At 70.1% G+C, this 115,343-nt stretch carries 97 protein-coding genes, 3 pseudogenes and 2 riboswitches (2 of these 102 only partly in view); of the genes and pseudogenes, 68 read left to right on the forward strand and 32 right to left on the reverse strand.

The features are described from left to right. The 3 genes from ACIBAE_RS01820 to glgX form a co-directional block, all read right to left on the reverse strand. Nucleotides 1-734, reverse strand: the 5' end (the start) of a protein-coding gene (locus ACIBAE_RS01820) for an ATP-binding cassette domain-containing protein (protein ID WP_399281768.1). Its footprint begins 1,258 nt before the window's first position; only the first 734 of its 1,992 coding nucleotides appear in the window; the start codon lies at nt 732-734; the stop codon falls past the left edge of the window. Further along, nucleotides 731-2,578, reverse strand: a complete 1,848-nt coding sequence (locus ACIBAE_RS01825; protein ID WP_399281769.1) for an ABC transporter ATP-binding protein — start codon at nt 2,576-2,578, stop codon at nt 731-733. The genes ACIBAE_RS01820 and ACIBAE_RS01825 overlap by 4 nt, the downstream gene beginning before the upstream one ends. Before the next feature lie 191 nt (nt 2,579-2,769). Continuing rightward, complete coding sequence (glgX, locus tag ACIBAE_RS01830) at nt 2,770-5,169, reverse strand: glycogen debranching protein GlgX (protein WP_399281770.1); 2,400 nt, start codon at nt 5,167-5,169, stop codon at nt 2,770-2,772. 149 nt (nt 5,170-5,318) lie between these two features. On the opposite strand from glgX, the gene ACIBAE_RS01835 reads away from it, so the two are divergent. The 8 genes from ACIBAE_RS01835 to ACIBAE_RS01870 all read left to right on the forward strand — a co-directional run bounded on the left by ACIBAE_RS01835 (nt 5,319) and on the right by ACIBAE_RS01870 (nt 13,194). Continuing rightward, nucleotides 5,319-6,539 carry an Ig-like domain-containing protein gene (locus tag ACIBAE_RS01835; protein ID WP_399281771.1) on the forward strand — a complete coding sequence of 407 codons (1,221 nt, stop codon included), beginning with the start codon at nt 5,319-5,321 and terminating at the stop codon, nt 6,537-6,539. Nucleotides 6,540-6,779: 240 nt separating this feature from the next. Then, entirely contained in the window at nt 6,780-8,051 is a 1,272-nt protein-coding gene (locus ACIBAE_RS01840; RefSeq protein WP_399281995.1) for an Ig-like domain-containing protein, read from the forward strand. A 96-nt stretch (nt 8,052-8,147) separates the two neighbouring features. Then, the gene (locus ACIBAE_RS01845) at nt 8,148-8,918 is read left to right on the forward strand and encodes an enoyl-CoA hydratase/isomerase family protein (protein ID WP_399281773.1); all 771 of its coding nucleotides are present in this window, start codon (nt 8,148-8,150) and stop codon (nt 8,916-8,918) included. 297 nt (nt 8,919-9,215) lie between these two features. Then, entirely contained in the window at nt 9,216-9,728 is a 513-nt protein-coding gene (locus tag ACIBAE_RS01850; protein WP_399281774.1) for an ATP-binding protein, read from the forward strand. 376 nt (nt 9,729-10,104) lie between these two features. Then, on the forward strand, nt 10,105-10,923 hold the full coding sequence (locus tag ACIBAE_RS01855; protein ID WP_399281775.1) for a polysaccharide deacetylase family protein: 819 nt from the start codon (nt 10,105-10,107) through the stop codon (nt 10,921-10,923). An 8-nt stretch (nt 10,924-10,931) separates the two neighbouring features. Continuing rightward, a complete protein-coding gene (locus ACIBAE_RS01860) occupies nt 10,932-12,128 on the forward strand; it encodes a hypothetical protein (protein WP_399281776.1) in 1,197 nt (398 codons plus the stop codon). A 202-nt stretch (nt 12,129-12,330) separates the two neighbouring features. After that, nucleotides 12,331-12,546 (forward strand): EF-hand domain-containing protein, encoded by a 216-nt coding sequence (locus tag ACIBAE_RS01865; protein WP_399281778.1) that lies wholly within the window; start codon nt 12,331-12,333, stop codon nt 12,544-12,546. Between the two features lie 171 nt (nt 12,547-12,717). Continuing rightward, entirely contained in the window at nt 12,718-13,194 is a 477-nt protein-coding gene (locus ACIBAE_RS01870) for a GNAT family N-acetyltransferase (RefSeq protein ID WP_399281779.1), read from the forward strand. A 187-nt stretch (nt 13,195-13,381) separates the two neighbouring features. Here ACIBAE_RS01870 and ACIBAE_RS01875 read toward each other — a convergent pair whose 3' ends face one another. Further along, on the reverse strand, nt 13,382-14,992 hold the full coding sequence (locus tag ACIBAE_RS01875) for an MFS transporter (protein WP_399281780.1): 1,611 nt from the start codon (nt 14,990-14,992) through the stop codon (nt 13,382-13,384). Between the two features lie 106 nt (nt 14,993-15,098). Between ACIBAE_RS01875 and ACIBAE_RS01880 the strand changes: the two genes are divergently transcribed. Further along, entirely contained in the window at nt 15,099-15,659 is a 561-nt protein-coding gene (locus ACIBAE_RS01880; RefSeq protein WP_399281782.1) for a MarR family winged helix-turn-helix transcriptional regulator, read from the forward strand. A gap of 23 nt (nt 15,660-15,682) precedes the next feature. Here the strand turns inward: ACIBAE_RS01880 and ACIBAE_RS01885 are convergent, their stop codons facing one another. Further along, nucleotides 15,683-17,452 carry an NlpC/P60 family protein gene (locus ACIBAE_RS01885; protein ID WP_399281783.1) on the reverse strand — a complete coding sequence of 590 codons (1,770 nt, stop codon included), beginning with the start codon at nt 17,450-17,452 and terminating at the stop codon, nt 15,683-15,685. Between the two features lie 319 nt (nt 17,453-17,771). Here ACIBAE_RS01885 and ACIBAE_RS01890 point away from each other — a divergent pair, with 319 nt between their 5' ends. From ACIBAE_RS01890 to ACIBAE_RS01900, 3 genes are all read left to right on the forward strand, one after another. Then, nucleotides 17,772-18,290: a MarR family winged helix-turn-helix transcriptional regulator gene (locus ACIBAE_RS01890; RefSeq protein WP_399281785.1), complete on the forward strand. Its 519-nt coding sequence runs from the start codon at nt 17,772-17,774 to the stop codon at nt 18,288-18,290. Between the two features lie 216 nt (nt 18,291-18,506). Further along, nucleotides 18,507-18,821 carry a hypothetical protein gene (locus tag ACIBAE_RS01895; RefSeq protein WP_399281786.1) on the forward strand — a complete coding sequence of 105 codons (315 nt, stop codon included), beginning with the start codon at nt 18,507-18,509 and terminating at the stop codon, nt 18,819-18,821. A gap of 488 nt (nt 18,822-19,309) precedes the next feature. Continuing rightward, entirely contained in the window at nt 19,310-19,816 is a 507-nt protein-coding gene (locus ACIBAE_RS01900) for a DUF4232 domain-containing protein (RefSeq protein ID WP_399281787.1), read from the forward strand. Here ACIBAE_RS01900 and ACIBAE_RS01905 read toward each other — a convergent pair. Then, the gene (locus ACIBAE_RS01905; protein WP_399281788.1) at nt 19,788-20,159 is read right to left on the reverse strand and encodes a DUF6238 family protein; all 372 of its coding nucleotides are present in this window, start codon (nt 20,157-20,159) and stop codon (nt 19,788-19,790) included. The genes ACIBAE_RS01900 and ACIBAE_RS01905 overlap by 29 nt on opposite strands. A 146-nt stretch (nt 20,160-20,305) precedes the next feature. On the opposite strand from ACIBAE_RS01905, the gene ACIBAE_RS01910 reads away from it, so the two are divergent. The 4 genes and pseudogenes from ACIBAE_RS01910 to ACIBAE_RS01925 all read left to right on the forward strand — a co-directional run. Continuing rightward, nucleotides 20,306-20,926 carry a TetR/AcrR family transcriptional regulator gene (locus ACIBAE_RS01910; protein WP_399281789.1) on the forward strand — a complete coding sequence of 207 codons (621 nt, stop codon included), beginning with the start codon at nt 20,306-20,308 and terminating at the stop codon, nt 20,924-20,926. Between the two features lie 211 nt (nt 20,927-21,137). Further along, nucleotides 21,138-23,396, forward strand: coding sequence for an MMPL family transporter (locus ACIBAE_RS01915; RefSeq protein WP_399281790.1), 2,259 nt, complete (start codon nt 21,138-21,140; stop codon nt 23,394-23,396). Nucleotides 23,397-23,481: 85 nt separating this feature from the next. Further along, nucleotides 23,482-24,201 carry a response regulator transcription factor gene (locus ACIBAE_RS01920; RefSeq protein WP_399281791.1) on the forward strand — a complete coding sequence of 240 codons (720 nt, stop codon included), beginning with the start codon at nt 23,482-23,484 and terminating at the stop codon, nt 24,199-24,201. Then, nucleotides 24,162-24,309 (forward strand): annotated as a pseudogene (locus tag ACIBAE_RS01925) (IS5/IS1182 family transposase); the annotation flags it as partial. The gene ACIBAE_RS01920 and the pseudogene ACIBAE_RS01925, both read left to right, overlap by 40 nt. Nucleotide 24,310: 1 nt before the next feature. On the opposite strand, the gene ACIBAE_RS01930 reads toward ACIBAE_RS01925, so the two are convergent. Then, nucleotides 24,311-24,847 (reverse strand): tetratricopeptide repeat protein, encoded by a 537-nt coding sequence (locus tag ACIBAE_RS01930; protein WP_399281792.1) that lies wholly within the window; start codon nt 24,845-24,847, stop codon nt 24,311-24,313. Nucleotides 24,848-25,098: 251 nt separating this feature from the next. Between ACIBAE_RS01930 and ACIBAE_RS01935 the strand changes: the two genes are divergently transcribed. Further along, on the forward strand, nt 25,099-25,521 hold the full coding sequence (locus tag ACIBAE_RS01935) for a hypothetical protein (protein WP_399281793.1): 423 nt from the start codon (nt 25,099-25,101) through the stop codon (nt 25,519-25,521). 217 nt (nt 25,522-25,738) lie between these two features. Here ACIBAE_RS01935 and ACIBAE_RS01940 read toward each other — a convergent pair whose 3' ends face one another. The 4 genes from ACIBAE_RS01940 to gcvT form a co-directional block, all read right to left on the reverse strand. Next, nucleotides 25,739-27,121, reverse strand: coding sequence for an L-serine ammonia-lyase (locus ACIBAE_RS01940; RefSeq protein ID WP_399281794.1), 1,383 nt, complete (start codon nt 27,119-27,121; stop codon nt 25,739-25,741). A gap of 151 nt (nt 27,122-27,272) precedes the next feature. After that, nucleotides 27,273-28,541, reverse strand: coding sequence for a serine hydroxymethyltransferase (glyA, locus tag ACIBAE_RS01945; RefSeq protein ID WP_399281795.1), 1,269 nt, complete (start codon nt 28,539-28,541; stop codon nt 27,273-27,275). 33 nt (nt 28,542-28,574) lie between these two features. Next, nucleotides 28,575-28,952 carry a glycine cleavage system protein GcvH gene (gcvH, locus tag ACIBAE_RS01950; protein WP_399281796.1) on the reverse strand — a complete coding sequence of 126 codons (378 nt, stop codon included), beginning with the start codon at nt 28,950-28,952 and terminating at the stop codon, nt 28,575-28,577. A 99-nt stretch (nt 28,953-29,051) separates the two neighbouring features. Beyond that, nucleotides 29,052-30,191, reverse strand: a complete 1,140-nt coding sequence (gene gcvT / locus ACIBAE_RS01955; protein ID WP_399281797.1) for a glycine cleavage system aminomethyltransferase GcvT — start codon at nt 30,189-30,191, stop codon at nt 29,052-29,054. Between the two features lie 162 nt (nt 30,192-30,353). Then, nucleotides 30,354-30,450, reverse strand: a riboswitch (glycine riboswitch). Nucleotides 30,451-30,620: 170 nt separating this feature from the next. On the opposite strand from gcvT, the gene ACIBAE_RS01960 reads away from it, so the two are divergent. From ACIBAE_RS01960 to ACIBAE_RS02010, 11 genes are all read left to right on the forward strand, one after another. Beyond that, complete coding sequence (locus tag ACIBAE_RS01960) at nt 30,621-31,298, forward strand: AAA family ATPase (RefSeq protein ID WP_399281798.1); 678 nt, start codon at nt 30,621-30,623, stop codon at nt 31,296-31,298. 49 nt (nt 31,299-31,347) lie between these two features. Further along, nucleotides 31,348-32,088 (forward strand): enhanced serine sensitivity protein SseB, encoded by a 741-nt coding sequence (locus ACIBAE_RS01965; RefSeq protein WP_399281799.1) that lies wholly within the window; start codon nt 31,348-31,350, stop codon nt 32,086-32,088. Nucleotides 32,089-32,262: 174 nt separating this feature from the next. Continuing rightward, complete coding sequence (locus ACIBAE_RS01970; protein ID WP_399281800.1) at nt 32,263-33,036, forward strand: enhanced serine sensitivity protein SseB C-terminal domain-containing protein; 774 nt, start codon at nt 32,263-32,265, stop codon at nt 33,034-33,036. A gap of 482 nt (nt 33,037-33,518) precedes the next feature. Then, complete coding sequence (locus tag ACIBAE_RS01975; RefSeq protein ID WP_399281801.1) at nt 33,519-34,520, forward strand: ABC transporter permease; 1,002 nt, start codon at nt 33,519-33,521, stop codon at nt 34,518-34,520. A gap of 79 nt (nt 34,521-34,599) precedes the next feature. After that, complete coding sequence (locus ACIBAE_RS01980; protein ID WP_399281802.1) at nt 34,600-36,378, forward strand: ABC transporter substrate-binding protein; 1,779 nt, start codon at nt 34,600-34,602, stop codon at nt 36,376-36,378. A gap of 116 nt (nt 36,379-36,494) precedes the next feature. Further along, the gene (locus ACIBAE_RS01985) at nt 36,495-37,493 is read left to right on the forward strand and encodes an ABC transporter permease (protein ID WP_399281803.1); all 999 of its coding nucleotides are present in this window, start codon (nt 36,495-36,497) and stop codon (nt 37,491-37,493) included. Further along, nucleotides 37,490-38,584, forward strand: a complete 1,095-nt coding sequence (locus tag ACIBAE_RS01990) for an ABC transporter ATP-binding protein (RefSeq protein WP_399281804.1) — start codon at nt 37,490-37,492, stop codon at nt 38,582-38,584. The genes ACIBAE_RS01985 and ACIBAE_RS01990 overlap by 4 nt, the downstream gene beginning before the upstream one ends. A 14-nt stretch (nt 38,585-38,598) precedes the next feature. Beyond that, entirely contained in the window at nt 38,599-39,819 is a 1,221-nt protein-coding gene (locus ACIBAE_RS01995) for an ABC transporter ATP-binding protein (RefSeq protein WP_399281806.1), read from the forward strand. 75 nt (nt 39,820-39,894) lie between these two features. Beyond that, entirely contained in the window at nt 39,895-40,554 is a 660-nt protein-coding gene (locus ACIBAE_RS02000) for a trimeric intracellular cation channel family protein (protein WP_399281807.1), read from the forward strand. Between the two features lie 38 nt (nt 40,555-40,592). Further along, on the forward strand, nt 40,593-41,429 hold the full coding sequence (locus ACIBAE_RS02005; RefSeq protein WP_399281808.1) for a thioesterase family protein: 837 nt from the start codon (nt 40,593-40,595) through the stop codon (nt 41,427-41,429). Between the two features lie 151 nt (nt 41,430-41,580). Beyond that, nucleotides 41,581-42,744, forward strand: a complete 1,164-nt coding sequence (locus tag ACIBAE_RS02010; RefSeq protein WP_399281809.1) for a cysteine desulfurase family protein — start codon at nt 41,581-41,583, stop codon at nt 42,742-42,744. A gap of 61 nt (nt 42,745-42,805) precedes the next feature. Here ACIBAE_RS02010 and ACIBAE_RS02015 read toward each other — a convergent pair whose 3' ends face one another. After that, nucleotides 42,806-43,537 (reverse strand): N-acetylmuramoyl-L-alanine amidase, encoded by a 732-nt coding sequence (locus ACIBAE_RS02015; protein WP_399281810.1) that lies wholly within the window; start codon nt 43,535-43,537, stop codon nt 42,806-42,808. A gap of 60 nt (nt 43,538-43,597) precedes the next feature. Between ACIBAE_RS02015 and mnmA the strand changes: the two genes are divergently transcribed. Together mnmA and ACIBAE_RS02025 are read left to right on the forward strand one after the other, a co-directional pair. Beyond that, nucleotides 43,598-44,728 carry a tRNA 2-thiouridine(34) synthase MnmA gene (gene mnmA, locus ACIBAE_RS02020; protein ID WP_399281811.1) on the forward strand — a complete coding sequence of 377 codons (1,131 nt, stop codon included), beginning with the start codon at nt 43,598-43,600 and terminating at the stop codon, nt 44,726-44,728. A gap of 582 nt (nt 44,729-45,310) precedes the next feature. After that, nucleotides 45,311-46,012, forward strand: coding sequence for a class I SAM-dependent methyltransferase (locus ACIBAE_RS02025; protein WP_399281812.1), 702 nt, complete (start codon nt 45,311-45,313; stop codon nt 46,010-46,012). 128 nt (nt 46,013-46,140) lie between these two features. Here ACIBAE_RS02025 and ACIBAE_RS02030 read toward each other — a convergent pair whose 3' ends face one another. Continuing rightward, complete coding sequence (locus ACIBAE_RS02030) at nt 46,141-47,577, reverse strand: hypothetical protein (RefSeq protein ID WP_399281813.1); 1,437 nt, start codon at nt 47,575-47,577, stop codon at nt 46,141-46,143. A 131-nt stretch (nt 47,578-47,708) separates the two neighbouring features. On the opposite strand from ACIBAE_RS02030, the gene ACIBAE_RS02035 reads away from it, so the two are divergent. The 4 genes from ACIBAE_RS02035 (at nt 47,709) to ACIBAE_RS02050 (ending at nt 50,303) form a co-directional block, all read left to right on the forward strand. Beyond that, nucleotides 47,709-47,978, forward strand: coding sequence for an acetamidase/formamidase family protein (locus ACIBAE_RS02035; protein WP_399281814.1), 270 nt, complete (start codon nt 47,709-47,711; stop codon nt 47,976-47,978). 540 nt (nt 47,979-48,518) lie between these two features. Further along, the gene (locus ACIBAE_RS02040; protein WP_399281815.1) at nt 48,519-48,767 is read left to right on the forward strand and encodes a hypothetical protein; all 249 of its coding nucleotides are present in this window, start codon (nt 48,519-48,521) and stop codon (nt 48,765-48,767) included. A gap of 78 nt (nt 48,768-48,845) precedes the next feature. Next, nucleotides 48,846-49,691: a helix-turn-helix domain-containing protein gene (locus tag ACIBAE_RS02045; protein ID WP_399281816.1), complete on the forward strand. Its 846-nt coding sequence runs from the start codon at nt 48,846-48,848 to the stop codon at nt 49,689-49,691. Between the two features lie 177 nt (nt 49,692-49,868). Beyond that, complete coding sequence (locus ACIBAE_RS02050; protein WP_399281817.1) at nt 49,869-50,303, forward strand: hypothetical protein; 435 nt, start codon at nt 49,869-49,871, stop codon at nt 50,301-50,303. Between the two features lie 675 nt (nt 50,304-50,978). Here the strand turns inward: ACIBAE_RS02050 and ACIBAE_RS02055 are convergent. The 4 genes and pseudogenes from ACIBAE_RS02055 to ACIBAE_RS02070 all read right to left on the reverse strand — a co-directional run. Next, nucleotides 50,979-51,824 carry a helix-turn-helix domain-containing protein gene (locus tag ACIBAE_RS02055; protein ID WP_399281818.1) on the reverse strand — a complete coding sequence of 282 codons (846 nt, stop codon included), beginning with the start codon at nt 51,822-51,824 and terminating at the stop codon, nt 50,979-50,981. Nucleotides 51,825-52,906: 1,082 nt separating this feature from the next. Continuing rightward, on the reverse strand, nt 52,907-53,104 hold the full coding sequence (locus ACIBAE_RS02060; protein WP_399281819.1) for a hypothetical protein: 198 nt from the start codon (nt 53,102-53,104) through the stop codon (nt 52,907-52,909). 93 nt (nt 53,105-53,197) lie between these two features. Then, nucleotides 53,198-53,728, reverse strand: a complete 531-nt coding sequence (locus ACIBAE_RS02065; RefSeq protein ID WP_399281820.1) for a DUF5753 domain-containing protein — start codon at nt 53,726-53,728, stop codon at nt 53,198-53,200. A 508-nt stretch (nt 53,729-54,236) separates the two neighbouring features. Next, nucleotides 54,237-54,461: pseudogene (locus tag ACIBAE_RS02070) on the reverse strand (carbohydrate ABC transporter permease); the annotation flags it as partial. Nucleotides 54,462-54,524: 63 nt separating this feature from the next. On the opposite strand from ACIBAE_RS02070, the pseudogene ACIBAE_RS02075 reads away from it, so the two are divergent. Beyond that, nucleotides 54,525-54,910 (forward strand): annotated as a pseudogene (locus ACIBAE_RS02075) (substrate-binding domain-containing protein); the annotation flags it as partial. 153 nt (nt 54,911-55,063) lie between these two features. On the opposite strand, the gene ACIBAE_RS02080 reads toward ACIBAE_RS02075, so the two are convergent. Both ACIBAE_RS02080 and ACIBAE_RS02085 read right to left on the reverse strand, forming a co-directional pair. Continuing rightward, the gene (locus ACIBAE_RS02080; RefSeq protein ID WP_399281996.1) at nt 55,064-55,840 is read right to left on the reverse strand and encodes an alpha/beta fold hydrolase; all 777 of its coding nucleotides are present in this window, start codon (nt 55,838-55,840) and stop codon (nt 55,064-55,066) included. Between the two features lie 115 nt (nt 55,841-55,955). Next, nucleotides 55,956-56,285 (reverse strand): DUF427 domain-containing protein, encoded by a 330-nt coding sequence (locus ACIBAE_RS02085; protein ID WP_399281821.1) that lies wholly within the window; start codon nt 56,283-56,285, stop codon nt 55,956-55,958. 88 nt (nt 56,286-56,373) lie between these two features. Here ACIBAE_RS02085 and ACIBAE_RS02090 point away from each other — a divergent pair, with 88 nt between their 5' ends. From ACIBAE_RS02090 to ACIBAE_RS02110, 5 genes are all read left to right on the forward strand, one after another. Then, on the forward strand, nt 56,374-56,913 hold the full coding sequence (locus ACIBAE_RS02090) for a TIGR00730 family Rossman fold protein (RefSeq protein ID WP_399281822.1): 540 nt from the start codon (nt 56,374-56,376) through the stop codon (nt 56,911-56,913). Between the two features lie 15 nt (nt 56,914-56,928). Continuing rightward, nucleotides 56,929-57,618, forward strand: a complete 690-nt coding sequence (locus ACIBAE_RS02095; protein WP_399281823.1) for an SDR family oxidoreductase — start codon at nt 56,929-56,931, stop codon at nt 57,616-57,618. Continuing rightward, on the forward strand, nt 57,615-58,643 hold the full coding sequence (locus ACIBAE_RS02100; RefSeq protein ID WP_399281824.1) for a methionine synthase: 1,029 nt from the start codon (nt 57,615-57,617) through the stop codon (nt 58,641-58,643). Before ACIBAE_RS02095 ends, ACIBAE_RS02100 begins: the two co-directional genes overlap by 4 nt. A gap of 151 nt (nt 58,644-58,794) precedes the next feature. Further along, complete coding sequence (ligA, locus tag ACIBAE_RS02105; protein WP_399281997.1) at nt 58,795-60,978, forward strand: NAD-dependent DNA ligase LigA; 2,184 nt, start codon at nt 58,795-58,797, stop codon at nt 60,976-60,978. 241 nt (nt 60,979-61,219) lie between these two features. Next, nucleotides 61,220-63,337, forward strand: a complete 2,118-nt coding sequence (locus tag ACIBAE_RS02110; RefSeq protein WP_399281825.1) for a putative bifunctional diguanylate cyclase/phosphodiesterase — start codon at nt 61,220-61,222, stop codon at nt 63,335-63,337. Between the two features lie 63 nt (nt 63,338-63,400). On the opposite strand, the gene ACIBAE_RS02115 is transcribed toward ACIBAE_RS02110, so the two are convergent. Both ACIBAE_RS02115 and ACIBAE_RS02120 read right to left on the reverse strand, forming a co-directional pair. Continuing rightward, the gene (locus ACIBAE_RS02115) at nt 63,401-65,419 is read right to left on the reverse strand and encodes a phosphocholine-specific phospholipase C (protein WP_399281827.1); all 2,019 of its coding nucleotides are present in this window, start codon (nt 65,417-65,419) and stop codon (nt 63,401-63,403) included. A gap of 20 nt (nt 65,420-65,439) precedes the next feature. Next, nucleotides 65,440-66,864, reverse strand: a complete 1,425-nt coding sequence (locus tag ACIBAE_RS02120; protein ID WP_399281828.1) for an endonuclease/exonuclease/phosphatase family protein — start codon at nt 66,862-66,864, stop codon at nt 65,440-65,442. Nucleotides 66,865-67,159: 295 nt separating this feature from the next. Here ACIBAE_RS02120 and gatC point away from each other — a divergent pair, with 295 nt between their 5' ends. The 8 genes from gatC to ACIBAE_RS02160 all read left to right on the forward strand — a co-directional run bounded on the left by gatC (nt 67,160) and on the right by ACIBAE_RS02160 (nt 75,671). Then, entirely contained in the window at nt 67,160-67,456 is a 297-nt protein-coding gene (gatC, locus tag ACIBAE_RS02125) for an Asp-tRNA(Asn)/Glu-tRNA(Gln) amidotransferase subunit GatC (protein ID WP_010984178.1), read from the forward strand. 5 nt (nt 67,457-67,461) lie between these two features. Next, the gene (gatA, locus tag ACIBAE_RS02130; RefSeq protein ID WP_399281829.1) at nt 67,462-68,955 is read left to right on the forward strand and encodes an Asp-tRNA(Asn)/Glu-tRNA(Gln) amidotransferase subunit GatA; all 1,494 of its coding nucleotides are present in this window, start codon (nt 67,462-67,464) and stop codon (nt 68,953-68,955) included. Continuing rightward, on the forward strand, nt 68,952-69,194 hold the full coding sequence (locus ACIBAE_RS02135) for a hypothetical protein (RefSeq protein ID WP_399281830.1): 243 nt from the start codon (nt 68,952-68,954) through the stop codon (nt 69,192-69,194). The genes gatA and ACIBAE_RS02135 overlap by 4 nt, the downstream gene beginning before the upstream one ends. A gap of 57 nt (nt 69,195-69,251) precedes the next feature. Continuing rightward, nucleotides 69,252-70,484, forward strand: a complete 1,233-nt coding sequence (locus tag ACIBAE_RS02140; protein WP_399281831.1) for an AAA family ATPase — start codon at nt 69,252-69,254, stop codon at nt 70,482-70,484. After that, complete coding sequence (locus ACIBAE_RS02145) at nt 70,481-71,074, forward strand: hypothetical protein (RefSeq protein WP_399281832.1); 594 nt, start codon at nt 70,481-70,483, stop codon at nt 71,072-71,074. The genes ACIBAE_RS02140 and ACIBAE_RS02145 overlap by 4 nt, the downstream gene beginning before the upstream one ends. Further along, nucleotides 71,071-72,579: an Asp-tRNA(Asn)/Glu-tRNA(Gln) amidotransferase subunit GatB gene (gene gatB, locus ACIBAE_RS02150; protein ID WP_399281833.1), complete on the forward strand. Its 1,509-nt coding sequence runs from the start codon at nt 71,071-71,073 to the stop codon at nt 72,577-72,579. The genes ACIBAE_RS02145 and gatB overlap by 4 nt, the downstream gene beginning before the upstream one ends. 170 nt (nt 72,580-72,749) lie before the next feature. Continuing rightward, nucleotides 72,750-74,006: an arsenic transporter gene (locus ACIBAE_RS02155; RefSeq protein ID WP_399281834.1), complete on the forward strand. Its 1,257-nt coding sequence runs from the start codon at nt 72,750-72,752 to the stop codon at nt 74,004-74,006. Between the two features lie 225 nt (nt 74,007-74,231). Beyond that, nucleotides 74,232-75,671 (forward strand): ricin-type beta-trefoil lectin domain protein, encoded by a 1,440-nt coding sequence (locus tag ACIBAE_RS02160; protein ID WP_399281835.1) that lies wholly within the window; start codon nt 74,232-74,234, stop codon nt 75,669-75,671. A gap of 249 nt (nt 75,672-75,920) precedes the next feature. Here ACIBAE_RS02160 and ACIBAE_RS02165 read toward each other — a convergent pair whose 3' ends face one another. Both ACIBAE_RS02165 and ACIBAE_RS02170 read right to left on the reverse strand, forming a co-directional pair. Continuing rightward, the gene (locus ACIBAE_RS02165) at nt 75,921-76,850 is read right to left on the reverse strand and encodes an oxidoreductase (RefSeq protein WP_399281836.1); all 930 of its coding nucleotides are present in this window, start codon (nt 76,848-76,850) and stop codon (nt 75,921-75,923) included. Next, complete coding sequence (locus ACIBAE_RS02170) at nt 76,847-77,734, reverse strand: oxidoreductase (RefSeq protein WP_399281837.1); 888 nt, start codon at nt 77,732-77,734, stop codon at nt 76,847-76,849. Before ACIBAE_RS02170 ends, ACIBAE_RS02165 begins: the two co-directional genes overlap by 4 nt. Before the next feature lie 229 nt (nt 77,735-77,963). On the opposite strand from ACIBAE_RS02170, the gene ACIBAE_RS02175 reads away from it, so the two are divergent. The 4 genes from ACIBAE_RS02175 (at nt 77,964) to ACIBAE_RS02190 (ending at nt 82,429) form a co-directional block, all read left to right on the forward strand. Beyond that, the gene (locus ACIBAE_RS02175) at nt 77,964-78,542 is read left to right on the forward strand and encodes a TetR family transcriptional regulator (RefSeq protein ID WP_399281838.1); all 579 of its coding nucleotides are present in this window, start codon (nt 77,964-77,966) and stop codon (nt 78,540-78,542) included. 219 nt (nt 78,543-78,761) lie between these two features. After that, nucleotides 78,762-80,924 carry a phosphocholine-specific phospholipase C gene (locus tag ACIBAE_RS02180; protein WP_399281839.1) on the forward strand — a complete coding sequence of 721 codons (2,163 nt, stop codon included), beginning with the start codon at nt 78,762-78,764 and terminating at the stop codon, nt 80,922-80,924. Nucleotides 80,925-81,218: 294 nt separating this feature from the next. After that, nucleotides 81,219-81,779, forward strand: coding sequence for a GNAT family N-acetyltransferase (locus ACIBAE_RS02185; RefSeq protein ID WP_399281840.1), 561 nt, complete (start codon nt 81,219-81,221; stop codon nt 81,777-81,779). A gap of 53 nt (nt 81,780-81,832) precedes the next feature. Continuing rightward, the gene (locus tag ACIBAE_RS02190; protein WP_399281842.1) at nt 81,833-82,429 is read left to right on the forward strand and encodes a hypothetical protein; all 597 of its coding nucleotides are present in this window, start codon (nt 81,833-81,835) and stop codon (nt 82,427-82,429) included. Nucleotides 82,430-82,555: 126 nt separating this feature from the next. On the opposite strand, the gene ACIBAE_RS02195 is transcribed toward ACIBAE_RS02190, so the two are convergent. The 4 genes from ACIBAE_RS02195 to ACIBAE_RS02210 all read right to left on the reverse strand — a co-directional run bounded on the left by ACIBAE_RS02195 (nt 82,556) and on the right by ACIBAE_RS02210 (nt 85,410). After that, a complete protein-coding gene (locus ACIBAE_RS02195) occupies nt 82,556-82,738 on the reverse strand; it encodes a hypothetical protein (protein ID WP_399281843.1) in 183 nt (60 codons plus the stop codon). 103 nt (nt 82,739-82,841) lie between these two features. Beyond that, the gene (locus tag ACIBAE_RS02200; protein WP_399281998.1) at nt 82,842-83,006 is read right to left on the reverse strand and encodes a DUF6191 domain-containing protein; all 165 of its coding nucleotides are present in this window, start codon (nt 83,004-83,006) and stop codon (nt 82,842-82,844) included. Nucleotides 83,007-83,122: 116 nt separating this feature from the next. Continuing rightward, on the reverse strand, nt 83,123-84,277 hold the full coding sequence (locus ACIBAE_RS02205) for a PQQ-dependent sugar dehydrogenase (protein ID WP_399281999.1): 1,155 nt from the start codon (nt 84,275-84,277) through the stop codon (nt 83,123-83,125). A gap of 134 nt (nt 84,278-84,411) precedes the next feature. Beyond that, the gene (locus tag ACIBAE_RS02210) at nt 84,412-85,410 is read right to left on the reverse strand and encodes an aldo/keto reductase (RefSeq protein ID WP_399281844.1); all 999 of its coding nucleotides are present in this window, start codon (nt 85,408-85,410) and stop codon (nt 84,412-84,414) included. Between the two features lie 73 nt (nt 85,411-85,483). Between ACIBAE_RS02210 and ACIBAE_RS02215 the strand changes: the two genes are divergently transcribed. The 7 genes from ACIBAE_RS02215 (at nt 85,484) to ACIBAE_RS02245 (ending at nt 96,084) form a co-directional block, all read left to right on the forward strand. Further along, the gene (locus ACIBAE_RS02215; protein ID WP_399281845.1) at nt 85,484-86,434 is read left to right on the forward strand and encodes a 2-hydroxyacid dehydrogenase; all 951 of its coding nucleotides are present in this window, start codon (nt 85,484-85,486) and stop codon (nt 86,432-86,434) included. Between the two features lie 400 nt (nt 86,435-86,834). Then, nucleotides 86,835-89,687 (forward strand): putative bifunctional diguanylate cyclase/phosphodiesterase, encoded by a 2,853-nt coding sequence (locus ACIBAE_RS02220; RefSeq protein ID WP_399282000.1) that lies wholly within the window; start codon nt 86,835-86,837, stop codon nt 89,685-89,687. A gap of 209 nt (nt 89,688-89,896) precedes the next feature. Next, nucleotides 89,897-91,762, forward strand: coding sequence for an acetolactate synthase large subunit (locus ACIBAE_RS02225; protein WP_399281846.1), 1,866 nt, complete (start codon nt 89,897-89,899; stop codon nt 91,760-91,762). A gap of 17 nt (nt 91,763-91,779) precedes the next feature. Beyond that, nucleotides 91,780-92,304, forward strand: a complete 525-nt coding sequence (ilvN, locus tag ACIBAE_RS02230; RefSeq protein ID WP_399281847.1) for an acetolactate synthase small subunit — start codon at nt 91,780-91,782, stop codon at nt 92,302-92,304. 161 nt (nt 92,305-92,465) lie between these two features. Continuing rightward, entirely contained in the window at nt 92,466-93,467 is a 1,002-nt protein-coding gene (gene ilvC, locus ACIBAE_RS02235) for a ketol-acid reductoisomerase (RefSeq protein ID WP_399281849.1), read from the forward strand. A gap of 245 nt (nt 93,468-93,712) precedes the next feature. Then, complete coding sequence (serA, locus tag ACIBAE_RS02240; RefSeq protein ID WP_399281850.1) at nt 93,713-95,305, forward strand: phosphoglycerate dehydrogenase; 1,593 nt, start codon at nt 93,713-93,715, stop codon at nt 95,303-95,305. 326 nt (nt 95,306-95,631) lie between these two features. After that, nucleotides 95,632-96,084 (forward strand): SRPBCC family protein, encoded by a 453-nt coding sequence (locus ACIBAE_RS02245; protein WP_399281851.1) that lies wholly within the window; start codon nt 95,632-95,634, stop codon nt 96,082-96,084. Nucleotides 96,085-96,144: 60 nt separating this feature from the next. Here ACIBAE_RS02245 and ACIBAE_RS02250 read toward each other — a convergent pair whose 3' ends face one another. Next, nucleotides 96,145-96,966 carry a transglycosylase SLT domain-containing protein gene (locus tag ACIBAE_RS02250; RefSeq protein ID WP_399281852.1) on the reverse strand — a complete coding sequence of 274 codons (822 nt, stop codon included), beginning with the start codon at nt 96,964-96,966 and terminating at the stop codon, nt 96,145-96,147. A gap of 4 nt (nt 96,967-96,970) precedes the next feature. Continuing rightward, a riboswitch (cyclic di-AMP (ydaO/yuaA leader) is annotated at nt 96,971-97,125 on the reverse strand. A 751-nt stretch (nt 97,126-97,876) separates the two neighbouring features. Next, complete coding sequence (locus tag ACIBAE_RS02255; RefSeq protein ID WP_399281853.1) at nt 97,877-99,010, reverse strand: PucR family transcriptional regulator; 1,134 nt, start codon at nt 99,008-99,010, stop codon at nt 97,877-97,879. A gap of 189 nt (nt 99,011-99,199) precedes the next feature. Between ACIBAE_RS02255 and ACIBAE_RS02260 the strand changes: the two genes are divergently transcribed. Both ACIBAE_RS02260 and pruA read left to right on the forward strand, forming a co-directional pair. Continuing rightward, on the forward strand, nt 99,200-100,126 hold the full coding sequence (locus ACIBAE_RS02260) for a proline dehydrogenase family protein (protein ID WP_399281854.1): 927 nt from the start codon (nt 99,200-99,202) through the stop codon (nt 100,124-100,126). A 40-nt stretch (nt 100,127-100,166) separates the two neighbouring features. After that, entirely contained in the window at nt 100,167-101,798 is a 1,632-nt protein-coding gene (gene pruA, locus ACIBAE_RS02265) for an L-glutamate gamma-semialdehyde dehydrogenase (RefSeq protein WP_399281856.1), read from the forward strand. A gap of 144 nt (nt 101,799-101,942) precedes the next feature. Here pruA and ACIBAE_RS02270 read toward each other — a convergent pair whose 3' ends face one another. Beyond that, a complete protein-coding gene (locus tag ACIBAE_RS02270; RefSeq protein WP_399281858.1) occupies nt 101,943-102,782 on the reverse strand; it encodes a DUF1206 domain-containing protein in 840 nt (279 codons plus the stop codon). 317 nt (nt 102,783-103,099) lie between these two features. On the opposite strand from ACIBAE_RS02270, the gene ACIBAE_RS02275 reads away from it, so the two are divergent. Continuing rightward, the gene (locus ACIBAE_RS02275; RefSeq protein ID WP_399281859.1) at nt 103,100-103,237 is read left to right on the forward strand and encodes a hypothetical protein; all 138 of its coding nucleotides are present in this window, start codon (nt 103,100-103,102) and stop codon (nt 103,235-103,237) included. 142 nt (nt 103,238-103,379) lie between these two features. Here ACIBAE_RS02275 and ACIBAE_RS02280 read toward each other — a convergent pair whose 3' ends face one another. Next, the gene (locus tag ACIBAE_RS02280; RefSeq protein WP_399281860.1) at nt 103,380-104,942 is read right to left on the reverse strand and encodes a purple acid phosphatase family protein; all 1,563 of its coding nucleotides are present in this window, start codon (nt 104,940-104,942) and stop codon (nt 103,380-103,382) included. A gap of 131 nt (nt 104,943-105,073) precedes the next feature. Between ACIBAE_RS02280 and ACIBAE_RS02285 the strand changes: the two genes are divergently transcribed. The 3 genes from ACIBAE_RS02285 to cimA all read left to right on the forward strand — a co-directional run bounded on the left by ACIBAE_RS02285 (nt 105,074) and on the right by cimA (nt 109,531). Further along, nucleotides 105,074-106,123 carry a 3-isopropylmalate dehydrogenase gene (locus ACIBAE_RS02285; protein WP_399281861.1) on the forward strand — a complete coding sequence of 350 codons (1,050 nt, stop codon included), beginning with the start codon at nt 105,074-105,076 and terminating at the stop codon, nt 106,121-106,123. 251 nt (nt 106,124-106,374) lie between these two features. Then, a complete protein-coding gene (locus ACIBAE_RS02290) occupies nt 106,375-107,463 on the forward strand; it encodes a branched-chain amino acid aminotransferase (protein ID WP_399281863.1) in 1,089 nt (362 codons plus the stop codon). Nucleotides 107,464-107,896: 433 nt separating this feature from the next. Continuing rightward, a complete protein-coding gene (gene cimA, locus ACIBAE_RS02295; RefSeq protein ID WP_399281864.1) occupies nt 107,897-109,531 on the forward strand; it encodes a citramalate synthase in 1,635 nt (544 codons plus the stop codon). Nucleotides 109,532-109,728: 197 nt separating this feature from the next. Here cimA and ACIBAE_RS02300 read toward each other — a convergent pair whose 3' ends face one another. Next, entirely contained in the window at nt 109,729-111,612 is a 1,884-nt protein-coding gene (locus ACIBAE_RS02300; RefSeq protein ID WP_399281865.1) for a ricin-type beta-trefoil lectin domain protein, read from the reverse strand. 378 nt (nt 111,613-111,990) lie between these two features. On the opposite strand from ACIBAE_RS02300, the gene ACIBAE_RS02305 reads away from it, so the two are divergent. The 3 genes from ACIBAE_RS02305 to ACIBAE_RS02315 form a co-directional block, all read left to right on the forward strand. Further along, a complete protein-coding gene (locus tag ACIBAE_RS02305; RefSeq protein ID WP_399281867.1) occupies nt 111,991-112,968 on the forward strand; it encodes a LacI family DNA-binding transcriptional regulator in 978 nt (325 codons plus the stop codon). Between the two features lie 170 nt (nt 112,969-113,138). Beyond that, nucleotides 113,139-114,809 (forward strand): ABC transporter substrate-binding protein, encoded by a 1,671-nt coding sequence (locus ACIBAE_RS02310; protein WP_399281868.1) that lies wholly within the window; start codon nt 113,139-113,141, stop codon nt 114,807-114,809. Between the two features lie 14 nt (nt 114,810-114,823). Next, a protein-coding gene (locus ACIBAE_RS02315) for an ABC transporter ATP-binding protein (protein WP_399281870.1) crosses the window boundary here: on the forward strand, nt 114,824-115,343 show its 5' portion. It continues 581 nt past the right edge of the window; only the first 520 of its 1,101 coding nucleotides appear in the window; it begins with the start codon at nt 114,824-114,826; its stop codon lies off the right edge, out of view.

Raw genomic sequence — 115,343 nt, forward strand, 5'->3', positions numbered from 1 at the left:
GCCAGCGCACCGAGCCCCAGGTCCAGATAGAGCAGCATCGCCGAGATGTAGACGAAGGCCAGCACCACCCCGATCAGTTCCTGAAGACCCTCGCTGAGCAGCTCGCGCAGGGACTCCACATCCGTGGTCGAACGGGAGATCAGCCGTCCCGAGGTGTACCGCTCGTGGAAGTCCACGCTCAGCGCCTGGGCGTGTCGGAAGATACGGCCGCGCAGATCGAGCAGTACGTCCTGGTTGACCCGCGCGGAGGCCCGGATGAAGGCGTACTGGAAGCCCCCCGAACCCAGTGCGCACAGCGCGTATCCCGCCCCGATGGCGATCAGTGGCCCGTGGTCGCCGTTCCGGAAGGCGGGCACGCCGCGGTCGATGGCGTACGCGACGAGCAGCGGGCCGGCCTGGGCGGCGGCCTGCTGGAGCATCAGGAGCAGCGCGGCCACGACGACCTTCGTACGGCGGGCGCCCAGCAGGGAGCGCAGCAGGGCACCGGTGGCACCCGGGGGCGCGGGCAGCTCGTCCCGGTCGAAGGGATCGACGGGACCGACAGGATCGACGGGACCGACGGGACCGTCGGGATCGACGGGAGCGTCGGACGGGACGGCGGAGCCGGGACGCGCCGCCGTGAGCGGGCCCCCGGCCTGATCGGGACCGGACAGGGTGACGGCCCCGGTCACGAGCCCGGTGCCGGAGTCGGGGTCCGCCGGGCCGGTACCCGCGCGGTTGGTCGACGTGGTCATCGGACGCTCTCCTCCATGGCCTCGGACTCCGTCGTGGTCGCCCCGGACATCAGCCACGCGTATTCCTCGTTGCTCCGCAGCAGCTCCTGATGGGTGCCGACAGCGGCGATCCGGCCCCGCGAGATCAGCGCCACCCGGTCCGCGAGCATCACCGTCGACGGCCGGTGCGCCACGACCAGCGCGGTCGTGTCCTGGAGGACCCGGCGCAGCGCCGCCTCCACCAGCGCCTCCGTATGCACGTCGAGCGCCGAGAGCGGATCGTCCAGCACCAGGAAGCGCGGCCGTCCCACCACGGCCCTGGCCAGCGCGAGACGCTGGCGCTGGCCGCCGGAGAGGCTGAGCCCCTGCTCGCCGACCTGGGTGCGCGCCCCCTCGGGCAGATCGTCGACGAACCCCGCCTGGGCCACGTCCAGCGCCCGCCGCAGCGCGTCCTCGTCGGCACCCTCCGCGCCCATCAGCACGTTCTCCCCGACGCTCGCCGAGAACAGCGTCGGTTCCTCGAACGCCACCGACACCAGCTCCCGCAGCCGCCGCCGCTCCATCAGGGCGATGTCCTGCCCGTCGAGCGTGATCCGCCCGCCGGTCACCTCGTGCAGCCTCGGTACGAGGGCGGTCAGCGTGGTCTTGCCCGAACCGGTGGCCCCGACGAGGGCCACGGTCTCCCCGGGTCTGATGTGGAGGTCGATCCGCGCCAGCACGGGAGCGGAGTCCCCGTCGGCGTCGGGGTAGCGGAACGACACCCCCTCGAAGCGCAGTCCGCCGTCCGTGCCCGCCCGGCCGGCTCCGGAGGCGGCGCGTCCGTCCGTGTCGTCCGAGTTGTCCGCGCCGTCCGTGTCGTCCGCGTCCTCTGTTTCCTCCCGCACGTCCATCACTTCGAAGAACCGGTCGGTCGCCGTCGCCGACTCCTGGCTCATCGCCAGCAGGAACCCCATCGACTCCACCGGCCAGCGCAGGGCCAGCGCCGTCGACAGGAACGCGACCAGCGTGCCCGCCGAGAGATCACCGTCCGCGACCTGGATCGTGCCCAGCACCAGCGCCGCGCCGATGGCCAGCTCCGGGATGGTCATGATCAGGGCCCAGAGCCCCGCCAGCAGCCGGGCCTTGCCCAGCTCCGTTTCGCGCAGCCGCCGCGTGAGCGCGTGGAAGGCGAGCGACTGGCTGCGGTGGCGGCCGAACCCCTTGATGATCCGGATGCCGAGCACGCCCTCCTCGACGACCGTCGTCAGATCGCCCACCTGGTCCTGTGCCCGGCGCGCGACCAGGGAGTACCGGGACTCGAAGAACGAACAGAGGATGACGAGCGGGATGACCGGGGCCAGCAGGACCACGCCCAGCGACCAGTCCTGCATGAGCAGAATGATGAATCCGACCAGGATCGTGGCGGTGTTGACCAGCAGGAAGGTCAGCGGGAACGCCAGGAACATCCGCAGCAGCATCAGATCCGTCGTGCCGCGCGAGAGCAGCTGACCCGATGGCCACCGGTCGTGGAAAGCCACCGGCAGCCGTTGCAGATGCCGGTAGAGGTCGGCCCGCATCGCCGCCTCCACCCCGGCCAGCGGCCGGGCCACCAGCCACCGCCGGTAACCGAACAGCACCGCCTCGACGATCCCGAGCGCCAGCAGGACCAGCGCCCCGAGCCAGACACCCCCAGGGTCCCGGTCCGTGACCGGGCCGTCGACCATCCACTTCAGTACGAGCGGTATGACCAGGCTGAGGCAGGAGGCGACAACAGCGACAAACGCCGCGATGAAGAGACGTGTGCGCACCGGGCGTACGTACGGCCACAGCCGCAGCAGTGAACGTACGGAGGACCGGCTCTCGGTGGCTGCAAGTGTTTCGGACATCAGGGGTGAGCCTACGGTTCACCACTGACATCACCCATGTGTTTTTTCCCGCCATCGCGGGCGCTTGACGGAAGAACCCGCATGTCGGAGAGTTTTCGGGCCCTTTCCGGGGCGCGAAGCCAGGCAGGAGGACGCGAAGGCGGGGCGACGGCACACGAGCCCGTCACCCCGCTCCCGTCACCCCGCTTCGGTCACCCCGCTTCGGTCACCGGGCGCCCGTGAGCCGCCCCCGGCGTACACACCCGGAACAGCAGCACCGACCGTCCCGGCACCGCCACCGGCGCGCCCCCCTCGTGCACCGTCCCCGGTGCCCGCTCCTGCTCCTCCCGCGAGGTGTCCACCACTAGTTCGTACGCCCGTGCCCACGGCGGCCCCGGCAGCGTGAAATCCACCGGATCGGCCCCTGCGTGCAGGACGGTCAGGAAGCTGTCGTCCGTGATCTTCTCGCCGCGCGCGTCCCGCCCCGGGATGTCCCGTCCGGACAGGAAGAGCCCGAGCGTCGACGCCGGCGCGTACCAGTCGTCCGCCGTCATCTCCGCGCCGCACGGGGTGAACCACGCCAGGTCCCGCAGTCCGTCGGGTGCCTGCGGGCGCCCGGAGAAGAAGGCGCGGCGGCGCAGTACGGGATGGGCGTGACGCAGCGCGAGCAGCCGGGTGGTCAGCCGCCGCAGGCCGAGCGCGCCGGGCTGCTCCAGCAGTGACCAGTCGAGCCAGCTCACCTCGTCGTCCTGGCAGTACGCGTTGTTGTTGCCGCCCTGCGTACGGCCCATCTCGTCGCCCGCGACCAGCATCGGCACGCCCGTCGACACCAGCAGGGTGGTGAGCAGGTTGCGCAGCTGCCGCCGCCGCAGGGCGTTGACCCCGGCGTCGTCGGTCTCGCCCTCGGCCCCGCAGTTCCAGGAGCGGTTGTCGTTGGTCCCGTCCCGGTTGCCCTCCCCGTTGGCCTCGTTGTGCTTGTGCTCGTACGAGACCAGGTCGCGCAGCGTGAAGCCGTCGTGAGCGGTGATGAAGTTGACGGAGGCGTACGGGCGCCGGCCGCCCCACGCGTACAGATCGCTCGACCCGGAGAGCCGGTAGCCGAGGTCCCGTACGTCGGGCAGCGCGCCGCGCCAGAAGTCCCGAACGGCGTCGCGGTACCGGTCGTTCCACTCCGTCCACAGCGGCGGGAACGCCCCGACCTGGTAGCCGCCGTCGCCGACGTCCCACGGCTCGGCGATCAGTTTGACCCGGCGCAGCACCGGGTCCTGGGCGATCACCGCCAGGAAGGGCGAGAGCATGTCGACATCGTGCATGGAGCGGGCGAGGGCCGCCGCCAGATCGAAGCGGAAGCCGTCCACCCCCATCTCGGTGACCCAGTAGCGCAGTGAGTCGGTGATCAGCCGCAGGACCTGGGGCTGGACCACGTGGAGGGTGTTGCCGCAGCCGGTGTAGTCCGTGTATCTGCGGGCGTCGGACGGCAGGCGGTAGTAGCCCCGGTTGTCGATGCCGCGCAGGGACAGGGTCGGGCCCAGCTCCCCGGCCTCCGCCGTGTGGTTGTACACGACATCGAGGATCACCTCGATCCCGGCGGCGTGCATCGCGCGCACCATCCGCTTGAACTCCTCGACCTGCTGGCCGCGCGTGCCGCCCGCCGCGTAACCGGCGTGCGGCGCGAAGTAGCCGATGGAGTTGTAGCCCCAGTAGTTGCGCAGCCCGCGCCGCAGCAGATGATCCTCATGGGCGAACTGGTGTACGGGAAGCAATTCGACGGCCGTTACCCCGAGCCGCCGCAGATGGTCGATGGCCGCCGGGTGGGCGAGCCCCGCGTACGTGCCGCGCAGCTCCTCCGGGATGTCGGGATGGAGCTTGGTGAAGCCCCGCACATGCAGTTCGTAGATCACCGAATCGGCCCAGGGCGTCTTCGGCCGCCGGTCGTCCGCCCACTCGTCCTCCGGCGCGTCGTCATGGACGACGACACCCTTGGGGACGTACGGAGCCGAGTCCCGGTCGTCGCGCACGGTGTCCGCGACACCCTGCTGCGGCCAGTCGCGCACGTGCCCGTAGACCTGGGGCGGCAGCCGGAAGTCCCCGTCCACCGCGCGGGCGTAGGGGTCGAGCAGCAGCTTCGCCGGATTCCAGCGGGCGCCCGTCCAGGGGTCCCAGCGGCCGTGCACCCGGAAGCCGTACCGCTGGCCCGGCCGGACCCCGGGCACGAAGCCGTGCCAGATCTCGTGGGTCAGCTCGGTCAGCGGCAGCCGCGTCTCCACCGTGCCCCTGCCCGGGCCGCCCGCACCGTCCGGGCCGACATCGGTGCTGGTGGCGTCATCGAACAGGCATACCTCCACCGCCTCCGCGCCGCCCGCCCAGAGCGCGAAATTGGTGCCCGCCACCCCGTCCGGGCCGATGCGGAACCGGGCCCCCAGCGGGTTCGGCGCGCCCGGCCACACCGAGCGCCGCGGACCGCCCGGCTCCCGGATCCCGGTGCGGCCACCCGCCTCGGCCGCCGCAAGCGCGCCCCGCCCGTCCCGTACCGCCCGAATCTCTTCCTCCTCCGCCCGCACCGACTTCTGAACCGACTTCGGCACTGCCTCCTGCTCGGCTGCGCTCGCCACTGTCCGGCCTCCTGCGGCTCGTCGGCCCCGCGGATCGGTGCGCACGGCGTCCCGGCCGTGGCTCTCCCCGCGTGGTCCTTTCCCCTGTTCTTCCCTCAAGTGGGCCTGCCCTCACGTTTCCCCCGGAGGGGGGTGGTCGTTGGGGGGACGTGAGACACGTACTGAAGCGGGCAGGGACCGGTGCAGCGGCGGTCCTGACATGGGCAGGACTGATGGCCGGTCTGACCGGTCTGGCGGGGTGCACCGCCGCCGAGACGTTCACGGAGGGCAAATCACGGGCGCCCGGCGACACGATCCGGGTCACGCCCGAGGACGGTGCGAAGAGCATCGGCCGGACGGACCCGATCGAGGTGAGGGTGCCCGACGGCCGGCTGGAACGGGTCACCGTGGTGCAGGTCGAGGACGCGCAGCCCACGGAGCTGCGAGGACGGATCTCCGCCGACGGCCGCTCGTGGAGACCGGTGACCGGCGCGAGGGTCGCGCTGGCCGCCAAATACGGAGTCGACGCGGTCGCCGTGGACGCGGCGGGCCGCCGCTCGGCCCGTCATACGACCTTCACGACGGCCGTCCCCACGGACCGGTTCATCGGGTACTTCTCGCCGGAGAACCGCTCCACCGTCGGCACCGGCATGATCGTTTCCTTTGACTTCAACCGGACGATCCAGAACCGCGCGGCCGTCGAACGCGCCATCAGGGTCACGTCGCGGCCGCCGGTCGAGGTGGTCGGTCACTGGTTCGGCAGCCGGCGCCTCGACTTCCGGCCCCGGGCGTACTGGAAGGCGGGCACCAAGGTCACGGTCGACCTGCGGCTGCGGGACGTCCAGGCGGCGCCGGGCGTCTTCGGCTTCCAGCACAAGACCGTCGGCTTCACGGTCGGCCGTTCGCAGGTGTCGCTCGTCGACGCGGCGAAGCACACCATGGAGGTGCGGCGGGACGGCGGGCTGGTCTCCACCGTGCCGATCACCGCGGGCGCCCCCGGGAACCCCACGTACAACGGGAAGATGGTGGTCACGGAGTTGTACGACGTCACCCGCATGGACGGCAGGACGGTCGGTTTCGGCGGGGAGTACGACATCAAGGACGTGCCGCACGCACTGCGGCTGACCACCTCGGGGACGTTCCTGCACGGCAACTACTGGGCGGACCCGGACACGTTCGGCTCACGGAACGTCAGTCACGGCTGCGTCGGGCTGCTGGACGTCAAGGGCGGTGGCGCGAACACCCCGGCCGGCTGGTTCTTCGACCGCACCCTGATCGGTGATGTGGTGGAGGTGGTCAACTCCCGTGACCGTACGGTCGCTCCCGACAACGGGCTGGGCGGCTGGAACCTGGACTGGCCGAAGTGGCAGGCGGGTTCGGCCGTCGGCTGAGGCGCCGGCCGTCCGCCAACCATCCCCCGGCCGTCCGCGGGCCGGGTCCCCGTGCCTCCCGGCCGTCTCCCCGTACGCCCGGTATGACCTGCGCCGACACCCGCTGTTGGGACGGAACGGTGACACGTACGAGATCTTCGGCGCACTCGCGGTGTGATTACCTTTCGTCATGCGCGTGGATTCAACGCGCGGGAGTGCGGGCCGTGGCGGGGCCAGGCCGTGCGAGGGGAGACAACCATGGTGAACGAGCTGCCGATATCGGGGACCTGGGCCGGTGCCGGCCGGGGGCCGGGACGGCGACAGCGACGGGGCCGCGGAGCGGGGCCGCGCGCCGTACTGCTGGGGGCGCTCCTCCTGGTGGTCACCGCGTGCGGCGGCGGGACCGGGAGCGACGCCGCCGCCGGCGCCAAGGCCGACGGCAAGGGCGCGGCGCCCGTCAGGAACGCCGCGTCCGTCGCGGTGGTGACGATCACTCCGAAGAACGGCGCGAAGTCGGTCGCCACCACGGGAGCCCTCAAGGTCACGGCCGCCCGGGGCAAGCTGACCTCGGTCACCGTCGAGGACGACAAGGGCAACCCGGTCGAGGGGAAGCTGGCGGCCGACGCGACCGGCTGGGAGCCGGTCCTGCACCTGGCCGGCGCCACGCGGTACAAGGTGCACGCGGTCGCGAAGGACGCCGACGGCCTGGAGTCCGCCAAGGACACCACCTTCACCACACTGGTGCCCGGGAACACCTTCATCGGCCAGTACACGCCCGAGGACGGTTCGACGGTCGGTGTCGGGATGCCGGTGTCCATCCGGTTCAGCCGGGGCATCACCGAGCCCGAGGACGTCGAGAAGGCCATCACGGTGACGGCCGAGCCCGCCGTGCCGGTCGAGGGTCACTGGTTCGGCAACGACCGGCTGGACCTGCGGCCGGAGACGTACTGGGCCCCGGGCACCAAGGTGACCGTGAAGCTCAACCTGGACGGCGTCGAGGGCCGGCCGGGCGTGTACGGCAAGCAGGCCAAGACGGTGTCGTTCACGATCGGCCGCAGCCAGGTCTCCACGGTCGACGCGCGGGCCCACACGATGAAGGTCGTACGGGACGGCAAGCAGGTCAAGAACATCCCGATCACGGCGGGCGCCCCGTCGACCACCACGTACAACGGTCAGATGGTCATCAGCGAGAAGTACGCGGTGACCCGGATGGACGGTGCGACGGTCGGATTCGGCGGGGAGTACGACATCAAGGACGTGCCGCACGCGATGCGGCTGTCCGACTCCGGCACCTTCGTCCACGGCAACTACTGGGCGTCCTCCGGCACGTTCGGCTCGTCGAACGTCAGCCACGGCTGCGTGGGCCTGCGCGACCACCGTGGCGGCGGCGCCAACGGCACCCCGTCGGCCTGGTTCTACGACTCGTCGATCATCGGCGACGTGGTGATCGTGCAGAACTCCAAGGACAAGCAGATCGCCCCGGACAACGGCCTCAACGGCTGGAACATGTCCTGGGCGGAGTGGACGAAGTAGGAAGCGGAGCGGGACGCGTCCCGCGCCCGCGGGCCCGGCGCACGGTCATCCGGTGCGCCGGGCCCGCCGTCGTTAGCGGCGGTTAACCTTCGGCGTATGGCAACCGTGGAACTCGAAGTCTCCGGCGGCGTCGGTACGATCCGGCTGAACCGCCCCCCGATGAACGCCCTGGACATCTCCATCCAGGACCGGCTGCGCGAGCTGGCCGAGGAGGCCGGGCGGCGCGACGATGTGCGCTCCGTGATCCTGTACGGCGGCGAGAAGGCCTTCGCGGCCGGCGCCGACATCAAGGAGATGCGGACGATGGACCACGCGGGGATGGTCGTACGCTCGCGGGCGCTCCAGGAGTCGTTCACCGCCGTGGCCCGTATTCCCAAGCCCGTCGTCGCGGCGGTCACCGGCTACGCGCTGGGCGGCGGCTGCGAGCTGGCCCTCTGCGCCGACTTCCGGATCGCCGGGGACAACGCCAAGCTGGGTCAGCCCGAGATCCTGCTCGGCCTGATCCCGGGCGCGGGCGGCACCCAGCGGCTCGCCCGGCTGATCGGCCCGTCCCGCGCCAAGGACCTTGTTTTCACGGGACGTCAGGTCAGGGCGGACGAGGCGCTGGCGATCGGCCTGGTCGACCGGGTGGTCCCGGCCGCCGAGGTGTACGAGCAGGCGCACGCCTGGGCCGCCCAGCTCGCCCAGGGGCCCGCGCTCGCGCTGCGCGCGGCCAAGGAGTCGGTCGACGCGGGTCTGGAGACGGACCTGGAGACCGGTCTCGCCATTGAACGCACCTGGTTCGCCGGGCTGTTCGCCACCGAGGACCGTGAGCGGGGCATGCGTTCCTTCGTCGAGGACGGGCCGGGCAAGGCCACGTTCCTCTGAGGACGGCCCGCCGCCGGTCCCGCCGGCCACCGCCAGGCGCTGTCGGCCGCCGGGGAGGCCGCGGTCGCGTCAACCGCGTGCACGACGCGGTGCAGCCTTAAGTGAACCTTAAGATAATCGCCGTGATCGCTTTTGGTGATCATGTGCCTGCATGGTGTTATCGCAGGTCATGAGGGTGCCCTCGCGCAAATATTGCCACGGGCATATGCCGCACCGACCCCCCGGAAGGTCTTGTTCCGGGGGGTCGAATCCCCGAGAAAGGCCCCGGGGGAGGCTCTGTGCGGCCATGATGGGGGCATGGCGGGCCTGGAGGGTATGGAGCAGCCGCGGCCGCAGGCTGACGCGGTCGCCGCGCGGTGGATACCGTCCGTCGATGACGAACAGGCGCTCAAAGCGCTCGAACTGTTCGGCAATCCGACGGAGGGGGAGGTCCGGCTGCCGTCCCGGCCCGAATCCGCCGCCGCCGCCCGCCGCATCACCCATGGTGTGGTGCTGAGCCAATGGGCCCTCTCGTCGCAGACCGCGGAGTACGCGGTGCTGCTCGTCTCGGAACTCGTCGGCAACGCCGTCCGTCACACCGGGGCGCGGGTCTTCGGGTTGCGTATGCTCCGCCGGCGCGGCTGGATCAGGATCGAGGTGCGGGATCCCTCACGCGGGCTGCCCTGTCTGATTCCGGTGCAGGAGATGGACATCAGCGGTCGCGGGCTCTTCCTGGTGGACCGGCTCTCCGACCGGTGGGGTGTGGATCTGCTGCCGCGCGGCAAGACCACCTGGTTCGAGATGCGGGTCGCGGACCGCCAGACCCCCTGACGTACAGAAGCCTCCGGAACGCGCAGAAGCCTCCGGGACGCGGGACGCACAGAAGCCTCCGGGCGGCCGGGGCGTGGCGCCGAGAGGCTTCTGCGGTGCGCCGCGGAGGGGGGTGTGTCCGCGGCAGTTTGCTGACGACTCGGCTCGGGTCAAGGGGCGGGTCGTGTCTTCGACTATGGCACGCGCGTGGGCGTGAGGCCACTCCATTCCACAAGAATCATAGGTGAACTGCGCCACTCGCCTGGTAATTGCTGAGTGAATGAAAGGCTTCACGGATGAATCATTGATCCATTCGCGGGAGCGGGATGGCTTGAAAGGGCCTCGAAAAAGCCTCGTATCGGGTCAATCATCATCTTTCGCCGCCCGTCCCCCTTAAATGGGGGGCGTGAAGTCGATCGACCGTCGCGGTGCTCTGCGGGCGGCAGCGGGCGCGGCCGCCACGGGCGCCCTCGCAGCCGGCTGTACGGACAGCGGCCCCGCCGCGCCCCGCTCCCTCTCCTCCACCGGACCATCCACGGCACTCTCACGCGAGCCGGCGCCGGGCACAGCCCAGCCCGCCGCCCGCACCGCGCCCGCGCCCCGCCGCTTCCCGGGGGAGCCCGCCGAGATCGCGCACGGCCCCCGCGACCGGGCCCGGGTCGCGCTCACCTTCCACGGCCAGGGCGACCCCGCCCTCGCGACCGCCGTCCTGACCGAGGCGGAACGCGCCGGGGCCCGCATCACCGTCCTCGCCGTGGGCAGCTGGCTCGACGAACACCCGGTCATGGCCCGCCGGATCCTCGACGGCGGCCACGACCTCGGCAACCACACGCTGCACCACACCGACATCTCCTCGATGGACGAACCGGCGGCGTACGCGGAGATCACCGGCTGTGCCGAGCGGCTGCGCCGCCTCACCGGCTCCATCGGCACCTGGTTCCGCCCCTCCCGCAGCCCGCACGCCACCCCGCTCGTGCGGCGGCTGGCCCGGCGGGCGGGCTATCCGCACGTCCTGTCGTACGACGTCGACTCGCTCGACTACACCTCACCCGGTGCGCCGGCCGTCACCCGCAACGTCGTCGGCGCGATCCGCGACGGATCGGTGGTGAGCCTGCACTTCGGCTACGCGGACACCGTCACCGCACTGCCCGTCCTCCTCGATGAACTCGCACGCCGCGGCCTGCGCGCGGTGACGACCACGGAGCTGCTGACCTGATGCACCGGATGCCTCCCCGTACCACCGCCCCCGGCGCCGCCGCCGTCGCCCTGCTCGCGGTCGCCGCGCTCGCCCTGCTGGGCGGGGGCTGCGCGAGTCCCGACGCCGTGCGCCACGCGACGAGCGCGAGCCCGGCCGCCGTACGCTCCGCCACCCCCTCGCAGGCCGGACCCGCCGGGCTGCCGGGCATGCCGCCGGTGCGTGACCCGAAGGACCTCTACGCGGCGGACCGGCCCGGCAGGCTCTCACCCGTCGTCAAGGACTTTCCCTCCCGCGTGTACGTCCCCAACACCAACTCCGACACGGTCTCGGTCATCGACCCGGCGACGTACAAAGTCATCGAGACCATCCCGGTCGGCCGGCAGCCCCAGCACGTCGTGCCCTCCTGGGACCTCAAGACCCTCTGGGTCAACAACGACCGCGGCAATACGCTCACCCCGATCGACGCCGCCACCGGCGAGGCGGGCGAGCCCGTCGACGTACACGACCCGTACAACCTCTACTTCACGCCCGACGGCAAGTACGCGATCGTCATGGCCTCACTCGACCGGCAGCTGGTCTTCCGCGATCCGCACACGATGGAGGTGAGGAAGACCGTGCCGGTCAGCTGCGCGGGCGTCAACCACGCCGACTTCTCGGCCGACGGGCGGTACTTCATCGTCTCCTGCGAGTTCTCCGGCGAACTCCTCAAGGTCGACACGGCGCGGATGCGCGTCATCGGCCAGCAGAAGCTGCCTGTCCACGGGGCCATGCCGCAGGACGTGAAGATCTCGCCCGACGGCAAGACGTTCTACATCGCCGACATGATGGCGCACGGCGTGTGGGTGCTGGACGGCGCCGCGTTCACCACCCCCAAGCTGCTGCCGACCGGCAAGGGCGCGCACGGGCTGTACATCAGCCGCGACTCGAAGCAGATGTACATCACCAACCGGGGCGAGGGCACCATCTCGATCTTCGGCTTCCCGCAGAACAGGCTGATCAAGAAGTGGCGGCTGCCGAACGGCGGCAGCCCCGACATGGGCGGCGTCTCGGCGGACGGCAAGGTCCTGTGGCTGTCGGGGCGTTACCACGCCGAGGTGTACGCGATCGACACGACCACCGGCAAACAGCTCGCCAGGATCCCGGTCGGCGGCGGTCCGCACGGCCTCGCGGTCTACCCGCAGCCCGGCCGCTACTCGCTGGGGCACACGGGCGTCTTCCGCTGACCGCGACCGCCCCTGCCGCCGCCCCTGCCGCCGCCCCTGCCGCCGGCACTGTCACCGGCTCGGCGCCGGTCAACTCCCGGGACCGAAGGCCCTCCCACGAGCCCACCGGCCGGTAGCCCGTCCGTCCGGGCTGCCGCCGTACGGGTGAGAGCGTGTGGATAATCTGACCTCGTCCATACGGCACCACGAAGGGGCGGCAACCATGGCGGACATCGACGACGCGCGCAAGGCGTTCGACCGGTTCGACGCGAACGGCGACGGGCTCATCACGGCGACGGAGTACAAGAGCGCCATGGCGCAGCTCGGCGACTTCCACGTGACCGAGAGCGTGGCGCAGGCCGTCATCAACGCCCATGACGCGAACAGCGACGGGCTGCTGACCTTCGACGAGTTCTGGGCCGCCCGCAAGGGCGAGTGACCCTCCCCGGGATCCGCCCCGGGCACGCGGTGGCTCATGCGCCGCGGTGGCGTCGCCGCGTGCCCGCGCGGAACGGGCCGTACGGGGGCCGGTCGTGTCCCCGCCCTTCGCGTCCCCGGCCTTCGCGTCCCCGGCCTTCGCGGCCGACCCGGGGCACGTCATACTCACCGTATGACTTCGCGTACGACGGATGTGGCCGGTGGGCCCCTGTCGATCAGGCGGGCGACCGGGCGCGACGCCAAGCGGCTCACCCGGATCGTCCGGGCGTCCAAGGCCTACGAGGGCCCGTACGCGCCGATGATCGCCGGGTACCGGGTGGGGCCGGACTACATCGAGACGCACGAGGTCTTCGTGGCCGCCGGCGCCGACGGCCGGGTGCTCGGTTTCTACGCCCTGGTCCTCGTGCCGCCGGAGCTGGACCTGCTGTTCGTCGCCGACCACGCCCAGGGGCTCGGTATCGGCCGCCGTCTCGTCGGCCATATGACGGACCGGGCGCGCGCCGCGGGCCTCGCGAGCGTACGGGTGGTCTCGCATCCGCCCGCCGAGGATTTCTACCGCGCTGTGGGCGCCGAGCGGGTCGGCACGGTGGGCGCGAACCCGCCGGCCGTGCTGTGGGACCGCCCGGAACTGGTCATCGCCGTCCCGTGACGACGTCCCGCGACAACGTCCCGTGACAGCGGTGTGCGGCTGGAGTGGTTTCCAGCCGCACACCGCTGTCTCTTGGGTTTTCGGGCCTTTCGGCCCCCTACAGTTCACACGGTTCACACCCTTTCCCGTGCGCTGGGCGTCGTTGGCCAGCAGGCGGAGAGGTGAGCGCCGCCGATGTGGGGCGAGGTCACCGCAGGTAGTCCGGGCGGGGTTCGGTCACCGCGGGCCCGGAGGCGGGCTCGGGGGCGAGTACGGCCTGTCCGTCGGTGAGTACGAGTGCTTCGGCGTCCTGTGCCTCGACGGCCGGAGCCTCTTCCGGGCTCGCCATGATGCTGCTTCCTTCGCCCTTCCGCGGCCGCAGCGCGCGCCACAGCAGCGGGACGGTGAGCAGAGCGAGAGCGGCGCTGATCCAGATGACGACGTGGAGAGCGCTGGTGAAGGCGTCGGCTGCCACGAGCGAGGTGGTGTGGATACCTCCGTTGAGCTCTTCGGTGACCTTCTCGGGGTTGGCGATCTTGCCGAACAGCTGGGACGAGGTGATGGTGATGAGCAGCGAGCCACCGACGGCGGCCGCGGCCGTGTCACCGGTGAGACGCATGGCGTTGAACATGCCGGCCGCCATACCGGCGCGCTTCAGGTCGACGCTGGAGACGGCGGCGCCGTCCAGGATGGCCAGCGTGATGCCGTAGCCGATGCCGGTGACCAGCAGCGGGCCGACGATGGCGCCGACTCCTCCGTGCGGCTGGATGGTCGTCAGCCAGGCCATACCGCCGCCGACGATCGCCATCGCGGCGGTGAGCTGGACGCGCACCGAGAAGAACTTGGCGATGACGGGGGCGAGGAGCGGGATGACCAGGGTGGGTGCGGTGAAGATGACGAGGACCGCTCCGGCGCGCAGCGGGCTGAAGCCCTCGACGGCGCTGAAGTACGTCGGCAGCAGGACCAGCAGGGGCAGCAGGGTGAAGGCCATCGCGACGGCCGCCGCGGTGACGCCCATGAAGCGCGAGTGGCGCAGCAGGCCGAGGTCGAACATCGGGTTCTTCTGGTGCTTCTCCGCGAAGTAGAAGCCGGCCAGCAGGACGACGGTACCGATCAGGGAGCCGATGACGATTCCCGAGTTCCAGCCGAAGGCCGGTGCCTCGACGAGAGCGAAGATCAGCAGGAACAGGCCGCCGGTGAAGGTGATGGTGCCGGCCCAGTCGAGACGCTTCGCGTCGGGGTTCTTGGACTCGGTCATCAGGGGAGTGAAGATGGCGACCGCCAGTCCGAGGACGGCGGGGATGGCGAAGACGCCGCGCCAGCCCATGGCCTCCATCATCACGCCGGAGATCAGCGGGCCGAAGGCGAGACCGGCGCCCAGCGCGGTGCCGAAGATGCCGAAGGCGCGGAGGCGTTCCGTCCCCTCGAAGCGGGAGGCGATGAGCGTCGAGCCCGCTGTCAGGGTCGCGCCGGCACCGATACCGCCCACCACACGGGCGATGTCGAGCAGGATGATGGAGTTGGAGAGCATCGCCACCAGAGCGGCCGCGCCGAACAGCACGATGCCTATCTGGAAGATCTTTCGGCGGCCGATCTTGTCGGCGATGGTGCCGAAGGCGAGCATCAGTGCGGCGAACGTGACGTTGTAGCCACTGACCACCCACTGCAGGGCCTGCGAGCTCGGGTGCAGGTCCTTGGCTATGTCGGGGAGGGCGACCCCGGCGCCGGTCAGGGCTACCGGGAGGAGGAAGACCGCGACGCTGACGAGGAGCAGCGTGACCCAGGCGGGCTTCGGGGGGTGAGATGAAGGGGCCTTCATCAATGAAGTTGCATTCATAGTTCCAGGAGCCTACACCCATGGGTCCGTATGATGGCAAGAGCAAAGGCTGGCGGACTTGAGAGCCGATTTGGGGAGGACATCTCGCATGAAGAGCCACACAAGGGAAAAAGTCGTCGGCAAAGCCGGAATCAGTGACATAAAGGACGCTCAGGCCGTGGGACGACTCGAAGAGGTCGAGGAGCTCGAAGAGATCGAGGACGCCGAGCTGGCCGGCAACCTCAGCTACCACCTCAAGCGCGCCGAGCAGGCGATCATGGCGCGCAAGGCGAACGGTGTCCGGGAACTGGACCTGACCGTGGCCCAGTGCAAAGTGCTGGGTTTCCTCACGGGCGGCGCGGCGCTGTCGTGCACACAGCTGTCTCGTGAGGCGCTGGTGACCTCGCAGACGATGACCGGCATCGTCAAGAACCTTGAGGCCAAAGGTCTGATCGAGCGCCGGACGTCACCGGATCACGGCCGGGTGATCCTGGTCTCCCTCACGCCCGAGGGTGTCGAGCGAGCTCGCCGCGCCACGCGCTTCTCGGCTTCGATCGAGCAGAGTCTGCGCGACGAGCTCTCCGACATCGACTACACGTCGTTGCTGCACCTGCTGGACCGAGTCGCCGAGATCGCCCCGTCGGTCGGTGCGGAAACGCTCAAGGCATAACGCACAGGCGCTGCGGGGGCCGGTCAGATCCGGTGGACCGTGCGGAGCGTACGGGCGTAAAGCCCCGTTCCGTCGAGGAGCGAGGGCCCGCCCAGATCGGCCATGGTGGGGCCGTTGGGTGTCTTCCGGCTGGAGAGGAAGCGGCGCTCCCCGCTGTGGTCCGCGCCCAGATAGATACCGACGTGGTCGATGGCGGTGCCGTCGTCCTCGTCGGCGTCGAAGAAGAGCACGTCACCCGCTTGGAGACCAGGAGCGGCCGGGGGCCGGGTGTCGTCATGGGCGATCACCGTGCCCGGCGAGGACGTCGCCAGGTCCTTGGAGCGTCGGGGGAGGGCCGAGCGCGCGGGTGCCTTGTCCAGAGGCGCGGCGGCGGTCATCGGGACCCCGGAGTGGTAGCCGTACACCATCCGTACGTATCCCGAGCAGTCCAGGTTGAGCCTCCATTCCGCGGCACGTACCGGCCGCGCGGTGCCGTCGGGGAAGGACCACGGCAGGCCCATGTAGTCATGGAAGTCGGCACCTTCGAGCCGGGCACCCTGGTCCGTGAGCGGTCCGTATCCGGCCGGTCCGAGGACGGGTACGCCGAGCGCGGCGGATGTCACGGCCGGGGCGCCGGCGAGCAGCATGGCGGCATGGGCCAGGACGTCGGGGGCCGTCGAGCCGGCCCAGGCGCGGATACGTTCCTCCAGGGAGCCCCGGGGCTCCCACGTGCCGTCGAAGGCGGCGGGCAGGACCCGCACCCAGTCGCGGTGCGTGACGGACGGCGGTGTGGCCCAGGTGGCGGCTGCCACGGCGAAGCGGTGGACGCTGAGCTCGACGGGCAGGTTGGTGCTGCCGGTGGAGGCGAGAGCGCGTATCCCGACCCGTCCCTCGCTGAACGCGCTGTCGGTGGCCTGGACCGTCCACGTCGTGGGCTCCGCCTTGCCCTCCGACCAGACGCGAGCCCGCAGAAGAGTGCCTTCACGGCGGACCCGGATGTTCCACCTGGCGGTGGCCGGCGCCGGGGAAGCGAGGGGGACGGCCGGCGCCAGAAGCGTGACGGTGTCGTTCTGCTCCTTCTCCAGGCGTACCTCGGCGCTGCCCTGGGGGGACAGGGACAGGCGGGCCCGGTAGTGGTTCTTGGTGTCCTGGAAGCCGAAGGAGAGGGCGAAGGAGAGCGCCGCACCGGCCGGGGAGACGCTGAAGGAAGCCTGCGTCTGTACGTCGACGTCGGTGATCTCGTCGTCGCGCAGAGTCGCGTGGCGGCTCAGATTGGCGCTGGAGAGGACGATGACACCGGCTTTCCCGGACACCCGGTAGTCGGTCACTGGACCATTGACGGTGCTCCAGGCCCCGCCCGAGGGTGAGGTGCCCCAGTCGCCGGATCTGGACCGGTCGAACACCTCGGTGAAGGGCTTCTTGTCCTCGCGGAACGTGCGCTCGGGGCCGGTCAGCACGACCGTCCGGGAGCCTTTGGTGAGCAGGGCGATCCGGTCGCCGCCGTGGAGGATCTCCGTCCGGTCGGGGGTGCCGGGGACCGCGCGGGCGGTCAGTTCGCCCAGGGAGAGGTGACTGTACGCGGAGGCGTCGTTCGCGGTGATGGTCACCGAGGTACGGGGGCTGTCCATGGCGCCCGCGGAAGCCGTGGCGCCCGCGGAAGCCGTGGTGCTGCTCGCCGGAGAGTCCACGGCCCCTGTCCCGGTGGACCGTGAGCCGCCGTCGGCGGCTTCCGCGCGGCCCGTGAGACCGGTCAGAGGGGCCGCTGCGGCGGCGGTGAGAGCGGTGATGAGCGTGCGACGTGTGGTGTTGTGCATGGTTCATGATCGCGAAACGGCGAAAACCGGGAGCCGGGGGGTGTCACGGGCGCCGGTGCCCGGGTCGGCGACCCGGGCGGCCCGCAGGCGTCTCGTGGCCCCGGGCCGGGTGCGCCAAGGTCCACCGGCGCGCGTCGAAGATGAAGGAATCTTCAACGAGGTTGCTTCGTTGGGAATGACAGGACCCTGTACGAGAAGGCCTGCACGAGAAAGGGAGAGGCCCGCACATACGCATGACGACAGCCGGAGGACAGGCGGGGGACAGGCGGGGGACGTCGGTCGTAGTCCAGCTGGGACGGCGAAGCAGATGAAGAATCAGATGAACGAGACGAACCGTACGAACCAGGCGAAGCGCCCGACGACGATCATGATCGGCATCGACCGCACGGCCGCGACCGATGGTGGTCTCGGTTTTCACGTCAAGCGTGCCGAGCAGGCGATCATGGCCCGCAAGGCGGAGGCGCTACGTGACCTGGACCTGACCGTGGCCCAGTGCAAGGTGCTGAGCTTTCTCCTGGGCTCGGACGTATCGAAGTCGTGCACGCAGCTGGCACGTGAGGCGCTGGTGACCTCGCAGACGATGAACGGCATCGTCAAGAACCTTGAGGCCAAGGGCCTCGTCGACCGCCGGATCTCCCCCGATCACGGCCGGGTGGTCCTGGCGTCCCTCACCCCCGAAGGCGTCGAGCGCGCCCGCCGCGCCGCCCGCTTGTCGGCGGAGATCGAGCAGAGCCTGCGCGAGGACCTCTCCGAGGCCGACTACACCGTGCTGGTGCGGCTGCTGGACCGGATAGCCGAGATGGCGCCGGTGGCCGGTGCGGAGACGCTCGGGGTGTGATCCGGCGATCGCGGGCGGCTCCCCTCCGCGGGCACGTCACGCGTGCCGTCCCACCGGTGAGCGCGAGCGTGAGGTTCGTCCGTACCTGGTGACAGCGCCGCTCGCCCTGCCCTCGCCGGGCCGGGCTCGTCCCGCCCTCACCGGGCCGCCCCGCCATGGACGCACCCTTGTAGAGTCGGGACGCCCCGCCCGTCTCCTCCACCGAGAGCGCTGAACATGTCGACGAAGCCGTTCAAGATCTACATGGTGGCGGTTCTGGCGGTGGGGTTGATTCATGCCGGCGGGTTCTTCGACAAGGACGTGACCTTCCTCGTCTGCCTCGCGGCGACGGTCCCCTGCTCCGTACTGACGGCTCCCCTGCTGTTCTCCGTACTGGCGCCCGCCCTGCATCTCGCCGCGATCCCCCCTGACGTGGGACAGGTCGTCGTGGATGTCGGATACGCGGTGGTCGGCGGACTCCTGAACGTCCTTCTCGTGAGGGCGGCTGTCGCCATGAGCAGGGCATTTCGAGCCTCGCGCGCCGACGCCTGACCCGCACGGTCGCACGGGCGGCTGGGCGGGTGTTCGAGCGCCGCGTTCGAGCACCGTGTCACTGGAAGCCCGCACGGGGAATCGCCGGACATCCAGGATCAGGGCGCACCCGCCCCAGGGAGTTCGAGATCGCTGTCTCGGACGGCTCCGGTGACTACGGCCCGACGTGGAGACTCGCGGGGTGCTGACACCGAGGCAGGCCACTCCGCCAGCCCTCGGTCCAGCCCGGCCACGAAGGTGCTGATGGCCGACGGCTCCACCAAGCCGGTCGAGACCGAACGGGACGGCCTGCGCTCCCCAGCCCAGATCCTGGCCCGGGCCGTCCAGGTGCGGGAGATCGGGAATCGCCGGTTTCCACCCATACGTACGGGACTCGGCTGTGGCGATCCTGGGACATTTTCCGCGCGGGCGGGCGGGCAGGAATGGAGCCGACCATGGTTCCCACGGAACACCCGTAGGACCGTCGCGCAAGGCAAGGAGCGTTCACGATGCGTACCCACCGGAGGATTGCCGTCACCCTCGCCGCCACCATGCTGGCGGGCGCTGCCGGTGCGCAGGCCGCGCAGTCGTCACCGGCGACAGTCGGCGGTGCCGTCCCCTCCGCCTGCCGTCCGGCCAACCACATCGCGAAGATCACCGAGGCGGACAACACCACAGGACACCGTCATTACCGCGTCACCCTGACCGCGCCGCGCGGATACGAGCCGTGCACGCTGGCCGGCTCGCCCGCTGACGTGCGCTTCTCGAACCACGGCGCGGACAGCGGGGTCACCGCCGGCCGATACGGCGTCCAGGAGACCGTGGTGACCTTCGGTCCGGGCCACCCGGTGCACTTCGACATCCAGGTACCGAGCGGCGGCCCGGCCAGGGGCGCCGACGAGGCATCGTTCACGCTCCAGGCTCCGGGCGGACAGATCCCCGGCACGTCCTTCGCCGAGGGCACGCTCAAGGTGGCCGACGGCACCCTCATCGGTCCCGTCCAGCACGGCGCCTGACCTCCTTCCCGTCAGGCCGCTGCATCGTGAACTCCTCTCTATAGAAGGGGCGTTCGGTCAGGCGGCCATACGGGCGTCCGTTTTCCCCGGGTCCCGGCCTTCGGCCGGTGCGGACGCGGCCCGGGTTTCGACGCCGGGCCGAGCGGACCAGGCGGGCGGCGGCCTGGTGGCGTCGGCGGACGGTCAGCTCCGGAGCGCCTTCGGGAAGCCCGGCGTGGCACGCCTCGCGGTCGGGGGCCTCGCCGGTGCCGGGTCGGGGTGCCGCGTGGTGGGCGGCGTGGACGTGGTCGGCGGCCGGCCGGATCCGGCTGTGCGCCGCGCGGAGGTGCCCTCGATCGGGCATCGGAGTCGGCCTGGCCGCGCCAGGACCAGTTCCCGGCGCCGCCGACGCATCATCGAAAATTGGGTTTCCGAAAATTTGCTTTTCGATAGTGGGGTGCCTACCTTGGTACCAGGTAAGAACCCCGCATCGATCTTGGGAGACCGGTCATGTCAGTCACCTCCTCGGCGTCCGCGCGACGTGGGCGCCTGTCGCCCGAGCGTGAGCGGGAGCTGCTGGAAGCGACGCTGGACCTGGTGGCCGAGCTGGGTTACGAGCAGCTCACCATGGCCGAGGTGGCCAAGCGGACCAAGTCGAGCACCGCGACGCTCTACCGGCAGTGGGAAAGCAAGCCGAAGCTGGTCATCGTGGCACTGAAGGCGCGGTCCGAGGCGCGCAAGCCGTCCCGGGAGATCGATACCGGCAGCCTGCGGGATGATCTGCTGGAGGTGGCCCGGGATGCCTTCGGGGATCGGCCGACGTCGGACTCGATGGCGAGTGTGTGGCACGCGATCGTGACCGACAGGGAACTCATGGAGGCATTGCGGGAGATCCTGGCCGCACCGGCGATGGAGATGGTGCAGCGGATCCTCACCCGCGCGATGGAGCGCGGGGAAATCAAGGACGGCCCCGCCGCCGCTCTGACGGTCCAGGTGCTGTTCGGCCCGCCGATGATCCAGGAACTGCTCACCGGTGAATCGGCAAGCCTGCAGCTTGCCGAGGATGTCATTCACCACATCCTCATGCCGGCCCTCACCGCATCGGTCGGCAAAGAAGCCGACACCGTCTGACCAAGCCGACACCGTCTGAACCAGGAACCCGCGCCGGCGTCTGACGCCCCGTACAGCAGGGCTCTTTTCCCGCATGCCGGTACGGCGCCGGCCGTCCTCTGACCGCTGAGCGCCACATCCCTACTTCTCGTGTGCCCGGTCGGCCCCCTGGCCGCCCGTACGGCACCGCACGCCCCAAAACGTCCTTCCTCACCAGAGAGTGTGACTTTCCGTGGCAACTTTCCTGTACAGAGTGGGCCGTTGGGCCTTCAGACGCCGGCGTCTCGTCGTCCTGTCGTGGATCGCGGTACTGGCCGTCGTCGGGGTGGTCGGCTCCCAGAGCTCCGGCGCCGCGTCGACATCGATCTCCCTGCCCGGAACCGAGGCGCAGAAGGCGTTCGACCTGTTGGAGGACCGCTTCCCGGCCGCCAACGCGGAGAACGCCGGCGCACGCGTGGTGCTGCGTGCCCCCGGCGGTGACGACCTCACCAGTCCGGCGCACCGGGCCGATGTCGAAGGGGCTCTGAATCGGCTGCGGGCCTCCTCCGAGGAGGTCGCTTCGGTCAGCGACCCGTTCGCGACGAAGACCGTCAGCCGGGACGGCGCCACCGCCTACACGCAGATCACTTACAAGGCACTGCCCTCCGACCTCACCGACGACGACCACGACGGGCTGACCAAGGCCCTTGAGGACGCGCGTGAGAGCGGACTGACCGTCGAGGCCAGCGGTACCGCGCTACCGCCCGCCACCGAGGGATCCTCGGCCGAGGCCATCGGCATCGCGCTCGCCGCGGTCGTCCTGCTCATCACGTTCGGTTCGCTGGTGGCTGCCGGACTGCCCCTGCTGACCGCGCTGTTGGGAGTCGGGATCACCGTCATGGCGATCACCGCCCTCAGCGAACCGCTGAACCTCAACTCCAACACCTCGGCCCTGGCGATGATGCTGGGGATCGCGGTCGGCATCGACTACGCGCTCTTCATCGTCTCGCGCTACCGCTCCGAACGTGCTGAGGGCCGTACCGCCCAGGAGGCTGCCTCCCGGGCCAACGGCACCGCCGGCTCAGCCGTCGTCTTCGCCGGGCTGACGGTCGTGATCGCCCTGGCCGGACTCGCCGTCGTCAACATGCCGCTGCTCACGGTGATGGGCCTGGCCGCGGCCGGCGCCGTCGCCCTCGCCGTGGCCATCGCCGTCACCCTGGTGCCCGCGATGCTCGGCTTCGCCCCCGAACGGGTCCTGGGACGCGCCGCGAAGAAGGACAGCGCCCCGTCCACCACGAAGGAGAGCGACTCCGTCAAGGTGCCCGCGGCGCAGCGCTGGGCACGGTTCGTCCTGCGCCGCCCGCTGGCGGTACTGCTGCTGGGTGTCGTGGGCCTCGGTGTCATCGCGCTGCCGGCCACGAAGCTGGAGCTCGGGCTTCCCGGCGATGGCTCGCAGCCGACGTCGACCACGCAGCGCAAGGCGTACGACATGCTGGCCGAGTCCTTCGGCCCCGGCTTCAACGGCACCCTCATCGTCACCGTCGACGCCAAGGATCCCGACGCCGCGAACAAGGCCGCCGCGGCGCTCGGCGACCGCATCAAAACTCTCAGGAACGTCACCGCGGTCGCGCCGGCCGTGTACAACGAGCGGGGCGACACCGCGATCCTGAACGTGGTGCCCGGCAGCGGTCCGGAGGCGCCGGAGACCAAGGTCCTCGTCCACGACATCCGCGACGCGGCCGGCGAGGTCACCGAGGAGACCGGGGCGCGTGGCATGGTCACCGGTGCCACGGCGATGAGCATCGACGTCTCCGACAAGTTCCGTGCGGCGATCCTGCCCTACCTCGCCCTCGTGGTCGGCCTCGCCTTCCTCGTTCTCATCCTGGTCTTCCGGTCCATCCTCGTGCCCCTCAAGGCGGCCCTCGGTTTCCTGCTGTCGGTGCTGGCATCCCTGGGCGCGCTGGTCGCCGTCTTCCAGTGGGGCTGGTTCGGCTCCCTCCTCGGTGTCGAGCAGACCGGGCCGATCATGAGTCTCATGCCGATCCTCATGGTCGGGATCGTCTTCGGCCTCGCCATGGACTACCAGGTGTTCCTGGTGACCCGCATCCGCGAGGCACACGTCCACGGCGAAGAACCCCGACAGGCCATCGAATCCGGGCTGCGCCACAGCGGGCGCGTCGTCGCCGCGGCGGCGGTCATCATGATCGCCGTGTTCTCCGGCTTCATCGGCGCCCACGAAGCGATGATCAAGATGATCGGTTTCGGGCTCGCCATCGCGGTCCTCTTCGACGCCTTCGTCGTCCGCATGACGCTGGTGCCCGCAGCCCTGGCCCTGCTGGGCCACCGAGCCTGGACCCTGCCCGGGTGGATCGACCGCATCCTGCCTCACGTCGACGTGGAAGGTGAAAAGCTCATCGCCCCCGCCCCCGCGACTGCCCCGGCCGCCCCCGAAACCGTCTACGCCGGCGCCCTCACCGGCACCGCACATTCCGTCTCCGACGACCGCCCCTGAGCGAGCCTGCCCGCAGCGCGGCCGAGCCGCGCTGCGGGCCAGGTGTGCCGCCCAGACCTCACCCCGCCCGGCCGGAGGACGAACGATGCAGCGCGTACACCTCACAGGCGGCCCCGCTCTCGTCCTCGACGCCTACGCACACGTCATCGACGACTCCGCCGACCTCACCGTCCATGCCCAGACCCCCCAACTTGCCGATGCCCTGCCCCTCCTGCTGTCGGCGCGGTCCGACCTTCTTCTCATCCATACACGAGCACTGGCCGACGCCAAGCCGGCCACCACGCATCTCCACCTGCGCGAGGCCGCCGCTCAGACCCGGACCGCCGTCATCGGCCACCTTCCGTCCGCCTGCTTCGCGTCCTGCCTGAGCGCCGGAGTCACCGGAATCCTCGGTCCCGACCTCGACGTCGCACATTTCCTCGGCGCTCTCGGCCTCATCTGCCGAGGCGGCCTGGTCATCTCGCCCGCCCCCGTCCCAGCCGGCCCAGCCGTGGCAACCGCCCCCGTCCTGACGGTGCTTTCCCCACGTGAGCGCCAGATCCTCGGCCTGGCCGCTACCCACATCCACAACGACACCCTGGCCCACCTTCTCGGTCTGAGCCCCTTCACGATCAAGACCCACCTCAACCGCGTCATGCGCAAACTCGGTGCCACCAACCGCGCCCACCTCGTGACCATCGCCTACGAAAGCGGCCTCGTCACACCGGGGTCGGCCAACCACGCACACCACAGGTCCGGGACGCGGCACTCCTCCCCGGACCCCGTCACCGCCTGGCCCGCTGCTACGAACGTCGCACCCTGGTGATCAATGCCTTCTTCGACCTCGCCGACACCGTCATCACCGTCCGCGGCCTGATCCGACGCGGCCTGGACCACTCACCGCTGGGACGGCCGCCCACGGCGCCGCCGATGACTCAGTTCCCTCCTCGCCGCCGCTCCTCGTTCGTCCGCGGCACACCGTTGAGATCGTCGGCGTAGTGCTCGATCGCCCGCCGACAGTCCTGAATCCGGCGGTCACTGCTGGTGGCGGCCAGCGTCTTCAACAGCAGCCGCACCGCCTCGTGGTCCTCACCGACGTTGTACAGCGCCATGGCCAGGCAAGCCCGCAGCGCCGGGTCGTCGGGAAACTCATCGAGCCTGTGCCGCAGGGTCTGCACTGCCGCCCTGTAGGAGCCCAGGACCCGGTGAGTGCTCCCCAGCCCGAGGAAAGCCCCGTGACGATCCTCCGGAGACAGGCCCACGCCGCCCAGGGCCCGCTCATAGAACGGGACAGCTTCGCGCTCCAGGCCAAGAACATCGTGCACCCAGGCCGTCTGGTAGGCGATCTCGGTGTCGTCCAGATACTGCTCGGCCAGCTCCACCAGCTGTTCCCGGGCCTGCCCGGCCTGGCCCTGTTCCCGCAACCGCACCGCTCGCGCCAGCGCCGCGGCCTTCTCGCGATCATCGCTCATGCGGCCCTAAGGTGACGCACCGCACCCGATCGGGAAAGCACCCCCTATGCCCCATCAGCCGAACCCTTCCGCGCGAGCGCTAACGTGACACACCCTCCGCGGGCGCGCGGCTGTCGGCCTGCTAGCCCGGACGCCCTGAAGCGGATCTGGCCGGAGGGTTCAGAGGGACATCCCTGTGAGGGTCAGCCGGATTGAGGAAACCTATGTGCCGTACCAGGCGAAGCCGATCACTCTTCGCCCCTGTCCTTGCCGTGCTCCTCGTCGCCGGAGTGTCCGCCTGCGGAACGGAAGAAGATTATCCCGTCCCGACAGAAGGTCAGATCGTCGGCCACTGGAGCAATCCCGGAGGAGACTGGGTTGATTTCGAGAAGGACGGGACGGGGAGAATCTCCCCAGGTGCGCAGCTTCAGCTGAGCGAACTGATAGAGGAAGCCGACACCCAGGAGCGATGCGAGTTCTCCTGGGGTGTGGACACCGTGCCCGCAGGAGGCGAAAAGTGGGTTTCCCTCAGCTTTTCGGACCGGCAGTGCGGTTCCTCGGGGCCGGGCGAACTCGGTCTCTACTTCTACTATCTCGGGGGTTCCAAGAAATTGGCCCTGGCGCCGGTGGCGGAACTCCCGAAACCCGCAGAAATATATTCACCCTCGAAGGCGACTCCGAAGGCGGCTCCGTAGAGGATCGCCGGTGAACGGGCATCCGTAAGGTGCGGTACGGCTCCTCCGAGATTCTGGAGGGGCCGTACTGTCGCTGACCACGGGGGTGTCGGTCGCGGCGGGTCGCGCTTCGCCATGATCGCGCCGAGCGGGAACGGCAGGTCCCGAAGCCCGCACGGCTCCGGGACGGGCCGTCGTCCCTGGGGCAGAAGAGAAACCCCTGATCAGAGGCTCTCCCTCAGCACTCGATGATGTTCACCGCGAGCCCGCCGCGTGCCGTCTCCTTGTACTTCACGGACATGTCCGCGCCCGTCTCCTTCATGGTCTTGATGACCTTGTCCAGGGAGACCTTGTGGCTGCCGTCGCCGCGCAGCGCCATCCGGGCCGCCGTGACGGCCTTGACCGCCGCCATGCCGTTGCGCTCGATGCACGGGATCTGCACCAGGCCGCCGACCGGGTCGCAGGTCAGGCCGAGGTTGTGTTCCATGCCGATCTCGGCGGCGTTCTCGACCTGTTCGGCGCTGCCGCCCAGTACCTCGGCGAGCGCGCCCGCCGCCATGGAGCAGGCCGAGCCGACCTCGCCCTGGCAGCCGACCTCGGCGCCGGAGATGGAGGCGTTCTCCTTGAAGAGCATGCCGATGGCACCGGCGGAGAGGAGGTAGCGGACGACGCTGTCCTCCTTCTCCTGCTCGGTGGCGCCGCCGGACGCGAAGTTCATGTAGTAGTGCAGCACGGCGGGGATGATGCCCGCCGCGCCGTTGGTGGGCGCGGTGACGACGCGGCCGCCCGCCGCGTTCTCCTCGTTCACGGCCATGGCGTAGAGCGTGATCCACTCCATCGCGTGCGCCTGCGGGTCGCCCTCCGCGCGGAGCTGTCGGGCGGTGTGGGCGGCGCGGCGGCGGACCTTCAGGCCGCCGGGCAGGATGCCCTCGCGGGCCATTCCGCGCGCGACGCAGGCCTGCATGACCCGCCAGATCTCCAGCAGCCCGGCCCGGATCTCGTCCTCGGTGCGCCAGGCCTTCTCGTTCTCCAGCATCAGCGCGGAGATCGACAGGCCGGTCTCCCGGGACAGCCTCAGCAGTTCGTCGCCGGTGCGGAAGGGGTGCTTGAGCACGGTGTCGTCGAGCTTGATCCGGTCCTCGCCCACCGCGTCCTCGTCGACGACGAAGCCGCCGCCCACCGAGTAGTACGTCTTCTCCAGCAGCAGGCCGCCGTCGGCGTCGTACGCGAAGACCGTCATGCCGTTGGCGTGGTACGGCAGGGTCTTGCGGCGGTGCAGGACCAGGTCCTCGTCGGCGTCGAAGGCGATCTCGTGCACGCCCAGGAGGTTGAGCCGGCCGCTGGTGCGGATACGTTCCGCCTGATCGTCGGCGCTTTCCACGTCGACGGTGCGGGGGGAGTTGCCCTCCAGGCCGAGCAGGACGGCCTTGGGGGTCCCGTGCCCGTGGCCGGTCGCGCCGAGGGAGCCGTACAGCTCGGCCCGTATCGAGGCGGTGTGCACGATCAGACCGTCGTTCTTGAGGCGCCGGGCGAACATGCGGGCCGCGCGCATCGGGCCGACCGTATGGGAGCTGGACGGGCCGATGCCGATCGAGAACAGGTCGAAGACCGAGATGGCCACGGGGGTACTCCTCTGGTGGGTAGACGCCGTCGTCTGCCGGGGTGACGCAGATCAATGGTGACGTGGTGCGGGGCACCGCGCGCACGGTCCAGTGTGCGCGGTGCCCCGGGGTTTCAGCCGTTCCGTACGCGGGGGCGGTGGCCCCCGGCCGTTACAGAGCGGGGTAGAGCGGGTGCTTCGCGGCCAGCGCGGTGACCCGGCCGGCCAGTGCCTCGCGGTCGAACGACGGCTTGAGGGCCGCCGCGATGATCTCCGCGACCTCGGTGAAGTCCTCGGTCGTGAAGCCGCGGGTGGCGAGCGCCGGGGTGCCGATCCGCAGGCCCGAGGTGACCATCGGGGGGCGCGGGTCGTTCGGGACGGCGTTGCGGTTGACCGTGATGCCGATCCCGTGCAGCCGGTCCTCGGCCTGCTGGCCGTCCAGCTCGGAGTCGCGCAGGTCGACGAGGACCAGGTGGACGTCCGTACCACCGGAGAGGACGGATACGCCCACCTCGGTGACGTCGGGCTGGACGAGCCGCTCGGCGAGGATCCGGGCGCCGTCCAGGGTGCGCTGCTGGCGCTCCTTGAACTCGTCCGTGGCCGCCACCTTGAAGGAGACCGCCTTGCCCGCGATGACGTGCTCCAGCGGACCACCCTGCTGGCCCGGGAAGACCGCGGAGTTGATCTTCTTCGCCAGCTCCTGGGTGGAGAGGATCACCCCGCCGCGCGGGCCGCCGAGGGTCTTGTGCGTGGTCGTCGTGACGACGTGCGCGTGCGGCACCGGGTTGGGGTGCAGGCCCGCGGCGACCAGACCGGCGAAGTGCGCCATGTCGACCATGAGGTACGCGCCGACCTCGTCGGCGATCCGGCGGAAGGCGGCGAAGTCCAGCTGGCGGGGGTACGCCGACCAGCCGGCCACGATCAGCTTCGGACGGGACTCCTTGGCGAGGCGCTCGACCTCGGTCATGTCGACCTGGCCGGTCGTCTCGTCGACGTGGTAGGCGACCACGTCGTAGAGCTTGCCGGAGAAGTTGATCTTCATGCCGTGGGTCAGGTGCCCGCCGTGGGCGAGGTTCAGACCCATGATCGTGTCGCCGGGGGAGAGCAGGGCGAACATCGCCGCCGCGTTCGCCTGGGCGCCCGAGTGCGGCTGCACGTTCGCGTGCTCGGCGCCGAACAGCGCCTTGACGCGGTCGATGGCGATCTGCTCGATCACATCGACGTGCTCGCAGCCGCCGTAGTAGCGGCGGCCGGGGTAACCCTCGGCGTACTTGTTGGTGAGGACGGAGCCCTGGGCCTCCATGACCGCGACCGGAGCGAAGTTCTCCGAGGCGATCATTTCGAGGGTGGACTGCTGGCGGTGGAGCTCGGCGTCGACGGCCGCGGCGACATCCGGGTCGAGCTCGTGGAGAGAGGCGTTCAGAAGCGACTTCGAAGACATCACAGTCCCTGGGGGTCTCGGTGCCGGAGCACGTCAGTTGCCGGAGAACTCGGTGTACTCGTCGGCGGTGAGCAGGTCCTTCGGCTCCTCCGTGACGCGTACCTTGAACAGCCAGCCGCCCTGGAAGGGAGCGGAATTCACCAGCGACGGGTCGTCCACCACGTCCTGGTTCGTCTCGGTGACCTCACCGGTCACCGGGGCGTAGAGATCGCTGACGGACTTGGTCGACTCCAGCTCACCGCAGGTCTCGCCCGCGGTCACCGTGTCGCCGACCTCCGGGAGCTGGACGTACACGACGTCACCGAGGGCGTTCGCCGCGTGCTCGGTGATCCCGACTGTCGACACGCCCTCCTCGGCGGCCGTCAGCCACTCGTGCTCCTTGCTGTAGCGCAGCTGCTGGGGGTTGCTCATGACCTGAATTCTCCTGTACGCGGGGGAGTGCTGAGGAACGGATGTCTTACGGACCGAGACGGCTCCGGGCGCCGGGGGGACACCGGGACCGCTACGGGATCACTTCTGACGCTTGTAGAAGGGCAGCGCCACGACCTGGTACGGCTCGTGACTGCCCCGGATGTCGACGCCGACGCCCGCGGTGCCGGGCTCGGCGTGCGAGGCGTCCACATAGGCCATGGCGATCGGCTTGCCCAGGGTCGGGGACGGCGCACCCGAGGTGATCTCGCCGACGAGCGCGTCGCCGGCCACGACCTGGTATCCGGCGCGCGGGACCCGGCGGCCCTCGGCGATCAGGCCGACCAGCTTGCGCGGCGGGGCGGACGCGGCACGCTCGGCGGCGGCCTCCAGGGCCGTACGCCCGACGAAGTCGCCGCCGTTCGTCGTCTTCTCGAACTTCACGACCCGGCCGAGGCCCGCGTCGAACGGGGTCAGGCCGGTGGACAGCTCGTTCCCGTACAGCGGCATGCCCGCCTCCAGGCGCAGCGTGTCGCGGCAGGACAGGCCGCAGGGCACCAGGCCGACGCCCTCGCCGGCCTCGGTCAGCGCCTGCCAGAGCCGCTCGGCGTACCGCGGCTCGACGAACAGCTCGAAGCCGTCCTCACCGGTGTAGCCGGTACGGGCGATCAGCGCCGGGACACCCGCGACGGTGCCGGGCAGGCCCGCGTAGTACTTGAGGCCGTCCAGGTCGGCGTCGGTCAGCGACTTCAGGATGCCGGGGGACTCGGGGCCCTGGACGGCGAGCAGCGCGTACGCGTCACGGTCGTCGCGCACCTCGGCGTCGAAGCCGGCCGCGCGGGCGGTCAGCGCGTCCAGCACGATCTGGGCGTTGGAGGCGTTGGCGACGACCATGTACTCGTCCTCGCCGAGGCGGTAGACGATCAGGTCGTCGAGGATCCCGCCGTCCTCCTGGCAGATCATGGTGTAGCGGGCGCGGCCCACGGCGACGGCGCCGATGTTGCCGACCAGCGCGTAGTCGAGGAGCTGGGCGGCCGCCGGGCCCGTGACGGTGATCTCACCCATGTGCGAGAGGTCGAAGAGACCGGCCCGGGTGCGGACGGCGTTGTGCTCGTCGCGCTCGCTGCCGTAGCGCAGCGGCATGTCCCAGCCCGCGAAGTCGGTCATGGTCGCGCCCAGGGCGCGGTGCACGGCGTCGAGCGCGGTGAGGCGGGGGGTGCTGCTGGGGGGGACAGGGCTCATCGGTGTGGCTCCCAGGGCATGACGGGCGAGGACGGTCCTCCCCATCTGTCATCGGAACCTGAGAGGTTCACCATGACCGTCCGCGCGTACTGCTCGGAACGGGCGGTCATGACTTGCACCTTGGGTGGAGCCGCAGAAGCGCGGCCCGCTTTTCAGATCTGCCTCATCCGCGCGGTACGGGGCCTGAGAGATTCAAGGGAGGACTTGCTCCTTCGGCGCCCGGTCCACCAGGTGGCCGGGACTCTCCCGCGCGGATTCAAACGGCCGGTATGCAGTTGGCGCGGCCATCATCGCACGCATCGGGCCGGAGTGGGACGACCGGCCCCGACACGCCCATCCGGGTGAAAAGCTTGTGTCCCATTACCATTTCTTTACACTTCATGGGCAGGGAACGTGGGCCAGATGGACTGAGCTGACAGGGGGACGGCCATGACGTCGCACGGGTCCGGCGCGTGTGTGACCACGATGGGGGCGCCCGCGCGAGCGCGGGTCAGGCGGATCCGCGAAGCGGTGACGGAGCCCGTCACCGCCGTCCGCGACCTGCGGGGCCTGGCAGGCCGGGGGCCCTGGGGGCTGGTCTTCGCCGCGGGGGACGTGGTGGTCGTGTCAGGACTGCCCGGCAGCGGCAAGTCCACCCTGATCCGGCGGGCCACCGAGGGCGGCGGGATCGACTCGCAGGACGCCCGGGACCGCTGGGAACGGCGGCTCCCGGCCCGGCTGCCGTACGGGGCCTACCGCCCGCTCGTCCGGCTCGCCCACTACACCGGGCTCTGGCGCGCGCTGCGCTCCGGGGCGAGTGTCGTCGTCCACGACTGCGGCAGCCAGGCCTGGGTGCGCCGCTGGCTGGCCCGCGAAGCCCGCCGGCGCGGCCGCCGACTCCATCTCCTGCTCCTCGACGTCACCCCCGAGGCCGCCCGCGCCGGGCAGCGCGAGCGCGGCCGGGGCGTCTCCGGCCACGCCTTCGCCCGGCACCGCCGCGCGGTCCGCCACCTCCTGACCACCGCCACCGGTGGCCTCCCGCCCGGCTGCTCCTCGGCCGTCCTGCTGGACCGGGACGCGGCGGGAGCGCTGGACCGGATCACGTTCCCGGCGGCCCCTGGGGAGTGAGCCGGGCTCGGCGTTAGGGTGCTGCGGCGGGGACGTGGAGGGGAAGACTGTGAACACAGCATGGCCGGGCAACGAGCTCGAAGAGGTACTGGCCGCCTCGGTCGGCAACGACGCGGCGGGCGGGCGCCTGGTGGAGGTGCTCGGGCGCAGCCAGGTCTGGGTGCCGCTGCCGGCCGGCGGCGGGCCCGACAGCGCCGACCTCGATCTGCCGACGACGGAGATCGAGGGCGCCCCGTACGTGCCGGTGTTCAGCTCCGAGCAGCAGTTCCTGCAGTGCGTCGGCGGCCATATGTCCTTCACCGTCGCCCCGGCCCGTGACTTCGCGCGAGGCCTGCCCCCGCAGCTCGGCATCGTGGTCAACCCCGGTGGTGTGGTCGGGATGCCGCTGCCGCCGCCCGCCGTCGCCGAGCTGTGCCGGGCGGGCCGCACACCGCTCGACGGGCCGGCCGCCGGCGGACGGGTCAGGCTCTTCGAGCCGGACTGGCAGGAGGACCCGGTCGACTTCCTCGCCGCCGCCGCTGCTGAGTTCGAGGCCGCCGGAGTCGTACTCTCCGCCCGGCGCGCGCTCGCCAGCGTGGAGGGCGAGGCGCCGGCGCTCTTCATAGGCGTCCAGCTCTCCTCCTGGGAGCCCGGGGACCGCAACGCCCCGCTGGACGCCCTCGGCCGTGCGCTGGGCCGGGTCCAGGTGGGCCGGCCGGTCAATCTCGTTCTGCTGGACGTCGCCCAGGACCCGGTCGGCGACTGGCTGCTGGCGAAGGTGCGTCCGTTCTATCAGCGTGGGTACGTATAGCCGCCTATGCGGTAGGCACGCCCGGCGTCAAGTCTGTGTCGGTGCCCCCGCCTAAGCTGGTTTGATGACGGATGTGTGAGGGCCGACGGCGGGGGCGCCGTACCCGTGTCCCCGGAGGGTGCGGGACACCGGGGGAGTTGGCCGAATGGCGGATCGAAGAGGGGTGGACCCGGAGTGAGCGCGTCAGGCACCGCGGCGGCCGGGCAGGTCGAGCACCTGCTGGGCCAGGTGACGCCAGGACGGTACGACGCGTACGAGGCGCTCCTGCGGGCCCTCGCCGACGGCGGCGTCTGGATGCTGCTCTGGCAGGGCCAGGCCGGCTCGCCGGACGCCCAGTACGGCAACATGGAGGTCGAGGGCCTCGGTTACGCCCCCTGCGTCACCTCCGCCCAGGAGCTGGCGGTCAGCGGCTGGACCCGCGCGCATGAAGTGGTCACGGGACACGACATCGCCCGCGCCCTCTACCCCGACCGCTGGGGGATCTGGCTCAACCCGCACGCGCCCGGCGGCGGCATCGGCATCCCCTGGCTCGATCTGCGCCGCATCGCCACCGGCCTCGACCGGATGCCGGCGGGCCCGCTGCGGCTGTCCGACCCGGCCATCGCGCTCCCGCAGTTCTACGCCCAGCTCACCCAGAACGCGCACCGCACCCCCGCCGTCCGCTCGCTGCGGCGCGCCTGGGTGCAGCCGGCGCTGGGCGCCCCGTATCTGGCGATCGGCCTCGATCTCTACGACACCGGCGCGGCCTCCGTCGACTCCGTACGCGCGATGATGCGCCAGTCGATCGCCGCGGTCCCGGACGGGCTGCCGGTCTCCACGGTCGCGATGTCCGACGACTACGACCCGGTGACGATGTGGCTGCGGGCCAACTCCCGCCCGTTCTACGACCGGGAGGCCCACGCGGCCCCGGCCCCGGCGTCCGGCTACGGCTACCCCCGGCCGTACTGAGCCCGACGGCCCGTGACGTACCTCTGTCGGGTGTCGCTGTCTCCGGCGGCTGCCTCCCGCCGTGGTTGATCGGCCGTCAGATATCTGGCGGAATGCCGCATGGCGTCGTGCGGACGCGCGTAGAGTCGCCGGGACGCGGCGATGCGGGCCTGATATGCCGATTCCGTGCGAGAGATGGTGGATTGGGGCCTCTCATCGCCCCCGTCCTCAAATGACATACGTCCGCACACTGTTACCCGTAGTCCGGATAACGGAACACCTCTAGGAGCATCACGGTTGCGCATCCTTTCCCCGTCAGGGGTGGCGGGTGATCGCGACGGGCATGGAGACTCCCGGCATATGCATGGCCTTTCGGGCCTGTGTGCGAGTGGCCCGCCCCGCGTGACGGGAGACAGTGCGCTGCTCGCTCTGCTGATGAGAACGGGCCGCTGAAGCGGCAAGTGCGGGCCGGTCACCGCCGGTTGAGAGGGGTTCTTGCCACGATGACGGCACCATTGCACGAGCCGACCACGGAAACGGCCCCCAGCGCGACGGAAGAAGTCGCCGCTGTTCAGGGCAAGTCGGTCCAGGGGCGGTCTCTCGGGCGCATCGCCTGGGACCGCTTGAAGCGGGACAGACTGGCCCTCGCCGGCGGAGCCGTCGTGCTCGTGCTGATCGTGATCGCGCTGCTGGCGCCACTGATCGCGCACCTGGCCGGGCAGTCGCCCGACGAATACCACGAAGACCTGATCGACCCGCTCTTCTCCACCCCCCTCGGCTCCCTGGGCGGCGTCAGTGGAGAGCACTGGTTCGGGGTCGAGCCCGTCAGCGGCCGGGACCTGTTCGCCCGGATCGTCTACGGTGCGCAGGTCTCGCTGCTCGTCGGCTTCCTGTCCGCCCTCGTCGCGGTCGTCTTCGGTACCGTGCTGGGCGTCCTGGCCGGCTACTTCGGCGGCTGGCTGGACGCGCTCATCAGCCGCGTGATGGACATGCTTCTCGCCTTCCCGCAGCTGCTGTTCATCATCGCCCTGGTCTCGGTCATGCCGAACCGGATGTTCGGACTGTCCGGTACGGGCGTCCGCCTCGTGGTGATGATCCTGGTCATCGGATTCTTCGGCTGGCCGTACGTCGGCCGGGTGGTGCGCGGCCAGACGCTCTCCCTGCGGGAACGGGAGTACGTGGAGGCGGCCCGGAGCCTGGGCGCCGGGCAGACGTACATCCTGTTCAAGGAGCTGCTGCCCAACATCGTCGCGCCGATCATCGTGTACACGACGATGATGATTCCCACCAACATCCTGACCGAGGCGGCTCTCAGCTTCCTGGGTGTGGGCGTCAAGCCGCCCACCGCCTCCTGGGGGCAGATGCTCTCCTCCGCGGTGAACTTCTACGACTCGGACCCGATGTACATGCTGATCCCGGGTCTGGCCATCTTCATCACCGTGCTCTCCTTCAATCTCCTCGGCGACGGCGTGCGTGACGCGCTCGACCCGAAGGGCTCGCGCTAAACCCGCCGTACAGCTGCACCCGCGCCACTTCAGGGCCCGTTCCTCACAGGGCCGCTACTCACACGGAGGATCCGAGATCGTGACTACCCAACGCACCACAGGGCGGCGCAAGCAGGCCATGGCCGCTGCTGCCGTGGTCGCTGCACTGCTGACCACAGCGGCGTGCGGCGGCGGTGATGGCGCAAGCAAGGACAGCAAGAGCGCGGGCGCCGGCTTCGACGCGGCCAACAACAAGGTCGCCAACGCCTCGGCGAAGAAGGGCGGCACGCTGAAGTACGCGGGCGCCCAGGACGCCGACTCGTGGGACCCCACCCGCGGGTACTACGGGTTCGTGTGGAACTTCATGCGCTACTACACCCGTCAGCTGGTCACCAGCAAGACGGAGCCGGGCAAGACGGGCGCCGAGCTCACCCCCGACCTCGCCTCCGACCGCGCGAAGGTCTCGGCCGACGGCAAGACCTACACGTACACCCTGCGTGACGGCGTCAGCTGGGAAGACGGCAAGGCCATCACGTCCCAGGACGTCAAGTACGGCATCGAGCGTCAGTGGGCCCAGGACGTCCTCTCGGGCGGTCCGGTCTACCTGAGGGACATCCTCGACCCCGAGGGCGCGTACAAGGGGCCTTACAAGGACACCTCCAAGGAGGGTCTGAAGGCCATCGAGACGCCGGACGAGAAGACCATCATCTTCCACCTGCCCACCGCGAACAGTGACTTCGAGGACATCCTCGCGCTCACCTCGTCCTCGCCGGTGCGCCAGGACAAGGACACCAAGTCCAAGTACGGCCTGCTCCCCTTCTCCGCCGGCCCGTACAAGTTCGAGTCGTACTCGCCGAACAAGTCCCTGGTGCTCGTCCGCAACGAGAACTGGAAGCAGGCCTCGGACCCGGTCCGCAAGGCGCTCCCGGACAAGATCACGGTGAACCTGTTCACCAACGCCAACGACATGGACAACCGTCTGATCGCGGGCGACTACGACCTGGACCTCAACCAGACGGGTCTCTCCCCCCAGGGCCGTAACAAGGCCCTCAAGGAGCACAAGGAGAACCTGGACAACCCGGTCTCCGGCTACGTCCGGTACGCGGTCTTCCCGCAGATCGTGAAGCCGTTCGACAACGAGCACTGCCGCAAGGCCGTCATCTACGGTGCCGACCACAAGTCGATCCAGACCGCGCGCGGTGGCCCGCTCGCGGGTGGCGACATCGGCACCAACATGCTGCCGCCGGCGGTTCCGGGCTCCGAGGGCCAGAAGTACGACCCGTACGGTCTCGCCACCAACGACGGTGCGGCGAACATCGCCAAGGCCAAGGAAGAGCTCAAGGCCTGCGGTCAGCCGAACGGCTTCAAGACCACCATCGCGGTGCGTAACAACAAGCCGGTCGAGGTCGCGTCCGCCGAGTCGCTCCAGGCGTCGCTGAAGAAGGTCGGCATCCAGGTCGACATCGACCAGTTCGACGGCTCGCAGACCGGCGGCATCATCGGTAACCCCACGGTCGTCAAGCAGAAGAACTACGGCATCATCATCATGGGCTGGGGCCCGGACTTCCCCTCGGTGCAGGGCTACGGCCTGCCGCTCTGGGGCAGCAAGTACATCCTTGACAGCGGAAACAACAACTTCGCGATGATCAAGGACCCCAAGATCGACGCCAACTTCGCGAAGTTCTCCGTCGAGCTGGACGCGGCGAAGAAGGAAACGATCGCCACGGAGATCAACCACCAGGTCATGGAGGGCGCGTACTACCTGCCCTTCACCTTCGAGAAGTTCATCAACTGGCGCGGCAACCGGCTGACCAACGTGTACACCACGAACGCGTACAGCGGCATGTATGACTTCACCAGCCTGGGCGTTGTGAAGTAACCACCACCGGTACACCCGCCGTACGGCACGAAAGGCAGGTGAAGGCCGGAGTGGTGTGACCGCGGGCCACCGGACGCATTCCGGTGGCCCGCGGTCCCGCCGCGTGGCCGAGAGCAGTGCTCGCATACCTCATCAGGCGGCTCATGGCCGTCGCAGTGATGCTGGTGGTCATCATGCTGGTGGTCTTCTGCATCTTCTTCCTCATCCCCAAGTGGGCGGGCGTCGACCCGGCCACGATGTACGTGGGCAAGCAGTCCGATGCCGCGGGCCTGGAGGCCGTTCGCGAGAAACTGCAACTGGGCGACCCGATATTGGTTCAGCTCTGGGAGTTCTTCAAGGGCATCTTCGTCGGGCGCACCTACTCGGCCGGCGGCGATGTCACCCACTGCGCGGCCCCCTGCTTCGGCTACTCCTTCCGCACCGAGCAGGCCATCTGGCCGCAGCTCACCGACCGTCTGCCGGTGACCCTGGCGCTGGCGATCGGCGCCGCCGTGCTGTGGCTGCTGTTCGGCCTCGCCGCCGGTGTGCTCTCCGCGCTCAAGCGGGGCACCCTGTGGGACCGCGGCGCGATGCTGGTCGCCCTGGCCGGCGTCTCGCTGCCGATCTACTTCACCGGCCTGCTGTCGCTGGCGGTCTTCAGCTACGGACTGGGCTGGCTCGACGCCCAGTACGTGCCGCTCGAAGAGAGTTTCAGCGGCTGGCTCGGCGGCATGCTGCTGCCCTGGATCACCCTCGCCTTCCTCTACGCGGCGATGTACGCCCGGATCACCCGGGCCACCATGCTGGAGGTGATGGGTGAGGACTACATCCGTACCGCCCGTGCCAAGGGGCTGAGTGAGCCCGTCGTCATCGGCAAGCACGCCATGCGCTCCACGATGACGCCGATCCTCACGCTGCTCGGGATGGACCTCGGCGCCCTCATCGGCGGCGCGATCCTCACCGAGACGACGTTCAGTCTTCCCGGACTCGGTCAGGCCGTACTCACGGCGATCAGCGTGAAGGACCTGCCGGTGATCCTCGGCGTCACGCTGGTCACGGCCCTCGCGGTGGCCTTCGCGAATCTCCTCGTGGACGTTCTCTACGCCGTGATCGACCCCCGAGTGAGGCTCGCATGACCGACCTGAGCACCACGGGCTCCGCCCTCGGCGAGCCCGTCGCCACCCGCCCGTCCGACTCCTTCCTGGACGTGCGCGACCTGCGCGTGCACTTCCCGACGGACGACGGTCTGGTCAAGTCCGTCGACGGGCTCAGCTTCCAGCTGGAGAAGGGCAAGACCCTCGGCATCGTCGGGGAGTCCGGCTCCGGGAAGTCCGTCACCTCGATGGGCATCATGGGCCTGCACACCACGGGCCAGTACGGTAAGCGCAAGGCACAGGTCTCCGGTGAGATCTGGCTGAACGGCGAAGAGCTCCTCACCGCCTCCCCGGACCGGGTGCGCAAGCTGCGCGGCCGCGACATGGCGATGATCTTCCAGGACCCGCTGTCGGCCCTGCACCCGTACTACACCATCGGCAAGCAGATCATCGAGGCCTATCAGATCCACCACAAGGTGGACAAGAAGGCCGCGCGCCGCCGGGCCATCGAGATGCTCGACCGGGTCGGCATCCCGCAGCCCGACAAGCGGGTGGACTCCTACCCGCACGAATTCTCGGGCGGCATGCGGCAGCGCGCGATGATCGCGATGTCGCTGGTCAACAACCCCGACCTGCTGATCGCCGACGAGCCGACCACGGCTCTGGACGTGACGGTCCAGGCGCAGATCCTGGACCTGATCCGGGACCTGCAGACGGAGTTCGGCTCCGCCGTCATCGTCATCACGCACGACCTGGGCGTCGTCGCCGAGCTGGCCGACGACCTCCTGGTGATGTACGGCGGCCGGTGCATCGAGCGCGGCCCGGCGGAGAAGGTCTTCTACGAGCCCCGCCACCCGTACACCTGGGGCCTGCTCGGATCGATGCCGCGCATCGACCGGGAGCAGACGGAGCGCCTCATCCCGGTCAAGGGCTCCCCGCCCTCCCTGATCAACCTGCCGAGCGGCTGCGTCTTCAACCCGCGCTGCCCGTACGCCGATGTGCCCAAGGGAGGCGTCACCCGCACCACGCGGCCCGAGCTTTCCGAGACGGACCGCGGACACTGGGCCGCCTGCCACATGTCGGAGCAGGACCGGGAGCGCATCTGGACCGAAGAGATTGCGCCCAAGCTGTGAGCGAGGACAAAGACGTGACGATTCCCGCGCAGAGCGGCGGCGCCGGCCTCCTCAACAGGGACGCCGCCCCCGGCGAGACCCTGCTCAAGGTCACCGGTCTGCAGAAGCACTTCCCGATCAGGAAGGGCCTGCTGAAGCGGCAGACCGGTGCGGTCAAGGCCGTGGACGGCCTCGACTTCGAGGTCCGCTCCGGCGAGACGCTGGGCGTGGTCGGTGAGTCGGGCTGCGGCAAGTCGACGATGGGCCGGCTGATCACGCGGCTGCTCGAACCGACCGCCGGGCAGATCGAGTTCCAGGGCCGGGACATCACCCACCTGGGCGTGGGCGGTATGCGGCCGATGCGGCGCGACGTCCAGATGATCTTCCAGGACCCGTACTCGTCGCTGAACCCGCGGCACACGATCGGCACGATCGTGAGCGCGCCCTTCAAGCTCCAGGGCGTCACGCCCGAGGGCGGCGTCAAGCAGACCGTCCAGAGCATGCTGGAGCGGGTGGGGCTCAACCCCGAGCACTACAACCGCTACCCGCACGAATTCTCCGGCGGCCAGCGGCAGCGCATCGGGATCGCCCGCGCGCTCGCGCTCAACCCGAAGCTCGTCGTCGCCGACGAGCCGGTCTCCGCGCTGGACGTGTCGATCCAGGCGCAGGTGGTCAACCTGCTGGACGACCTCCAGGACGAGCTGGGTCTGACGTACGTGATCATCGCCCACGACCTGTCGGTCATCCGGCACGTCTCGGACCGGATCGCGGTCATGTACCTGGGCAAGATCGTCGAGCTGGCGGACCGGAAGTCGCTGTACTCGGCGCCGATGCACCCGTACACCAACGCGCTCATGTCCGCGGTGCCGGTGCCGGACCCGAGGCGGCGCGGCGTCAAGAGCGAGCGCATCCTGCTCAAGGGCGACGTGCCGTCGCCGATCTCGCCGCCGACCGGCTGCCGCTTCCACACGCGGTGCTGGAAGGCGACCCAGATCTGCACGACCGTGGACCCGCCGATGCAGATGCTGAAGCCGGGCCAGCAGGTGGCGTGCCACCACCCGGAGAACGCTCCGGACCAGGCGCCCGAGGACACGGTGCTGCTGTCGGCGGCCCGGGAAGCGATCGAGCTGGTCGACGTGGTGCCGAAGGCCGCGTCCGGCGAGGCGTCCGAGGGCTCGGCCGCCTCCGAGGGGACGACCGCCTCCGAGGGGACGACCGCCTCCGAGGGGACGACCGAGCCGACCGGCAAGGAGTAGGAGCGGGGCAGCGGCCTGTGCTGGGCCGCCGGGACGCGGAATCTCTCCGTCCCGGCGACCCGGCACACTGTTCGAGTGCTCCACGAACTTTTCACGCCCTCCCTCCAGCACGGACTCGACCTCGCCGGGATCTTCGTTTTCGCGATATCCGGCGCGCTGCTCGCCGTACGGAAGAACTTCGACGTCTTCGGCATGGCGGTGCTGGCCGAGATCACCGCGCTGGGCGGGGGGCTCATCCGTGACCTGATCATCGGGGCCGTACCGCCCGCCGCCTTCACGGACCTCGGCTACTTCTCCATGCCGCTCGCGGCGACGGCCCTGGTCTTCTTCCTGCATCCGCAGGTCGAGCGCATCCAGGGCGCGGTCAACGTCTTCGACGCGGCGGGGCTCGGCCTGTTCTGCGTCACCGGCACCACCAAGGCGTACGAATACGGTCTCGGCCTCACCGCCTCGGTGGTCCTCGGCCTGGTCACGGCGGCCGGCGGCGGTGTCCTGCGTGACGTGCTCGCCAACGAGGCTCCCTCGCTGCTGCGCTGGGACCGCGATCTGTACGCCGTCCCGGCCATCGTCGGCGCCACGATGGTGGCGCTCTTCATCCACTTCGACGTACTGGGCGCCCTCACCGGCACACTCGCCGTCCTGACGGCGTTCGTCCTGCGGCTGCTGGCGATGCGCTTCCACTGGCGGGCGCCGCGCGCCTGGAACCGGCGCTCCGCGTCCACCGAGGAAGAGTAAGCTACCGCTCAGTACGTTCCTGTTGTACCGTGCGTCCCATGGCACAGGCACCCCTCGGGGACAGCGAGTTCGACCGCGACACCGCCGTCACCCTCCGCGAACCGGGCGTGTACGACACCCGCCTCTCCCCGGGCTGGACGATCATCAACGCGCTCAACGGCGGCTATCTCCAGGCGGTCGTCGGCCGCGCCCTGGGCGACGCCCTCCCGCACCCGCACCCGCTCACCCTCACCGCGCACTTCCTCACGCCCTCGAAGCCCGGCGCCGCGATGATCCGTACCGAGACCGTACGGTCCGGCCGCACCCTCTCCACCGGTCAGGCGTCCCTCCTCCAGTACGAGGACGACGGCAGCCAGGTCGAGCGGATCCGGGTCCTCGCCTCGTACGGCGACCTGGACACGCTGTCCGACGACGTACGCACCACGGCCGAGCCCCCCGCGCTCCCGCCGGCGGAACGCTGCCCGAGCGCCGCCGACCACCCGCCGCCCGGCCCCGGCGATTTCTCCCTGCTGGACCGGTTCGACATGCGGATCGACCCGGCCACCGCCGGATGGGCCGTCGGCGCACCGTCCGGCAAGGGGGAGATCCGTGGCTGGTTCACCCTCGCGGACGGCCGCGCCCCGGATCCGCTCTCCCTGCTGCTGACGGTGGACGCGCTGCCACCGACGGCCTTCGAGCTGGGCCTCCAGGGCTGGACCCCCACGATCGAGCTGACCACCCACATCCGCCGCGCCCCGGCGCCCGGCCCGCTGCGAGTCGCCATCAGCACCCGTAACCTCGCGGGCGGCTATCTGGAGGAGGACGCGGAAGTCTGGGACAGCGCGGACCGCCTGGTGGCCCAGTCCCGCCAACTGGCCCGGGTGCCGCGCGGCTGACGCCGGTCGTCCGTCGTCCGTCGTCCGTCAGCCGTCAGCCGTCAGCCGTCAGCCGTCCGTCCGCCGTGCGTCCACGGCCGGACGCCGCTCCGGTGCCCGGGCGGCCCGGCTACGCGGCCGGATCCCGGCGGCTCGTAGAATCGGGACCACCATGGCTTACTTCGACCACGCCGCGACCACTCCGATGCTGCCGGAGGCGATCGAGGCGATGACCGCCCAGTTCGCCCTCACCGGCAACGCCTCCTCGCTCCACGCCGCCGGCCGCCGGGCCCGCCGCACCGTCGAGGAGGCCCGCGAGATGCTCGCGGAGGCTCTCGGCGCGCGGCCCAGTGAGGTGGTCTTCACCTCGGGCGGCACGGAGGCCGACAACCTCGCCGTGAAGGGCCTGTACTGGTCCCGCCGCGATGCCGACCCGGCCAGGACCAGGGTGCTGGCCAGCCCCGTCGAGCACCACGCCGTCCTGGACGCCGTGCACTGGCTCGGCGAGCACGAGGGCGCGACCGTCGAATACCTGCCGGTCGACGCCTATGGACGGGTGTCGCCCGAGGCGCTGCGCGAGGCCATCGGACGCAACCCCGACGATGTCGCCCTCGCCACCGTCATGTGGGCCAACAACGAGATCGGCACCATCATGCCGGTCCGGGAACTGGCCGACGTGGCAGCGGAGTTCGGCATTCCGCTGCACTCCGACGCCGTCCAGGCCTTCGGCCAGACCGAGCTGGAGTTCGCCACCTCCGGACTCGCCGCGATGACCCTCTCCGGCCACAAGATCGGCGGCCCTTACGGCATCGGCGCGCTGCTGCTGGGCCGTGAGCACACCCCCGTACCCGTGCTGCACGGCGGCGGGCAGGAGCGCCATGTGCGCTCCGGGACCCTCGACGTCCCCGCGATCGCCGCCTTCGCCGTCGCCGGCCGGCTCGCCGCCGAGGGGCGCGAGGCGTTCGCCCGGGACATCGGCGCGCTGCGGGACGAGCTGATCGGGGCCGTACGGGAGAGCGTCCCCGACGCGGTCCTCGGCGGCGACCCGGACCACCGGCTGCCCGCCAACGCGCACTTCAGCTTCCCCGGCTGCGAGGGCGACTCCCTGCTCCTGCTGCTGGACGCCCAGGGCATCGAGTGCTCGACCGGTTCGGCCTGCACGGCGGGGATCGCGCAGCCCAGCCACGTCCTGCTCGCCACCGGCAGCGACCCCACCCTCGCCCGGGGCACCCTGCGCTTCTCGCTCGGCCACACCTCGACCAGGGCGGACGTGGAGGCGGTGGCGAAGGCCATCGGCCCGGCGGTGGAGCGCGCGAGGAACGCGGGCCTGAGCTGAGGGGCCGCGTGGGGCCCGGCCCGAGCTGAGCGACCGGCCCGAGCCGAGCGCGCCCGACGGACTAGGCCACGCCCTCCGTGTGCGCGGCCGCCGCCTCCCGTACGAGCGGCAGGTAGCGGTCCCAGTCCCAGAACGGCCCTGGATCGGTGTGGTCCGTGCCGGGGACCTCGACGTGCCCGATGATGTGCTCGCGGTCGACGGGTATCCCGTACCGCGCGCAGATCCCGGCGGTCAGCCGCGCCGACGACCGGTACATCGCGTCCGTGAACGACTTCGGCTGGTCCACCCAGCCCTCGTGCTCGATGCCGACGGAGCGTTCGTTGTACGCGCGGTTCCCTGTGTGGAACGCCACGTCCAGCTCGCGGATCATCTGCGCCACATGCCCGTCCTTGCGGATCACGTAGTGCGTGGCCGCGCGGTGGGACGGGTCCTTGAAGACCTTGAGCGCGACCGGATAGCTGCCCTGGACGACATGGATCACCACCATGTCGATCCGGTAATCGGCGGGCCGGTCCGCCCGCCGGAAATTCCCCGGGGAGGCCGCGATCCACTCGGCGCGGGCGCCGTCCACCTCGCCCTCGACGCGCGGCTTGTCGATGCCCGGCGTCTTCCACCAGAGCCTGGCCAGCTCCTCCGCGCCGTACACGCCACCACCGAGCAGCGCCGCCGCGCCGCCGATCAGCAGGGTCCTGCGTCCCACCTTCCCGGCGTCCGAGGGCCCGCGTCTGTGTCCGCCTCCGCCGCGTGGCACGCTCCTCAAGGCGCGCACCAGGCCCTCAAATTTTCCGCTCATATGACTGTGAACGCATACCCGCGCGAGTCTGGTTCCCCCGCCCCGTACCCTGGTGGTGCTATGACACAGACTTCCCAGCGTCCCCTCCGTGTGCTCGCCGCCATGTCGGGCGGCGTGGACTCCGCCGTCGCCGCCGCCCGCGCCGCCGAGGCCGGGCACGATGTCACCGGCGTGCACCTCGCGCTCTCCGCGAACCCGCAGTCCTTCCGTACGGGCGCGCGCGGCTGTTGCACGATCGAGGACTCCCGTGACGCCCGCCGCGCCGCCGATGTGATCGGCATCCCCTTCTACGTATGGGACCTCGCGGAACGCTTCCGCGAGGACGTCGTGGAGGACTTCGTCGCGGAGTACGAGGCCGGCCGCACGCCGAACCCCTGCCTGCGCTGCAACGAGAAGATCAAGTTCGCCGCGCTGCTCGACAAGGCGCTCGCCCTCGGCTTCGACGCCGTCTGCACCGGCCACTACGCGACGGTCGTCACGGATTCCGACGGCGCCCGTGAGCTGCACCGCGCGAGCGACATGGCCAAGGACCAGTCGTACGTCCTCGGGGTCCTGGACGAGCGCCAGCTCGCCCACGCGATGTTCCCGCTCGGCGACACCCTCACCACCAAGGACGAGATCCGCGCGGAGGCGGAGCGCCGGGGGCTCGCCGTGGCGAAGAAGCCCGACAGCCACGACATCTGCTTCATCGCGGACGGCGACACCCAGGGCTTCCTGGCCAAGCGCCTCGGCCAGGCCGAGGGCGACATCGTCGACGAGTCCGGTACGAAGGTCGGCAGCCACGACGGCGCGTTCGGCTTCACCATCGGCCAGCGCAAGGGACTGCGCATCGGCCACCCGGCCGCCGACGGCAAGCCGCGCTACGTGCTCGACATCTCGCCCGTCGACAACACGGTCACGGTCGGCCCGGCGGCCGCGCTGGACGTCACGGCCCTGACCGCCATCAAGCCCCGCTGGTGCGGCACCGCCCCCACCGGCTCCGGCACGTACACCGCGCAGCTGCGCGCCCATGGCGGCGAGACGCCCGTGACGGCGGAGCTGACGGACGGCACGCTGCACGTCACCTTCGACGAGCCGGTCCGGGGCGTGGCGCCGGGCCAGGCGATCGTCCTGTACGACGGCACGCGGGTGGTCGGCTCGGCGACGATCGCGACGACCCGGCGCCGTACGACGGCCGCGCTCACCGGCTGAGGCCGGCCCCCGGCCGCCCGGCGCCGCCAGGGCTCCCGGCCCGACGCGGTCACCCGCGTCCTCTCGCGTCCTCTCGCGTCTTCTCGCGCGAACTGCCTCCCGGCCGGACCGGGCGAGCACTCGACGACCCCGCCGTGCGTGTGTGACGGCGGGGTCGTCCTGTGCCGCGTAGGCAGTTCGGGCAGCCCTGCCCATGACCGGGTGTTCCTGGGCCGGGTGGTCCGCTTCCGGAGCGCGTCCGGATCATGTTCGGAACAGCGTCACGAACGGACGTGAGCGGCCGCACGGATCCGTGGGGCCGGCCCGCAGTCCGGCGACCGTCATCCCCTCCCTCTTTCCCTGCCCGGCGCCTTCCCTGCCCGGCGCCAAAATCCGCCGAAATCTCCCACCCCATAAGCCGAACACTTCTGCTCGGTTATTGACGATGGAGGCAATATTAGTCAATATTGAAGTCAAGTTAGGTGGCCTCTGTCACGAGGGGACGAGGATGCCTTGGGGTCGTCCGGTCCGGACGTCGTGCCATGTCCGAGTGAAGAGAGAGGCAGTCCTTTGGAACATGAAACGTCGTACGCCCAGCTGTACATGGACGCGGAGCTGAATCACAGCTCCGGTTACTTTCTCGACGGCGAGACGTCCCTGGACCGTGCGCAGCGGGCGAAGGTCGACGCGATCCTGGCCCGATGCGACCTTCGGCCGTCGATGAGGGTGCTCGACGCCGGCTCCGGCTGGGGCGCCACCGCCCGGGTCGCGGCCGACCGGTACGGCGCCGACGTCACCGGTATCACGCTCAGCGGCGAACAGCACCGGTACGCCTGCGAGCGGCAGGAGGCGAGTCCCACCGATCCGCCGATCGACTTTCGTATTCAGCGCTGGGAAGACTTCTCAGAACCGGTTGACCGAATCATCTGCATTAACGCATTCGAGAATTTCGAGAACAAACGAGATTTCTTCTCCCACTGCCGCAGCATCCTTCCCGACGGCGGGATCATGGTGATTCTCACGGTCACCGCAGATCGCCCCATGTTCCGCGTCATATCGAAGGAGGAGATCATCGAAAGAGGCAGGGATGCCGGATTCGACGTTCAGGTCTCCGATTCTCTGGCCTCGCATTATATTCGCACCCTGGAGTGTTTCGTCGACAACCTTGAGAAGCGGAGGAAGGAAGCGGAAGCCGAAGTGGGGAAGGATCGCCTTGACAAGATGGTGGCGTACTACGTGAAATCTGCAGGCTTTCTCCGATCAGGATTGAACGACATGTTCGAGTTCACATTCGTCGCCCGCTGACGTCGGCGGAGCGATCCATGTCCACGCCTTGTCGGCGCACACCGGCGGCCGGCTGAACACATGCCGGGCCCAGCGGCTCGGCTTGAGCGGAGCACCCGCTCATGCCGAGCCGAGGGCTACGGCGACGGCTACGGAGCAGACCCCACGACACCCGGGCTGCCGCCCGACTGCCGCTGCGCCGCCGGGTCGTGGTTCACGGCTACGTACAGGCCGTACATCAGAAGACCCACCGTGCCGGCGATTCCGACGATCAGGCGCCAAGTCGCCGAGGGAACGGGAAGTGCGAGCGCCAGGACGCAGAGCGTCCAGAGCAGCAGGACGTTCATCAGCCGGTTCGGGATGCTGAGGATCCAGCCGCCGTCGAGGTCGAGCAGCCGGCTCTCGCCTGTCGAGCCGACAGAAGCGTGCTGATCAGCCGCCGTCCTCGCGGACTCCTCGTACTCCGGGGCGAGCCCGCCCGGGATGAACCAGCCGGCATCGCTGATGAAGACCGCGCCCGTACGATGCGGCCCCTTCCGGCCTCCGTGCCGGTTGCGGTCCGGCACCCAGACCAGATGGCCTTCCGTGCCACCTGCCGTGTCCACGTACCTGGCGTTGTTCCCCTGGACATGCAACCGCACGGGGCCCGTGGAAGTGTCCAGGCAGACGCGTGCCTTCCCGGCCCCATAACCGTCGTACCCGGACACGCTCGCCCGCAGCACCCGTTCGTCACCGCGCGGCCGCCGCGGAAAACGCTGGTCCCTACGGCTCGTGAGATAGCCGAAGGAGAGTGCCGCGACGAGGAACAGCCATCCCGAACCCAGAATCCAGGTCCACCAGTTGTTCATGGCGCGACCGGAGAGTTGACGGTCGACACCGGTCCTGTCGTTGTCGCCCACGGCTCCCAGGTCGGGCCGGCCGGGGGAGTAGGCGACATAGGCGTTCTCACCGACCGCCGCGGGATCCGGCCATTCCGATCGGAATTCGACGCGCTTCGCGCTTCCGGCTCCGTCGGCCGGAGGCAGCGTCACCGTCACGGTGCAGTAGTACGTGCTCCCGTTCTTGTGCCGGTCCTCGACGACATCCCGCACCGACTCGACCGGCAACGCCCTCACGACGGCGCCCGAAGAGGCGATCTGCGCTCCCTTGCCCGTGGGCGTGGGAGTACCCACCCCGAGGGCGAGCGGGAGGACCAGCACCATAACCCCGCCGTAGAACGACAGGGCCGCTCCGTTCAACAGGGCGGAGGCGCCTCGCAACCTCACGGGGAGCGTCCTGGGTCCGCGCTCTCCTGTGGCCGACGCGCGGTCGGCCAAGGCGCGATACACCAACGCGGGGACCGGGTTGCCCGACGAGCGTCGCAACGCCCATGCCGAGAGGGCAAGGACAGCGAGCACGACCGCGCAGCCCAGCACCAGAGCATCGCGCGGTGTCGACTTGACCATGAAGAGCCAGCACCCGAGGAGCACCGTCACCAGGAGGCATGCCACCCAGGCCACCACCTTGCCCAGGATGATGACCGGTCCGAGCATGCGAAGTCCGCCGTCCCGCATGGCACCCGTTTCCGTTCCGTCCGAACTGCTCATCCGAAGTCGTCCACCAGACTTGTGTTCTTTGAACCGTAACCAGTTCCGGCACGACACCATTCGCGTAGAGGGTCGACTATCCCGCACCAAGGAAGTCGCCTGTGCTGAAGAGGGACGACGAGTAGCGTCACGTGGTCCTGGTCCACCGCGTCGTCCACCATGACGGCCGCGAACTGGTCGTCGGATCCACCCCCCTCTCCCTCCCGGCTACCGTCCCGGACGCGCTGCTGTGCATCGGAGACGGCCACCCCGACCAGGGTGACGGCGAAGTCTCCGGTGCGGCCGTCGAGTGCGGCATGACCACCCGCATGACGCTTGACCTGGAACCGTCCCCACCGGTCCGACGGCCCACGCACTCACCCCGGCCGGCCGGATCACCGTCGGCTTCGACGGAGACCTGAACGGGAATCCGCCCAGGCCTTGGACGCGCCGGAAGTTCGGTGATCGCCGAGCATGCGCCGCACGTGCTTCTCCCCTCCTGAATCTGCCGCGCCACGCCGCATTGACAACAGCCGCTGGTCGGCGGGCGCACACTCGCGGTGTCGTCGGACTCATCCACGTACGTCCGGTCCATCGGCGGGACTGTTACTCCGCTTGGCGATGGCACGCACCAGACGTCGCGAGCCCCGCCCAGGCGGCGGACGGCGCTCCGTGCGAGACAGCGCCCAGGAGACTGCCCCGACCTCAGCCCGCTCCGTCGGCAGAAGTCACTCGTCCATGTCGATGGCGGACAGGGTGGCTCAACAAGATCGTGTTACGAGCTCTGTGTGTTTGCGGAGAGCAGGAAAGAGAGGGCCCAATTAGCGGTAGCTGCAAATTCACGCAAGTTTGCCCGATTGAGAGACAATGTCGCGCAAGTATCGGCAAGCATCTTCCCGTGGCGTTCGGTAATCGAGCACTCTCCCTAGGGTGAGTACAAGCTCCAACGCGGGAGGATGAAAGTGGCGCTGCATCGACTCTGCAAGGACCCGGAAAGTCCGAATAATGGCAGTCCGACACTCTACTACGACGATGAGACGGACACTTTCCTGTTTCAGTCGTGGAAGGTTGAGGACCTCAGGCGCCTTGCCTCGATCGCCGTTCCCGAGCATGAAACGGTGATCGAGTTCCCCAAGCGACTGCTTGCACTCTTCCCGCAGGCGGACGAGGTGTTGCACATCGGTGCATACATCGAGCGGATCAAATCGTAGCGGAAGGCCATTTTTACCGCCCTCGTTGCTGCGTCCCCTCGTTGGCGATGTAGGGGGCGCAGCCTGCAAACTGGACGCATGTCAGACTCCTCCAGTCTCAGGGAAGCCAGGCTAGCCCTGGGGCAACGTTTATGTGCTATTCGCCAGGAACGCGGGCTGACCGCCCGCGAACTGGCCAGACGATGTGGGTGGCACGAGTCCAAGTGCAGTCGAATCGAGAACGGTCACGCCTCGCCTTCCATCGTCGACATTCGCTTGTGGGCGCAGGTCTGCGAGGCGAGTGAGCAGGCGGACGAGCTGATCTCCATGGCCCATGGCATCCATGGGCTATATGTCGAGTGGCGCACGATGGAGCGGGCCGGGCTGAAACAAGCTCAGGAGAGGGTGCTCCCGCTGTGGGAGCAGACGCAACGGTTCAAGGCATACGCGCACTGTATGGTTCCCGGCCCGTTGCAGACGTCGGCTTACACCCGCGCCGTCCTTGCCGCGATCAAGGAACGGCGAGGGGCAACTGACGACGTGGACCTTGCTGTCCAGGCCCGGATGAGTAAGCAGAAGACCCTCACCGAAGGCGGTAGGCAGTTTGCCGTCCTTCTGGAGGAGTCAGTGCTCCACTACCGAATCGGGGACGCCGGCCTCATGGTTGGGCAGCTCAGCCGCCTGTTGGAGGTGGCGGTACTGCCGTCCGTGAGCCTGGGCGTTATTCCACGGGACGCCGACAGGAGCGCGATGTGGCCGGTCGAAGACTTCTGGATCTTCGATGGCCGGCAGGTCAATGTGGAACTGGTTTCAGCCTTCATCACCTTGAAGCAGTCGCGTGAAGTGAAGCAGTACATCGATGCCTTTGCTGACCTCGGACAGTACGCGGTGCACGGCGCGGGGGCCATCTCGCTCATTGCCATGGCCCTCGCGGCCTTCGCCTGATCGATCCGAGACCAGTTTTTCCTTCCATATCCATCACAGACAGGGGGATTGGTGCTGAGTAGGTCTGTGCGGCGAGGGGTCGGCCCGATCATGAGGCGGGCCTCTCGTGGGCAATACCCGACAGTCCGTCGCGCCGCTGGACTGTTGGGCGTTTTCATGGGATTAGGCGCGCTCACCATGGCCCTGTCGAACGGGGACGCCAACGACGACCCAGGAAAACAGGGAAGCAGCAGCGTCGGTGCGTCCGATCGACCGGACAGCGCCGAGGACGAATTTCACCAGCGGCTGCTTCTCACCATGCGTGTCCAGGGTGTCGTCGCAAGTCAGATCGGTAAGCCGGGCGAACGGCTCACCGTCTATTTCGGAGGCGGCGAGTCACGGCAACTCCGATTGGTCTACGGCTGTGTCGGTAGGGGTTTCCTCACTATTTCCGTGACGCCCCCGCCGTCGATCGCCGGCTCACGCAGGTCCATGTCCTGCGAGGAGGCCACCGGGTTGTTCAGCATCCACCATTCCGGCACCGCGATCATTGCCCCGAGCTCCGGGACTGTCCGAGTCATATGGGAGATCGTCGAGTCCGGCGGGCCCGCCTATGCCGTGCGAGGTTCGTAGACCGATCGGAACGGTCACGCAACCTGCTGTGAAGTTCGGCCGGGGGATGGACGGCAAGCACGCTGCCGTCCATCCCCTGCTCCGGTTCCGCCCGGTCAGGAGAGCCGACGTACGGCACGCGGCCCGGGCCCGTCCGCTGTTGCGGTGCAACAGGCCGGGGCTGAAGGGTCAGTCACCACCGGATCGGTCGCGCGTTTCCGCCTACGCATGAGGGGCACGGCAGGCGGCCTGTGCGGCGGCAGAGCTCGCAACCACCGAAGCCGCAACATCCCTCGCACCAGATCTCACGGTGCCCGGCGCACAACCCGCACCAGACCACGGTCGAGGCGTCCGACGGCGCGCTGTTCCGCGGCCCCGTGGGCCGTTGCCCGCGAGGCTGTGCGACTGTCGGCGCTGCCACTAGTGACCCTGGGGATGCCGGGCGAGAAAGGCGTTGCAGCCCGAGACGGTCGTCATGTCGCCTCCCGCCCACGCCCGGTCCCGGACGTTCGCCAGCGCGATGCACCCGGCACAATCCGGTACTGGCTCAGGGTCGAGTCGCGCCAGCAATTCAACCGGCTCGCTCGGGTTGGTCCTTGGTCCGCTCATGCCGACCCCTTCGCGTCGTCCGTTTCGTGACAACGCTAGGAATCGGGCCAGGTGGGCCTCAACGAATATGCACCAACTTGCACACAGTCACCCGAAAGAGTCGATAGCTGCCGTGATCAAGGCGCGCGCGGACGCACCGTAGACGGCCATCTCTGCCAGGTCAGCGAAAGTACGGGCGTACATGCCGATCTCGTGGGGCTGCGTGATCGTGAGGAACGCCGATACCAGCTCGACGTTCACCTGGGCGTCATCGAAGATCCAGAAGTCTTCGACAGGCCACAGAGCGGTGCGATCCGCTGTCAGTGGGATCACCCCCAGGCTGACATTCGGCAGCGCCGTAACGGACAGCAGGTGCCCGAGCTGTCCTGCCATGGTCTCAGCGCCGCCGACGCGATACCGCAGGGCGCTCTCTTCCAGAAGGATGGCGAAGCGGTGCCGCCCCTTGTGCAGGACGTTCTGTTTGTCGACGCGGACCTGAACGGCCGCTTCCAGGTCATCAGGAAGCTCGCGCCGGTCGCGAATCGACCTGAGTAGCCACTCGGTGTAGTCGCGAGTCTGGAGTGGGCCGGGAATGATCCATGACGAGTAGGCCCGGAAGTGCAGGGTCCGTTCCCACAGGGGGAGGACCGACTCCTGGGCACGGCGCAGGCCGGAGCGTTCCATGCGCCGCCACTCGATGTAGGCGCCATCGATGTTACGGGCTGCGGCGATCAGGTCGGCCGTCTGTCCTTCAGCGGCGCAGTGCAGAGTCCATGCCCTCAGATCCTCGTCCGACGGCCCCGTACGCCCGTTCTCGATACGGCTGCACTTGGACTCATGCCAGCCGGCCCGTGCGGCCAGCTCCCGCGCGGTCAGACCCGAATCCTTGCGGATCTCACGCAGGCGCTTGCCCAGAGCCTCACGGGCTTTCAGGACGCTGGACGATGCCGTCACGTTCTACCGTTCCGAGTGCGCTGTTCAGACTGGCCGTCGGTACTCCTCGTGCGGTGTGGCGTGGTCCCGGGTGACAGGGAAAGCCGACGCGCACAATTCCACCACGGTCCAGTCGGTTACGAGGTCCTCATCGGTCATTACCCCTTTCCTGTACTCACCGGTCAGTGCGTACTCGCTGTACGGCATCGCTGGGCTCTCCGCGGCATGTCCGTCGGTCAAGGTTGTTGTGTCCTCCTTCGCAGGGGGCGGCGATCGACATGACTGAGCTTGTGCCGGATCGTCCTGACGCACCAGCGACTTGCACGAACTTCTACGGCGAGGAGGGGTGTAGGGGACCGTCCCGCCCCTCCCGGCGTGGGCTCATTCGGGCGGGGCGGAGTGAGTTCGCCGGCGGGACAGCGGGGTTCATCCGAAAAGCCTCGTCCGGCGGCGGAGTCGGGCTGCTTCCTCCCTCCTCCTCGTGGACGACGCCAAGACGCCTGCCTCGGTCGGCTGCGACCCCCAGGGCGTCGAAGGGCGATTCGGAGAGGCGAAGGACGACGAAACGGAACTCCACTTCTGACGAGCGCACGCCGTCCATGAAGGTTCATACCCTCGTGCCCACCAGTCGGCGAAGGGTACGGCCTCAGTCAATGCGGTGTCCCGGATGCGCAACCACTGGGCTCCGTCGGACTCCGGTTCCCGCTGCGCCCCGAGGAATTCTCCTGCATGGTTGTAATCGATAGTGATAACGAGTGTGGGCGGCACGCCCGCCTGCTGTCATGCCCACTCTCGGATCATGTTGCGCAGGAGCGCCGTTCTCCTGCGCATGAGGCCGGCCGGCCCCGTCGGTTCCGCCTCACGGCCGGGGCTCCGGAAGGTCACCACCGGATCGGTCGGGCGTTTCCGCCTACGCACGAGGGGCACGGCAGGCGGCCCGTACGCCCGCAGCGCTCGCAACCGCCGAATCCGCAGCACTCGTCCGCACCAGACCTCACGGTGCCCCGTGCACAACCCGCAGCAGCGTACGGCCGGGGCGCCTGTCGGCGGGGTGTCCCGGGACCGTGTGGTCCTCTGGCGAAGCGGCGCGGCTGTCGGCGCCGTCACTGGTGACCCTGGGGGTGCCGGTTGAGAAAGACATTGCAGTCCGAGACGGTCGTCATGTCGCCTCCCGCCCGGGCCCGGTCCCGGACGTTCGCCGGCTCGGTGCACCCGGCACAGCCCGGTACCGGCTGCGGTTCGGGTTCCCATCGCAGGGGAAGTTCAACCGGCGCGGTGCTGTATCTCGTCGGCTCGGTCATCCCGGTCTCCTCGCGTTGTCCGTGTGAAGACCACGCTAGGAACGGGGAGGAGCGAACATGTAGTAGTCAGTTCTACTCGGTTGCACGCGAGTTTCAGCGCAGCGCGTCAATGGCGGCTGTTACCAGCCCGCGTGCCTCGACTCCGTATACGGCCAGTTCCCGCAGCTCGGCGAAAGCCTTGAGGTAGAGAGCGACCTCGCTGGGTGCGGTTACCGTGACTTGAGCGGAGAGCAATTCCACATGTACTCGCTGGTCATCGAAGGCGTTGAAGGCCTCCAGTGTCCACATACGGCGTTCCCGTGCCGCGAACGGGACGATGCCCAGGGACACGGCGGGCAGCGACATGACCGACAGCAGGTGGCCGAGTTGCCCGGCCATGGTCGCAGTGTCGCCGAGTTGATAGCGCAAGACGGACTCTTCCATCAGCATCGTGAACCGGTGGTTCCCCTCATGGAGGACGCGGGCACGGGCCGTGCGGGCGGCGACGGCTTGGGCGGTGTCGTCGGGAGCGCTGTGGAAACGGCCGATGATGGACAGCAGCGCGGTCGCGTAGGCGGGCGTCTGGAAGAGTCCGGACACCACATGTGAGGCGTAGCCGCGGAACAGCCGTGTGCGTTCGTACAACGGCAGACGAGACTCTGGAGACGCCGCAGCCCGGTGCGCTGGAGCTGCCGCCATTCGACGTATGCGGAATCAGCCGTACGCGATGCGGCGATGATGTCGGCCGCCTGGTCGTCTATACCGCACGCCGCGCACCACCTGCGGAAGCGGTCGAAGAAGGCGTCGTACGCGTCCTCGCCGAGGACCTTGCGCAGCGCCTTGCGCTGGAGCTCCTCGGTCGAGGGGTAGCCGGTGATGAAGTTCTCCATGTTCATCCACCCGCCGAGGCCCACCCGCGCAGCCGGATCGTGTCGCCTGCCGCGGTGACGAGGTGATCACCCTCGACACGGATCATCACGGAGGGGTCGTACTTCACGGACGCGTGGCTCATGGTGGTGTCGTACTCCTGGAACGTGGGGGACGTGCGGACGGGGCGGGCGGGGCGGGCCGGACCGGCGGCCCGGGGCCGGGCCTGGGTCGGGGGCCGGACCCGCACCGGGGGCCGAAGCTGTACCGGGGGCCGGGGCCCCGGTCACTTGCCGAAACCGGCGGTGAGGCCGCGTACGAGATAGCGCCGGCCCACCAGATAGGCGGCGAGCATCGGCAGCGTGGAGAGCACCACGGCCGCCAGGATCGCGGGGACGTTGACGGTGAACTCGCCCTGGAACGTCCACAGCGCCATCGGCAGCACCCGCTGGTCGGGGCTCTGCGTGAGGATCAGCGGGAAGAGGAAGCCGTTCCACACGTGCAGTCCGTCACGAGGATGACGGCGAGCACACTGGCGCCGCCCATGTCGTTGGAGCTGAAGCCCGTCAGATGCATGTCCAGGGGCAGCAGCCGCGTGGCGTTGCCGGGACCGCCGCCGGTCGGCTACCGGGCGGCCCTGGAGGGCGCGGGCATCGCGTACGACCCCGATCTGGTGCGCGCGGCCGGGTACGAGGAGAGCGAATCGATGGAGGCGGCCCGCCGGCTGCTGGAGCTGCCGGAACGGCCCACCGCGATCTTCGCCGCGAACGACCTGTCGGCGATCTCCACCATGGAGGTCGCCCTCACGCTCGGCATGAAGGTGCCCGACGACCTGTCCGTCAGCGGCTTCGACAACATCCCCGAGAGCGTCATGGTCCGGCCCCCCTGACCACCATCGAACAGCCGCTGCAGCTGATGGGACAGCGGGCGGTCGAGATGCTGCTGGAGATCCTCGCCGGCCGGACCCCGTCCACGCCGCACCTGCGCCTGCCGACCCGCCTGGTGAGCCGCGATTCCTGCGCCGCGCCGCCGCCGGGCGGGCGGACAGGCCGATGGGTTCACCGTCCTGACCCCCGTGCGCGCCGGTCCCCCCCCGTGCGCGCGCCCCGGGGGTCAGACCGCGAAGAACTCCTCCAGCACCGGCGCCAGCACGTGCGGCGCCACGTCGTGCATCTGGCCCGTGAGGGTGCGGTGCCGGCCACGGGGAAGGGCTTCGGCCACCGCCTTCGCCGCGTTCCGCAGGGACGCCGGGCTGCACCCGCCGTCCACCACCATGGCGCGGGTGCCGATCGCCGCCAGCCTGTCGGCCGGGACCGGCCCCGCTCCCAGGATCGCGTGGTCGTACGCCAAGGTATGCGCCAGATCCGTCAGGCCCGGCCACATCGGGGACCGCCGCATCCCGCCGATCACCTCGGGCTCCAGGTCCGCCAGCGTCAGGAACAGCTCGACCGCCTCGTCCCGCCGCCCCCGCGACAGCAGGTCGGTCAGCCGCTCCAGGAAGGCCGCCCTCCCCGGCAGATCCGCCGGATCGGTGGTGTACGGGGGCTCGTACACCGCCAGTTGAGCCACCGGCAGCCCGGCGGCCGCCGCCTCCAGGACCAGGCAGGCGCCCGAGGAGATGCCGTACAGGGAGACGCCGTCGCCGGCCTCGGCGACGAGAGCCGCCAGGTCCTCCACCTCACGCTCCACCGCGTACGGCGGGGTGTCGCCGCTGGCGCCGCGCCCGCGCCGGTCGTACGTGATCACGCCGAAGCGCGGCGCGAGCAGCCTGGCCAGCGGAGCCGCGGACTCCGCCGTGCTGAACGCGCCGCCCACCAGAATGACCGGCGGCCCGTCGTCCGACCGCCGGTACGCGATCAGGGTGCCGTCCCCCGACTTCGCCTTGCGCATGGTGTCCATGCCGACTCAGACCGGAGCGGGCGGCGCGACTCATCGCTCGGCCGGAAGATTTTTCCCGGCCGGATTCTGTACCGGTTCCCCCGGCCGGATTTCCGCGGCCGGGTCCTCAGCCGGAGACGACCTCGGTGTCGTAGAAGGAGAAGTGGTCCTTGATCTGCGCGACGTCCGCGAACGGCTCGGGATAGGCCCACACCAGGTCCTCGGCGCCCGGGAGGGACCAGTAGGAGGCGTCGCCCTTGTAAGGACAGTGGCTGGTGCTCGACGAGGGCGTCAGCAGCTCGGTGCTCACATCCTCCGGCGGGATGTAGTACCGCACGGAGTGTCCGGTCTCGTGCAGCAGCAGGGGCCGACGGCTGTCGGCGAGGACCTTGCCGTCGCGCACGACGCGTACATGCTCAGTGCCCTGTTCAATGGTGATGGTATGTCCTGTTGCCATGGTGACCAGTGTCCCTTTCGGCGATCGGATGCCTTCCCATGCTTCAGCAACGAACCACCGCGAGGTCTTCCCGCCCTACGGTTGGCCGATGAATATCTGCGTCTTCCTCTCCGCCGCCGACCTCGACGAGCGCTACACCCGCCCCGCCCGCGCCTTCGCCGAGCTGATCGGCCGGGGCGGCCACACCCTGGTCTGGGGCGGCTCCGACAGCGGGCTCATGAAGGTCGTCGCCGACGGGGTCCAGCAGGCCGGCGGCCGGCTCGTCGGCGTCTCGGTGGACTTCCTCGGCGCCATGGCCAGGCCGAACGCCGACGAGATGATCGTCGCCAGGGACCTCGCCGAACGCAAGGCGCTGCTCCTCGCCAGATCCGACGCGATCGTGATCATGGTCGGAGGTACCGGCACCCTGGACGAGGCCACCGAGATCCTGGAGCTCAAGAAGCACGCCCTGCACGCCAAGCCGGTGGTGCTGCTCAACACGGCGGGCTTCTACGACGGCCTCAAGCAGCAGTTCCTGCGCATGGACGCGGAGGGCTTCCTGCCCGTTCCCCTCACCGACCTGGTCTTCTTCGCGGACGATGGGGCGGACGCCCTCGCCTACCTGGAGGCGTTCGCGGGTCCCCGGTGATGCGACCATGACCGCATGGCTACTCATCTGATCACCGGGGCGGGCTCAGGCATCGGCGCCGCCGTCGCGCGCCGTCTGCACGAACGCGGCGACGACCTCCTGCTCCTCGCCCGCGACGCCGGGCGCGCCAAAGAACTCGCCGCGGAGCTGCCCGGCGCCCGCACCCTCGTCGGCGACCTCGCCAACCCCGACCGGCTCTCCTGGGCGCTGGCCCAGCAGTCCGTCCCGGACCGGCTCGACTCGCTCCTGCACATCGCGGGCGTCGTCGACCTCGGACCGGTCGGGGAACTGACCACCAAGGCCTGGCACGGCCAGCTCAACGTCAACCTCGTCGCCCCCGCCGAGCTGACCCGGCTCGTCCTGCCCCAGCTGCGGGTCTCGAACGGGCAGGTGATCTTCGTCAACTCGGGCGCCGGACTCAGCGCGGGACCCGAGTGGAGCGCGTACGCCGCCTCCAAGCACGGCCTCAAGGCACTCGCGGACTCGCTGCGCCAGGAGGAGAAGCCGAACGGTGTGCGCGTGACCTCGGTCTATCCGGGCCGTACCGCGAGCCCCATGCAGGTCAAGATCCACCAGCTGGAGGGCAACGAGTACGACCCGTCCCGCTGGATCGACCCGGAGTCGGTCGCGACGACGATCCTCGCGGCGCTCGACCTCCCGCGTGACGCGCAGATCGACGACCTGACCGTACGGCCGGGCCGGTGAGCGAGGCCGCCGAGGCACCCCGGTCGGCTCTCCGGTCGGCTCTCCGGGGCTCCGCCACCGGCGTCGGGTCGATGCCCGGCGGCGACGCCCGGGAGAGCGCCAGGGCCGTCACCGGCACCTTCGAGGACTTCCCGTACCTCCCGGAACTGCCCGCGCGCGGCCCCGGCGCCGACATGATCGGGCGGACGGCCGGGCTGCTCGCCGAGGTCTACGCCCGGGTGGAGCCCAGCGGCTGGCGCATCAGCGACCGGCCGGGCCGGGACACCAAGCGGGCCCGCTCCTGGCTGGGGGAGGACCTCGACGCGCTGGAGGAGTTCACCCAGGGGTACGAGGGTCCGCTCAAGATCCAGGCGGTCGGGCCCTGGACGCTCGCCGCCGCGCTGGAACTGCGTAACGGGGAGTCGGCGCTCAGCGACCTCGGCGCCTGCCGTGATCTGACCGGATCGCTGGTGGAGGGGCTGACCGCGCATCTCGCGGAGGTACGGCGCCGGGTGCCCGGCGCCGTACCGCTTCTCCAGCTCGACGAGCCGTCCCTCACCTCCGTCCTGCGCGGACACATCAGGTCGGCCAGTGGCTACCGCACGCACCGGGCGGTGGACCGCCAGGCCGTCGAGAGTGCCCTGCGGGAGGTCATCGCGGTGAGCGAGGGGGGCGCGGTCGTGCACTCCTGCGCACCCGACGTGCCGTTCGCGCTGCTGCGGAGGGCGGGCGCGGACGCCGTCTCCTTCGATTTCAGCCTGCTCACCGAACGTGACGAGGAAACGATCGGCGAGGCGGTGGAGGGCGGTACGAAACTCTTCGCCGGAATCGTGCCGGGCACCGACAGCCGATTGTCGGACCCGGCCGGTAGCGTCATGGGTGTCAGAACGCTGTGGCGCAGGCTGGGGCTGAATCCGGGGACTCTCACGGAGTCCGTGGTGCTCACCCCGGCGTGCGGGCTCGCGGGGGCCTCTCCCGCGTACGCGCACGCCGCGCTGGCGCACTGCGTCACGGCCGCGAAATCCCTCGCGGACAACCCTGAGTGACGATTCCGGAAGACGGATCGTGGCCTCGGGCCGTGGCGCCGGGGCGTGGCCGGGCCGTGGCGCCGGGCCGTGCTGACGGGGCGTGGCGACGGGGTCCCGGGCGGCGGGGCTCCGGGTGGTGGTGAACATCGGTGAACGGGAGGACGAAACGGTGGCCGGCGAACAGCAGACGGCAGTGCCCGCGGACGCACGGGAGCAGCACGCGCAGCTCTCCGAGCAGATCGAGGAGCACCGCTTCCGGTACTACGTGAAGGACCAGCCCGTCGTCAGCGACGCCGAGTTCGACCGGCTGCTGCGGTCGCTGCGGGAGCTGGAGGAGAGATATCCCGAGCTGCGTACGCCCGACTCGCCGACCCAGCAGGTCGCGCGGGCGTACGCGACGGAATTCACCGCCGTCCAGCACCGCGAGCGCATGCTCTCCCTGGACAACGCGTTCGACGACGAGGAGCTGGCCGGCTGGGCCGACCGCGTCGCCAAGGACGTGGGCACCCCGGACTACCACTTCCTGTGCGAGCTGAAGGTCGACGGCCTCGCGGTCAACCTCACCTACGAGCGCGGCAGGCTGACCCGCGCCGCCACCCGCGGCGACGGCCGCACCGGCGAGGACATCACGCCCAACGTCCGGACGATCGCCGAGATCCCGCACCGGCTGCGGGGCGAGCGGGTCCCCGATCTCGTCGAGATCCGCGGCGAGGTCTACTTCCCGATGGAAGCGTTCCAGGAGCTGAACGAGCGGTTGGTGGCGGCCGGCGACAAGCCCTTCGCCAACCCGCGCAACGCGGCGGCGGGTTCCCTGCGCCAGAAGGATCCCAAGGTCACCGCCGGCCGGCCGCTGCACATGGTGGTGCACGGCATCGGGGCGCGCGAGGGCTTCGACACCGACCGCCTGTCGGGCGCCTACGAGCTGCTGCGGGAATGGGGCCTGCCCACCGCCCAGCACAACAAGGTCGTCCAGGGGCTCGACGGCGTCCGGGAGTTCATCGCGTACTTCGGTGAGAACCGCCACTCGGTGGAGCACGAGATCGACGGGGTGGTCGTCAAGCTCGACGAGATCCCCCTCCAGGGCCGGCTGGGCTCCACCTCGCGCGCCCCGCGCTGGGCGATCGCCTGGAAGTACGCGCCCGAGGAGGTCAACACCAAGCTGGTCAACATCCGGGTCGGCGTGGGCCGCACCGGCCGCGTCACGCCGTACGCCCAGGTCGAGCCGGTCACGGTGGCGGGCTCCGAGGTCGAGTTCGCCACCCTGCACAACCAGGACGTGGTGAAGGCCAAGGGCGTGTGGATCGGCGACACCGTCGTGCTGCGCAAGGCCGGCGACGTGATCCCGGAGATCCTCGGCCCGGTCATCGATCTGCGGCCCGACGACGCGTACGAGTTCGTGATGCCGGCCGCGTGCCCCGAGTGCGGCACGGCGCTGCGCCCGATGAAGGAGGGCGACGTCGACCTGCGCTGCCCCAACGGCCGTAGCTGCCCGGCCCAGTTGCGCGAGCGGCTGTTCTATCTGGCGGGCCGCAAGTCGCTCGACATCGAGAACTTCGGCTACGTGGCCGCCGCCGCCCTGACGAAGCCTCTGGAGCCGGGCACGCCGCCACTGGCCGACGAGGGTGATCTCTTCGACCTCACGATCGAACAACTGCTCCCCATTCGGGCGTACGTCCTCGACCAGGACAGCGGGCTGCCCAAGCGCGATCCGAAGACCGGCGAGGAGAAGATCGCGACGGTCTTCGCCAACCAGGAGGGCGCGCCGAGGAAGAACGCCCTGGCGATGCTGGAGAACATCGCGGCGGCCAAGGAGCGGCCGCTGGCCCGGATCATCGTCGGGCTCTCCATCCGTCACGTGGGGCCGGTCGCGGCCGAGGCGCTGGCCAGGGAATTCCGCTCGATCGACCGGATCGAGCAGGCCGGCGAGGAGGAGCTGGCGGCCGTCGAGGGCGTCGGACCGACCATCGCGGCCTCCCTCAAGCAATGGTTCGAGGTCGACTGGCACCGCGAGATCCTGCGCAAGTGGCGGGCCGCCGGGGTCCGTACGGAGGACGAGGGCGCGGGTGAGGAGCAGGGCCCCCGGCCGCTGGAGGGCCTCACCGTCGTCGTGACCGGCACCCTGGAGCGGTACACGCGGGATGGCGCGAAAGAGGCGCTCCAGACGCGTGGCGCGAAGGTGACCGGGTCCGTCTCGAAGAAGACGTCGTTCGTCGTGGTCGGGGAGAATCCCGGTTCGAAGTACGACAAGGCCATGCAGCTGAAGGTGCCGGTCCTGGACGAAGAGGGCTTCACCGTCCTGCTCGCACAAGGACCGGAGGCGGCCAGGGAAGCCGCGGTCACCCCCGAGGAGTAGCGAGTCGGACCTTCGGTGGCAGACCGTCAAGTTCACCCGTTCGGGCGCATATCAGATGGATACGGATGGGCAGGTGGCATTCGGGCAACAGCAGGAGAGCGCTGCCCGTTGACGGGTTTACCCGCCTACTGTTGAGATGTGCGCCTGTCGTGCACGGCTGCGTGGTGCGATTCCAGCCGTGGTGGCATGACAACGTGCCATCGCGTGGCATCGGCACCGCCGGCTGTGAAGAGGGACGGGAATGAAACCGACCGAGAGCGCCGCCCCGGTCTCACCCCCGCGCGGATTCGCGGGAATCGCGGGCTTGACAGGCATGACCGCCATGGCGCCCGCCCTGGTGGTGGGAGTGGCCGTCGCCGTGCTGGCGACCGGACTCGTCCGGGCCGTCGGGGACGGCCGCGCGCTCTTCCCCGGGGGTACGAGCGGCTGGGCCATGGCCGTGCTCACCGGCATCATCGTCGGCCATCTGGTCGCGCTCGGCCGCGACCGCTGGTGGGGCGGCACGGGCTCGGGAGCGGCCCTCACGCTCGCCGTCCTGCTGCTGTACGGCTGGGTGCCGGCCGGACTCGTCAGCCTCGCCGTCGTGGTGCTGGTCGGCGTGGCCCGCAGGCGCCGCTGGCGCCAGGGCGTCACCCAGGGCGCCGCGGACATGCTCGGCATCGGCGCCGCCGCGCTCGTCCTCGCGGCGTTCGGCCAGGTCCCGACCGTCGAACATCCCTGGCAGCCGCTCCACTGGGGGATCGGCAGCGCCCTGGGCATCGTCCTCGCGGCCTGCGCCCATCTCGCGGTCACCCGGCTGCTGCTCTGGTACATGACGGCCCCCCAGGGCGGTGGCCTGCCGACCGTCGCCCGTTCGGCCCTGTACCGGCAGGGTATGGTCGCCGTCGCCCTCCTCGGCATCGCCCCGCTGATCTGTGTGGTCGCGATGGCCCTGCCCGTTCTGCTGCCGCTCTTCTCCATCCCGCTGATCGCCCTGGACTCCACGCTCTGGATCGCCCGGGCGCGCGCCGAGGAGCAGCTGCGCGACCCGCTGACCGGGCTGCCCAACCGGCAGTGGCTGCTGGAGCGGGCCTGGACGGCACTGGAGGACGCGGAGGGCCTCGGCGCCCGGTCCGGGCTGGTCCTGATCGACCTCGACCGCTTCCGTTCCGTCAATGACACCCTCGGCCACCTCGCCGGCGACCGGCTGCTGTTGCAGATCGCCGACCGGCTCCGGCTGGCCCTGCCGCGCGGCGCGGAGGTCGCCCGGCTCGGCGGCGACGAATTCGCGGTGCTGCTGCCGACCTGCGACTCCACGACCAGCGCCCAGCGCGTCGCCCGCCACCTGGTGGCCGAGCTGTCCTCGCCGCTCGACCTCGACGGCCTGACCCTGGTCCTGGAGGCGAGCGCCGGGGTCGCCGTCTACCCCGAGCACGCGCAGGACGCCGAGGGCCTGCTGCGCCGCGCGGACGTGGCGATGTACCAGGCGAAGCGGGACCGTACGGGCGTCGAGGTCTACGAGTCCAAGCGGGACTCCAACACCCCGGACCGCCTCGGTCTGCTCGGCGACCTGCGGCGCGCGCTGGACGCCGGTGAGGTGGAGCTGCACTACCAGCCCAAGGTCCGCTTCGACGGCCAGGTGGCCGGCCTGGAGGCACTGGTGCGCTGGGTGCACCCGGACCGCGGCCGGGTCCCCCCGGACGAGTTCATCGCGATCGCCGAATCCTCCGGCCTGATGCCGCATCTGACGGAGTACGTGCTGGAGACGGCCCTCGCCCAGGTCGCCCGCTGGCGGGCCCAGGGCCTGATGGTGCCGGTGGCCGTCAACGTCTCACCGCGCGATGTCCACACCCCCGGCTTCGCGGGCGCGGTCGCGGCCCGGCTGGCCCGCCACAGCGTCCCCGCCGGATCCCTGCAGCTGGAGATAACGGAACACGTCCTCCTGGAGGACCCCCAGCGGGCCGCCGACACCCTCGCGGCCCTCACCGGTCACGGCGTGAAGATGTCCCTCGACGACTTCGGTACGGGGTACTCCTCGCTGGTCCACCTGCGCCGGCTCCCGGTGAGCGAGCTCAAGATCGACCGCTCCTTCGTGGCCCGCCTCGCCGTCGACAACGAGGACGCGGAGATCGTCCGCTGCACCGTCGACCTGGCGCACTCGCTGGGCCTGCTGGTCGTCGCGGAGGGTGTCGAGGACGACGAGACCTGGGAGCGCCTGCGGGACCTGGGCTGCGACGCGGTCCAGGGCTGGCTGGTGGCCGCCGCGATGCCGCCCCCGGAGGCGACGGCCTGGCTGCTGGCCAGGGGCGAGCGTGGCTGGCAGCGCCCCGCGGAACTGGAAGCGGCCCGCCGCGCGCAGGCGGCCCGGGTCGTCCAGTAGTCCGGCCCGGGCGTCCGGTGGTCCGGCCCGGGGCTGACGCGCCCGGGCCGGACCACCGGCGGATCAGCGGGCGGGCAGCGGGTGGACCGTGCCCGCGTACCGCCGGCCGAAGCGGGTTCCGGTACCGGCGGTGACCGTCAGGTCGTAGCCGCCGTCCTTCTCGTCCACCGGCCAGGACACCGAGGATCGGTCGCCCGCGCCGACCCAGACCGTTTTGGCGCCCTTGGTGCCGCCGGCGGGGCTCACGGTGAAGGCCGCTTCCCTGTCCCCGTCGTTCCTGAACTTCAGCTCCACCGTGGCGCGTTCCGGCTTGCCGCCGTGCAGCTTCGCGGTCACCGAGGGCACCGGAGCGCCCGCCTCGTTGCCCTTCCGTACGACCGTGCCGGAGAAGCGGCGGACGAAGCCGTCGGCGCCGTACACCGAGAAGTCGTAGGCCCCGTCGGTCTCCGAGGTGTCCCAGACGTACGTCTTCGAGGCGCCGGGCCGCACGGTGAAGGGGGTGCCGGTGAACGGCTTCAGCGCGTTCGGCAGCACGGTGAAGTGGAACGTCTCCGTGCCCTCGTTGGCGAGGACGCAGGTGACCTTGCCCGTCACCCGGTCCACCTCGATGTCCGCCCACGGCCGGTACGGCAGCGCCCGGTGCGGGCGGCTGCCCGGTTCCTGGGTGGCCATCGACTGGCCGCCGTTCGGCGGCAGCTTCACGGCGGGGAGCGCGTTGCCGGCGTCCGCCTTCGCCATCAGGGCGTTCGTGTCGGGCAGCTCCGGGATGCTGAAGTCCGGCCTGGTGAAGTCGAAGCAGCTGGTGAGGTCGCCGCAGACGTCACGGCGCCACTGCGAGATGTTGGGCTCCTTCACCCCCGTGACCTTCTCCAGGAACTGCAGCACGGATGTGTGGTCGGAGACCTGGGAGTTGACGTAACCGCCGCGCGACCAGGGGGATATCGCCCACAGGGGTACGCGGTTGCCGAGCCCGATCGGCCGGCCGTCGGCGAACTCGTCCGGCGTGCCCGGCTCCGGGGTCGGCGGCAGCACGTGGTCGAAGTAGCCGTCGTTCTCGTCGTACATGATGAGGAAGACGGTGTGCTCCCACACCTCCGGGTTGGACATCATCGACCGGAGCGCCGTGTTGACCCAGTGCGCGCCGTAGTTGGGCCCGGCCGCCGGGTGCTCGCAGAAGAGGTACGGGGCGACCAGCCAGGACACGGTCGGCAGGGTGCCGTCCTTGCAGTCCTGGTCGAAGGCCGTCAGGTCGAACTTGGTCATCGCGTTGATGTAGCGCGGGTCGTCCTTCGGGAACGCGTGGAACTGCTGGAAGTACGAGAGTCCGTTGCAGTCGTAGTCGCCGTACCGGTCGTCGAAGGACGGGTTGTGGTAGACGCGCCAGCTGACCTTGGCCGCCTCCAGCCGCTCGGCGTACGTCGTCCAGTCGGCGACCGGGTTGTCGGTGACGACCGAGTTGTCGATGAAGGGGCCCGTGGTGCCGTCCAGGCCCGGTCCGGCGGTGCCGGACCACAGGTAGAGGCGGTTGGGGTCGGTCGGTCCCGCCTGCGAGCAGAAGTAGGCGTCGCAGAGGGTGAAGGCGTCCGCGAGGGCGTACTGGTACGGGATGTCCTCCCGGGTGAAGTAGCCCATGGTCCGCTCGCCCTTGGCGGTGATCCACTTGTTCATCGCGCCGCCGTTGATGGCGGTGTGGCCGGTGCCCCAGTCGTGCGGGAGGCCGCCCGCGTTCTGCGCGTTGTACTTGTTGGTGTCCATGCGGAAGGGCAGCATGAAGCCGTCCGCGCGCCCGTTGTCCGGCTGCCGGAAGACGGAGTCGCCGCCGGGCAGCGTCATGGCCTGCTGGTCGTCGAAGCCGCGGACACCGCCGAGAGCGCCGAAGTAGTGGTCGAAGCTGCGGTTCTCCTGCATGAGGATGACGACGTGCTTGACGTCCTTGATGCTGCCCTTGGGCTTCTTGCCGCCCGTGGTGGCCGCGCCGGCGGTGTTCGGGGCGGCGACGGCGGTGTCCTGAAGGCCGGCGGCGGCAGCGGCGGCCGTCGCCGCGGAGGCGCCCACGAAGGTGCGGCGGCTGATCGGGGTCATGGCTGTGGATTCCTTCGGGATCAGGCGTGGCTGGCGGGGAGCGAGAAGGTCACGACGGGCGCCGCGTGGTCCGAGGGCCAGCCGTTGCCCGCCGTGCCGGGGACGGGCCGGGGCCAGCCGGTGCACAGCGTGTACGCGGATTCGACGCGCAGCCGGCCGGCGAAGTGCAGCTGGTCGATCCGGTCCCGCGGCTCCTCGGGGCGCACCGGGGACCAGGTCACGCCGGGGTCCTTCGTCGCGTTGGGGTGGGCCTCGCGGTACGCGTCGGTCAGCCCCGCCTTGTCGAGTGCGACGCCGACGGGCCAGTGGACGGCCTTCTTGCCCTTGTCGTCCAGGTGGGAGGGCGAGGCGAGGCCGCCGGCCAGGATCACCGGGCCCCGCGAGGCGATGTCCGCCCGCATCGCCGCGAGCAGCGCGGTCGCCTGCCGGTAGCGGACGGTCTTCAGCTCGGCGGCCTCGACCTGGGCGGCGGTACGGCCGTCACGCAGCGCGTGGGGCCCGTACGCGGCCTCGTCGAGCTGGGCCGCCCACAGCCGTACGGTCCGGCCGTCCGGCATCCGCACGGTCGCGGCGACCGCCGGTACGTCCCGGACCGGCGCCGAGGCGTCGGTCAGCGGGAAGCGGCTGATCAGGCCGACCCCGGCCGGGGACTCGTACGCGTGCCAGCCCAGTGCGTCGGCGAGGGCCCCGGCCGAGGCGCCGCCCGACTCCTGCACCGCCAGCACATCGAGCCCCTGGCCGAGGATCAGCCGCAGGTGCTTCTCGTGCGCGTCGTCGATGTGCGAGCCCGCGTCCCAGAGGTTCAGCGAGGCGACGGTCAGCCGTGGCCTGGAGCCGGCCGTCCGGACCGGCACCTGCACGGTCACCGTGTCGCTGCCGCCCGCGCTGTCCTTGACGCCGACCTCGATCCGGCCCGGGTGGGCGGCCCGCGCGGGCGCGGTGCCGGTGACGGTCCCGTCCTGCCGCAGTGTCAGCCAGGAGTCGCCGGTGATCCGGCGGAAGGCCGGGGTGCCGGAGGGGTTGCCCTGGGGCCGGATCCACAGCGGGGCCAGCGGCACCGAGACGGCGGCACCGGGGGCGTGGGCCGCGGTGGTGAACGAGTCGATGGCGGCGTGCGGGCGGGCGATCACGGGCCGGGCCGTGACCGTGAACGGCGTGGTCCTGGCGAGGATGCCGTACGCGTCCTTGGCCAGCAGATAGGCGGTGTACACGCCTTCGGGGAGGCCGCCGAGGGCGAGGTCGCCGGACTCCGTCGTCACGTACTCCCACAGCAGGGAGGAGCCGACTCCGGGCTGCCGGTCGCCGTCGTAGATCCCGATCCAGTTCTTGGCGTGGGGAGCGTCGGTGGTCCAGTGGAAAGTGAGCTTGTCACCCTCACGCGGGGAAGTGGGCGAGGTGAGGGACACCGTGCTGCCGGAGGCAGCGGCCGATCTCTGCGGGGACACGGAAGTTCTGGTCCTCTCCGCCCAGGCGGGAGCGCGGGCCGGAAGCCGGAAGTTGGATGGACAACTTCGGTCAGTGAGCCAGCTCTCCGGGCACAGGACGTGAACAGATCATGTACGGCGATCAGAGGGTCACGAAACTCTGACAAACAGCAACATCACAGCGGCGCTGTCCACCGATCCGGTGCGGCCCGCCCCCGCAGCGCGGGCCACCTCGGGGAAAGCGTTTCGCTGGCACACCCGCCCGCCCCATAGGATTGGGCCAAAGCCCATCACACTCACCCCAGAGGAACGCCGCATGCCTGGCATCACGCGCGAGGAGGTCGCCCACCTCGCCCGGCTGGCGCGTCTGGAGCTGAAGGCCGAAGAGCTCGACCACTTCGCCGGACAGCTCGACGACATCATCGGCGCGGTCGCCCGCGTATCCGAGGTAGCCGACCAAGACGTACCGCCGACCTCCCACCCGCTGCCGCTGACCAACGTCATGCGCGCGGACGAGGTCCGCCCGTCGCTCACCCCCGAGCAGGCGCTCTCCGGCGCCCCGGCCCAGGAGCAGCAGCGTTTCAAGGTGCCGCAGATCCTGGGGGAGGACTAACAGCCATGACCGACATCATCAAGCTCACCGCGGCGGAGATCGCCGCGAAGATCGCCTCCGGCGACCTGACGGCCGTCGAGGTGACCGAGGCCCACCTCGCGCGCATCGACGCCGTCGACGAGAAGGTCAACGCCTTCCTGCACGTCGACCGGGAAGGCGCGCTGGCCCAGGCCCGCGCCGTGGACGCGAAGCGCGCGGCGGGCGAGAAGCTCGGACCGCTGGCCGGCGTCCCGCTCGCACTCAAGGACATCTTCACCACCGAGGGCGTGCCGACCACCGTCGGCTCGAAGATCCTCGAAGGCTGGATCCCGCCGTACGACGCGACCCTGACCAAGCGGCTCAAGGCCGCCGACGTCGTCATCCTCGGCAAGACCAACATGGACGAGTTCGCCATGGGGTCCTCGACGGAGAACAGCGCGTACGGTCCCACCGGCAACCCCTGGGACCTCACCCGGGTCCCCGGCGGCTCCGGCGGCGGTTCGTCCGCCTCCCTCGCCTCGTACCAGGCGCCCCTGGCCATCGGCACGGACACCGGCGGTTCCATCCGCCAGCCCGCCGCCGTGACCGGCACGGTCGGCGTCAAGCCGACGTACGGCTCGGTCTCCCGCTACGGCATGGTCGCCTTCTCGTCCTCCCTCGACCAGGGCGGCCCCTGTGCCCGTACGGTCCTGGACGCGGCCCTGCTGCACGAGGTGATCGCGGGCCACGACCCGCTCGACTCCACGTCCATCGACGCCCCGGTCCCGCCGGTCGTCGAGGCGGCCCGCAACGGCTCGGTCGCCGGGATGCGCGTCGGCGTCGTCAAGCAGTTCCGCGGCGAGGGCTACCAGGCCGGTGTCGTGCAGCGCTTCGACGAGTCCGTGGAACTGCTGAAGGGGCTCGGCGCGGAGATCGTCGAACTGGACTGCCCGTCCTTCGACCTCGGCCTCGCCGCGTACTACCTGATCGCGCCGTCCGAGGCGTCCTCGAACCTCGCGCGGTTCGACGCCATGCGGTACGGCCTGCGGGTCGGCGACGACGGCACCCGGTCCGCCGAGGACGTCACGGCGCTCACCCGCGAGGCGGGCTTCGGCGACGAGGTCAAGCGCCGCATCATCCTCGGCACGTACGCGCTCAGCTCCGGCTACTACGACGCGTACTACGGCTCGGCGCAGAAGGTCCGTACCCTCATCACCCGGGACTTCGAGAAGGCGTTCGAGCAGGTCGACGTGATCGTCTCCCCGACGACCCCGACCACCGCCTTCCCGATCGGCGAGCGCGCCGACGACCCGATGGCGATGTACCTCGCCGACCTGTGCACCATCCCGACCAACCTGGCCGGCAACGCGGCCATGTCGCTGCCCTGCGGCCTCGCGCCGGAGGACGGCCTGCCGGTCGGCCTGCAGATCATCGCTCCCGCCCTCAAGGACGACCGGCTGTACAAGGTCGGTGCCGCCGTCGAGGCCGCCTTCGTGGAAAAGTGGGGGCACCCACTGCTGGAGGAGGCGCCGTCACTGTGAGCAATGCAATGAGCAAGGCCAAGGGCTTCAAGAAGTCCAAGGCTGGCACGTACCTGTCGATCGGAACCACCGCGTTCGGTGCGATCAGCGTCGTCAAGCAGGCCAGGACGGCCCGCAAGGACAGCGACACGCTCCGTCTCGTGGACGCCGTCATCTCCGCCGCCGCCATCGCGACGGGCGTCGCGCTGCTGCTGCGCGAGCTGAAGCGGCTGGGCGACGACGACGTCCTGCTGGGCTGAGCGCGAGGCCCGGGGTCCGTTCCCCAGGGAGCTGACCCCGGGCCGAAGCTCCACACCATGGAAGAAGGGGGTGACACAGTGATCACCCGTATCGAGATCGAAGGATTCCGGTCGTTCCGCGACTGCGCGGTGGACCTGTCACCCTTCACGGTGCTCGTGGGACAGAACAGCTCCGGCAAGACGAACCTGCTGGAAGCGATCGACCTCGCCGGGCAGCTCGCGGGCGCGGCGGAAAGCGTCTCCTGGTCGGGCAGGGGTACCGATTCCTTCGTCTGGTCCGACGAAGTGCGTCCGGGCGGGGACCGCAGGGGCCGCGTCATCGACCTCTTCCACCGGTACGCCGACGGCACGGTTGCCGACCGCATCCGCATCGCCGTCGACTTCCTCCGCTCGGACGCCACCCGTGGCATGAGCCACCTCCGGATGGTCCTGGAGATCGTCCACCAAGGCGGGACCACGCCTCCCCAGGTCAGGGGCGAGCTGTTCTCCCTGGCCGACGTCCCTGCCCGCTGGCGGCTCACCGGCGATCAGTCCGCCGAGATCCGCCGCAACGCACCGATCGCCGGCGCCATCGACCTGATCGCGTGGCACGCGCCCCGAAGCCACTGGTACCGCCTGGTGCCGGACCCCGACGCGGCCCGCCAGGACCCGGATCTGCATGACGACGAGCGGATGGCCCGGGACGCGCACAATCTGTCCGCCGTGCTGGGACGCCTCCTCGCCGCGCCGCACCGGGCGCGTCAGAAGGCCCTGCAACTGCAGGCCGATGCCGTGGCCGTACTGCCGGGGCTGACCGAGTTGCGCTCGACCGCCGATCCCGACAGGGGTACCTGGGAACTGGACCTGGCCTACCGGGACGCGGCGCCCACGCCGGCCCGACTGGCTTCCGACGGCACGCTTCACGTGTTGTCCGTCCTGGCCGCCGCCCACGACGGTACGGGCGGTCCGGTGCGCAGCGACTGCCGCACGCTCATGATCGAGGACGTCGAGAACGGCCTGCACCCCGGACAGGTCAAGGAGCTGGTACGCCGGCTCCGGCGCACCACCGGCAGCGCCGCTCTCCAGCAGATCATCGTCACGACGCACTCCCCGGTCGTCCTGGCCGCCCTGTATCCGGAACACCCGGATGACGTGCTCTTCGTGGACACCGTCACCAGGGTCGGCGGTGGCGAAGCCGGGTCGCGGCACAGCCGGGTACGGCCACTGGCCGAGTCGGGGGAGCGCGGCACGTACGTGCCCGCACGAGAAGCCCGGCAGTACCTGGAAACCGCTCAGGCAGGTACGCGTTGACCCGCTACCTGACCATCGGCCCGCTCACCGAAGGACCCGAGGACGAGATCTTTCTGGGTGTCGTCGCCGTGCGGCAGCTCAAGGCACTGGCGGCTCGCCATCCGGAGCCCTTCGACGTGGCCGATTCACCGTTGCGGGGTTCGTACAGCACCGCGCGTGCGGCGCACGAACGGATCTGCGCGGACGCGGCCGACCTCGCCCAGGACTGCGACCTGTTGCTGATCCACAATGACCACCGGGAGCTAAACAAGATCGAGAAGATTCGCCAGGACGTGGCACTGCCGCCGCACTGCCGGATTGTCGGTGTTGTTCCCGTACGGGAGACCGAGGCGTGGCTGCTCGCAGACGGGCCGTTGCTCGCCTCGCTGCCCGGCGCGGTCGCCGGCCTCATCCCCTCGACCGGGCGGGAAGCGGAGAAGGTCTCCGACCCCAAAGCCCTGCTTTCCCGCATCCTTCCCAGTGACGACACGCGTGAACTGGCCGAATTCCTCGGCGAGCGTGTCGATCTGGACCTCCTCCGAACCCTTCCCGCGTACCAGCAGTGGTGCGCCGAACTGACAGCTGCCTTGAAGGAGTTGCATTTTCTGTGACCGTCACTGAACTGGTGTCGTACGAGGACGCGCTGACGACCTACGACCCCGTCATGGGCCTTGAGGTCCACGTCGAGCTCGGCACCAGGACCAAGATGTTCTGCGGCTGCTCGACCGAGCTGGGCGCCGCGCCCAACTCGCAGACGTGCCCCATCTGTCTGGGTATGCCCGGTTCGCTCCCCGTCGTCAACGCGATCGGTGTCGAGTCGGCCATAAAGATCGGCCTGGCGCTCAACTGCGAGATCGCCGAGTGGTGCCGCTTCGCCCGGAAGAACTACTTCTATCCGGACATGCCGAAGAACTTCCAGACCTCCCAGTACGACGAGCCGATCGCCTTCAACGGCTATCTGGACGTCCAGCTGGAGGACGGCGAGATCTTCCGCGTGCAGATCGAGCGCGCCCACATGGAGGAGGACACCGGCAAGTCGACGCACGTCGGCGGTGCCACCGGCCGTATCCACGGCGCGTCGCACTCCCTGCTCGACTACAACCGCGCCGGCATCCCGCTCATCGAGATCGTCACCAAGCCCATCGAGGGCGCGGGCGAGCGGGCCCCCGAGGTCGCCAAGGCGTACGTCGCCGAGCTGCGTGAGCTGATCAAGGCGCTCGGGGTGTCCGAGGCCCGCATGGAGATGGGCCAGATGCGGTGCGACGTGAACCTGTCGCTGCGCCCGCACGGCCGCGAGGAGTTCGGGACCCGCTCCGAGACGAAGAACGTCAACTCGCTGCGCAGTGTCGAGCGCGCCGCCCGCTTCGAGATCCAGCGTCACGCCGCGGTGCTGAACTCGGGCGGCACGATCCTCCAGGAGACCCGGCACTTCCACGAGGAGGACGGCTCCACCACGTCCGGCCGCATCAAGGACAACGCCGAGGACTACCGGTACTTCCCCGAGCCCGACCTGGTGCCCGTCGCCCCGGCCCGTGAGTGGGTCGAGGAGCTGCGCGCCGGGCTGCCCGAGCTGCCGCGCGTGCGCCGCAACCGGCTCCGCGAGGAGTGGGGGGTCTCCGAGCACGACATGGAGTCGATCCTGAACGCCGGCGCGATCGAGTCGATCGTCGCCACGATCGACGCGGGCGCCCCGGCCGACCAGGCCCGTAAGTGGTGGATGGGTGAGCTGGCCCGTAACGCCAACGAGTCGGGCCGCGCGCTGGACGAGCTGCCGATCACCCCGGCGCAGGTCGCCCGGGTCGCCGCGCTCGTCGCGTCCGGTGACCTCAACGACAAGCTGGCCCGCCAGGTCATCGAGGGTGTCCTCGCGGGCGAGGGCGACCCGGACGCGGTCGTCGAGAAGCGCGGCCTCAAGGTCGTCTCGGACGACGGCGCGCTCGGCACGGCCGTGGACGAGGCGATCGCGGGCAACGCCGCCATCGCCGACAAGATCCGCAGCGGCAAGGTCGCCGCGGCGGGCGCGCTGGTCGGCGCGGTCATGAAGGCCACGCGCGGCCAGGCGGACGCGGCGCGCGTGCGCGAGCTGATCCTGGAGAAGCTCGGCGTCGAGGGCTGACGCGTCGAGCGCTGACGCGTCGAGCGCTGACGCGTCGAGCGTCGAGGGCTCACGCGTCGAGCGCCGACCCCGGCGGGCGGATCACCGTGGGGGCGGTACACCGGGCTGGTGCACCGCCCCCGCTGTGATCTCCTGGGGGCCGGTCCCCGAACCCGCGAGGCAGATTTCCCGTGAACACCGTCGCCGCCGAGATCGTCTCCGCCGGGCTCCTCCTCGCCGTCCTGGCGTTCGCCGTCGCCCGGCCGCGCGGCCGGCCCGAAGCGGCCGCCGCCGTGCCCGCGGCGCTGCTGCTCGTCGGCATCGGTGCCGTATCGCCCCATGACGCCTGGGAGCAGACGCACACCCTGCTCCCGGTCATCGGATTCCTCGCGGCGGTGCTGGTGCTGGCCCAGCTCTGCGACGAGGAGGGGCTGTTCGCCGCGGCCGGTGACCTTGTCGCGCGGGCCTGCGGCGGCCGGCCGCGCACCCTGCTCGGCGGGGTGTTCGCCGTGGCCGCCGTGATCACCGCCGTACTCAGCCTGGACGCCACGGTCGTACTGCTCACCCCGGTGGTGTTCGCGACCGCCGCCCGGGTCGGCGCCCGGCCCCGGCCGCATGTCTACGCCTGCGGACATCTCGCCAATTCCGCGTCCCTGCTGCTGCCGGTCTCCAACCTCACCAATCTGCTGGCGTTCACGGCCAGCGGGCTCTCCTTCACCCGGTTCGCCGCGCTGATGGCGCTGCCGTGGCTGGCCGCGATCGCCGTCGAGTACGTCGTCTTCCGCCGCTTCTTCGCGACCGACCTGGCCGCCGGAGCGCACGCCCCGCGCACCGGCGAGCGGCGCGAGCCTCCGGTCTTCACGCTGGTGGTGCTCGGTCTGACGCTGGCGGGATTCGCCGTCACCTCGTTCGCCGGGATCGAACCGGTGTGGGCGGCCCTCGCCGGTACGGCCGTACTCGCGGTCCGCGCCCTGCGCCAGAAGCGGACGACCGTGACCGGGCTGGTCCGCGCCGCGTCGCCGCTGTTCTGTCTCTTCGTCCTCGCGCTCGGTGTGGTCGTCAAGGCGGTCGTCGACAACGGCCTGGACACCGGCATCAGTTGGCTGCTGCCCGGCGGTTCGTCGCTGCCCACGCTGCTGGCGATCGCCGGGATCGCCGCCGTACTGTCCAACGCGATCAACAACCTCCCGGCGATCCTGGCGCTGCTGCCGGTCGTCGCCCCGGCGGGTGCGGGGCCCGTGCTCGCCGCGCTGATCGGTGTCAACCTCGGGCCGAATCTGACGTACGTAGGTTCGCTCGCCACCTTGCTGTGGCGGCGCATCCTGCACGAGCACGATGCCGACCCCCAGCTGGGGCAGTTCACCCGGCTCGGCCTGCTGACCGTCCCCACCACGCTCGTGGCCTCGACCGTCGCGCTCTGGGGCGCGCTGCTCGTGGTCGGTGGCTGACCCGGAGAGGTAAACGGCCGTCAAAAACCGCGTCCACGGGCCTGGTCGGCGTACGCGGGGCATTGACGGCGCCTTGGTCTAGTCCTTTACTCGTTCCAGCACCGGCAGGTTCATGTGAAGAGTCTTTGTTCGCTCATGTGAACGGTCGGGTCGAATGTGAGAACGGTACTCGCCTGCGCTCCACCCCCCGTCGTGCATTGATGCGCCCATGACAGGAGTGTTCCTGTGTTCCGATCCTGTACGAGAGCCCTGGCCACGGTCCCGGCCGTCCTCGCCCTGGCCGCCACCGCGGTCATCGCCACCGGCGCCAGCGCCGGCGCCGCGGCCAACCCGGGGCCGGGCTTCCCGGCCCAGTACGCCGCCCCCTACGTCGAGACCTGGAACTCGCCCTCGGCGATGGCCAACGCCCGTACGGCCACCGGGCTCAAGTACTTCACCCTCGCCTTCGTCATCGACGGCGGCGGCTGCAACGCCAAGTTCAACGGCGACACCGACATCACCGACGCCGGCTGGACCTCGGCCATCAACTCGCTGCGCTCGGCGGGCGGTGACGTCATCGCGTCCTTCGGTGGCGCATCCGGTACGGAGATCGGCGTGTCCTGCACGTCCGTGTCCGCGCTCAAGGCCCAGTACAAGAAGGTCGTCGACGGCCTCAACCTCACCAGGATCGACCTCGACATCGAGGGCGGGACGCTCGGCAACACCACGGCCAACAACCGGCGCAACCAGGCCCTGGCGCAGCTCCAGCAGGAGTACGCGGCCGCCGGCAGGAAGCTGGACGTGCAGTACACGCTCCCGGTCGACCCCACCGGGCTGCTCCAGGAGTCGCTCGACCTGCTCAACAACGCCAAGAGCAACAATCTCAACGTCAACCTCGTCAACGTCATGACGATGGACTACGGCCCCTCCCTGGACATGGGCAAGGCGGCCACCGACGCGGCGACCGCGCTGCACACCCAGCTCGGCAGGATCTGGACGGGCAAGACCGACGCGCAGCTGTGGGCCATGGAGGGCAACACCCCGATGATCGGGGTCAATGACGTCAAGTCCGAGATCTTCACCACGGGCAACGCCACCACCCTCGCCAACTTCGCCAAGTCCAAGGGGATCCAGGAGCTGGCCTTCTGGGCGCTCGGCCGGGACAAGGCGTGCTCGACCAACGGCCAGCTCTCGGACACCTGCAGCGGCACCCCGCAGAGCGCCTATCAGTTCTCCAGCATCTTCAACTCGGTGACGGGTGCGGGCGGCGGAGGCGGCGGAGGTGGTGGCGGTGGCACCGGTGCCACCGGGCAGATCACCGGCCTCGGCGGTAAGTGCGTCGACGTGGCGTCGGCGAGCAGCGCCAACGGCGCCGCCGTACAGATGTACGACTGCAACGGGTCGAACGCCCAGCAGTGGACGGTCTCCACCGACGGCTCGATCCGCGCGCTCGGCAAGTGTCTCGACCTCACCTCCGCCGGTACGGTCAACGGCACCAAGGCCCAGCTCTACGACTGCAACGGCACCGGGGCGCAGCAGTGGCAGAAGGGCACCGGCGGCACGCTGGTGAACCCCGTCTCCGGCAAGTGCCTCGACGTCACGGACAAGTCCACGGCCAACGGCGCCCGGCTGCAGATCTGGACCTGCGCGGGCGGCACCAACCAGCAGTTCAATCTGCCTGCCTGACAAACCGCCTGCCGGACGAACTGCCTGGATGACGATCCGCCTGACTGAGTATCTGCTCGGATGAGGATCCGTCCGGACGAGAATCGGTTTGGACGAGAATCAGTTCGGACGAGAATCCGTCAGAATGAGAATCGTTCTGCCCGACGAACTGCCTGGCTGACTGTCGGTCTGTCCGACCGTGCTATGACCACCTGATCGCGCATGGCCCCGAAGTGTGATCATCCTTCGGGGTCATGCGCAGGGGCGCTGTCAGGGCCAGAGGTAGTGCACGTGGGTCAGTTCCTCCGAGTCGTCCCACAGCTTCCGGGCGAGTCCGGTGTCCGTCGTCGCACCGGGCAGCCTCGCCGGCTTCGGGGTGCCCGCCGCGCCGCCGCGTGCCCCGGCGGGGCCGTAGTAGCCGCCCGGCCGGATGCCGGACGCGGTCGCCGCGTACAGCGACGGCAGTGCCGCCGCCTCCGGACTGGAGCCCACGACCCGGCCGAGCGTGAGCCTGGCCAGCCGTTGGGTGAATCCGGAGCCGTGCTGCTGGAGGCCGGTGAAGGCCGAGCCCGGGTGGATGACCACGCTGGTCAGCGCGGCCCCGGCGGAGTCGGCGCGGCGCTGCAGTTCCTGGGCGAAGAGGATGTTGGCGAGCTTGGACCTGGCGTACGAGCCCATCGGCCGGTAGCGCCGCTCGCTCTGCGGGTCCTGGAGTCCTCCGGTGAACGCCCTGCTGCTCGCGATCACCGCGCTGACCGTCACCACTCTGGCCTCAGGGGCTTTGAGCAGCAGCGGGAGGAGCCGGCCGGTGAGGGCGAAGTGGCCCAGATGGTTGGTGCCGAAGGTCAGCTCGAAGCCGTCCGCCGTGGTCCGGCGTTCCGGGACGGCCATCACGCCCGCGTTGTTGACCAGGAGATCGATCGCACGTCCCGGCTCGGTCATCCGGCCGGCGAAGGCGGCGACGGAGGAGAGGTCCGCGAGATCGAGCACCTCGGCCCGTACCCGGGCGCCGGGGACCGAGGCGGTGAGCCGGTCGGCGGCGTCCCGAAGCTTGCCGGGAGAGCGGCCGGCCAGCACCACCTCGGCGCCCGCGCGGGCCAGTTCCGTCGCGGTGATCTCACCGATGCCGCTGTTGGCGCCGGTGACGACGGCGAGGCGGCCGTGCTGACCGGGGATGTGCTCAGGAGACCAGTCGTTCATGTCGTGCTGTTCCCGGTGTCGGCGTCGGTGTCGGAGGCGGAGCGGGTGTCGGTGTCGGCGGCGTAGTCGATCGACTCCGTGAGCTTCCGCCACTTCGTGTCGGATGCGGTGCGAGCACGGTCGGACTCCGTCACGTACCCGTACGCGTCGCTGCCCAGCAGCAGATGCACCGGCGGCTCGTCCAGCTCGGGCAGGCCCAGGATGACCTGCGCCGCCTTGGCGGGGTCGCCGGTCTGCTGTCCGTCCATGCTCCGGATCAGCTCCGCCATCGCGCCGACGGTTCCCCGGTACGGCTCGCTGACCGGGGGAATCGTCATCGACGCCCCGGCCCAGTCGGTACGCAGACCGCCCGGCTCGATGACGGTGACGTGTACGCCGAGCGGGGCGAGCTCGCGGGAGAGCACTTCGGAGAAGCCGGCGACCGCCCATTTGGCGCTCTGGTAGGCGCCGAGGCCGGGGGTGGTCATCCGGCCGCCGCTCGACGAGATCTGCACGATGTGCCCGGACCCCTGCTCACGGAGGATCGGCACGGCGGCCTTGGTGACGTAGTAGACGCCGTAGAAGTTGGTGTCGATCTGGGCGCGGAAGTCGGCGTCGGTGACGTCCTCGATGGCGGCCATGTCGCCGTATCCGGCGTTGTTCACGACGACGTCCAGCCGGCCGAAGGCGTCGACCGCCCCCTGGACGGCCGCCCGCGCCGCGTCGGCGTCGGTGACGTCGAGCGGGACGGCGCGGAGCTGCTCGCCGTACCTGCCGACGAGATCGTCGAGCTGGGCGGGTTTGCGCGCCGTGGCCACCACGCGGTGGCCGGCGGCGAGGGCCGCCTCGGTGATGGCGCGGCCCAGGCCGCGCGAGCTGCCGGTGATGAACCAGACCTGTGACATGACGCTGTTCCTCTGAGGGGGAGGGGCGAAGACCGAAAGACCGGCCAGTAACTGACCAACCGGTTACTTCACTGTAGACAGGGAGCGACGCCCGCTGCAAGCGATTGAACGCGCTAAATAACTGGTTTGTCATGTGTGGTCTGCTCGGACCCCGGGCCGGAACCAGGTGGTAACTGAACGGTCAGTTACCAGATAGGGAATCCGTGGTCGCGCTGGCTACGATGAAGGCGTGGCCAGAGACTCCCGAACCACCAGGACCAGCCTGCTCCGCGCGGCGACCGACGAGTTCGCCGCGTACGGCATCGCCGGTGCGCGCGTGGACCGTATCGCCTCGGCGGCCGGCTACAACAAGAATCTGATCTACGTGCACTTCGGGAGCAAGGACCAGCTTTTCGACGCGGTGTACGAGGCCGCCGTCGACGAGATACTCGCCGCCGCGCCCTTCGACGCGGACGACCTCCCCGGATACGCGGGCGCCCTCTTCGACTTCCACCTCGCACACCCGCACCTGATGCGGCTCGCGCGCTGGCAGAGCCTGGAGCGACCGGGAGAAGTGCTGCCGATCGCGGAGAAGGCCAACGCGGCGAAGCTCCGGGCGCTCGCGACGGCCCAGGGCGACGGGCGGGTCGACGCCGGTCTGCCGCCCCCGCTGATGCTGGCCCTGCTCGTCGCCCTCTCCGGCACCTGGACCGAGGGCAGCCCGGAGTCCGTGAGCAAGATGACCGACCCCTCCGAGATCGCGGCCAGGCGGCACGCGGTGGTCGTCTCGGTGGGCCGCCTCACACGGCCGTCGTTCCCCACGGGGTGAGCGCGGGGGCGTGAACACCAGGGGGTGAGCGCGACGCCCGAACGCCACGCGTCGGGCCGGTTCGAGTCGGGCCGAGTCGGGTCGGGTCGGGTCGAGTGGGGGAGAGGATCCCCGCTCGCCCTCGGACCCGGGGACGTTCACCTGGTGGACGCATTCAGGCCGCTCTGCTGCCACTCCGTCTCACTACCGTCCCGGCCGAACCACTATGGGAGGTCGGGCATGTCACCGGAGATATCACGCAGGAAAATGCTCGCCCTCGGCTCGGGCGCGCTGGGCATGGCGGCCACCGGGTCGGTGCTGCCGCCGTCGCTGCAGGCCGCCCTCGCCGCCGAGCCGGCGGCCGGCGGGATGCGGGCGATCAAGCACGTGGTGATCCTCATGCAGGAGAACCGCTCCTTCGACCACTACTTCGGCACGCTGCGCGGGGTACGCGGGTTCGGGGACCGTAACGCCGTCGAGCTTCCCTCCGGCAGACCCGTCTTCGAGCAGCCCGGCCCGCTGAGCACCGTCCTGCCCTTCCCCGTACGGGACGCCGCCGAGACGCAGAAGAAGGACCTCCAGTACATCGGGGCCCTCGACCACTCCTGGGACGGCGGGGCCGCCGCCTGGAACAACGGGTGGATGGACCGCTGGGTCTCCGCCAAGACGGCCGCCACCATGGCCTACTACGACCGGCGCGACATCCCGCTGCACTACGAACTGGCCGACACGTTCACGGTCTGCGACGCGTACCACTCGTCCACCCACACCTCGACGAGCCCCAACCGCAACCACCTGTGGAGCGGCTGGACCGGCTTCGAGGCCGACGGGCGGCGGGCCGTCGGCAACGACGCGTACGACGAGGGCACCCACCCCGGCTACCCCTGGCCGACCTACGCCGAGCGGCTGGAGCGGGCGGGCCGCAGCTGGCAGACGTACACGGAGTGGGAGAACTTCACCGACAACAACATCGAGTTCTTCACCACCTTCAAGGACATCGCCCGCAAGGCGCTCACCCCGGCGCGTGCGCTGCCCGGTCAGCCCGGCGCGGCCGGCTTCACCTACATGGAGGCGTTCTACGCGGCCGTCCGCGACACCGAGGACGCCGCCGAGCGCGAGCGGCTGCTCGCCGCCCTGGACGAGGGCGTCGCGAAGCTGACCAAGCGCGAGCGGTCGCTGTTCGAGCGTGGACTGCGGCGCGTGGAGAGCGGCACGCTGGCCGAGCGCTTCCGGGCCGACGTGGCCGCCGGGACGCTGCCCGAGGTGTCGTACCTGGTCCCCTCGGCGGCCGACTCGGAGCACCCCAGCGCCTCGTCGCCGATCGCCAGCGCCACCCTCGTCTACCAGGTGCTGGACGCACTCGGCGCGCACCCCGACGTCTGGCGGCACACCGTCGTACTGATCAACTACGACGAGAACGACGGCTTCTTCGACCACGTCCCGCCGCCCGTGCCGCCGGCCAACAACCGCGACGAGCGCTGGCAGGGACGGCCGACCGGGCTCGGCGTGCGGGTCCCGCTGCTGGTCGTCTCGCCGTGGACGGTCGGCGGCTATGTCTGCTCCCAGGTCTTCGACCACACCTCGGTCATCCGATTCCTGGAGAAGTGGACCGGTGTCGGCGAGCCCAACATCACGGACTGGCGGCGCCATGTCACCGGCGACCTGACCTCCGCCTTCGACTTCGAGCGCGGCAGCGGGCAGCCCGAGGTGGGGAGGCCGGGCGCGGTCCCGCCGTTCACCGGCCGCTGGCGCCCCCTGCCGCCCGCCGAGCAGCGGATGCCCGAGCAGGAGAAGGGCACCCGGCCGGCCAGGCCGCTGCCCTACCAGACCGACGCGTACGGTCACCTCGACGGCCGGGCCTTCAAGGTCGCGCTCAGCAACACGGGCCGCGCGAGCGCGCACTTCGCGCTCTATCCGTACGCCGGTGAGTTCGAGATCCCGCAGCACCGCGACGTCCGGGGCTCCGCTCGGTGGACCGTGCCCCTGACCTCGCTGACCGGTGACGGCGACGCGTACCGCTTCACGATCACCGGGCCGAACGGATTCCGCCGCGAGTTCGCCGGCCCGGTGACCGGCCACGGTGCCGAGGTCTCCTCGGCCGTCGATCACCACGACCGCGATCTGCAGCTCACCCTGCGCAACAAGGGCGACCGGCCGGTCACCTTCACGGTGCGGCCGCTCGGCTATGTCGACGAGGCCGACCTGGACGGCTGGACCCGCCGGATCACGGTGAAGCCGGGCCGCAGCCGCAGCGTCGTGCACTCGGCTGCCGACGCGCACGGCTGGTACGACATCGAGATCACGGCCGCTCCGGAGCTGCCGGAGCCCGGCAAGGACGGCGTCGAGTTCCGCCGCAGGCTCATGGGCCACATCGAGAACGGGCGGCCGAGCGTCTCCGGCTGAGCCGAGAATCTCCGGCTGAGCCGAGAGTCTCCGGTTGACGGGGGATGCGCGTTGACGGGGGATGCGCGGTCGGTGGCCGGGCGACGGATCCCACGGCCGCCTTCGCCGGCCGCCGCCCGTGGATGGTGCTCGCCCACAGGGAGCTCGTACGCTGGAGCCGTTCCCGGCACGCTTCGCCCCGTCGCGCACAGACTGCCGGTCGCGACATCCGTCATATCCACGACCGCCGGCCGCGGTCGAACCGCGGCAATCCCGCGGCGAGTATGTGGCCGGTCGCACCGAACAAGGAGCCCGATGTTCGCGATATCACTGGGTGACGGGGGAGAGCTGCGCCCCCTGGAGCCGTGGCGGGCCGAGGAGTTCCTCGCCCATATGGACCGGGCCCGGGACCTCGTCGACGAACACATCAGGCTCGCGCGGCTCGTCACGGACATCGGGTCGGCGCGCTCGCTGCTCACCTCGTACGCCGAGAAGCAGGCGGCCGACAGCGCGCGCATCTACGGGATCTGGCTCGACGGCACCCTGGTCGGCGGAGTGCTCTTCCCCAAGTTCGACGCGGCGCACGGGACCTGCGAGGTCGGTTGCTGGCTGGAGCCCGCCGGCACGGGACGCGGACTGGTCACCCGCGCCGCGCGGGTGCTGATCGACTGGGCGGTCGGGGAACGCGGGATACACCGGGTGGAATGGCTGGTCTCCTCCGCCAACACCCCCAGCGTCAGGGTCGCCCAGCGGCTCGGCATGACGCGGGACGGGGTGCTGCGCGAGAACTATCCCTACCGTGGGGTGCGGCAGGACACCGAGATCTGGTCGGTCCTCGCACCGGAGTGGCGCGAGCAGCCGCGCCCGGCGCGCTGAGCCGGTCCGCCCTTCTCAGGAAGCTCTCATACGGGGCCCCTAGCGTGCGCCCTATGAACCCCACCCCCAAGACCGAGACCACCGAGCCGGATACGGCCGAGGCCGCCGTACCCGAACAGCGCGACGCGGCGCCCGCCGCCGGAGAAACGACCCGCCAGGACGGCGAACCGACCGGCCAGGACGGTGAACTGACCGGAGCTCCGGAGGACGACGAGCTGGACGGCGGCGACCTGGACGACGACGAACTCGCCGCCGTCCCGGCACGCCGCTCGTCCGGACTGGGCGCCGCCGCCGCGTCCATCCTCGCCGTCTGCCTCGGCATCGTCGCCCTCACCGGGACCTGGACCGGCCGGGTCGTCTCCGAGCGCGAGACGCTCGTCGGACAGATCAACACCGGCCAGACCGCCACCCCCGCGCAGCAGATCTCCGAGATCTACGGTGACGCCTGGCATGCCACCGCCGCGATCAACGGCGTCGTCGCCCTGCTCGCGCTGCTGATCGGCGGGGTCGTCCTGGCCCTCCCGCAGCGCGCCGGCTGGGTACGCCCCTTCGCGGTGGCCGGAGCCGTCCTCGGCCTCCTGGGGCTCCTGCTCTCCGCCGGCATGTACTTCGACACCTTCGTGGACCTGCCGAGCCCTCCCGGCGCCTGAGCCCGTCCTCCCCGGCCCTGAGGCCGGGGACCGGGCCGCTCGCCGCCGTACGAGATGGCCGCCGTACGAGGTGGCCGTCCACGAGGTGGCCGTCGTCAGAGGTGATCGCCTTACGGGGTGATCGCCTTACGGGGTGATCGCCTTCGCGTTCGCGACGGTGATGTCCCGCAACTGGCAGTACCGCTGGGCGGGATCGGCGTGCCACATCCACGGGATGGTGCGGACATAGCCGTCCACCAGGCGGAACTGTTCCAGAGCGGCGTCGTCCCGGTCCTGCATGCAGAGGAAGTACGCGAGCAGGTGGCGCACTTCGACGGGCGGTACCGGTGAACGCGATCGTGCGGTACCGGTGACACCGCTCGGGGGCGACCTGTGCCTTTACCGGCGGCCGTCGCTCCCTCTGCCGCGTCGCTCACTCCTGCGGCCGCGCCGGGACCCGTATCGTCACCTTTCCCGAGGCGAGGTCTATCGGGCCCCTGCCCGATTCGGTGTCATCGGCGTCGACCCGGGTGAGTTCCAGACGCCGCTGTTCGTCGTCGGCGTGCTTACGGCCCGGGGCGAAGATCGCCTCGATCATATTGAACACAGGCTGCTCACCTCTCGACTCAGATTGCCGGGAGCGGCGCTCAGAGCTGCCCAGCGATCCCTGGCGGGCGCACGGCGTCAGATCTGCCAGGGATAACGGGACGGCCCTCAGGAAACCTTCAGCTGGAGGATCTTGTCGTCCCCCGGCTTCGGTGTTCCTCGGCCGTCCGTATTGTTGGTCAGCAGCCACATCTTGTCGCCGCCCACCGAAAGCACCGTCCGCAGGCGGCCATATTTCTCCTGAAGGAACGCCTCCGGGGCGGCCGCCAATTCCCGGCCGGCCAGTGGAACGCGCCACAGTCGCTGGCCGCGCAGCGCCGCGACCCAGATGCAGCCTTCCGCGTACGCGATGCCGCTCGGGGAGGCCACGCTCGGTTTCCACTGCACCACCGGATCGACGAAGCCCGGTTTGCCGGCCTTTCCCTCGACCAGCGGCCAGCCGTAATTCTTGCCGGGCTCGATCAGATTGAGCTCGTCCCAGTCGTTCTGGCCGAACTCCGACGCCCACAGCCGCTTGCCGGAATCCCAGGCCAGGCCTTGCACATCGCGGTGGCCGATCGAATAGACCACCGAATCCCCCTCCGGATTTCCGTGCACGGGCCGGCCGTCCGGAGTCATCCGCAGAATCTTTCCGCCCAGCGACTTCCTGTCCTGGGCCAGCCCCTTGTCGCCCGTCTCGCCCGTGCCCGCGTAGAGCATCCCGTCCGGGCCGAAGGCGATCCGCCCGCCGTTGTGGATGGTGCCCTTGGGGATGCCCCGCAGGACGGTGTCGGGCGCACCCAGCTGCTGCCCGGCGGGCTTCTTCCCGTCGTACCGCATGCGGGCGATGCGGTTGTCCGACGCCGTGGTGAAGTACGCGTACACCAGATGGTCGGAGGCGTACGAGGGGGAGAGCGCGATCCCCAGCAGCCCGCCCTCGCCCGCCGGAGCGACCCCGGGCACCGACCCGATCGTCGTCTTCCTGCCGTCCGGCACGCTCACCCGCGTGATCGTGCCCTTGTCGCGTGAGGACACCAGCAGATCACCACCGGGCAGGGCGGCCAGGCTCCAGGGCGAGTTCAGCCCCTCCGTGAGCGGGGAGACCACCTCGACGGAGCCCTTCGCGGGCGGCGCCGACGGTTTGCCCGGTGCGGCGTCGGGCGACGAGCCGGCCGGGCTCGACGCGGCACCCCGGTCCCTCTCCCGTGGTGGCCGTGGCCCGCCCCCGGCGGAGGAGCAACCGGTGGCCACCAGCAGAGCGGCAGCGGCCCACAGCGCCGTCACAGCTGAACGTCGCACGGTCCCGATCCCTTCGACGGCAGTGCTTCCACTGTTTCCATGGTTCGTCCTGTTCGCACTGTTCTTACACCGCTGCCCCGTCCCGGGTTCCCCGCCACGGCGGATCCATCCGGTCGGAGTCAGTTCCACGACTCCCGCGCCGGCGGCAGCGCCGCGATCTCCGCCAGGTCCCGCTCCGTCAGCTCCAGACCCGCCGCCCCCGCGTTCTCCACCGCCCACCGCTCCCGCTTCGTCCCCGGCACCGGCACCACGTGACGCCCCCGGCTCAGCACCCACGCCAGCGCCACCTGCGCCGGTGTCGCGCCGTGCCGCTCCGCGACCCGTCGTACGCCCGCCACCAGCGGCTGGTTCGCCGCCATGATCTCCGCCGTGAACCTCGGATGCCGCGCCCGTACGTCGTCCCGCTCGAAGCCCTGCCCCGGCGTGAGCGTGCCCGTCAGAAAGCCGCTGCCCAGCGGCATCGCCGCCAGGAACCCGATGCCGCGCGCGTCGCACCACGGCAGCAGCCGCTCCAGCGCCTCCGGCGACCACACCGACAGCTCCGCCTGCACCGCGCTCACCGGGAACACCTGCTGCACCCGCTCCAGCTGCCGGATGGTCCCCTCGTGCAGATGCGCCCCAGGCTTGCGGCGCCGGGCCGCGCGCGCCCCCACGGCGCTCAGCCCCAGCGCCCGTACCTTCCCCGCGCGCACCAGCTCCGCCATCGCCCCCCAGGTCTCCTCGACGGGTATCTCGGGATCGGCGCGGTGCAGCTGGTAGAGGTCGATCACATCGGTCCGCAGCCGGCGCAGCGACGCGTCACAGGCCCGCCGTACATACCCGGGACGGCCGTTGGCCACGATGTGCTGATCGCCCACCAGCAGCCCGCACTTGGTGGAGACGAAGACGTCCGCGCGGCGCTGCCCGATCACCCGCCCCAGCAGCAGCTCATTGGTGAAGGGGCCGTACATGTCGGCCGTGTCGAGCAGGCTCGTACCGGCGTCGAGCGCCGCGTGCACCGTACGGAGCGAGCGGTCCCCGTGCTGCTCCGAGCCGGTGTAGGCCCAGTTCATCGGCATACAGCCGAGTCCGATCGCGCCCACTTCGAGCGCCGCCGCCCCGATTGTCCTGCGCTCCAACTGCCGTACCCCTCCTCGTGCCGTGCTCCAGCTAACCTCATCGCCCCGAAACGCTTCGCATAGCCTCGTGACCATGACCGCAGACGTATGGCTCCCGATTCCCGCCGATGAGATCGAAGGGCTCCCCAAGGAGCTCGACTACCGCTTCTGGGACGGGGAGCGGGACTTCCCCGCCGACCCCGCCGACTGTGCCTTCTATGTCGTCCCGTACCTGAAGGGCCCGGAGATCGCGGTCCGCCCGCTCGCGGCCATGACGTCCGTACGGGTCGTGCAGACCCTCTCGGCCGGTACCGACCATGTGGCGCCCGCGCTCGGCTCGCTGCCCGCCGGTGTGCGCCTGTGCAACGCCAAGGGCGTCCACGAGGCCAGCACCGCCGAGCTGGCGCTCACGCTGATCCTCGCCTCCCTGCGGAACATCCCCCGCTTCGTCCAGGGCCAGGAACACGAGGAGTGGCGCTCCGGCTTCTATCCGGCGCTCGCCGACAAGTCCGTCCTGATCATCGGATACGGATCGATCGGCGCCGCCATCGAGGACCGGCTCGCGCCCTTCGAATGCGCGCGGGTGGTACGTGTCGCGCGCTCCGCGCGCACCACGGAGCGCGGCCGGGTGCACGCCTTCACCGAACTGCCCGCCCTGCTGCCCGAAGCCGACGTCGTGATCTTCTCGACCCCGCTCACCGAACAGACGAAGGGTCTGGCGGATGCCGCGTTCCTGGCCCGGATGAAGGACGGCGCGCTGCTCGTGAACGTCGCGCGCGGCGGCGTCGTCGACACCGAGGCACTCCTCGCGGAGCTGGCCGGTGGCCGGATAACGGCCGCCCTGGACGTCACGGACCCGGAACCGCTGCCCGCCGGCCATCCCCTCTGGCACGCCCCGGGCGTCCTCATCAGCCCCCACGTCGGCGGATCCACCTCGGCCTTCCAGCCACGCGCCAAGCGGCTGCTCGCCGCGCAGCTCACCCGGTTCGCCGCCGGGGAGGAGCCGCGCAACGTCGTGCTCACCACGGAAGGGCCGACCGCCTGAGCGACCGCGTGAGCGGTGGGGCCGCCGGGGCCGGCCGGACGAGCCGTCCCGGAAGCCCCGGGGAGCCTCCCCCGGCGGTCTTCCGGACCCCCGGCGCCGACAACACCCCTGGTCGTCACGGAGAGTAGAAGAACTATATCCCTGAGTGACGACTCTGGTGTATCGTCCCGATCTGGGGGCTGCGCCGCGCGCGGGGCGGCACGGCGGAGCGATCAGATTCCGAGGGGCGACGGACGATGTGTGGCCGATGGAGCAACGATCCGACGCGGCAGGGACGCCAGGAACGCCAGGGATATCAGGGGTGCCGGGGATGTCCGGGGCAGGGTCGGCGGCCTCCGGATGCCACGGCTCCCAGACCGGCCCCGACAGCAGTGGCCGTGACGTCTCCCGGGGCGCTCCGGTGAGCGCCGAGGGCGTGCTCACCGGCCGCCGCCCGCTTCCCGGCGGAGGGACGGGGCTGATCGCCCAGCTCGTCCTCGCGCTGATCTGCGGAGGCTACGCGGCCGGTGCGGCGCTCGGCTGGGGTTCTCCGGAACTGGCCCTGTTCATGGGCGATTTCGGGCTCAGCATCGCCGCCCTGATCGCCGCCGTCTCCTGCTTCTTCTACGCCCGGGGCCGCGACAGCCGCTTCCGGCCCGCCTGGCTGCTCTTCTCGTTCTCCTCCGTGATGGCCTCCGGGGGGAACGCCGTGTGGGGCTGGTACGAGGTCGTCCTCCACCGGTCCGTGCCCAGCCCCTCCCTCGCCGACCTCTTCTTCCTGTGCTTCGCGCCCCCCGCCATCGTGGGCCTGCTCGTCCTCGCCAAACGCCCGGTCAGCAAGGCCGGCTGGGTCTGCCTCGCGCTCGACTCCTGGCTGATCGGCGGCTCGCTCCTCACCCTCTCCTGGAGCCTCGCCCTCGCGCACACCGCGCACTACCGGGGCGAGAGCGTGGCCCAGGCGGCGCTCTCCCTCGCCTACCCGCTCCTCGACATCGTTCTGGTGAGCATGGTGCTCGCGCTGCACTTCCGGCGCGCGACCGGCAGCCGCTCCGCCGTGAACACCGCGATCGCCGCCCTCGCCCTCACCGTGCTGTGCGACGCCCTGTTCACCTCGCCGCTGCTGCGCGAGACCTACCGCTCGGGCCAGCTGCTGGACGCCGGCTGGTTCGCCGGCTCGCTGCTCCTCGCCTACGCGCCCTGGGGCGTACGCCGTGGCGTGGACACCGTCCCGTGTGCCCGCCAGGTGCGCTACGCGGGCCGTCCGGTCGCCGGCTCGCTCGCCGCGCTCACCCCGTACCTCGCCGCCGCCGTCTGCACCCTGGGAATCCTCTACAACGTCATCGAGGGCCGCCGCGTCGACCGGGTGGTGGTCCTCACCGGCTCCACGGTCGTGCTCGCCCTGGTCGTACGGCAGGGCATCATGCTCGTCGACAACGTGGCGCTCACCCATGAACTGGCCCAGAAGGAGAACCACTTCCGCTCCCTGGTGCAGGGGTCCAGCGACGTCATCATGATCGCCGAGCCGTCCGGCAAACTCCAGTACGTCAGCCCCGCCGCGTCGGGCGTCTACGGACGCGAGGCCGAGGAACTCATCGGCGCCGAACTCTCCTCGATCATCCACCCGGACGATCTCGGCCGCGTCGTCCACGAAGTGCGGCGGTTCCTGGCCGCCTCTCCCTCGGAGGAGCCGACGACCCGGATCGAATGCCGCTTCCAGTCCGGCACCGGGGGCTGGCTCAACGTGGAGTCCACCGTCAACCGCCACGAGGGCGGCCTGCTCTTCAACAGCCGCGACGTCACCGAACGGGTCAGACTCCAGGCCCAGTTGCAGCACAACGCCGAGCACGACCCGCTGACCGACCTGCCGAACCGGGCCCTGTTCACCGAGCGGGTCCGGCAGGTGCTCTCCGGCCGCCGGGTCACCGACCCCGGCACGGCGGTGCTCTTCATCGACCTCGACGGCTTCAAGGGCGTCAACGACCGCCTCGGTCATCAGGCCGGGGACGAACTGCTGATCCTGGCCGCCCACCGGCTCCAGGACTCCGTACGGGCCGGCGACACCGCGGCCCGCCTCGGCGGCGACGAATTCGCTGCCCTCGTCCTCGGCGACGGGAGCTCCGACCAGGCGGTCCGCGAGTGCCAGGTCCACGAGATCGCCGACCGGCTGCGCCTCAAGCTCGCCGAGCCCTATCGCATCGACGGCGGCGACGTCCGGGTGGCCGCCTCCATCGGCGTCGCCTTCGCCGAGCCCGGTGTCACCCCCACCGACCTGATGCGCAACGCCGACCTGGCGATGTACCGCGCCAAGGCAGGCGGCAAGAACCGCGTCGAGCTCTACGCACCCCAGATGCAGGCCGACGTCGTCCGCAGGACCGAGCTGGCCGCCCGGGTGCGCACGGCGCTGCACGACGGGGAATTCGCCCTCCTCCACCAGCCGGTCGTGCACCTCGGCACCGGCCGGGTCTCCGCCGTCGCCGCCCAGGCCCGCTGGCGCTCCGCCCAGGGCACCCTCTTCACCCCGGCCGAGTTCCTCCGTACCGCCGACGAGAGCGACCGCACCGCCGAACTCGGCCGCTGGCTCATCGAGGAGGCCGTCGCCCAGGCCGCCGAGCGCGGCCTGGCAGGCCACCCCGCCGCCGTGTCGGTACGGCTCCCGGCCCGCAGGCTGCTCGACAAGTCCCTGCCGCTCGGCTCCATCGAGGCCCTGCTGACCCGGCACGGGCTGCCCTCGGGGGCCCTGATGATCGAGCTGGCCGACAGTGACCCACGCGGCTCGCTGGACGAGCTGGAGCACCGCCTCGTCGCGCTGCGCCGGCTCGGTGTACGGATCGCGCTCGACGGCTTCGGCAGCGGCTACGCGGCCATAAACGCCCTGCGCCGGCTTCCCGTGGACGTACTGAAACTGGACCGCGGCCTGGTGGAGGGCGTCGTGGAGTCGGCCCGGCTGCACAAGATCACCGCAGGGCTGCTGCGCATCGCCGGCGATCTGGGCATGCAGTCCGTGGCCGACGGCGTGGACGTCCCCGAGCAGGTGCTGGTGCTGCGCGCCATGGGATGCACCCACGGTCAGGGGATGGCCTTCTCCGGCCCGCTCGACGAGTACCGGCTGCGCCGCGCCCTGGTGCGAGGGGTGTACCCGCTGCCGGCCGGCGCCGCCCGGCCCGCTGCGACCGGCGGCACCCTGCCCGTCCGGCACCCCCGCTCCCCGGTCTCCGACCGGATGGCGCACCCCACCATCCGCTCAAATGCTGAGACGCCCGTCCCACCTCCTTGACATGGATGGCGCGCCGGAGGGAGGGTCAATGCCATGCGCACCCGAATTCTCGTACTTGGAAAGCGCGTCGGCTGAAGCGGAGTCTGTTGCCTGACTCCGTGGACCACACCCGACGCGCTCCCCTCGCTTGCCTCACGGCACGAGGGGTTTTTTGTTGCACCGGACCATTTCAAACCATCGCAAACCTCAGCTTCGAGAAGAGAATGCCGATGACCGAGCAGGCCACCGGGGCCCACCATCCGCAGCCGCGGGCCCGTAACGGCGGACCGTCCTCCGCCACCGTTGAGCACGTGACGGGCGCGCAGTCACTCATCCGTTCCCTCGAGGAGGTCGGGGCCGACACGGTATTCGGCATCCCGGGCGGCGCCATCCTCCCCGCGTACGACCCGATGATGGACTCCACCCGCGTGCGGCACATCCTCGTCCGCCACGAGCAGGGGGCGGGCCACGCGGCCACCGGATACGCCCAGGCCACCGGGAAGGTGGGCGTCTGCATGGCCACCTCGGGTCCCGGCGCCACCAACCTGGTCACCCCGATCGCCGACGCGCACATGGACTCCGTGCCGATGGTCGCGATCACCGGCCAGGTGGCCAGCAGCCACATCGGCACGGACGCCTTCCAGGAGGCGGACATCTGCGGCATCACGATGCCGATCACCAAGCACAACTTCCTGGTCACCAAGGCCGAGGACATCCCGCGCACCATCGCGGAGGCCTTCCACATCGCGGCCACCGGCCGTCCGGGCCCCGTCCTGGTCGACATCGCCAAGGACGCCCTCCAGGCGCGTACGACCTTCAGCTGGCCGCCCGGCCAGGACCTGCCCGGCTACCGTCCGGTCACCAAGCCGCACGCCAAGCAGATCCGCGAGGCCGCCAAGCTGATCACCCAGGCCAGGCGCCCGGTGCTGTACGTCGGCGGCGGTGTCATCAAGTCCGGCGCCAGCGCCGAGCTGAAGGTCCTCGCGGAGCTGACCGGAGCCCCCGTCACCACCACCCTGATGGCGCTGGGCGCGTTCCCCGACAGCCACCCCCTGCACGTGGGAATGCCGGGTATGCACGGTGCGGTCACCGCCGTCACCGCGCTGCAGAAGGCCGACGTGATCGTCGCCCTCGGTGCCCGCTTCGACGACCGCGTCACCGGCAAGCTGGACAGCTTCGCGCCGCACGCCAAGATCATCCACGCCGATATCGACCCCGCGGAGATCGGTAAGAACCGCGCCGCCGACGTGCCGATCGTGGGCGACGCCCGCGAGGTCCTCGCCGACCTGGTCCAGGCCGTCCAGGCCGAGCACACCGAGGGGACCCTCGGCGAGTCCGCCCGTACCGGATACGCGGCCTGGTGGAAGGACCTCAACCGCTGGCGCGAGACCTACCCGCTCGGCTACGACCAGCCCGGGGACGGCACCCTCTCCCCGCAACACGTCATCCAGCGGATCGGGCAACTGGCGCCGGAGGACACCATCTACGCCGCGGGTGTGGGCCAGCACCAGATGTGGGCCGCGCACTTCATCGAGTACGAGAAGCCCGCCACCTGGCTCAACTCCGGCGGCGCCGGGACCATGGGCTACGCCGTGCCGGCCGCCATGGGCGCCAAGGCCGGCCGGCCGGACCGCACCGTCTGGGCGATCGACGGCGACGGCTGCTTCCAGATGACCAATCAGGAACTCACCACCTGCGCGCTCAACAACATCCCGATCAAGGTCGCCATCATCAACAACGGCGCGCTCGGGATGGTCCGCCAGTGGCAGACCCTCTTCTACAACCAGCGCTACTCGAACACCGTGCTGCACGCCGGTCAGGAGACGGAGGGCGGCCCCAGCGGCGGTACCCGCGTCCCGGACTTCGTGAAACTGTCCGAGGCCATGGGCTGCGTCGCGATGCGCTGCGAATCCCCGGACGAGCTGGACGCGGTGATCGCCCAGGCGAACGCCATCAACGACCGGCCCGTGGTCATCGACTTCATCGTCCACGAGGACGCCCAGGTCTGGCCGATGGTCGCCGCGGGTACCTCCAACGACGAGGTCATGGCGGCCCGGGGCATCCGCCCCGACTTCGGCGACGACACCGACGACTGAGCGAGAGAGACCGACACATGTCCAAGCACACGCTCTCCGTCCTGGTGCAGAACACCCCCGGCATCCTCGCCCGGATCGCCGCGCTGTTCTCCCGCCGCGGCTTCAACATCGACTCGCTCGCCGTCGGCGTCACGGAACACCCCGACATCTCCCGCATCACCATCGTGGTGAGTGTCGACAAACTCCCCCTGGAGCAGGTGACGAAGCAGCTCAACAAGCTCGTCAACGTCCTGAAGATCGTCGAACTCGAGCCCACCGCCGCGATCCAGCGTGAGCTCGTCCTGGTGAAGGTCCGCGCCGACAACGAGACCCGCTCCCAGATCGTCGAGATCGTGCAGCTGTTCCGCGCCAAGACCGTGGACGTGTCGCCCGACGCCGTCACCATCGAGGCCACCGGGTCGACCGACAAGCTGGAGGCGATGCTCAAGATGCTGGAGCAGTTCGGCATCAAGGAGCTGGTCCAGTCCGGCACGATCGCCATAGGGCGCGGCGCGCGGTCCATCACGGACCGCAGCCTGCGGGCCCTCGACCGCAGCGCCTGAACGAAGCGCCTGAACGAGTCGTTCCACACCCCGGGTCCGGTCCGGTTCGTATGCCGAGACCGGGCGACCCGCTCCACCCCGCCCGCCGTACGGTGGGACGCAAGCCGCACCATGCCGAAGCTGTGGTTGTTCCACGCAGCGCACACCAAGGAGAAGAACCAGTGGCCGAGCTGTTCTACGACGACGATGCCGACCTGTCCATCATTCAGAACCGCAAGGTCGCGGTCATCGGTTACGGCAGCCAGGGCCACGCCCACGCGCTGTCGCTCCGTGACTCGGGTGTCGACGTCCGGGTCGGTCTGCACGAGGGCTCCAACTCCAAGGCCAAGGCCGAGGAGCAGGGCCTGCGCGTGGTGACGCCGGCGGAGGCCGCCGCCGAGGCCGACGTCATCATGATCCTGGTGCCGGACCCGATCCAGGCGCAGGTCTACGAGGAGTCCATCAAGGACAACCTGAAGGACGGCGACGCGCTGTTCTTCGGCCACGGCCTCAACATCCGCTTCGGCTTCATCAAGCCGCCGGCCAACGTCGACGTCGCGATGGTCGCCCCGAAGGGCCCCGGCCACCTGGTCCGCCGTCAGTACGAGGAGGGCCGCGGCGTTCCGTGTATCGCCGCCGTCGAGCAGGACGCCTCCGGCAAGGCGTTCGCGCTGGCGCTCTCGTACGCGAAGGGCATCGGCGGCACCCGCGCCGGTGTCATCAAGACGACCTTCACCGAGGAGACCGAGACCGACCTGTTCGGTGAGCAGGCCGTGCTCTGCGGCGGCACCGCCGCGCTGGTCAAGGCGGGCTTCGAGACCCTGACCGAGGCCGGCTACCAGCCGGAGATCGCCTACTTCGAGTGCCTCCACGAGCTGAAGCTGATCGTGGACCTCATGTACGAGGGCGGCCTGGAGAAGATGCGCTGGTCCATCTCGGAGACCGCCGAGTGGGGCGACTACGTCACCGGCCCGCGCATCATCACGGACCAGACCAAGGCCGAGATGAAGAAGATCCTGGGCGAGATCCAGGACGGTACGTTCGCGCAGCAGTGGATGGACGAGTACCACGGCGGTCTGAAGAAGTACAACGAGTACAAGAAGGCCGACGACGAGCACCTGCTGGAGACCACGGGCCGTGAGCTGCGCAAGCTCATGAGCTGGGTCGACAACGAGGACGCGTAACACCGTGTGGGTGGGGCCCCGTCAATCTGACGGGGCCCCACTCGCGTGACGCCGACGTGGGACCGCACGTACGGGTGATCCTGCTGTTACAGCGGGGATTTCGCCGAGCCGCAGCACTACACTGCTCTCCACATACGCGTCAGGCCCACAGCGTCGTGCGTCTTCCACGCGGCTGACCAGCACACCCCCTCCACCGCCTGCGGCCGTCGGGACGGCCGTCCGCAATGGGATTTGTGAGGACTCACGTGAGCTCGAAACCTGTCGTACTCATCGCTGAAGAGCTTTCGCCGGCCACGGTCGACGCACTCGGCCCGGACTTCGAGATCCGGCACTGCAACGGCGCCGACCGCGCGGAGCTGCTGTCGGCGATCGCCGACGTGGACGCGATTCTCGTCCGCTCCGCGACGAAGGTCGACGCCGAGGCGGTCGCCGCGGCGAACAAGCTGAAGGTGGTCGCCCGCGCCGGGGTCGGCCTCGACAACGTCGACGTCTCCGCCGCCACCAAGGCCGGCGTGATGGTCGTCAACGCGCCGACCTCGAACATCGTGACCGCCGCCGAGCTGGCCTGCGGTCTGCTGGTCGCCACCGCACGCCACATCCCGCAGGCCAACACCGCCCTGAAGAACGGCGAGTGGAAGCGCTCGAAGTACACGGGCGTCGAGCTGAGCGAGAAGACCCTGGGCGTCGTCGGCCTCGGCCGCATCGGTGTGCTGGTCGCACAGCGCATGTCCGCCTTCGGCATGAAGATCGTCGCGTACGACCCCTATGTGCAGCCGGCCCGCGCCGCCCAGATGGGTGTCAAGCTGCTCACGCTCGACGAGCTGCTGGAGGTGTCGGACTTCATCACCGTGCACCTGCCCAAGACCCCCGAGACGCTCGGCCTGATCGGCGACGAGGCACTGCACAAGGTCAAGCCGAGCGTGCGCATCGTCAACGCCGCGCGGGGCGGGATCGTCGACGAGGAGGCGCTCGCCTCCGCCCTCAAGGAGGGCCGCGTCGCCGGTGCCGGTCTGGACGTGTACACCAAGGAGCCCTGCACGGACTCCCCGCTCTTCCAGTTCGACCAGGTCGTCTGCACCCCGCACCTCGGAGCCTCCACCGACGAGGCGCAGGAGAAGGCCGGTGTCTCGGTCGCCCGGTCGGTCCGTCTCGCGCTCGCCGGTGAGCTGGTCCCGGACGCGGTCAATGTCCAGGGCGGGGTCATCGCCGAGGACGTTCGCCCGGGGCTGCCGCTCGCCGAGAAGCTCGGCCGTATCTTCACCGCGCTCGCGGGCGAGGTCGCGCTCCGCCTCGATGTCGAGGTCTACGGCGAGATCACCCAGCACGATGTGAAGGTGCTCGAACTCTCCGCGCTCAAGGGCGTGTTCGAGGATGTCGTCGCCGAGACGGTGTCGTACGTCAATGCCCCGCTGTTCGCCCAGGAGCGGGGTGTCGAGGTCCGGCTCACCACGTCGAGTGAGTCGCCCAACCACCGTAATGTGGTCACGGTGCGCGGCACCCTCACCGGCGGCGAGGAGGTGTCGGTCTCCGGCACCCTGGCGGGTCCGAAGCACCTGCAGAAGATCGTCGCGATCGGCGAGCACGACATCGATCTGGCGCTGGCCGACCACATGGTCGTGCTGCGCTACGACGACCGCCCGGGCGTGGTCGGCACGGTCGGCCGGATCCTCGGTGAGGCCGGGCTGAACATCGCCGGTATGCAGGTCTCGCGCAAGGAGGAGGGCGGCGAGGCGCTGGTCGTCCTCACCGTCGACGACAACGTGCCGGCGGCGGTGCTCACCGAGATCTCCGAGGAGATCGGCGCGGCCTCGGCCCGCACGGTGAACCTGACCGGCTGAACCTGACCGGCTGAACCCGGCCTGCTGAACCCGGCCTGCTGAACCCCGGCCCGTTGAACCTGACCGGCGGTGAACCTGGCCGGTGGTTGGATCTGACCGGCTGAGTCCGGCCGGCCGAGTGTGACCGCTCATGTGAGGGGCCCGGTGTCCACCGGGCCCCTCACGCGTTCTCCGGGCCGGGCGGCTGTCGCCGGTCCGCCGGGTGGTGGGAAGACGGGACCAACGGGGACAATAGGGATATGGCGGTCGGCTCGTACCGGCCGGCCGCTGTCCACGCCGGGCAGGCGTCCGCCTGTCTCACGTTGCTGAGTGATCAAGGAGCGACCATGGCTGGACAGTTTGAGGCGACCACGGAGATCGACCGGCCCATCGAGGAGGTCTTCGCCTTCCTCGCCGACGGCAGGAACGACCCGAAGTTCAGCCCCAGGGTGCAAGAGATCATGAAGACTCCGGAGGGCCCCACGACGGCGGGCACCGTCTACCTGAGCACGGTCAAGGACGCCGGGATGACGACCAAGCGGGAGTTCCGGATCAGTGAGTTCGATCCGCCCCGCAGGATCCGCTGGACGGAGACGTCCAAGAACCTCGTCACGTCCAAGGAAGGCGGCTACGACCTGGAGCCCGCCCCGGACGGGAAGACCAAGGTCCGGATCTACAACGTCCTGGAGGGCCACGGCGTCGGCAAGCTACTCACCGGCTTCGCACTGAGCGCGGCCCGCAAGGACGCGCCCGCCTTCGGCGACCGCATCAGGACCGCCGTCGAGGAGGAGCAGGTCTGAGACTCCCGGCACGGACGTACCCCCGCCCCACCGAGGTGGAGCGGGGGCGGAACGGGTCTGTCAGTAGGGGCCGTTCACGTTGTCGATCGAGCCGTACCGCGCGGCGGCGTAGTTGCAGGCGGCGGTGATGTTGGCGACCGGGTCGTAACTGTCCATCGACGTGCCGGGTACGTGATACGCCTGGAAGGTCGGGTCGATGACCTGGAGCAGACCCTTGGACGGAGTTCCGGCCGCGGCGTTGGAGTCCCAGTTGTTGATGGCGGACGGGTTGCCCGAGGACTCGCGCATGATGTTGCGGTGGATACCGTCGTAGGAACCGGGAATGCCGTGCGCGGCCATGATGTCCAGCGACTCCCTGATCCAGCCGTCCAGATCGTCGGAGTACGTCTTCTCGGCCGCCTGGACGACGGCGCCGCCGTCCGCGGTGGGCCCGCTCTCCGTGGCGGCGGGCGCGGCCTTCTGCCCGGCGGCGGACGGGGCGGCCGTTCGCGGCGCGGCCGTTCGCGGCGCGGCCTTCTCGCCCAGGACCAGCGTGAGGCCGGGGTGGATGAGTGACGGATTGCCGCCCACGGCCCGCCGGTTGTCCTGGTAGAGCTTCTTCCATCCACCGCTCAGCGCGTGGGCTTCCGCGATCTTGGAAAGGGAATCGCCCCGGACCACGAGGTGGGTCGCGGGGGCTTCCCGCAGAGCGGTTTCCTTCGCGGCGGCGGCGGTGACCGCGGTCACCGGGTGGGCGCTCACCTGCCGGGCCTGCGGAGCCGCCTCGGCGGTGGTCGCGGCTATCAGCGGCAGGGCCAGTGCGGCGCTGCCCGTGCCCGCGGCGACGAGACGCCGGGCGAGCGGGCTGCTTCCGGGACGACGGTGCTTTCCCTTGGTGGGCATGACGCATTCCTCTCCGTCGCCTGCGAGGTGAGCTGTCGGGTTCGGGCTGGAGATGCCCGGCCGCGCTGTGCGCGCGGCTTCACCCCGAGCCGATCCGGATCGCGGATCGGCGACTTACCTGGGTTCCCCGCTCCTGCCGGAAGTGAGTGGGTGTGGTTTCCGGACGGTGGCAGGATTCGGCGTCCATCCGGATGTAGGTGAACCTAAGCGGGAATCTCCGGGCGAAACAAGTCCTGAATGTGCGGCTCCATGTCATCAATGAATCGGGTCGGGAAACATTCGGTTAATCGCTCGGTGCCGGAGAACTCAAATTCCTTTCCCCTGAGGGAAGTCGGTGGAGGGACCGGGGGAGAGCGGCCGCCTCCCGACGTGACACGGATCACGATCGGGGCGGAAATGCCTCTCTGAATGACACCCGAAAGTGATCGATTTGCGTGAAAGGTACATTCCGCCTTCGTGGGAAGAATGGTCTACTTCGCCCGTGCGGGAGTCCCGTGCGGGAGTCCCGTGCGGGAGTGGAGTGTCGACGTGACCTTCGGGTCGCGCCCCGGCCGGCGGGAAATGGATCACCCCGCGCGGTGGCGCGGGTGCGGCGGACGAACAGCGGTCCGGTCCCGAATGCGCGGGGCTTTTCCTCTTTCTGATGGCCCGTCGTGCAGCATTCCTTTTCCATGGCACGTCAGGAGAAAGGAGAAACATCCCCGAGCCGCTCGCGTCCGTGTATGTGAATCCATTCCGGGAAGGAACAGGACGGCGCGGACGCGGGCACCCGCGTCCGAACTCACGGGCACTCAGCGGCATGGGGGCGGCGGGCAATTCCGGGCGCCGCCGCCCAAGGCGCCCCGCCCCGCGCCGTATCGGACGCGCCGCCCCTTCCCTCCCGCTCGCCGGCCCGGACCCCGCGTCGCGGTCAGAGCCGGGCGGCCTTCAGGGCCATGTGCAGCAGCAGCCGGTCCTCGCCCTCGTCCAGGTCCAGGCCGGTCAGCTGTTCGATGCGGGAGAGCCGGTAGTAAAGGGTCTGGCGGTGGATGCCGAGCGCCCCGGCCGTGCGGCTCGCCTGGCCCGCGCAGTCGAGGAACACCTCGGCGGTGTGGGCCAGCTCCGCGTGCGCCGGCTCCAGCAGTGGCCGGACCACCGGATCGGGCTCCGGAGGGAGCGCGGTCAGCAGGCGGTACGGGCCGATCGCCGGCCACTGGGCCACCGGGCCGAGGCGGGGCTGGGCCACGGACGCGCGGGCGGCGGAGACCGCTTCCCGCCAGGCCGCGGGCAGCTCCGCCAGGCCCCGGCGCGGCGTCCCGGATCCGGCGGCCGCGCCCCGGCCCGCGCCCTCGCGCAGCCGGGCCAGCGCCGTGAGCGCGGGAGCCAGCGCGTCCGGTGAGCGGAGCCGTACGAGCAGGGCGAGCGCCACGGCGTCCGCCGCGTAGGGCAGCGTGCACAGCGCCGCCGTCCCCGGCACCGCCCGTACCTGCGGTTCCTCTCCCCGCCAGGGCGCCACGCACAGCATCACGTGCAGGCCGTCCGCACTCGGCCCGAGAGCCGTACGCAGCGCCGCGGCCGCCATGTCCCGCTCCCAGCCGCCCCCCGCCGTGAGCACGGCCCGCAGTTCACGCGCCAGATCCGCGCCGGCCTTCACCTCTTCGGCGAGCAGGTCACCGATCCGCGTGGTCACCTCCATGGCCGCGGCCAGCCGTGACGCGCTCGGCCCCGGGGCGGAGTCGTCGAGCAGCCAGACGTATCCGAGCACCGTGCCCCGGTGCCGTACGGGCAGGCAGATCCGGCCCCGGAAGACGCCCGCGTCCGGAACAGCCGGGATATGGACCGGGCCGGTCGCCCGCGCGATGCCGAAGCCCTCGAACCACGCCCGGACCGCCGGTGTGGACTTCCTGGTCATGATCGAGCGGGTCCTGACCGGGTCCATCGCCGCGTCGTCGTCGCTGTCGTGCGCGCCGAAGGCGATCAGGCCGAAGTCGCGGTTCTCCAGGGTCGCGGGCACCCCGAGCATCGCCGAGATCTCGTCGACCAGGTCCTGGTAATCGCCCTTCACCCCGACATTCTCCCACCGCTTTCAGACACATGTCTGAGATCAGGGCCACGGATGCGTGACAGCTGTCGATGGCAGAGGATCGGACCGGTCCCTAGGTTTCACCGTGGTTCTCCGTGCCGTGCCGGAACCGATCGCGGTTCTGTTCCGTTCCGCTACGTACTCGCTCGATCTCTTCCGTGGAGGTGCCCTGTGCTGGGTCCCGTGATCCTTGCCGCGTCGCGCAGCGACAGAATGCGCCGTATCGTCTCGGCCGCCCCGGTCACCAAGCCGGTGGTCAACCGCTTCATCGCCGGTGAGACGGTCGAGGAGACCACCCCCGTCATCGCGTCCAAGGCCGCCCGCGGCCTGGAGGTCACCCTCGACGTCCTCGGCGAGGACATCACCGACCCGGCCGAGGCGACCCGGGCCCGGGACGCGTACCTGCGGCTCATCGAGGCCCTCGCGCCGCTGGAGCTGGGTGTACGCGCCGAGATGTCCGTGAAGCTGTCGTCCTTCGGCCAGGCGCTGGCCGGCGGCCACGACCTCGCGCTGAAGAACCTCGCCCCCGTCGTCGAGGCCGCCGACGCCATCGGCACCACGGTCACCCTCGACATGGAGGACCACACCACCATCGACTCGACGCTCGCCATCCACGCGGAGATGCGCGCGCGCTTCCCGCAGACGGGCGCCGTGATCCAGTCGTATCTGTTCCGCACCGAGGACGACGCCCGGGCGCTCGCCGCCGCCGGCTCCCGCGTGCGGCTGGTGAAGGGCGCCTACAAGGAGCCCGCCTCCGTCGCGTACCAGGACAAGAGCGACGTCGACAAGGCATACATCCGCTCCCTGAAGATCCTGATGGACGGCGACGGCTACCCGATGGTCGGGTCCCACGACCCGCGCATCATCGCGATCTCCCAGGACCTCGCCCACCGCGCGGGCCGTAAGCTCGACGAGTACGAGTTCCAGATGCTGTACGGCATCCGCGAGGCCGAGCAGGACCGGCTGGCGGCCGAAGGCCACCGGATGCGCGTCTACATCGCGTACGGCACCGACTGGTACGGCTACTTCATGCGCCGCCTCGCCGAGCGCCCCGCCAACCTCGCGTTCTTCCTGCGTTCGCTGGTCAGCCGCGGCTGAACCCCCCACCTGACCTACTGATTAAGGAGATACGGCCCCCATGGACGCAGTGACCAAGGTCCCCACCCCGGTCAACGAACCGGTGCACGGCTACGCCCCCGGTTCCCCCGAGCGTGCCCGTCTGGAGGTCAAGCTCAAGGAGCTGGCCGAGAACCCCGTCGACCTGCCGATGACCATCGGCGGCGAGAAGCGGATGGGTGGCGGCGCCCGCGTCGACGTCGTCCAGCCGCACAACCACAAGGCCGTCCTCGGTACCTTCGCCGGCGCCAATGAGCAGGACGCGCAGGACGCGGTCGACGCCGCGCTCGCCGCCGCTCCGGCCTGGCGCGCGATGTCCTTCGACGACCGCGCCGCGATCATCCTGCGCGCCGCCGAGCTGCTGGCGGGCCCCTGGCGCGAGACCATGGCCGCCGCGACCATGCTCGGCCAGTCGAAGACCGCCCAGCAGGCCGAGATCGACTGTCCGTGCGAGCTCGTCGACTTCTGGCGCTTCAATGTGGCGTACGCCCGTGACCTGCTCGCCGAGCAGCCGCCGGCCAACTCGCCGGGCGTGTGGAACCGTCTCGACCACCGCCCGCTCGAAGGCTTCGTCTACGCGATCACGCCGTTCAACTTCACGGCCATCGCGGGCAACCTGCCCACCGCGCCCGCGCTCATGGGCAACGTCGTGGTCTGGAAGCCGTCCCCCACGCAGACCCTCTCCGCCGTGCTCCTGATGGAGCTGCTGGAGGAGGCCGGCCTGCCCAAGGGCGTCATCAACCTGGTGACCGGCGACGGCATCGCCGTCTCCGAGGTGGCGCTGAACCACCGCGAGCTGGCGGGCATCCACTTCACCGGCTCGACCAAGACCTTCCAGCACCTGTGGAAGACGGTCGGCAACAACATCGAGAAGTACCGCTCCTACCCGCGCATCGTCGGCGAGACGGGCGGCAAGGACTTCGTCGTCGCCCACCCGAGCGCCGACCGCGCGATCCTGAAGACGGCGCTGACCCGCGGCTCCTTCGAGTACCAGGGCCAGAAGTGCTCGGCGTCCTCGCGTGCGTACGTCCCCGCGTCGATCTGGAACGACGGCTTCAAGGAGGAGTTCGCGGCTGAGGTCGACGGCCTCACCATGGGTGACGTCACCGAACTGTCGCACTTCATGGGCGCCGTCATCGACGAGCGTTCCTTCGCGAAGAACAAGGCCGCCATCGACCGCGCCGCGGCCGACCCGGCCTGCACGATCATCGCGGGCGGTACGTACGACGACTCCGTCGGCTACTTCGTCCGGCCGACCGTCATCGCCTGCACCGACCCGGAGAACGAGGTCTTCACGACCGAGTACTTCGGCCCGGTCCTCGCGGTGCACGTCTACGACGACGCCGACTACGAGACGATGCTGGCCCAGATGGAGTCCGTCTCGGCGTACGCCCTGACCGGCTCGATCATCGCCGGTGACCGCGCGGCCGCGGCCGACGCGATGGCGAAGCTGCGCTTCGCGGCCGGCAACTTCTACATCAACGACAAGTCGACCGGCGCCGTCGTCGGCCAGCAGCCTTTCGGTGGCGGCCGCGCGTCCGGCACCAACGACAAGGCCGGCGCCCCGCAGAACCTGATGCGCTGGACGCTGACCCGCGCCATCAAGGAGACGCTGGTCCCGCCGACGGACTACCGCTACCCGCACATGGGCTGATCCGGCGGGCGTCTCGCGGGGCGCCGCCGGTCACACCCCGAAGCCGCCCCCGTTCCGGTCTCCGACCGGTTCGGGGGCGGCTTCATGTCGTCAGGGCGGTCGGTGTGATCGGTGTGATCGGTGTGATCGGGGTGGTCGGTCTGGTCAGACCCTGCGCCAGCGGGCCATCCCGAAGGAGAAGATCCCGAACAGCGCCAGTCCCACCGCCACCACGGCCAGCAGCCACGGTCCCGCCGGGGTGCCCGTGAAGGAGCGCAGGGTGTCGTCGAATCCCTTGGCCTGGTCCGGCTCGTACTCCACCGCGGCCCGGACGACGAACACCCCCACCGCCGTGAAGAGCACCCCGCGCGCCGTCCCGCCCCCGACGCCCGTCACATCGACGAACCTGCGGGCCTTGCGTGACATCTCGGCGAGCTTCAGATGCTTGTGGTACTCGCGCAGCGCCGCGCGGGCACCGATCCACAGTCCCGCGACGGCGATCCCGACCCCCGCGATCCCGACGATCCACTGCCCGCCGGGCAGCCCCAGCGCCCTGGCCGTGACGTCCTGGGACTGCTGGTCGCTGGAGCCGCTGCCGCTGCTCTTGTCACCCGCGGCGAACGCCAGGACCGAGTAGGCCATGAATCCGTAGAAGACGAAGCGCCCCGCCGACAGCAGCCGCTTGGTCGTCTTGCGCCCCTCCTGCCCCGCCGCGCCGAACAGGGCCTCGGAGAGCCGCCACAGCGCCATCCCCACCAGCCCGATCCCGAGGACCCAGAGCACGACGGTGCCCATCGGCTTCCCGGCTATCTCCTGCAGCGCGCCGCCCCGGTCGGCCTGTTGGCCACCGCCGCCGAACGCGATCTGCAGGGCCAGCACGCCGATGAGCAGGTAGATCACCCCGCGCGCGCCGAAGCCCCAGCGGGCTGCCGCCTCCATGGCCGGGCTGTTCGCCGCCTGGCGTGCCTTGTCCCGACCGTTGAGTGACATCGTCTGTGCGTTCATGTCGGCCTCGCCTCCCGCCCTCCGGGTGCCCTGGCCCGTCCGGTGGAAACGGCCGGGCGGCGCCCCGGAGCGGGGCGCCGGTCATGATCGCGTCTCAGATAGTAGGAAGTCCGAGTAATCCTGGAGACAGAGCGGCCCGACTCCCTTAGCTTGGAATGAGCCGAACGTCTCGCTCCATCCAGCGAATGGCGGTCGCGGGTCGACGCCCTCACGCAGGCAACCCCTGCGGCGTTCGCCCCCCGCCCCTTCCGGCGCCTCGTCGATGCGTCCTGCGGCCCTTCGCCGCGTGGCTCAGCAATCACCAGGAGTCGATCACCATGGCTGAGAAGACTGTCCGCCGTCGTGTCCGTCACACCCCCCGTACCAGCGAGTCCGACCGCAAGAACGCCGCCGCGGCCCTGCAGCGCGCTCTCGACCGCAGGGACAACGGCGGCTCGACCGGCCACTCGGCCTAGAGGCCGGCAAACACCGGCAACCGGCAACCGGGCAGGTACCGGCAACCCGGGCGGACACCGGCAACCCGGGCAGGTACCGGCAACCCGGGCGGACACCGGCAGGCACCGGGAGAAACAGCCGGGGCCGGTGCGCGCGGGCGCGTCAGCGCGTGATGGTGAAGTGGTCCACCCGCTGCCCGGTCTCGGCGAGCGCCGCGACCCGCAGTTCCGGGCGGTGCCCCGCCGTCACCTCGACGGCGAGGAACGAGAAGCCGGTGTACCGCACCCGCGACCACTCCACGGTCTCGGTGGCCTTCACCCCGTCCGGATCCCAGTGGTACGACGGCACGCTCTCCAGGTCGGCGGCGTGGTGCTCGTAGCTGTCCGGCACCGGGAAGTCGAACAGCGTTCGGCCGCCGCCGCCCGCTGTGACGTAGACGACGCCGTCCCGCACCGAGCTGACGGACTCGCCGATCGGCACCGGCCGCCGGAGCGTGCCGCCGCGCAGTGCGTCGGTGCGCTCGTACACATGGTTGTGGCCGTTGACGACCAGGTCGACGCGGTGCTTGTCGAAGAGCGGCACCCACGCGTCGCGCACCCCGCCGTCGGAGGCGTGCGCCCTGGTCGTGGAGAAGGCGCAGTGGTGGAAGAACACCACGATGAAGTCGATGTCCCCGTCCCGCCGCAGTTCACCGAGGCGCCGGTCGAGCCAGCGGGTCTGGGCGCCGCCGGTGTAGCCGGTGTTCGCGCGGATCTCGTACGAGACGTCGTTGGCGTCCAGGGCGACCACCCCGACATTGCCGTACGTGAACGAGTACACGCCCGGTGACTTCACCGGGTCGAGCCCGCCGTCCGGCAGCGACCAGCGCGCGGTCTGGCCTCCGTAGCCGTGCGGTGAATACCACGCCTCCATGTCGTGGTTGCCGGTCGTCGCCATCCACGGCACCCGGGAGGCGACCGTCTCGGTCTGCGCCAGGAACTGGTCCCAGACGCGGGCGTCGTACGTGTCCCTGGTGGTGCCCCAGCCGTTGATGTCGGCATAGCAGAGGTCCCCGGCGTGCAGGTGGAAGGCCGGGTTCTGGCCGAGGATCACCTGGTCGTTGGCGAGGGCGTCGTACGAGACGCCCTGGTCGCCGAAGGCGGTGAAGACGAACGGCTCGCCGGCGCGGTCCGGGGCCGTACGGAAGGTCCCGACGGTGCCGAAGCGACGGGGGTCGGCCGGATCGAAGCCCTCGTGCCCGACGCCGTAGTAGTACGTCGTGCCCGGGCGCAGCCGTTCCAGCGACACATGCAGGTAGTACTGGTCCACCGCGGGCAGGGTGGCCGACAGCGAGGGCGTGTGCAGCGGCCGTACCTCCGCACTGATCCTCCGGCTGAGGTCCCCCGGCTTCAGGCCGATCCGGACGTACGGGTTCCTGACCGGGAACGGCACCTGCCAGGACACCGCCATCCGGGTCTTCGGATCGGAGCCGAATGCGAGATGGCGGCCGAAGGGGGCGACCAGCGAGCCGTCGATGTGCGCCGTGGCCGTGGTGGTGGCGGCCCTGGTGCGCGCGGTGGCCGTGCCCGGGCCGGGCAGCCCGGCGCCCAGGGTGGCGGAGGCGGCGAGCGTGCCGGCGCCCAGCAGCCTGCGGCGGCCGATCCGGGCGTGGAGGTACTCGTGCTGCTCCGGCATGGTCATGCGGGAGGCGAGGTGGTCGGGAATCCCGACGCGCGGCGTTTCCATGCGCACGAAGCTGACACGGCAGGACGCCGGATCCGGGTATCCCCGGCCGTCCGGGCGGTGTCGAGCCCGCCACGTGTCCACAGAATGGACGCGTCATGTCATTCCATGGGACGCGGGAGTACGGTGCTGTCATGTCTCGCGCCATCAATCTCGCAGTGATCCCCGGTGACGGCATCGGCCAGGAGGTCGTGGCCCAGGGCCTGAAAGTCCTGCGCGCCGTCCTCCCGCAGGACGTCAAGCTGGAGACCAAGGAGTACGACCTCGGCGCGAGCCGCTGGCACCGCACCGGAGAGACCCTCCCGGACGCGGAGCTGGAGGCCCTCACGGGCCATGACGCGATTCTGCTCGGCGCGATCGGCGACCCGACCGTGCCGTCCGGCGTCCTGGAGCGCGGTCTGCTGCTGAAGCTCCGCTTCGCCTTCGACCACTATGTGAACCTGCGCCCCTCCAAGCTCTTCCCCCACACGGCCACCCCGCTGGCCGGCCGCCCCGACATCGACTTCGTCGTCGTGCGCGAGGGCACCGAGGGCCCGTACACCGGCAACGGCGGTTCGCTGCGCACCGGTACACCCGCCGAGGTGGCCACCGAGGTCAGCCTCAACACGGCGTACGGGGTGGAGCGGGTCGTCCGGGACGCGTACGAGCGGGCCCAGGCCCGTCCGCGCAAGAAGCTGACGCTGGTCCACAAGAACAACGTCCTCGTCTACGCCGGTCACCTGTGGAAGAACATCTTCGACCGGGTCGGACGGGAGTATCCCGAGGTCACCACCGACTATCTGCATGTCGACGCCGCGACGATCTTCTTCGTCACCCAGCCCGAGCGTTTCGACGTGATCGTCACCGACAACCTCTTCGGTGACATCCTCACCGACCTCGCCGCTGCCGTGACCGGCGGTATCGGCCTGGCCGCGTCCGCGAACATCAATCCGGACCGCACCTTCCCGTCCATGTTCGAGCCGGTCCACGGCTCGGCGCCGGACATCGCGGGCCAGGGGAAGGCCGATCCCACGGCCACGGTCCTCTCCGTCGCCCTGCTGCTGCGCCACCTCGGCCTCGACGCCGAGGCCCTCCGGGTCGAGGAGGCCGTCGCGGCCGATCTCGCCGGGCGGGACGGGGCGGCGGCCACCCCGCGGACGACCGACGAGATCGGTGACGCGCTCGCCGTACGCGTAGCGAGCTGACCCGACCCGTCGACTTCTCTCCAGCCGCCGGGTTCTCGGAACCCGGCGGCTGCGCTGTGTCCGCGCCGGGCGCCGGGGCCGGTGGCGGGTACCTCTCTCATACACGGCCCGTTCACCCCGTTTCCCGCACCGCCCCGCCCGAGCGATAATCAGCTTGGGCCGTGGCACCATGCGGGAATGCTCGGACGTCCTAGCAGCAGTAGCGGCGTGAGCACGGTCCGTCACACACAACCGGTGAAGGACGAGTATTCATGACCACGCCCACGATCGAGCTCAAGCCCTCCTCGAATCCGCTGTCCGACGCGGAACGCGAGGCGATCCTGGCCAGCCCCGGGTTCGGCCGCCACTTCACCGATCACATGGTGACGATCAGGTGGACGGAGGGGCGGGGCTGGCACGACGCGCAGCTCGTCCCGTACGGGCCGCTCTCGATCGACCCGGCCAACATGACGCTGCACTACGCACAGGAGATCTTCGAGGGGCTCAAGGCGTACCGCCGCCCCGACGGCACGGTCGCCATGTTCCGCCCCGAGGCGAACGCCGAGCGCTTCCAGGTGTCCGCCCGCCGCATCGCCATGCCGGAGCTTCCGGTCGAGACGTTCCTCGCCGCGTGCGACGCGCTGGTCCAGCAGGACAAGGCGTGGGTGCCCGAGCACGGCGGGGAATCCTCCCTCTACCTGCGCCCCTTCATGATCGCGGCCGAGGTCGGTCTCGGCGTGCGGCCGGCCAACGAGTACCTGTTCCTCGTCATCGCCTCGCCCGCCGGCGCGTACTTCCCCGGCGGTGTGCGCCCGGTCTCCGTCTGGATCTCGGAGGACTACGTCCGCGCGGTCCCCGGCGGTGTCGGCTTCGCCAAGACCGGCGGCAACTACGCGGCCTCCCTGCTCGCCCAGGCCGAGGCGGCGGCGAAGGGCTGCGACCAGGTGGTCTACCTGGACGCGCTGGAGCACCGCTGGGTCGAGGAGCTGGGCGGGATGAACCTGTACTTCGTGTACGGGGACCGCATCGTCACCCCCGAACTCACCGGCTCCCTGCTGGCCGGCATCACCCGCGACTCGCTGCTGAAGCTGGCCGGTGACCTCGGCTACAGCTTCGAGGAAGGCCGTATCTCCAAGGAGGACTGGCGCCGCGACACCGAGAACGGCACGCTCACCGAGGTCTTCGCCTGCGGCACCGCCGCCGTGATCACCCCGGTCGGCCTGGTCAAGACCGTGGCCGGTGACTGGAGCCAGTCGGGCGGCGAGCCCGGCGAGGTCACGATGAAGCTGCGCAAGGCCCTGCTGGACATCCAGACGGGCGTGGCTGCCGACACCCATGGCTGGATGCGCGAACTGGGCTGACCGTCCGTGTCCCCGCCGTGGGGGCCGGGCTCCGGGTACACCCCCGGGGCCCGGCCCCCACGCACGCTCCCGGACGGACACGCGCCGGGCCCGCCCCCGAACACGCATCGAACGAATAACCGCACGCGCACCGAACGCCTGTCGGACGCCGCGACCGCATCGTGAGACGGGGGTTACCGGGAGGGGGAGACGTGCGAAAATCGTCTCGTGCTCTCGTTCGCCATGATTATCGGCAGCAAGCGCGCCGGTCCGCAGTGACCGCCTCGTACCACCACGTACGGCGCGGCCATCGTGCCTCGACCCGCGCGCAGACCTCTCGCACCCGCGAGGGGTTTTTTCGTTTTCCGGCCTCACCCCGGCCGGTGGCGGAGCGCACGCGGAGAACGGGGGCAAGTGGAGCCGGACCATCCACACTCGACAGGAGCCACACACCATGTCCACTCAGCCCACTGAGTCCACGGGGACCACGGGGAGCACGGTGAACGACGACAGCTTTCATGTCTTCGACACGACACTGCGCGACGGCGCACAGCGCGAGGGCATCAACCTGACGGTCGCCGACAAACTGGCCATCGCCCGGTACCTGGACGAGTTCGGTGTGGGTTTCATCGAGGGCGGCTGGCCCGGCGCCAACCCCCGGGACACCGAGTTCTTCGCGCGCGCCAAGGAGGAGATCGACTTCCGGCACGCGCAGCTCGTCGCCTTCGGCTCCACCCGCCGGCCGGGTGCCAAGGCATCGGAGGACCACCAGGTCAGAGCGCTGGTCGAGTCCGGCGCCCCGGTGGTCACCCTGGTCGCGAAATCACATGACCGCCATGTCGAGCTCGCGCTGCGCACCACCCTCGACGAGAACGTGGCGATGGTCCGCGACACCGTCTCCTACCTGTGCGAACAGGGCCGCCGCGTCTTCGTCGACTGTGAGCACTTCTTCGACGGCTACCGGGCCAACCCCGAATACGCCAAGGCCGTCGTCCGGGCCGCCGCCGAGGCCGGCGCCGACGTGGTCATCCTCTGCGACACCAACGGTGGCATGCTGCCCGCCCAGATCCAGGCCATCGTCGCCACGGTCCTCGCCGACACCGGCGCCCGGCTCGGCATCCACGCCCAGGACGACACCGGCTGCGCCGTCGCCAACACCCTCGCCGCCGTCGACGCGGGCGCCACCCACGTCCAGTGCACCGCCAACGGCTACGGCGAGCGCGTCGGCAACGCGAATCTCTTCCCGGTCGTCGCCGCCCTGGAGCTGAAGTACGACAAGCGGGTCCTGCCCACCGGCGCGCTCGCCGAGATGACCCGGATCTCGCACGCCATCGCCGAGGTGGTCAACCTCGCGCCCTCCACGCACCAGCCGTACGTCGGTGTCTCCGCCTTCGCGCACAAGGCCGGTCTGCACGCCTCCGCGATCAAGGTCGACCCCGACCTCTACCAGCACATCGCCCCCGAACGCGTCGGTAACTCCATGCGGATGCTCGTCTCCGACATGGCGGGCCGCGCCTCCATCGAGCTCAAGGGCAGGGAACTCGGTGTCGATCTCGGTGGCGACCGCGATCTGATCGGCCGGGTCGTCGGCCGGGTCAAGGAGCGCGAGCTGAGGGGCTACACCTACGAGGCGGCCGACGCCTCCTTCGAGCTGCTGCTGCGCGAGGAGGCGGAAGGGCGGCCCCGCAGTTACTTCCGTACGGAGTCCTGGCGCGCGATCGTCGAGGACCGCCCCGACGGTACGCACGCCAACGAGGCCACCGTGAAGCTGTGGGCCAAGGGCGAGCGCATCGTCGCCACCGCCGAGGGCAACGGGCCGGTGAACGCCCTGGACCGGGCCATGCGGGTCGGCCTGGAGCAGATCTACCCGCAGCTGGCCAAGCTGGAGCTGGTGGACTACAAGGTCCGCATCCTGGAAGGCCGGCACGGCACGGAATCCATCACCCGGGTCCTGATCACCACGGCGGACGGCGACGGCGAATGGGCCACGGTCGGGGTCGCCGAGAACGTCATCGCGGCCTCCTGGCAGGCACTGGAGGACGCGTACACCTATGGACTGCTGCGCGCCGGGGTCGAACCGGTGGAGTAGGTCCTGTCCGGGCGATCCGGTCCGGGCGATCCTCTGCGGGCGATCCTGCCCGGGCGATGCTGTCCGGGCCCGGCGAAGACCGGCCGGACAGGGCCTGGCCCGGCCCGGGCCGTACGGCACCCACCCCCCGTCACGGTGTGCGGCAGGGGGTGGGTACACGGTGGCATCACGCCGAGGTCACTGCCTCGTCACTCGCGTCACTGCAGGTGCCACTTCTGGTTGGCGGCCCCGGTGCAGCTCCAGATCTGCGCGCGGGCGCCGTTCGCCGGGGAATTGTCGGTCACGTCCAGGCACTTGTTCGCCGCCACGTTGACGACGTCACCGGTCGAGGCGTTGTACGTCCACTGCTGGGCGCCGCTGCCGTTGCAGTCGTACAACTGGACCTTGGCGCCGTTCGCCGTCGACGCCGATGTCACGTCCAGGCACTTGCCGAGCGTCCTGACCGTGGAGTCCGTGCCGACCGTCCAGCGCTGGGCCGTCGTGCCGTTGCAGTCGTAGAGCTGGACCGCCGCCCCGTTGGCGCTGGAGCCGTTCGCCACGTCCAGGCACTTGCCGGCCAGGCCGGTGAAGACGCCCGTGGTGCCGGAGCCGCTGCCGGACTGCGTACCGGACCAGGTGAAGGTGGCCGAGGTCTTGCCGGGCAGCGAGTAACTGAAGTTCTGGCCACCCCAGTTGACCCGCAGCGTCTGGGCGCCGGAGCCGTCGTTGTACGCGATCAGCGCCTTCGACCCGTCCGTGTTGCGCCAGGCCACGTTCGGGATCGTGCCGCTCGCGGTGGACGAGATCCGTTCCGCGCCGGGCCGGACGAACTTCGTCAGGTGGCCCATCGTGTAGTACTCGATGTTGTAGTCGACCTGGCCGCCGCGGCTGTCGCCGTTGTGCACCGTGATCAGACCGTCGCAGGTGCCGCAGCCGCCGTTGTGCGGGCCCCGGTTCTGGTCCACCGCCAGGGACCACTTGGTCACCGACTTCGCCCAGTTGCGGGTGTAGTCGATGATGTTCGACATGTCCTCGCGCTGCTGATTGGCGATCCAGGTGCCGCCGGAGTGCTCGGTCGCGAAGGCGTTCAGCTGCGGATACTGGTTGTGGATGTCCGTCTGCTTCTGCACGTTGCCGCCGTAGCCGTGCCAGGCGATCCCGCCGAAGTTCGGGTGGCTGCGCACGGCCGCGTCGTTCACGGTCTCCGCCGCGTACGCGTCGTACGTGTCCCAGTTCCAGTCGTGCGCCAGCACCTTGGTGGGCAGGCCGGCGCCCTGGAGCTTCGGCAGCAGCTCACTCTTGGTGAAGTACGCCAGCCCGGAGCCGTTCCAGCTCATGGACGGGTAACCGTCGCAGCACGTCGGCTCGTTCTGCACCGAGACGTAGTCGACCGGGATGCCCTGGTCACGGTAGGCCTGGAGGTACTTGACGAAGTAGTTGGCGTACGTTCCGTAGTCCTCGGCCTTCAGCCAGCCGCCGTTGAGCTGCCCGCTGTCCTTCATCCAGGCCGGCGCCGTCCACGGCGAGGCCATCGTCGACAGTGCCGGATTGAGCTGCTTGGCCTGCTTGGTCAGCGGCAGGACATCCGCCAGGTCATGGGCGATGGAGAACTGGGCCAGTGAGGTGTCCGTCTGGCCGGCCGGGATGTCGTCGAACGTGTAGCCGCTGCGGGCCAGGTCGGAGGCGCCCATCGGGTTGCGGATGAAGGACAGCCCGATGCCGTCGGTGGGGGAGAACAGCTTCTTCATGGTGTCGTCGCGGGTCGCCTGGGAGAGCGCCCCGCTGCTCTTCATGAGCCAGGCCGCGGTGTCCGTGAACGAGGCGCCGCCGCCCGTGAAGGTCTGGTAGCGCGTTCCCTCGTCGACGCTGATGTTCGTGCCGGTGCCGCCGCTGCCCGCCTGGAAGTTCACGGGGGTCTGCTGCTGGAGACCGCGGGTGACATGGCGCCCGCCGGTGTCGTCGGTGGTCGTCAGCCAGATGTTGACCTGTTCGCCCGCGGCCTGCGCCGTACCGGCCGAAATGCCGGTGAGTCCGGCGGTGGCCAGGGCGCCCGCGAGGAGAACTCCGGTCAGACGCCGCCCGGTGCCAGTCGATCTCGACATAAGTCTGCTGCCCTTCTCGGCAGTGAGGTGGGGGGTGCTGCGGTGGTGCGTGCGGTGGTGCCTGGGATGACGTGTGCGGTGGTGTGTGCGACGGTGCGTGACGCGCGAAGTGATCCGTGCGCCGGCGCCGTCCCGCATTGCGGTGTGCGGCGTGAGTGAACTGCCGTTGTGAACTCCCGTCAAGGGGTCGCGCATTCACTTTCCGAACACGCAACGTCCCTGACCTGGGGCCGGCCTGGTACGTAACAAAGGTTCGGACCAATCTCGGCGTGAAGTATTGACGGCTGTGTGGCGCGGCGGTTAACTCACCGCCCAACGCCGGTACCGGTTCCGGAATCGGTTCCGGTACCGGTTCCATTCCTCGACGCGGAGGCCCCGATGCGTGTCACGATCGCCGATGTCGCCCGCGAGGCCGGCGTCAGCAAGACGACCGTGTCCCGGGTGCTCAACACCAAGGGTGAGGTCGACCGGGGTACGGCCGCCCGCGTCCGCGCCGTGATCGCCCAGCTCGGCTACGTACCCAGCTCGGGCGCCGTCGGTCTGGCGCGCGGCAGCAGCCGTACGGTCGGCATGCTGGTGCCCTCGCTGGGCTGGCCGTGGATGGCCGAGGTCCTCCAGGGTGTCGTCGACACCGTCGAGGCCGCCGGTTACGGGCTGCTGCTCTTCAGCTGCAACCGGGGCGCCGAGTCGGTCGAGCACTTCACCACCCAGGTCTCGGCCCGCGCCTTCGACGGCCTGCTCGTGGTGGAACCGGAGAACACCCTCGACACCATCATCGGTCTGCGCCGCAAGGGCCTGCCGGTCGTCCTGATCGACGACCGGGGCAGCCACCCCGAGGACTTTCCCTCCGTCGTGACCACCAACTACGAAGGAGGAGCGTCCGCCGCCCGCCATCTGCTGGCCGACGGGCGCACCAAACCCCTGGTCATCACGGGCCCCGCCCACTTCGGGTGTGTGCGTGACCGGCTCCGGGGCTTCCGTGAGGTCCTGCCCACCGACCGGGTCGTGACGGGGGACTTCACCGAACGCTCCGGACGTCTCGCGGTCGAGCGACTTCTCGCGGGCGGCGCCCGGTTCGACGCGGTGTTCGCGCACAACGACATCAGCGCGGCCGGCGCGCTGCGGGCCCTGCGCGCCGCGGGACGGACCGTCCCCGACGACATCTCGGTGGTCGGGTTCGACAACATCCCGATGGCCCGGCACACCGAGCCGCCGCTGACCACCGTGCACCAGCCCGCGCGGCAGATGGGCGAGAGGGCGGCGCGGATGCTCCTCCAGCACCTCGGCGGGATGTCCGGAACGGACGAACCCGCCGTGCTGCCCACCGAACTCGTCGTGCGGCAGTCGGCTCCGTAACTCCGCCGAAGCCGCCACCGTAACGCCGCTCAGCACCACAGCCGCTCAGCATCACAGCCCAGCACCACAGCTCAGCACCACCGACGCTGCCCAGCACCGTGGCCCAGCACCACCGCCGCACCGCCGCACCGTGCTTCACCCTGCCCTTTTCCGTCCTTCCAGGAGTCGCCATGTCCGCACCCCGCAAGCTCCGGGCGCTGGCCGCCGCCACCGTCGTGGCAGCGCTCGCCGCCGGATGTTCCTCGGCCAACTCGGACGCCAACCGGTCGGCGGGTGGCGCCTCGGGCGTCCTGACCGTCGGTATGCCGAACGGCCCGCAGACCAACAACAGCAACCCGTTCCTGGGAACGTCCGCGGGTGCCTCGCTCGGCTACCGCTTCATGATCTACGAGCCGCTGGTGATGACCAACCCGGTGCGGCCCAGCGAGAAGGGCAAGCCCTGGCTGGCCAGCGCCTGGAACTGGGAGGCGAACTTCACGAAGGTCACCTTCACCATCGACTCCAAGGCCAAGTGGTCCGACGGGAAGCCGCTCACGGCCGAGGACGCGGCCTACACCTTCGGCCTCCTCAAGAAGTTCCCGGCGCTCAACGGCAACGGCATCGCGTACGACGGCATCGAGGCGCAGGGCGACAAGGTCGTCCTGACCTTCAAGGAATCGCAGTTCGTCAACCAGAACAAGATCGCCAACACCTTCGTGGTGCCGAAGCACATCTGGGAGACCGTGAAGGACCCGGCGACCTGGCCCAACCGCACCCCGGTCGGCTCGGGGCCGTACCAGCTCAAGACGTTCACCCCGCAGACCACCACCCTCACCGCGACGCCCTCCTACTGGAAGGGCAAGACGCAGGTGAAGGAGCTCCGCTACACCTCGTACAACGACAACAGCGCGCAGACCACCGCCCTCGCGAGCGGCAAGTCCGAGTGGTCCTTCGTCTTCCTGCCGAACTACAAGCAGCTGTACATCGCCAAGGACCCCAAGAACAACAAGCTGTGGTTCCCGTCCGGACTCGGCATCCACGGCCTCTGGTTCAACACCACCAAGGGCGCGCTGAGCAACGCGTCGCTGCGCAAGGCCATGGCCATGGTCATCGACCGGAAATCCATCTACGTCCAGGCCGAGGCCACGCTCTACCCGGAGATCACCAGCCCGACCGGCCTCCCGCTGCCCGCCGGTGACCCGTTCCTGGCCCCCGAGTACAAGGGCGCCACCACCGAACCCGATGTCGCGGGCGCGAAGAAGGTCCTCGCCGACGCCGGTTTCACACTCGCCGGCGGGGTGCTCAAGGACCCCTCGGGCAAGCCCGTGACGCTCACCCTCACCGACCCGTCCGGCTGGAACGACTACATCACCGGACTCTCGATCATCAAGGACAACGTCAAGCAGCTCGGTATCGAGGCGAAGGTCAGGACCCAGACCGCGGACGCCTGGACCTCCGACGTCTCCAACGGCAACTTCGACGCCGTACTCCACTGGACCAACAGCGGCCCCACGCCGTACGACATGTACCAGAACATCATGGACGGCGCGCTGCTCCAGCCCATCGGCAAGAGCGCCCCGCTCGGCAACTTCGGCCGGTTCGACAGCCCCGAGGCGACCGCGGCGCTCAAGGAGTACGCGAACGCCACGGAGGACGCCACCCGCACCACGGCCATGAACGCCCTCCAGAAGATCATGGTCGAGCAGGTGCCGATGGTCCCGACGTCGGCGGCCCCGATCGGAGCGGAGTACTCCACGAAGAACTGGGTCGGCTGGCCCACCGAGGCCGACCCGTACGCCGCCCCGCAGCCCACCCAGCCCAACGCGGTGGACATCGTGCTGCACCTCAAGCCCGCCAAGTGATGACGGGACCGGCCATGACCATCCAGGACACGCAGGACGCCCCCGAGCACGACCCCGCCGTCGTCCTCGAAGCGCGCGGCGTCACCAAGCACTTCCCCGTCAAGCGGACCGGCGCCGATCTGCTCGCCCGCCGGCGCCGTACCGTCCACGCCGTCGACGACGTCTCGCTGCTGCTGCGGCGGGGCACGGTCACCGCGCTGGTGGGGGAGTCGGGCTCGGGGAAATCCACCGTCGCCCGGCTGCTCGCGCAGCTGTATCCGCTCACCGGAGGGGAGATACGGCTCGGAGGCAGACCGGTCAAGGCCGGGCGTGGCCGGTCCTTCCGCTCGTACGTCCGACAGGTCCAGCTGATCTTCCAGGACCCGTTCGCCTCGCTCAACCCCGTCCACACCGTGCGCTACCACCTCACCCGCTCGCTGAAGATCCACGGCAAGCGGGCCACCGAGGCGGAGACGGCGGAGCTGCTGGAGCGCGTCCAGCTGACCCCGCCGGGGCAGTACCTGGACAAGTTCCCGCACGAGCTGTCCGGCGGGC

The organism is Streptomyces sp. NPDC051569, from assembly GCF_044454085.1.
Lineage (GTDB): Bacteria > Actinomycetota > Actinomycetes > Streptomycetales > Streptomycetaceae > Streptomyces.

Bases quoted from the DNA above. Each gene is read 5' to 3' on its own strand.
- gcvH (WP_399281796.1), bottom strand. From the start codon at position 28,952: ATGAGCAACCCCCAGCAGCTGCGCTACAGCAAGGAGCACGAGTGGCTG.
- ACIBAE_RS02200 (WP_399281998.1), bottom strand. From the start codon at position 83,006: ATGATCGAGGCGATCTTCGCCCCGGGCCGTAAGCACGCCGACGACGAA.
- ACIBAE_RS01855 (WP_399281775.1), top strand. From the start codon at position 10,105: ATGGGGGGCGTGAAGTCGATCGACCGTCGCGGTGCTCTGCGGGCGGCA.
- ACIBAE_RS02290 (WP_399281863.1), top strand. From the start codon at position 106,375: ATGACCACGCCCACGATCGAGCTCAAGCCCTCCTCGAATCCGCTGTCC.
- ACIBAE_RS02025 (WP_399281812.1), top strand. From the start codon at position 45,311: ATGGACGCGGAGCTGAATCACAGCTCCGGTTACTTTCTCGACGGCGAG.
- gatC (WP_010984178.1), top strand. From the start codon at position 67,160: ATGCCTGGCATCACGCGCGAGGAGGTCGCCCACCTCGCCCGGCTGGCG.
- ACIBAE_RS02190 (WP_399281842.1), top strand. From the start codon at position 81,833: ATGAACCCCACCCCCAAGACCGAGACCACCGAGCCGGATACGGCCGAG.
- ACIBAE_RS01905 (WP_399281788.1), bottom strand. From the start codon at position 20,159: ATGCCCGATCGAGGGCACCTCCGCGCGGCGCACAGCCGGATCCGGCCG.
- ACIBAE_RS02300 (WP_399281865.1), bottom strand. From the start codon at position 111,612: ATGTCGAGATCGACTGGCACCGGGCGGCGTCTGACCGGAGTTCTCCTC.
- ACIBAE_RS02115 (WP_399281827.1), bottom strand. From the start codon at position 65,419: ATGACCCCGATCAGCCGCCGCACCTTCGTGGGCGCCTCCGCGGCGACG.
- ACIBAE_RS02030 (WP_399281813.1), bottom strand. From the start codon at position 47,577: ATGAGCAGTTCGGACGGAACGGAAACGGGTGCCATGCGGGACGGCGGA.
- ACIBAE_RS01895 (WP_399281786.1), top strand. From the start codon at position 18,507: ATGTCGACGAAGCCGTTCAAGATCTACATGGTGGCGGTTCTGGCGGTG.
- ACIBAE_RS02285 (WP_399281861.1), top strand. From the start codon at position 105,074: ATGTCTCGCGCCATCAATCTCGCAGTGATCCCCGGTGACGGCATCGGC.
- ACIBAE_RS02310 (WP_399281868.1), top strand. From the start codon at position 113,139: ATGTCCGCACCCCGCAAGCTCCGGGCGCTGGCCGCCGCCACCGTCGTG.
- ACIBAE_RS02250 (WP_399281852.1), bottom strand. From the start codon at position 96,966: ATGCCCACCAAGGGAAAGCACCGTCGTCCCGGAAGCAGCCCGCTCGCC.
- ACIBAE_RS02280 (WP_399281860.1), bottom strand. From the start codon at position 104,942: ATGGAAACGCCGCGCGTCGGGATTCCCGACCACCTCGCCTCCCGCATG.
- ACIBAE_RS02085 (WP_399281821.1), bottom strand. From the start codon at position 56,285: ATGGCAACAGGACATACCATCACCATTGAACAGGGCACTGAGCATGTA.
- ACIBAE_RS01960 (WP_399281798.1), top strand. From the start codon at position 30,621: ATGACGTCGCACGGGTCCGGCGCGTGTGTGACCACGATGGGGGCGCCC.
- ACIBAE_RS02270 (WP_399281858.1), bottom strand. From the start codon at position 102,782: ATGAACGCACAGACGATGTCACTCAACGGTCGGGACAAGGCACGCCAG.
- ACIBAE_RS02165 (WP_399281836.1), bottom strand. From the start codon at position 76,850: ATGAACGACTGGTCTCCTGAGCACATCCCCGGTCAGCACGGCCGCCTC.
- ACIBAE_RS02245 (WP_399281851.1), top strand. From the start codon at position 95,632: ATGGCTGGACAGTTTGAGGCGACCACGGAGATCGACCGGCCCATCGAG.
- ACIBAE_RS01845 (WP_399281773.1), top strand. From the start codon at position 8,148: ATGGCAACCGTGGAACTCGAAGTCTCCGGCGGCGTCGGTACGATCCGG.
- ACIBAE_RS01885 (WP_399281783.1), bottom strand. From the start codon at position 17,452: ATGCACAACACCACACGTCGCACGCTCATCACCGCTCTCACCGCCGCC.
- gatA (WP_399281829.1), top strand. From the start codon at position 67,462: ATGACCGACATCATCAAGCTCACCGCGGCGGAGATCGCCGCGAAGATC.
- ACIBAE_RS01860 (WP_399281776.1), top strand. From the start codon at position 10,932: ATGCCTCCCCGTACCACCGCCCCCGGCGCCGCCGCCGTCGCCCTGCTC.
- ACIBAE_RS01865 (WP_399281778.1), top strand. From the start codon at position 12,331: ATGGCGGACATCGACGACGCGCGCAAGGCGTTCGACCGGTTCGACGCG.
- ACIBAE_RS02010 (WP_399281809.1), top strand. From the start codon at position 41,581: ATGGCTTACTTCGACCACGCCGCGACCACTCCGATGCTGCCGGAGGCG.
- pruA (WP_399281856.1), top strand. From the start codon at position 100,167: ATGGACGCAGTGACCAAGGTCCCCACCCCGGTCAACGAACCGGTGCAC.
- ACIBAE_RS02015 (WP_399281810.1), bottom strand. From the start codon at position 43,537: ATGAGCGGAAAATTTGAGGGCCTGGTGCGCGCCTTGAGGAGCGTGCCA.
- mnmA (WP_399281811.1), top strand. From the start codon at position 43,598: ATGACACAGACTTCCCAGCGTCCCCTCCGTGTGCTCGCCGCCATGTCG.
- ACIBAE_RS02045 (WP_399281816.1), top strand. From the start codon at position 48,846: ATGTCAGACTCCTCCAGTCTCAGGGAAGCCAGGCTAGCCCTGGGGCAA.
- ACIBAE_RS01880 (WP_399281782.1), top strand. From the start codon at position 15,099: ATGAAGAGCCACACAAGGGAAAAAGTCGTCGGCAAAGCCGGAATCAGT.
- ACIBAE_RS01825 (WP_399281769.1), bottom strand. From the start codon at position 2,578: ATGTCCGAAACACTTGCAGCCACCGAGAGCCGGTCCTCCGTACGTTCA.
- ACIBAE_RS01890 (WP_399281785.1), top strand. From the start codon at position 17,772: ATGAACGAGACGAACCGTACGAACCAGGCGAAGCGCCCGACGACGATC.
- ACIBAE_RS01930 (WP_399281792.1), bottom strand. From the start codon at position 24,847: ATGAGCGATGATCGCGAGAAGGCCGCGGCGCTGGCGCGAGCGGTGCGG.
- ACIBAE_RS02090 (WP_399281822.1), top strand. From the start codon at position 56,374: ATGAATATCTGCGTCTTCCTCTCCGCCGCCGACCTCGACGAGCGCTAC.
- ACIBAE_RS01975 (WP_399281801.1), top strand. From the start codon at position 33,519: ATGACGGCACCATTGCACGAGCCGACCACGGAAACGGCCCCCAGCGCG.
- ACIBAE_RS02180 (WP_399281839.1), top strand. From the start codon at position 78,762: ATGTCACCGGAGATATCACGCAGGAAAATGCTCGCCCTCGGCTCGGGC.
- ACIBAE_RS02170 (WP_399281837.1), bottom strand. From the start codon at position 77,734: ATGTCACAGGTCTGGTTCATCACCGGCAGCTCGCGCGGCCTGGGCCGC.
- ACIBAE_RS02305 (WP_399281867.1), top strand. From the start codon at position 111,991: ATGCGTGTCACGATCGCCGATGTCGCCCGCGAGGCCGGCGTCAGCAAG.
- ACIBAE_RS02005 (WP_399281808.1), top strand. From the start codon at position 40,593: ATGGCACAGGCACCCCTCGGGGACAGCGAGTTCGACCGCGACACCGCC.
- ACIBAE_RS02275 (WP_399281859.1), top strand. From the start codon at position 103,100: ATGGCTGAGAAGACTGTCCGCCGTCGTGTCCGTCACACCCCCCGTACC.
- ACIBAE_RS02080 (WP_399281996.1), bottom strand. From the start codon at position 55,840: ATGCGCAAGGCGAAGTCGGGGGACGGCACCCTGATCGCGTACCGGCGG.
- ACIBAE_RS02060 (WP_399281819.1), bottom strand. From the start codon at position 53,104: ATGACCGAGCCGACGAGATACAGCACCGCGCCGGTTGAACTTCCCCTG.
- ACIBAE_RS01875 (WP_399281780.1), bottom strand. From the start codon at position 14,992: ATGAAGGCCCCTTCATCTCACCCCCCGAAGCCCGCCTGGGTCACGCTG.
- ACIBAE_RS01900 (WP_399281787.1), top strand. From the start codon at position 19,310: ATGCGTACCCACCGGAGGATTGCCGTCACCCTCGCCGCCACCATGCTG.
- ACIBAE_RS02050 (WP_399281817.1), top strand. From the start codon at position 49,869: ATGGCCCTGTCGAACGGGGACGCCAACGACGACCCAGGAAAACAGGGA.
- glyA (WP_399281795.1), bottom strand. From the start codon at position 28,541: ATGTCTTCGAAGTCGCTTCTGAACGCCTCTCTCCACGAGCTCGACCCG.
- ACIBAE_RS02185 (WP_399281840.1), top strand. From the start codon at position 81,219: ATGTTCGCGATATCACTGGGTGACGGGGGAGAGCTGCGCCCCCTGGAG.
- ACIBAE_RS02215 (WP_399281845.1), top strand. From the start codon at position 85,484: ATGACCGCAGACGTATGGCTCCCGATTCCCGCCGATGAGATCGAAGGG.
- ACIBAE_RS02225 (WP_399281846.1), top strand. From the start codon at position 89,897: ATGACCGAGCAGGCCACCGGGGCCCACCATCCGCAGCCGCGGGCCCGT.
- ACIBAE_RS01910 (WP_399281789.1), top strand. From the start codon at position 20,306: ATGTCAGTCACCTCCTCGGCGTCCGCGCGACGTGGGCGCCTGTCGCCC.
- ACIBAE_RS02140 (WP_399281831.1), top strand. From the start codon at position 69,252: ATGGAAGAAGGGGGTGACACAGTGATCACCCGTATCGAGATCGAAGGA.
- ACIBAE_RS01990 (WP_399281804.1), top strand. From the start codon at position 37,490: ATGACCGACCTGAGCACCACGGGCTCCGCCCTCGGCGAGCCCGTCGCC.
- ACIBAE_RS02110 (WP_399281825.1), top strand. From the start codon at position 61,220: ATGAAACCGACCGAGAGCGCCGCCCCGGTCTCACCCCCGCGCGGATTC.
- cimA (WP_399281864.1), top strand. From the start codon at position 107,897: ATGTCCACTCAGCCCACTGAGTCCACGGGGACCACGGGGAGCACGGTG.
- gcvT (WP_399281797.1), bottom strand. From the start codon at position 30,191: ATGAGCCCTGTCCCCCCCAGCAGCACCCCCCGCCTCACCGCGCTCGAC.
- ACIBAE_RS01850 (WP_399281774.1), top strand. From the start codon at position 9,216: ATGGCGGGCCTGGAGGGTATGGAGCAGCCGCGGCCGCAGGCTGACGCG.
- ilvN (WP_399281847.1), top strand. From the start codon at position 91,780: ATGTCCAAGCACACGCTCTCCGTCCTGGTGCAGAACACCCCCGGCATC.
- ACIBAE_RS01870 (WP_399281779.1), top strand. From the start codon at position 12,718: ATGACTTCGCGTACGACGGATGTGGCCGGTGGGCCCCTGTCGATCAGG.
- ACIBAE_RS02095 (WP_399281823.1), top strand. From the start codon at position 56,929: ATGGCTACTCATCTGATCACCGGGGCGGGCTCAGGCATCGGCGCCGCC.
- ACIBAE_RS01920 (WP_399281791.1), top strand. From the start codon at position 23,482: ATGCAGCGCGTACACCTCACAGGCGGCCCCGCTCTCGTCCTCGACGCC.